Source organism: Massilia sp. UYP34 (genome assembly GCF_056279385.1).
In genome coordinates this window covers 1-88,290 of sequence record NZ_JBWBRF010000016.1, presented here as the reverse complement: position 1 = coordinate 88,290, position 88,290 = coordinate 1, and the positions used below count along the sequence as shown (strand labels likewise).

Below are 88,290 nucleotides of genomic sequence, written 5' to 3'. Positions count from 1 at the left end.
CGCTTTGAAAATCACGCTACTGAGCGATGCTGGAGCGCGGACTCACGTTTCGCCTGGCTCTGCTCACGCCGAGAGCGGGTTATTCGAGGTGGCCTGTATGTGTGGCACGGCATGTACGCGCCGAAGGGGACGCCAAAGGCGGTCGTCGACCGGCTCGGGACAGCGCTGCGCGAGGCGCTGAAGGATCCCAACGTCAAGGCCCGGTTTGCCGAGCTCGGCACGGAACCGGTCCCGGCCGAAAAGGCCACGCCGGAAGGCTTGCGCACGCATCTGAAGGCCGAGATCGACAAGTGGGGACCGATCTACAAGAAGGCAGGCGCCTACGCCGATTGACGACGTGCGAGGCAATGTGCGGGCCTGCCCTGCACGCACCACACCATTGTCAGGCGTTGGGTAATGGACAACATCGCGGATGCTGCGCGATGTTGTCCCTCCATAGCAGACAGTTATTGCCGGCGGTCGAGCTGGGCGCGCGGTCATCGCACCATCTCGCGCCCGTTTGCCCGCCATACGTCGTCGGCATACTGGTCGCCTTCAGGAAGGGTCTGGTGAACCAGGCCGGGGGTTCGGGTCGCTGCACGCACCCACCTCGATCCGTACGTCGCCGACAGGCACAAAAACATCGATCGCATCTGATTCACCGACGGCTGGATCTCCTTCGAGACCGACGGCTATGTGTCGGAGCCTGTCGGCGGTTCCAGGCGGCATTCAGACGCCAGCCGTACTAAACCAGACTAAGCGGACTAAGCGGACTCGGCTTCTGGCTCGGTCATATGCCGGAGGGCATGCGTATGTACACGGTCACGGCCGCTTTCTGGAAACCGAGGAATTCGCCGGGGTGCATGGTCGGGCGCCGGGGGACGTGGATGCCGTGACCCAGCGGTACTGGACCATCCTTGATCGCGCGCTGGACCGGGAAGGTGCCAATTGAATAGCGCAATGCCTGAAATACAGGCGGCTCGCGGGCGCGGCAAGTGGTTGAAATGCTGGAGTAAATTGGCCCGCCCTGAGGGAATCGAACCCCCGACCCACAGCTTAGAAGGCTGTTGCTCTATCCAACTGAGCTAAGGGCGGTCTTGGAAGAGGCGCTACTATAAACCGCGAGCATCGATGCTTGCAATATGACCACTCGGAAACCGGTGATCGTAGCGATACTGAAAGAACATGGGGCCGGTAACATTCAGCAGGTCCCATGAACAAACAGGCCGAGAAACAGAACGTCCCATAAACAAAACAGGCCGTCGATGACGGCCTGTTTTGATGAATCTTGTGGTCGGAGTACAAGGATTCGAACCTTGGACCCCCTGGTCCCAAACCAGGTGCGCTACCGGGCTGCGCTACACTCCGCCGTGAGAAACATTATACGCGATGGCGGCGCCAAGCGCCAGCCCCGGCCTGCACCTGGCTGCAATGGCGTGTCGATCAGGCAGCCAGCTTGTCCGCGATGCGGCGCGCCATGCTCTCGGCCATGGCCGCCTCTTTCGCTTCCACCATCACGCGAATCAATGGTTCAGTGCCGGATGCGCGGATCAACACGCGGCCGTTGTCGCCCAGCTCGCGCTCGACCGCTTCCTTCTCGGCCACCAGGGCCGGATCAAGGGTCCAGTCGAAGCCGGGCGCGACCTTCTTGTTGATCAGGGTCTGCGGGAACAGTTGCAGTTCGCTGCAGCATTCCGCCAGCGACTTGTTGCCGCGCACCAGGGCCGACAGCACTTGCAGCGCCGACACGATGCCGTCGCCGGTGCTGTGCTTGTCCAGCGCCAGCAGGTGGCCCGAGCCTTCGCCGCCGAACAGCCAGCCGCGCTCCTGCATCACCTCGAGCACGTAGCGGTCGCCGACCTTGGCGCGCGCGAAGCCGATGCCCATCTCCTTGAAGGCGACTTCGAGCGCCATATTCGTCATCAGGGTGCCGACGGCGCCCGCCACCGGGCCGGTGCTCATGCGGTCGCGCACCATCACGTACAGCAGTTCGTCGCCGTTGTAGACGCGGCCGTTGGCGTCGACCATGATCAGGCGGTCGGCGTCGCCGTCCAGCGCGATGCCGAGGTGGGCCTTGTTGGCCACCACGGCTTCGGACAGCGCCTTCGGCGCGGTGGCGCCAAAGCCGGCGTTGATATTGAAGCCGTCCGGCTGGGCGCCGATCGAGATCACTTCGGCGCCGAGTTCGTGGAACACGTGCGGCGCGATGTTGTAGGCGGCGCCGTGGGCGCTGTCGACCACGATCTTCAGGCCGCGCAGGTCGAGTTCGTTCGGGAACGTGCTTTTGCAGAATTCGATGTAGCGGCCCTGGGCGTCGCGCAAGCGCGTCGCACGACCGAGTTTATCGGAGGCGACGCAGCCCATCGGCTGATCGATCGCCTCTTCGATCTCGAGCTCGACGGCGTCGGGCAGCTTGGTGCCGTGCTCGGAGAAGAACTTGATGCCGTTGTCCTGGAACGGATTGTGCGAGGCCGAGATCACGACGCCGGCCTGCAGGCGCAGCGCGCGGGTCAGGTAGGCGATGGCCGGGGTCGGCATCGGGCCGGCCAGCATCGAATCGACGCCGGCGGCGGAAAGGCCGGCTTCCAGCGCCGCTTCGAGCATATAGCCCGAGATGCGGGTGTCCTTGCCGATCAGGACCACCGGACGGCCGCTGCTCGACTTGCGGCCCTTGGCCAGGACGGTGCCGGCGGCGTAGCCGAGACGCATCACGAATTCAGGAGTAATTGGCGCAACGCCCACCGTGCCGCGCACGCCATCGGTGCCGAAATATTTCCGTGCCATCTAGTTCTCTTTTCTCTTATTGAAACGTTTTTTACAGGACCGAAGGTGGATGCATCGCGGCATGCCACACCTTCAGGGCATCGACAGTCTCAGCCACATCATGCACACGCACGATTCTAGCGCCATGCGCTACCGCAGCCAATGCCGCGCCGATGCTGCCGGCCGTCCGCTGTTCGACCGGACGGCCGGTCACGGCGCCGATCATGGATTTGCGCGACATGCCGGCCAGCACTGGCAGATCGAGTTCGGCGCGCATGCGCGGCAGGCCACCCAGCAAGGCATAGTTATGCTCGACCGTCTTGCCGAAACCGAAGCCGGGATCGACGCAGATGCGTTCGCGTTCGATGCCGGCCGCGGTCAAGGCATCGACCCGTTCGCGCAGGAAGGCGATCACCTCCCCCACCACGTCGTCGTACTGCGGCGCCTGCTGCATGGTCTGTGGCGTAGCCTGCATGTGCATCACGCACAGGCCGCAATCACTGTCCTGCACCGCGGCGATGGCGCCCGGCGCGCGAAAGCCATTGATGTCGTTGATCATGTCGGCGCCGGCGATCAGCGCTTCGCGCATGACGTCGGGCTTGCAGGTGTCGACCGACAGCGCCACGTCGAGCGTACGCAGCGCATACAGGGCCGGCATCACGCGCCGCAGTTCTTCGTCGAGCGGCACGCTCGGCGAACCGGGCCGGGTCGATTCGCCGCCGATGTCGATCATCGCGGCGCCGTCCTTGATCATCGTCTCGGCATGGGTCAGCGCGAATTCGAGGCCCTGGTAGCGGCCGCCATCGGAAAAGGAATCGGGGGTGATGTTAAGGATGCCCATCACGACGGGATGGGTCGCTTCAGGCCCATCCAGCGCGAAGCTGAAATGGCCGCACTGCAGTTTCTTGGTCATAGGGACAACGTGATGGCGCCACGTGGGCAAACAAAAAAGGCACCCTGACGGGTGCCTTTGCGGGGAGAGACAGCGTCAGGCCGGTGCGGTGGCGTTCGGCGCCACACCGCCCGAGCCGCTGTCGCCTGGCGGCGTGCGCTTGGTCAGCACGGTCTTCGGCTGGCGCGGCTCGCGGCCGGCCATGATGTCGTTGATCTGCTCGGAATCGATGGTTTCCCAGTCGAGCAGCGCCTTGGTCATCATCTCGACCTTGTCGCGATTCTCTTCCAGCAGACGCCGTGCCAGCGCGTACTGCGTGTCGAGGATGTTGCGGATCTCGGCGTCGACCTTCTGCTGCGTCGCTTCCGAGATGGTCTTGGTGGCGCCGCCGAAGAAGCCTTCGTTCTCGCTGTCTTCGTAGACCATCACGCCCATGCTCTCGGACATGCCGAAGCGGGTCACCATCGAACGGGCCAGCTTGGTGGCGCGGGAGAAGTCGTTCGAGGCGCCGGTCGACATCTGGCCGACGAAGATCTCTTCGGCGATACGGCCGCCGAACAGGATCGAGATTTCTTCCAGCATCTTGTCCTTGTAGCCGGACAACGCATCATGCTCGGGCAGCTGCCAGGTCAGGCCGAGGGCAAAGCCGCGCGGCATGATCGTGACCTTGTGCACCGGGTCCGCTTTCGGCAACAGTTTGGCGATGACCGCGTGGCCCGACTCATGGTAGGCCGTGTTGCGGCGCTCTTCTTCGCGCATGACCATCGACTTGCGCTCCGGACCCATGTAGATCTTGTCCTTGGCGTCTTCGAAGTCGATCATCTCGACCAGGCGCTTGCTGCGGCGTGCGGCGAACAGCGCGGCTTCGTTGACCAGGTTGGCCAGGTCGGCGCCCGAGAAGCCCGGGGTGCCGCGCGCCAGGATGTCGGCCTTGACGTCGGTGCCGATCGGCACTTTACGCATGTGCACGTTGAGGATCTGCTCGCGGCCGCGGATGTCCGGCAGGCCCACCATCACCTGGCGGTCGAAACGGCCCGGACGCAGCAGCGCCTTGTCGAGCACGTCGGCGCGGTTGGTTGCGGCGATCACGATCACGCCCGACTGGGCTTCGAAACCGTCCATCTCGACCAGCAGCTGGTTCAGGGTCTGTTCGCGCTCGTCGTTGCCGCCGCCCATGCCGGCGCCGCGGTGACGGCCGACCGCGTCGATCTCGTCGATGAAGATGATGCAAGGCGAATGCTTCTTCGCGTTCTCGAACATGTCGCGTACGCGGCTTGCGCCCACGCCGACGAACATTTCGACGAAGTCGGAACCCGAGATCGAGAAGAACGGCACCTTGGCTTCGCCGGCGATGGCGCGCGCCAGCAGCGTCTTGCCGGTACCCGGAGGACCGACCATCAGCACGCCGCGTGGAATGCGGCCGCCCAGTTTCTGGAACTTGGTCGGGTCTTTCAGGAAGTCGACGATTTCCGACACTTCTTCTTTCGCCTCATCGCAACCGGCGACGTCGGCGAAGGTGACGGTGTTGTTGGTTTCATCGAGCATGCGCGCCTTCGACTTGCCGAAGGAGAAAGCGCCGCCCTTGCCGCCACCCTGCATCTGGCGCATGAAGAACACCCAGACGCCGATCAGGAGCAGCATCGGGAACCAGGAAATGAATACCTGCTGCAGGAACGACGGTTCCTCGGGCGGCCTCACGTCGAAGCGCACGCCGTTTTCACGCAGGTCGCCGATCAGGCCGCGGTCCAGGATGGTCGCGGTCGCGCGCACCTTGGAATCGTCGCTGCGCGTGGCGGTGATGTTCGAGCCTTCGATCGTCACATCCTTGATGCGACGCTGTTTGATCTCATCGAGCAGCTCGGAATAAGCGATGGTCTTGCTGCCGCCGGCGACGCTATGGGTGTCGAACTGCTTGAACAGCATGAACAACAGCAGCGCGACGACCACCCAGATGGCGGATTTGGAAAACATATTATTCACGAGCACTCCTCCGATGCAATTGCATCTATACCGATTTCAGTATTCCGATTTTACTCGCAATAAGCCGACACCGCCACGCGGCGCCAGCAATAGTGCCGAAATACTATCTTTTTACATCCCGCCGGCCCATTGCATACAAAACCGTTGCGCCGAGCGGAAGATCACGCGGCAGATGTATGGGCACACGCGGAGATTTCAAGAGGAAATTCTACCCTCTGATGGCTGACTCCCCGCCCTCATGCCGCCGGATTCTTCAGGCCACGGCCGAGCAGGAAGATCTCGGACGATTTATCGCGGCTGGCCTTCGGCTTGATCTGCTTCACGGTCTTGAATTCCATCCGGAATTTTTCTAGGACTTGAGTAAAACCCATGTCTTTAAAACATTTAACCACAAGCGCCCCACCCGGCTTCAAATGCAGCTGCGAAAATTCGATCGCGAGGTCGATCAAATGTTCCATGCGCGCTGCATCGGCATGACTAATACCCGACAAATTGGGCGCCATATCGGATAGCACAAGGTCGGCCTTGCGACCGGACAGGACTTCGTCGAGCTGCGTCAGCACTTCTTCCTCGCGGAAGTCACCCTGAATCATTTGCACATCCGCGATCGGCTCCATCGGCAGGATGTCGAGGCCAATGATGGTGCCGTTGATGCCGCCGCCGTCGGCGCCGGCCAGCTTGCGCCGCGTGTACTGGGCCCAGCTGCCCGGGGTGCAGCCGAGGTCGACGATCACCTGGCCGGGCTTGATCAGCTTTTCCTGCTCGTCGATTTCCTTGAGCTTGTAGGCGGCGCGTGCGCGGAAGCCATCTTTCTGGGCAAGTTTGACATACGGATCGTTAATGTGGTCATGCAACCAGTTTTTGTTTAATTTGTTCTTGGCCATTCGCGTAGAATACTGCTTTTATTGGTACATCAAAAAAGAATTATTATGATCAAACTTACACCGGCTGAGCGCAGCGCCCTGCGCGCAGAAGCACACGGGCTCAATCCAGTCGTCATGATCGGCGAAGCCGGCCTCACTGAATCCGTCGTCAAGGAAATCTCGGCCAGCCTCGACGCACACGGCCTGATCAAGGTGCGCGTGTTCGGCGACGACCGCGAAGCGCGCGTCGCCATGTACGAGCAGATCTGCGCCGATCTCGAGGCGGCGCCGGTCCAGCACATCGGCAAGCTGCTGGTCCTCTACCGTCCCAAGAAAGAGGCGGTCAAGGAACGCAGCGGCAAATCGGGCCCGGGCATGCGCGAAGTCACCATCGTCAAGGCCAGCGCCAGCGGCACCAAGAAGCCGAGCGTCACCAAGGTCATGCTGAAGGGGAACGAACGCGTCACCGCAGGCGGCAACATCAAGCGCGCCAAGCCGCGCCAGACCAGCTCCAAGAAAAATTCGCTCAACAAGTGAACAAAAAACCGGGGCAACCCGGTTTTTTTTCATCCGTCGCGCGCTGCCACCTACCGGATCCTCACGATCAGCCACGCCCCCAGCAAGCTCTGGACGATGTGGAACAACTGCGACACGCCATGCATCACGGCGAACTCGGTCCAGTACGGCGACGCCCGCACCCCGCCCGGCCCGGCCAGCTCGCGCAGCTGCGCCATGGCCGGCTGCAGGCCGACGAAGATCACCAGGGCGCACGCCAGCATCGCCAGCACCAGCAGGCTCAGGAAGCGGCGGCGCGGCGGCGCCAGGTCGGCCGACATCCGCAGCAAGACCAGCAGCACGACGGCGCAGGCGATCGACAACCAGGCCTGGCGCGTGAGCAGCACCGCGACCAGGTCGCCCGCCTGGCCGCTGTCCAGGACCGCGAACGCGGCCGGCGCCGCCACATAGCCGAGCGCCCACAGCGTGCCGGCCCACAGCGCGGCCACCAGCAGGCGCGCCGCCGGCAAACGCCCCCGCACGGTGCCGCCCGCCGCGCCTCCCATCAGACGTAGCGTACTTCGAGGATTTCGTACTCGCGCGGGCCCGACGGGGCCTGCACTTCGACCACGTCTGCGGCAAACTTGCCGATCAGCGCGCGCGCGATCGGCGAGGTCACCGAGACCTTGTTCAGTTTCAGGTCGGCTTCATCGATGCCGACGATCTGGTAGGTGACCTTCTGGCCCGATTCCAGGTCTTCGAGGTCGACGGTGGCGCCGAACACCACGCGGCCGTCGGCGTCGAGCGTGGACGGATCGATGACCTGGGCGGTGGAGAGCTTGCCCTCGAGCTCGGCGATGCGGCCTTCGACGAAGGACTGGCGCTCCTTGGCGGCGTCGTACTCGGCATTTTCGGACAGGTCGCCATGCGAACGCGCCTCGGCGATCGCGTCGATCACGATGCGGCGCTCCTTGGTCTTGAGCTGGTGCAGCTCTTCTTTCAGGAGTTCTGCGCCGAATTTGGTCAGTGGAGTGTTCATGGTTTTCTGCTGTTGGTGTTGTACGGGACACCCGTAGCGTCTCAAAGCGAAAACCACAGAGGCACGCGGCCAAGGCCGCGCGAGCTCTGTGGTTTGACTGTCTTACGGGTACTGCGTGTGCTTAGTGTAAGGTTTTATGTAGGCCTTGTAAATCGTACACGCGCAGTTCGTCGATGTGCGGCATGCCCTCGATCGCCGCTTCGGCGCCGGCGATCGTGGTGTAGGTCACCACGTGCGAGGCCAGTGCCGAGGTACGGATCGCGCGCGAGTCGGTGATCGCGCTGCGCTTTTCCTCGACCGTGTTCACGACCATGACGATCTCATGGTTCTTGATCATGTCGACCACGTGCGGACGGCCTTCCAGCACCTTGTTCACCGAACGCACCGGGATGCCGGCCGCCGAGATCACGGCGGCGGTGCCCTTGGTCGCCACCAGGTCGAAGCCCAGCTTGACCAGGTCGCGCGCCACGCCGACCGCGCGCGGCTTGTCCGAGGATTTCACCGACAGGAACACGGTGCCCGACTTCGGCAGCTTGATGCCGGCCGCGAGCTGCGATTTCACGAACGCTTCGCCGAAGGTGGTGCCCACGCCCATCACTTCGCCGGTCGATTTCATTTCCGGCCCCAGGATGGTGTCGACGCCCGGGAACTTCACGAACGGGAACACGACTTCCTTGACGCTGTAGAACGGCGGCACGACTTCGCGGGTGATGCCCTGCTGCGCGAGGGTCTGGCCGACCATGCAGCGCGCCGCGATCTTGGCCAGCTGCAGGCCGGTCGCCTTCGAGACGAACGGCACGGTACGCGAGGCGCGCGGGTTCACTTCCAGAACATACACGGTGTCCACGGTCTGGCCGTCCTGTTCCGACTGCTGGATCGCGAACTGGACGTTCATCAGGCCGACCACGTTCAGGGCCTTGGCCATCAGCGAGGTCTGGCGCTTGAGTTCATCGATGGTCGCTTGCGACAGCGAGTACGGCGGCAGCGAGCAGGCCGAGTCGCCCGAGTGCACGCCGGCCTGTTCGATGTGTTCCATCACGCCGCCGATGAAGGTGGCTTCGCCGTCCGAGATGCAGTCGACGTCGACTTCGATGGCGTCGTTCAGGAAGCGGTCGAGCAGCACCGGCGAATCGTGCGAGACCTTGACCGCTTCGCGCATGTAGCGCTCCAGGTCGCGCTGCTCGTGCACGATCTCCATCGCGCGGCCGCCCAGCACGTAGGAAGGACGCACCACCAGCGGGTAGCCGATCTCTTCGGCCAACGCCAGCGCGTCGGCTTCGGTGCGCGCGGTGCGGTTCGGCGGCTGGCGCAGATTCAATGTCTGAAGCAGCTGCTGGAAACGCTCGCGGTCTTCGGCGGCGTCGATCATGTCCGGCGAGGTGCCGATGATCGGCACGCCGTTCGCTTCCAGGTCCAGCGCGAGTTTCAGTGGGGTCTGGCCGCCGTACTGGACGATCACGCCCACCGGCTTTTCCAGCTCCACGATCTCGAGCACGTCTTCCAGGGTCAGCGACTCGAAGTACAGGCGGTCCGAGGTATCGTAGTCGGTCGATACGGTCTCGGGGTTGCAGTTGACCATGATGGTCTCGTAGCCGTCTTCGCGCATGGCGAGGGCCGCGTGCACGCAGCAGTAGTCGAACTCGATGCCCTGGCCGATGCGGTTCGGGCCACCGCCCAGCACCATGATCTTCTTCTTGTCGGTCGGGTTCGATTCGCACTCTTCGTCGTACGTCGAGTACATGTAGGCGGTGTTGGTCGCGAACTCGGCGGCGCAGGTGTCGACGCGCTTGTACACCGGGCGGATGCCCAGCGCGTGGCGGCGCTCGCGCACGGCGCTTGGCTCGACCTTGAGCAGGAAGGCCATGCGGCGGTCCGAGAAGCCCTTTTGCTTGAGCTTGTACAGCACGTTCTTGTCGAGCGACTCCAGGGTCTGGGTCTCGAGCCACAGCTCGATGTCCACGATCTCCTTGATCTGCACCAGGAACCATGGATCGATCTTGGTCAGGTTGTGCACTTCTTCCAGGGTGAAGCCCTGGGCGAAGGCGTCGCCCACGTACCAGATGCGTTCCGGACCCGGCTCGCCCAGTTCTTCCTCGATCTTTTCGCGGTCGCGGGTCTTTTCGTTCAGGCCGTCGACGCCGACTTCCAGGCCGCGCAGCGCTTTCTGGAACGATTCCTGGAAGGTGCGGCCCATCGCCATGACTTCACCGACCGACTTCATTTGCGTGGTCAGGTGCTTGTCGGCGGTCGGGAATTTTTCGAACGTGAAGCGCGGGATCTTGGTGACGACGTAGTCGATCGACGGCTCGAACGAGGCCGGGGTCGCGCCGCCGGTGATCTCGTTGCGGAGCTCATCCAGCGTGAAGCCGACCGCGAGCTTTGCAGCGACCTTGGCGATCGGGAAGCCGGTGGCTTTCGAGGCCAGCGCCGACGAACGCGACACGCGCGGGTTCATCTCGATGACGATCATGCGGCCGTCTTTCGGGTTGATCGAGAACTGCACGTTCGAGCCGCCGGTGTCGACGCCGATCTCGCGCAGCACGTCGATCGACGCATTGCGCATGATCTGGTATTCCTTGTCGGTCAGGGTCTGCGCCGGCGCCACGGTGATCGAGTCGCCGGTGTGCACGCCCATCGGATCCAGGTTCTCGATCGAGCAGATGATGATGCAGTTGTCGTTCTTGTCGCGAACGACTTCCATCTCGTACTCTTTCCAGCCCAACAGAGATTCTTCGATCAACAGCTCGTTGGTGGGCGATGCTTCCAGGCCGCGCTTGCAGATCTGCTCGAATTCTTCTTCGTTGTAGGCGATGCCGCCGCCGCTGCCGCCCATGGTGAACGAAGGACGGATGATGGTCGGGAAGCCCAGCTCGCGCTGCACGCTCCACGCCTCTTCCATCGAGTGGGCCACGCCCGAACGCGCCGAGCCCAGGCCGATCTTGGTCATCGCGTCCTTGAACTTCGAACGGTCTTCGGCCTTGTCGATGGCTTCCGGGGTCGCGCCGATCAGCTCGACCTTGTATTTGTCCAGCACGCCGTTGCGGTGCAGGTCGAGCGCGCAGTTCAGCGCGGTCTGGCCGCCCATGGTCGGCAGGATCGCGTCGGGACGCTCTTTCTCGATGATGCGCTCGACGACCTTCCAGGTGATCGGCTCGATGTAGGTCACGTCCGCCGTTTCCGGGTCGGTCATGATGGTCGCCGGGTTCGAGTTGACCAGGATGACCTTGTAGCCTTCTTCACGCAAGGCCTTGCAGGCCTGGGCGCCGGAGTAGTCGAATTCGACTGCCTGGCCGATGACGATCGGGCCGGCGCCGATGATCAGGATGCTTTTGATATCACTACGTTTTGGCATATTATTTTTTCTCCGCTGCTTGCATCAGGCCGATGAAGCGGTCAAACAGGTAGGCGACGTCGGTCGGGCCAGGCGAGGCTTCCGGGTGGCCCTGGAAGCAGAACGCCGGCTTGTCCGTGCGGGCGAAGCCCTGCAGCGAGCCGTCGAACAGCGAGACGTGGGTCACGCGGCAGTTGTCCGGCAAGGTTTCCGGGTCGACCGCGAAGCCGTGGTTCTGCGAGGTGATCAAGACCTTCTTGCTGTCCAGGTCCTGCACCGGGTGGTTGGCGCCATGGTGGCCGAACTTCATCTTCATGGTCTTGGCGCCGGAAGCCAGCGCCATGATCTGGTGGCCGAGGCAGATGCCGAAGGTCGGGATGCCCTTTTCGATCAGCTCGCGCGATGCCTGGATCGCGTAGTCGCAAGGCTCGGGGTCGCCCGGACCGTTGGCCAGGAAGATGCCGTCAGGGTTCAGGGCCAGCGCGTCGGCGGCGGTCGATTGCGCCGGCAGCACCGTGACCTTGCAGCCGCGTTCGGCCAGCATGCGCAGGATGTTGCGCTTGACGCCGTAGTCGAAGGCGACCACGTGGTACTTGGGATCGGTCTGCTTGCCGTAGCCTTCGCCGAGCTTCCATTCGGTCTCGGTGAACTCGTAGGGTTCGGTGACGGACACCACCTTGGCCAGGTCCATGCCGGCCAGGCCCGGGAACGAGCGCGCCAGTTCCAGCGCCTGGGCCGGCGACGGCTCGACGCCTTGCGCCGCGGTCAGGATCGCGCCGGCCTGGGCGCCTTTTTCGCGCAGGATGCGGGTGAGCTTGCGGGTATCGATGCCGGCGATGGCAACCACGTTTTCCTGCTTGAGGTAGTCGCCCAGCGATTGGGTCGAACGGAAGTTCGACGCCAGGAGCGGCAGGTCACGGATGATGAGGCCGGCGGCGTGCACCTTGCCCGCTTCGACGTCGGCGCTGTTCACGCCGTAGTTGCCGATGTGCGGATAGGTCAGGGTGACGATTTGACGCGAGTAGCTCGGGTCGGTCAGGATTTCCTGGTAGCCGGTGATCGCGGTGTTGAACACCACTTCGCCCGTCGTATGACCGACGGCACCGATGGAAATTCCTTTGAAGATGGTCCCGTCAGCAAGTGCCAGGATGGCTGGAACGGAGGGGCCAGAAAAAAATGGCGGCAAGGGCAACTCCCGAAAAAGTTGCCGTAGCTTCGCCACGTCAGACCGACATCCAACTGTCCTGGGCGTGGTGAAGCCGCCCGGTGTTGGAGGTCATGTTGAATGAGGGATGGTGGGTATGCGCTACGGCTAAGTTTGAATTAGATAAACTTCCGAATTATAGCGCGAACTCTGATGTTCGGCAATGCGGCGCCGCCACATAACCGCTAGCAAATTTGCTGAAGATGACATGCCACGCCATCTTCCCTGCCCTGCTGAAACATATGTTGCGAGTGCAATATCTCACCCGCAACTTGCGATTAGGCGGCCTTCAGGCGGCGTTCAGTGCGGCAATCCCTGCGCGGGCGATCTGCACGTCCTGGTCCGACTTGACGCCCGACACGCCAACCGCGCCGATCACGTGGCCGTCGACGATCACCGGCACGCCGCCTTCGAGCATGCCTTCCAGCTTCGGCGCGCTCAGGAAGGACATGCGGCCATTGTTGACCACGTCTTCGTAGATCTTCGATTCGCGCCGGCCGAGGGCGGCGGTATTGGCTTTCGCCGGCGCGATATACGACGACACGGGCGGCGCGCCGTCCAGGCGCTGCTGCCACAGCAGGTGGCCGCCGTCGTCGACGATCGCGATCGACACGGCCCAGCCGTTTTGCACGGCCTCGGCTTCGGCGGCGGCGCCGATCTTCTTGGCATCAAGCAGGGTCAGGTAGGGTTTGGTGTTCATGGTTTTCCTTGCGCAGTTTGCGATGATGTGGGTTGCGATACGTTGAGCTTCAACTTGGCCTTGATCTGCGGCATGGCCGCGGCGGCGGCCTGCTCGCCGGCCAGGATGGCGAGATTGCGTCCGCCGAAATCGCCCGATCCCATATTGCCGAGCGCCGGCGTGATCACGATGTCGGCGTCCTTCAATTCGAAATGGTTCAGGCGCTGACCCATGATGCTGAACGTCTGCATCAGGACGTCGAGCGAGCTGGCCGTGGCCGCACCCTCGGTCGCGCTCGAGATATTGACGGCGATAATGAAATCGGCGCCCATCTCGCGCACGAAACGCACCGGCACCGGCGCCACCAGGCCGCCGTCGACGTATTCCTTGTTGCCGATTTTAACTGGCTGGAATACGCTCGGCACGCTCGACGACGCGCGCACCGCCATGCCGGTATTGCCGCGGTTGAACAGGATCGGCTGGCCGGTCTTGAGGTCGGTGGCCACGGCGCCGAAGCGCAACTTGAGCTTTTCCATCGGCACATTGCCAACAGCCTTGTTCACATAATTCTGCAGCGCCTCGCCCTTGAGCAGGCCAGTGGATTTGCCGAGCCACGGCAGCGCCCAGTCCGAAATGGTGGCCTCGTCCATGGCAAGGGCCGTCTTTTGCAGGGCGAAGCCGTTCAGGCCCGATGCATACAGCGAGCCGACCACCGAACCGGCGCTGGTGCCGACCACGATCTCGGGATAGATGCCCTGGGCTTCGAGGGCCTTGATCACGCCGATGTGGGCGAAGCCGCGCGCGGCGCCGCCGCCAAGGGCCAGGCCGATGCGGATTTTCCTGGGCGGCAGTGGCGCAGCCGCCGGGGCGGCGGCGACCGGGGTGGCCGGCGTCTGCAGCGGCGTGCCGCCGCAAGCGCTCAAGAGCAGTGCGGCGCACGCCGCGAGAGAGGTACGACGAGAGAGCATGAAATGTGCCGAAGAGAACAAGGCAGAGATTGTACCTCGGCTGGTTCCCCTGGGGCACGAGATCCGCCCCCCCGCCGGCCGGCGCCCTCTTCCAGTCGTTCCCGAAGTTGTCGAACAACTCGGCGCCGGCCCTGGTCAGCCTGGGATCAAGCCGGCAGCGAGGTATTCGGGAGCATGGCGGAGAAGGTGCTGCCCTTGCCCGGCTGCGAGGTGATCGTCAGCTTGCCGCCGTGGCGCAGCAGGACGTGCTTGACGATCGCCAGGCCCAGGCCGGTGCCCTGGGTGTCGCGCGAACGGCTCTTGTCGACGCGGTAGAAACGCTCGGTCAGGCGCGGGATGTGTTCGGGGGCGATACCGATGCCGCAATCGGTCACGGCAAAGCTCAGCGCATCGGGGCCGCGCGTCCAGGCCAGGCGGATCGTGCCGCCGTTCGGCGAGTAGCGCACCGCGTTCGACGCCAGGTTGGCGAAGGCGCTGCGCAGCTCTTCCATGCTGCCCATGACGTCCGGGCCGTCGACCGCCACCTCGATCTGGTGCCGGCCGCCCGACAGCGCGCGCGCCTCGAGGGCGATCGAGTCGATCAGGCTGCGTATGTCCACCCGCTCGCGCCTCATGGGAAATTCGTCCGACTCCAGCCGCGACAGGGTCAGCATGTCCTGGATCAGGCGCTGCATGCGGCGCGCCTGCTCGGTCATCAGGTTCAGGTGCGCCATCCGCGTGGCGACGTCGATGCCCGGATCGGACAGCGCGATCTCGAGGAAGCCCACGATCACCGTCAGCGGCGTGCGCAGCTCGTGCGAGGCGTTGGCGATGAAGTCGCGCCGCATCGCCTCGATGCGCTCGGTGTCGGTGGCGTCGTGCGTCACCAGGATCTGGCGCCGGTTCTCGAACGGGATGATGCGGCATTCCAGCTTGCGGCCACGCAGCGACAGCGTCAGCGGCTGCTCGTAGCGCCCCAGCACGATGTAGTCGATGAAGTCGGGGTGGCGCACCAGGTTCGTCACGCGCAGCCCCTTGTCGCGTTCCATCGTCAGCCCCAGGTGGCGCTCGGCCGCCGGATTGCACCACTCCAGGAACAGCACGTCGTCCATGATGGCCACGCCTTCCGGCAGCAGGTGCATCGCCTGGCGAAAACGCGCCAGCCATTCGGTCAGTTCGGTCTGATGGCGCTCGTCGTCGCGCCGCAGGCGATACAGGCGCGCGAAGGCATTGGTCCAGGCGCCCCAGCCGTCCGGCAGGCGCGTGCTGTGCGGCTCTTCCAGCCACTGGCCGAGCTTGTACAGGTACGACAGCTGGATAAATACCGCCACCGCCATGCCGGCCAGCGCCAGCGCCAGCCCGGCCACGGGGCCAGACCACCACCACACCACGCCGGCCACGGCGAACAACAGCGCCGTGCGCAGCAGCGCCGGCACCCAGAACAGCAGCTTCGGATTCATCGCGTCCTTCGATACCGTGTTATTTTTCGGACAGCATATAGCCGACGCTGCGCACGGTGCGGATCAAGCCATCAGCGCTTTTCAATGCCTTCCTCAACCGCAGCACGTGCACGTCCACCGTGCGCTCCTCGATCACCGCATGGTCGCCCCACACCTTGTCGAGCAGCTGGGCGCGCGAGAACACGCGCTCCCGATGCGCCATCAGGTACTTCAAGAGCTTGTACTCCGCATTGCCGATGTCGATCTGCTGGTCCTCGACCGTCACGGTGCAGCTGTTCGGGTCGAGCGTCACCGCGCCGGCGCGCAGCGGCGCCTCGGCCAGGTGCGGACTCTTGCGGCGCAGCAGCGCACGCGCGCGCGCCAGCAGCTCGCGCGGCGAGAACGGCTTGGTGATGTAGTCGTCGGCGCCGGTGTTCAGGCCCGCCAGCTTGTCCTCTTCCATGCTCTTTGCCGTCAGCATGATCACCGGCAGGTCCTGGAAGTCGCGGTCGGCGCGCAGGCGCGACAGCAGGCGCAGCCCGCTCTGGTCGGGCAGCATCCAGTCCAGCAGCAGCAGGTCGGGCTTGCTTTGGCGGATGCTGTCCCAGGCGCTGGCGGTGGTGTCGGCGCTACGGATGTCCCAGCCCGCCTCGCGCAGGGAATAGGTCACCAGCTCGACGATCGCCGGCTCGTCTTCGACCACCAGGACGGAGGTGTTGTCCGCCATGCTCAAGCCGCCGGCTGGCCGTCGAGAATCACCTTGCTGTGGCGGATGTCACGGCCTTCGACCACGTAGATCACGTATTCGGCGATGTTCTTCGCATGGTCGCCGATGCGCTCGATCGCCTTCGCCACCCACAGCGTGTCCAGCGCCGACGAGATCGTGCGCGGGTCTTCCATCATGTAGGTGACCATGCTGCGCAGGATGGTGCGGAACTCGTGGTCGACCACCTCGTCGCCGGCGATGATCTGCAAGGCCTGCTTGCCGTCCAGGCGCGCGAACGCGTCCAGCGAATCGTGCAGCAGTTCCGAGGTCGCCTTGGCGATGGTGCGGATCATGTCGTAGTGGCCAAAGCCGGTGACGCCGCGCTCGTGCAGGCTTTTCGCGGTGCGCGCGACCTTGGTCGCCTCGTCGCCGATGCGCTCCAGGTCGGTGATGACCTTGATGGTCGCCATCACGGTGCGCAAGTCGTTGGCGGTCGGCTGACGCTTGACGATCAGGTGGCTGCAGGCGTCGTCGAGCGAGACTTCGAGCTGGTTGACGGCCTGGTCTTCGGCCATCACGCGCTCGGCGCGCGCGATGTCGCCGATGCGGAAGCACTCGAGCGCCTCCTCGAACTGGGTTTCCACCATGCCGCCCATCAGCAACACCTGGGAACGGATGCCCTCGAGTTCCTGATCGTACTGCTTGGATGAATGCTCGCCTGTCATAACTTCTCCGTCAAATATTCTGTGAAGCCGGCGGGGCCGGCAAAATGAACTACCGGGTGAAATCAGCCGAAGCGGCCGGTAATATAGTCTTGCGTTTCCTTGCGCGCCGGGTTCATGAAGATCTGGTCGGTCTCGCCGAATTCGACCAGCTCGCCAAGATACATGTAGGCCGTGTAGTCCGAGCAACGCGCCGCTTGCTGCATATTGTGGGTCACGATGGTGATCGTGTAATCCTGCTTCAGTTCGCTGATCAGTTCCTCGATCTTGGCGGTCGAGATCGGGTCCAGCGCCGAGGTCGGTTCATCGAGCAGCAACACGTCAGGCTTGACCGCCACGCCGCGCGCGATGCACAGGCGCTGCTGCTGGCCGCCCGACAGCGACAGGCCGCTCTTGTTCAGCTTATCCTTGGCTTCTTCCCACAGCGCCGCCTTTTTCAGCGCCCATTCGACGCGCTCGTCCATCTCGCCCTTCGACAGGTTTTCGTACAGGCGCACGCCGAAGGCGATATTGTCGTAGATCGACATCGGGAATGGGGTCGGCTTCTGGAACACCATGCCGACCTTGGCGCGCAGCATGTTGACGTCGACGCCCGGCTCCAGGATATTGCGGCCGCGGTACATGATCGAACCTTCGGCGCGCTGGCCCGGGTACAGGTCGTACATCCGGTTCAGCGTGCGCAGCAGGGTCGACTTGCCGCAGCCCGACGGGCCGATGAAGGCCGTTACCTGCTTGGCGTGGATGTCGAGCGAGACATTTTTCAGACTCTGCGTTTTGCCGTAAAAGAAGTTCAGGCCCTGGATTTCGATCGTCTTGGCCTTGGCAGCGGCCGGCGCTGGAGTCGTATTGAGCATGGCTTGGTTCATCGCTTTATCTTTTAACAATTGGATTAACGCGGAGTTTTTTGGGCGAACATGGTGCGCGAAATGATGTTGAGCAGCAGCACGGTCGCGGTCACCAGCAGTGCGCCGCCCCAGGCCAGCGAACGCCAGTCGTCGTACGGGCTCATCGCGAACTGGTAGATCACGACCGGCAGGTTGGCCAGCGGCGCGTTCATGTCGTGGCTGTAGAACTGGTTGTTCAGCGCGGTGAACAGCAGCGGCGCGGTCTCGCCCGAGACGCGGGCCACAGCCAGCAGCACGCCGGTCACGACGCCGGCCTTCACGGCGCGCAGGCGCACCGTCGTCGCCACCTTCCAGTGCGGTGCGCCGAGGGCATACGCCGCTTCCAGCAAGCTCGACGGCACCAGGCGCAGCATGTTGTCGGTGGTGCGCACCACGACCGGAATCGCAATCAGGGCAAGCGCGATCGAACCGGCGTAGCCGGAGAAATGCTTCACGTTGGCGACGTAGATCGCATACACGAACAGGCCGATCACGATCGACGGGGCCGACAGCATGATGTCGGTCACGAAGCGGGTCACCTGAGCGAACTTGTTGTTCTCGCCATATTCGGCCAGGTAGATGCCGGCCAGGATGCCGATCGGGGTGCTCACCAGGGTCGACAGGCCGACCATCATCAGCGAACCGACGATGGCGTTGCGCAGGCCGCCGCCCGGGGTGCCCGGCGCCGGCGTGTCGTTGGTGAACAGGGTCCCGGCCAGTGCGCCGACACCGTTGTACAGCAAGGTGCCCAGGATCCAGGCCAGGAAGGCCAGGCCGATGCCCATGGCCACGACCGACAGGGTGATGCCGACGCGGTGCGCCAGCAGGCGCTTGCGATAGACGGGGTTCTTGATTGCGTTGTTCATCTCGGTAGCCTTCTTTTACTTGGTGCCTTCGTTGCGGGACATGCCGACCAGCATCAGCTTTGCGGCCGACAGCACGACGAAGGTGATCGCAAACAGGATCAGCGCCAGGGCGAACAGCGACGACGAGTGCAGCTCGGTGGCCGCTTCGGCGAATTCATTGGCCAGGGTCGACGAGATCGAGTTGCCGGCCGAGAACAGCGAGGCCGACAGGTCGTGGGCGTTGCCGATCACGAAGGTCACCGCCATCGTCTCGCCCAGCGCGCGGCCCAGGCCCAGCATCACGCCGCCGACCACGCCGTTGCGGGTGTACGGCAGCACCACCTTGCGCATCACTTCCCACTTGGTGCAGCCCAGGCCGTACGCCGATTCCTTCAACACGGTCGGGACGATCTCGAACACGTCGCGCATCACCGAAGCGATGAAGGGGATGATCATGATCGCCAGGATCAGGCCGGCGGTCAGGATGCCGATGCCCATCACCGGGCCCTGGAAGATCGCGCCGATCACCGGCAGCTGGCCGATGGTTTCCTTGAGGGCGGGCTGCACGTATTCGGCGAACAGCGGCGCGAACACGAACAGGCCCCACATGCCGTAGATGATCGACGGCACGCCGGCCAGCAGTTCGACCGCGGTGCCCAGCGGGCGGCGCAGCCAGGCCGGGCAGATCTCGGTCAGGAACAGCGCGATGCCGAAGCTGATCGGGAACGCCACCGCCAGCGCGATGATCGAGGTGGCCAGGGTGCCGTAGATCGCGATCATGGCGCCGTACTGGTCGTTGACCGGATCCCACTCCACGCGGGTGATGAAGCCGAGACCGAATTCCTTGAAGGCCGGGGCCGCGCCGATCGCCAGCGAGATGATGATCCCGACCAGGACCGCCAGCACCGAGGCGGCGAACAGCAGCGTGACCTTGTGGAAGAAGAAGTCCTGAATGCGCTGGTTGCGCATGGTGTTGCGCATGGCGGCGGACTGGTAGAGGTCGGCGTCTGGCGCTGCTTTCTCGGGCAGATCGTTCACGGACATGGATGGTTGGACGCTCATGGTTTTGTTATCAATATCGTTTTGTCAATAGCGCTGGCATACAGAAAGACCGGCATGGCCGGCCTTTTCTTGTCAGGTGGTTGGTTTACCAGAGCGCCTTGCCGCTCGCGTCCTTCAGGTTGGCGCGCCAGGCGTCCTGCATCAGCTTGGTCACATCGGCCGGCATCGGCACGTAGTCCAGATCGGCGGCGGCAGGCGCGCCGTTCTTGAAGGCCCAGTCGAAGAACTTCAGCACTTGCCGGCCCTTGGCGGCGTCCTGGGTCTTGTGCACCAGGATGTACGAGGCGCCGGTGACCGGCCAGGCGCCCTTGCCGGCCTGGTTGGTCAGGATGACGGCGAAGCCCGGGGTGCCTTTCCAGTCGGCGCTGGCGGCGGCGGCCTTGAAGGCGTCGTCCGACGGCTGCAGCCAGGCGCCGTCGGCGCCCTGCAGCTGGGTGTGCGCCATCTTGTTCTTCTTGGCATAGGCCCACTCGACATAGCCGATGCTGCCCTTGATGCGCTGCACGTTGGCGGCCACGCCCTCGTTGCCCTTGCCGCCCACGCCGACCGCCCACTTGACGGTGGTGCCGACGCCGATGGTCGATTTCCAGGCCGGGCTGACCTTGCTCAGGTAGTCGGTCCACAGGAACGAGGTGCCCGAGCTGTCGGCGCGGCGCACGACGGTGATGTCGTTGGTTGGCAGCTTGACGCCCGGGTTCAGCGCGGCGATCTGCGGCGCGTTCCACTTGGTGATCTTGCCCATGTAGATGTCGGCGATGACCGCGCCGCTCAGCTTCAGCTGGCCCGGGGCGATGCCGTTCAGGTTCACGATCGGCACCACGCCGCCCATCACGGCCGGGAACTGGAACAGCCCCGCGGCATTGAGCTCATTGGCCGCCAGCGGCATGTCGGATGCGCCGAAGTCGACGGTCTTGGCCTTGATCTGCTTGATGCCGGCGCCCGAACCGACCGACTGGTAGTTCAGGCCGACCCCGCTAGCCGCCTTGTACAGCTCGGCCCACTTGGCATAGATCGGGTACGGGAAGGTCGCGCCGGCGCCGGTGATGTTGGCGTTCTGGGCGCTGGCGGAGAATGCCGTTGCAGCCAGGGCGATCGAGACGAAGAAGTGCTTCATGCGCATATCGGATCCTTTGGAAGTGACACCACGGGACGGTCCCGCTGACGATGTGGCGCAGTCTAACGGGCGAATATGACAGGTTCATGACATATTGGCGAATGTGACATCAACATGACACGCGCGCAAGGATGTCATCCACGGGAATGGCGCGGCGCGCGAATGGCCATCGGCGTCGACCGAATCATGCCATGTTCCGCACCGCGACGCTTGTAAATACACCATTGCCTGCTATCCTGAGAGGGTAGTCATGACATGGAGGGGATGCCGAGAGGCGTTTTGTTTCAAATGTTAGAGCTGATGGTGATGGGGATTCTGACCGGCCTGGCCGCCCTCGTGGCGTTCGAGATTTACCAGGAAGTCCGCGGCAGTTCCTCCAAGTTGCACGACCGCTATCACGAATAGCGCACGGCCCGCTCGGCGGGCCGATACAGCAGGCGGCGGGCCCGATGGCGCTCGCCGTTTGTCATATTTGGGGGGTGTACCAGGCGCCGGCAGCGCACCGTCGACTTCATCGCATGAAGCGCGCCAGGGCCGTCACCGCCGCCAGGTCGGGCTGCAGGAACTGAAAGCCTACCTTGAACTCGCCACTGCTGAAAATACAGTATGACACCTTGGCCCGCGTCTGGATGGTGACGATGCTGCCCTCGACCAGCAAGTCGAAGGCCACTTGCCCGCCCTGCCCGACCGCCAGCGGATCGGCCAGGCTGATGCTCACGCCGTTGGCGCCGACGTCGCTGGTCTTGCCGGCGATGGGGGGCTGGCCGTCGATGGCGAGCAGGGCCTTGGTACGGTACGCCTTGCGTGGAGATTTCCTTTGGTCTTGGAACACGTGTTTACCCGAATACAGTGAACAAGGCACGATTATAGAATCTACCGGAAAATCCGACAGGTAGTCGCGGACCGCGATCGACCGTCAGTCGATTTCGCGCAACTTGTTGAACGCCTCGTCGATGCGTTCGACCGCGATGATGGTCATGCCCTCGATCCTGGCCTTCGGCGTATTCGATTTCGGGATCACCGCCAGCGAGAAGCCCAGCTTGGCCGCTTCGCGCAAGCGTTCCTGGCCGCGTGGCGCGGGCCGGATTTCGCCGGCCAGGCCGACCTCGCCAAACACCACCAGCCCGCGCGGCAGCGGCTTGTTGCGCATCGACGAGTTGATCGCCAGGAGCACCGCCAGGTCGGCCGCCGGTTCGGTGATCTTGACGCCGCCGACCGCATTGATGAACACGTCCTGGTCGAAGGCCGCGATGCCGGCGTGGCGGTGCAGGACCGCCAGCAGCATCGCCAGGCGGTTCTGTTCCAGGCCGACCGACAGGCGGCGCGCGTTGGGCAGGTGGCTGGTGTCGACCAGCGCCTGGATCTCGACCAGCAAAGGCCGCGTTCCCTCCTGCGTCACCATGACGCAGGAGCCGGGCACCTGGCTGTCGTGCTGGGACAGGAACAGGGCGGAAGGATTCGAGACGCCCTTCAGGCCCTTTTCGGTCATCGCGAACACGCCCAGTTCGTTCACCGCGCCGAAGCGGTTCTTGATCGCCCGCACCAGGCGATAGCTCGATTGCGTATCGCCTTCGAAGTACAGCACGGTATCGACGATGTGTTCCAGCACGCGCGGGCCGGCCAGCGCGCCTTCCTTGGTGACGTGGCCGACCAGGATGATGGTCACGCCGGTCTGCTTGGCCACCCGCGTGAGCTGGGCCGCGCATTCGCGCACCTGGGCCACCGAGCCGGGAGCCGACGTCAGCGCATCGGAATACATGGTCTGGATCGAGTCGATCACCACCACCTCGGGCTTGAGGTCGGCGATGGTGCCGAGGATTTTCTCGAGCTGGATCTCGGCCTGCAGTTTCAGGTCTTTCGCATCCACCGCCAGGCGGCGCGCGCGCAGCGCGATCTGGGCGCCGGATTCCTCGCCGCTGACGTAGAGGGTGCTGCGGATGGTGGACAGGCTCGACAGCGCCTGCAGCAGCAGGGTCGACTTGCCGATGCCGGGGTCGCCGCCGATCAGGACCACGCCGCCGGCCACCAGGCCCCCGCCCAGCACGCGGTCGAATTCCTCGATGCCGGTGCCGAAGCGCGGCACGTCGATCGCCTCGATGTCGGCCAGGGACAGTACCGGCGCCGTCTGCGCCAGGCTGCGGTGCGGGGTCTGCGACATGCGGTTGACGCCCGGCGTGTCGACGACGGTCTCGACCATCGTGTTCCAGGCCTTGCAATCGGCGCACTGGCCGGTCCAGCGGCTGGCGATCGCGCCGCACTCGCTGCAGGTGTAATTGGTTTTTGCTTTTGCCATCATGTCGATATGGGGTTGGTCGGGCCGGTGTTCAACCGGCGCTCAACTGGCACTCAACCGTCGGTGCCGAGACGGCCTTCGGTGACGCGCACGCGCGGCGCCAGGGCGCACATCAGCTCGTAGCCGATGGTGCCCGCGGCCTGCGCCACTTCGTCGATCGGCAACCCGTCGCCCCACAGGGTGACCTTGCTGCCGATGCGGGCGTTGGGAACCGGCGTCAGGTCGACGGTCATCATGTCCATGGAGACCCGGCCGACGAGCGTCGTGCGCACGCCGTCGACGAGCACCGGCGTGCCGTGCGGCGCGCTGCGCGGGTAGCCGTCGGCATAGCCGCAGGCCACCACGCCGATCGTCATCGGGCCTTCGGCCTCGAAGCGGCTGCCGTAGCCGACCGTGTCGCCCGGCCCGATATGCTGGATGCCGATCACTTCCGAGCGCAGGGTCATGGTGGGGCGCAGGCCGAAATCCCGGGCGCTGCGCCCGCCCGGCGTGCCGCCGTAGAGCATGATGCCGGGGCGGACCCAGTCGTTCGACAACTGGTCGGCGAGTTCGGCCTGGTGCAGCACGCCGCCCGAATTGGACAGGCTGCGCTCGCCGGCCAGGTCGGCGGCCCCCAGCTGGAAACGCCGCACCTGCTCGGCGATCGTCAGGCGCGGATGCTCCAGCTCGTCGGCATTGGCGAAATGGGTCATGTGGGTGATCGAGCGCACGTCGCGGATCGCGCGCAGGCGCTGGTAGGCGGCGCCGTACTGGGCGGGCGGAAAACCCAGGCGGTTCATCCCCGTGTTCATCTTCAGGTAGACGTCGATCGGGCGGTACAGCTGCGTGTACTCGAGCAGCTTGACCTGCTCGATGCTGTGCACGGCGGTGGCGATATTGTGCTCGGCCAGCATGGGCACGTCGGCCGCTTCGAAGAATCCCTCTAATAAAAGAATCGGCTTGATCCAGCCGAGTTCGCGCAGGCGGATCGCGCTTTCCAGCTCGACCAGCGCCAGGCCGTCGGCAGTGGCGAAGCCGCGCATCGCGCGTTCAAGGCCGTGGCCGTAGGCATCGGCTTTCACGACGGCCCAGATCTTCGCCAGCGGCGCGCAGCTGCGCGCCTGGGCCAGGTTGTGCTGCATCGAATCGAGGTGGATGGTGGCGAAGAGCGGACGCGGCATGGCAAGCTTTTAAAGAAAAACGGAGGCGATCCGGTATAAGACGTCAGGTGTCTATTCTACCGGAGCGGGCCGCGCGCTGCCGCCGCGTCCGCGTTTCCGGTTTCGCCGGTCTATGCATTCATGGTATAAAGCAACCCGGACCAGATTTGTGAATTCTCGAATGAACCGTGGTTTCTATACCATCATGGCGGCGCAGTTCTTCTCGTCGCTGGCGGATAACGCGCTCCTGTTTGTCGCGATCAGCCTGCTCGTCGCAATGGACGCCCCGGCATCGCTGACTCCGTTGCTGAAGCTGTCATTCGTGCTGTTCTACGTCCTGCTCGCCGCTTTCGTGGGCGCCTTCGCCGATGCGCTGCCCAAGGGGCGCGTGATGTTCATCGCGAACATCATCAAGGTCGCCGGCTGCGCCCTGATGTTCTTCACCGTCCACCCCCTGATCGCGTATGCCGTGGTCGGCTTCGGCGCGGCCGTGTATTCGCCCGCCAAGTACGGCATCCTGACCGAACTGCTGCCGCCCGAGAAGCTCGTGCCTGCCAATGGCTGGATCGAGGGACTGACCGTGATGTCGATCATCTTCGGCACCGTGCTCGGCGGCACCCTGGTGAGCGAGCGCGGCGTGAACTTCCTGCTGTCGTTTGACGCCTTTACGGCCCTGGGCATCACGACCGGCGCCGAAGCGGCGATGGCGGTGGTGGTCGGCATCTACATGCTGGCTGCCCTGTTCAACCTGCGCATCCCGGACACCGGCGCGCGCTACGAGCACCAGGAACGCAACCCCATCAAGCTAATCACCGACTTCGCCAACTGCTCGGCCACCCTGTGGCGCGACAAGCTGGGCCAGATTTCGCTGGCGGTGACGACCCTGTTCTGGGGCGCCGGCGCCACTCTGCAATTCATCGTGCTGAAATGGGCCGAGCGCTCGCTCGGCCTGCCGCTGGACAAGGCCACGAACCTGATCGGCGTGGTCGCGATCGGCGTGGCGCTGGGCGCGGCGATGGCGGCGCGCATGATCCCGCTGCGCAAGTCCTTGAGCGTGATCCCGATGGGCATCATCATGGGCCTGGTCGTGACCAGCATGGTGTTCGTGCATTCGGTGTCGGTGGCCTATCCGCTGCTGGCCCTGATCGGCTTCCTGTCGGGCTTCTTTGTGGTGCCGATGAACGCGCTGCTGCAGCACCGCGGCCACGTCCTGATGAGCGCGGGGCACTCGATCGCGGTGCAGAACTTCAACGAGAACCTGTCGATCCTGGTGATGCTGGCCGCCTACGCGGTCATGATCACGCTGAACCTGGACCTGGACATCATCATCGTCATCTTCGGCCTGTCGGTCGCCGGCATCATGCTCCTGATCCAGCGCCGCCACACCCTCAACCAGCGCGAACACGATTCGCTCGGACTGATCGGCGAAGGCAAACACTGACCCTGACCCCTACCATAGGGTCAGTGTCGAATTGTTTGACAACGTTTCGCCCCAGCCATTGCTCAACGCGCGAACCAGCTAGCTGATTATCCCAAGCACTTGCTCGGACAGCGCACTCTGTCCCCAATTTCGCCTCCATGCGAAAAATTGCTCAATAAGTCGACTCTGACCCTCATTGTTTTGCAATGAAATTTAAGCCAAGGAAGCAGCGGCTGTTCAGCGCATTCCGCCGCGTCTCGGCATTCTTCGTATTCCTTGCCTTACCTTCACATAAACAGATCCCACCGGCAAAAAAATAATGAGGGTCAGAGTCGACTTATTGGGCAATTCCTCAAAGTTGTCAAACAATTCGACTCCGACCCTATTTATTTACTGTCGAGCTGGCCAGCGGAAAAAGGATGACTCGGGGGCGACTTATTGCGCGCTGCGGAAAGTTGTCAAACAATTCGACGCTGACCCTCATTGAGGGCTGGGCTATGTTGGCGTGCGCGCCTGAGCGGCGCGGGCGCGCCAGTCGTTGGGGACGATGAAGCCGCGGTCGGTTTCTTCGATGAGATCGTCCCGGCGGCGCACGGTCGCCACCAGCAGCGGCGTGCCGGACGTGGCGAAAGCTTGCGCCAGCGCGGCGCCGAGCTCGGTACGGGTCAGCAGCCGATGCGCGCTCGATTGCGCCAGGCACGGCGCCAGCCATTCCAGCTTCGGCAGGATCAGGAAATCCTCACCGGGGATGGCGTCCAGTTCGTCGAGCGCGCACCAGAAGCCGCGGCAGTGGCCGGCCGTGATGCCCTGCATTGCCGGCCAGTTGCCGGCGGGATAGAACAGCCAGCCCTTGACGAGGGCCAGCGCCTGGGTCACCGGGCGCGGCAGCAGCGCCTGCGCCGCCGGATGCTCGCCCAGCGCGAGCTGGCGCTCGAATACCTTGCGCATCTTGGCGCCCAGGCTGTCGGCCAGGTTGGGCCCCACCAGGGCATCGAATTCGTTCGCGGCGCCGCCATCGAGCAGATAGAACTTGGTGGCGAACTCGATATGGGTCAGTGCGTCCGCGCCGCGCTCGAGCAAAAAGTCGAACTCGCCCACCGTGTCGTTGCGGCTGGCGCGCACCTGCAGGCCGTGGCGCACCAGGCGGCCCTGTTCGGCGAAATAGAAGGCCATCAACTTCTCGGCATACAGCCCGAGGCGGGTGTACGTCTTGCCGCCCAGCGCCGCCTCGAGCCTGGACGGGTCCCGGTCGAGTTGCGCCAGCCAGTCGCCCACGTCCGGCGTGACCGGGCCGAGCGTGGCAATGCGGCCCGCCCACGCCGAAGCCGCGGCGTCCAGCAGGTCGGGAGAATCGAGCAGCCAGGCCAGCGCGCGCACCGGCGCCCGCCGCAGGTGACCCCAGCGGCGGTGGAAGGCCGCCTGATGGGCGCTAGTCGCGTGGTCCAAGGGAGCGTGCCCGGCACAGGTCGGCCCAGGCCAGCGCCTTATTGTCGCCGCGCAGCAGCAACTCGCCCGGATGCAGGGTCGCCACCAGCGGCACCTCGTTCAGCTGATGGACCTCGCCGCGCGCACCGGCCAGGGGCTCCTGCAGCGCGCGGCCCAGCAAGCCGTTGGTCGCGACCTGGCCCAGAGTCAGCACGGTCGAGGCCCGGGTGAGCGCCAGTTCGCGTTCGACGAAAGGACGGCAGGCGGCAATCTCGCCGGGGGTCGGCGCGCGCTCGCCCCCCTTCGCGTTCAGCGGCCGGCACTTGACCAGCGGCGTGACGTAGGCATCGCGCTCACGCGACAACCCGACCGCGTGCAGCATATTGTCGAGCAGCTTGCCGGGTTCGCCCGTCAGCGGCTGGCCGGCTTCTTCGTCGAGCGCGCTCGGGGTGCCGGCGGCGATCAGCCAGCGCGCCTGGCGCGGGCCGGCGCCAAACACCGGCTTGCGACCGTCGCCGCAGGCGCAATCCTTGCAAGCCGCGATCGCCTGGCGCAGCCCGGCCCAATCCATCGTGGCGACGTCGGGCGCCGCCGGCTCGGTTGCGACGCCGTCGTCCCAGGCCGCTTCGTCTTGCGCGGGCGGCGGATTGCGGTAAGGCGGCGCGGACAGCGGCGTGTGGACGCGCGCGGCCGGCGCGGATGCGGCTGCAGGTGCGGGCGCGGAGATTGGCGCCACTGCGGGCATTGCTGCAGGCGCCGGTGCGGGCGCGGCGGCGTCCGGCGCCGCCCCGACGACGGCCGCCTCGGCCGCCGGATCGGCCACGGCCGGCGCATCGCGCAGCCGCCACAGCGGGCCGATGCCCATCTCGGCCAGGAACAGCGCATCGCGCTGGCTCAGGTTCGTCATAAATCCAGTCTCATCACGATCGCGTCCTCGCGGCCCGCCGCGCCGGCCGGATAATAGCCCTTGCGGCGGCCGATCTGCACATAGCCATGGCGGCGATACACTTCCAGCGCCCGTTCGTTCGACGGCCGCACCTCGAGCAGGATCGACGCCATGCCGTGCCCGCGTGCGCGCGCCGCGATCTGGTAGAGCAGGCGCCGGCCCAGGCCCTGGCGCTGGCGCTTGCCGGCCACCGCGACGTCGAGCAGGTGCGCCTCGTCGAGCGCGTACATCAACAGGTAATACCCGGCCAGCTCGCCGTCTGCGTCGCGCACGGTCCAGCAATCGTAACCGCTTTCCACTGCGTCGACGAAGTTGCCGCGGCTCCAGGGAAAGGGAAAGACGCTGCATTCGAGCGCCCATACCTCGTCCACGTCGGCCGCCGTCATCGGGGCCAGGTGCAGGCCGGTATCCTGCAACTGCGTCATGTGCCGGCCCTGGCGGCCGCGCTGGCCTGCGCGCTGGCCTGATTGATCGCCTGGCGCTCGGCGCTGGTGTAGGCGACCTTGTTGCGCAGGTAGAGCGGCTGGGCCTGGGCCGCGGGCACGCCCTTCCCGGCCGCCAGCGCGCCGCGCGCCAGCAGCGCCAGCTCACGCGCATGCGGCACGATGCCGGGCAAGGCGGCTTGCGCGAACGGCTTGCCGGCGAAGGCGTCGGCATACTCCGCAAAGCCGTTGCCGCAAGCCCTCAGACCTTCCGCCGCGAGCGGCGCCACGTCCTGCGGCGCCGACAGCGCGGGCGCGAGCACCTCGAGCCACTTGCCACCGTCGAAGCGGTACTGGGCCCAGTACACCTCGCCCATGCGCGCGTCGAGCACGGCCAGCACCTCATCGGCGCCGGTGGCGGCGCGGCAGGCCTCGGCCATCGCTTCCAGGGTCACCAGCGGCAGCACCGGCAGCCTGGCGCCATAGGCCAGGCCCTGGGCCACGCCGCAGGCGGTGCGCACGCCGGTGAACGAACCGGGGCCGGCGCCAAAGGCAATGGCGTCGCAGTCGGCCAGGGCGATGCCGGCCTCTTTCAGCAGTTCCTGCACCATGGGCAGGACCGATTGCGAGTGGCTGCGCACGCCGGGAGTCGAACGCACGATCACGTTGTCCCCGGCCAGCAGCGCGCAGGACGCCAGCTCGGCCGAGGTTTCTATAGCAAGGATGTTAGGCATTGCGCTATTTTACCTTCTCGGCCCGAGGGCTTCCATGGCGCCATGGCGAATCGCCGCTGGATTGCGCCATTGCGGTGCAACATCGCGCCGCAACACCATCCGCAACTCGCTGTACAATGCCGCACATGCAGAGCCTGACCCTCGACTCCACCACCCGCGACGCCGTCGCCGCCGCCGTCCATGGCGACGGCTGGACCGTCGCCTGCCTGTGCGCCGCCTGGTGCGGCACCTGCGCGACCTACCGCGCCACCTTCGAAGAGCTGGCGCTGCGCCATCCCGACAAGCGCTTCGTCTGGATCGACATCGAAGACCAGGCCGACCTGGTGGGCGACCTCGACGTCGACAATTTCCCGACGCTGCTGCTGCAGCGCGGCGACACCGTCGCCTTCTTCGGCACGATTGTGCCGGACGGCGGCGTGGCCGACCGGCTGATCCAGGCCCAGGCCGAACTGGGCGACGACGAGCTGGCGCGCCTCGCGCAGTCGAGCGCAGAGCGCCGCGACTGGCAGGAGGAGTGCAATCTGCGCGTGCTGCTCGGCGCGCCGGACTGATCCGACGTGGATACGCGCCGCAGGTCGCCCTGTGCGCGCTGCTTCCCTCTCGGCGCCTGCGCGGCGTCAGGGTGTCGGCCTTCCTCGACTACCTGAGGGAAGCGTTCCCGAAGGGCATACCAGACGAACTGCCGGCCTGTATCGCGGGCGAGGGCCAGTGCCCGGCCCAAGGGTTCACCCCAATCTCAGCGGCAAGCTGCGCAGGCGCTGCCCGGTCAGCTTGAACACCGCCGCCGCCACCGCCGGCGCCACCGGCGGCACGGCCGGCTCGCCGACGCCTTCCGGATGCGCGCGGCTTGCCATCACGATGGTTTCTACCTGCGGCGCCTGGGCGATGCGCAGCAGCGGATAGTCGCCGAAGTTCGATTGCTGGACCGTGCCTTCTTCGATCGTGATCTCGCCGGCCAGTGCCGCCGACAGGCCGAACACCACGCCCGACTCGACCTGCTGGGCCACGATGTTCGGGTTGACCGCCAGGCCGCAATCGATCGCGCACACCACGCGGTGCACGCGGATCTCGCCATCCTCGACCGAAACCTCGGCCACCTGGGCCACCGTGCTGCCGAACGAGCGGTGCAGCGCCACGCCGTGGGCCCGCCCTGGCGGCGGCTGGCCGGCGGCGCCGACCGCCGCGTCCAGCACCGCCAGCGCGCGCGGATGACGCGCCAGGAGTGTGCGCCGCAGGGCCACCGGATCGTGCCCGCCGGCGTGCGCCACCTCGTCCAGGAACGACTCCTTGAAGAAGGCGTTGTGCGAATGCCCGACCGAGCGCCAGTAGCCGATCGGCACCTGGCTGTCGACCGTCACGTGGGCCACGCGCTGGTTCGGGATCGGATATTGATGGTCGTACGCTCCCTCGGCGGTGGTCTTGTCCGGCCCCAGGCCCGGCAGGCCCAGGCTGCGCTCGACGTACTGGTGGCCGATGGCGCCGCTGGCCGACTTGCTGTCCCAGGCCAGGATGGCGCCGTCCGCGCCCAGTTGCGCCGTGAAGCGCGCCAGCGCCGCCGGCCGGTAGACGTCGTGCATCATGTCCTGCTCGCGGGTCCAGATCAGCTGCACCGGCTGGCCACCAAGGGCCTTGGCGATGGCCACCGCCTGCGCCACCATGTCGACTTCGAGGCGGCGCCCGAAGCCGCCGCCCAGCAGCATCACCTCGATTTCCACGTCCTCGCGCGCCACCCCGGCCACGCGCGCGGCGCAGTCGAGCGCGATGCTCGGCACCTGGGTCGAGGCCCACAGCCGCACCTTGCCGCGCATGACCTGGGCGGTGCAGTTGACCGGTTCCAGCGCCGCATGGGCCAGGAACGGCGCGCGGTATTCGGCGCGCAGCGTTCTTGCCCCGTGCGGTGCGGCGCCCGCGACCGCTTGCGTGCCGGTCTCGTGGTAGACATGCCCCTGCTTGTCGTCGAGCGCGCGCGCCAGGCCGGCCATGACCGCGGCGCTCGAGACCGCCGCCCCCGCGCCCGGCTGCCAGGTGACCGGCAAGGCCTGGGCTGCCTGGCGCGCCTGCCACCAGGTCGACGCCACTACCGCTATACCGGCTGCGGCTGCGGCAGCAGCCCCGGCGCCGCTGCGCCCAACGAGCGCGGACGAGACGTCGACCACAGCCAGCACGCCCGGCATCCGGCGCACCGCGTCGGCGTCGAAGGCCGCGACCGTGGCGCCGATCGCCGGCGCCATCGCCAGCGCCGCATATACCATCCCGGCCGGCCGCGCATCGATGCCGAAACGCGCGCTGCCGTCGGCCTTGGCGCGGCTGTCCAGGCGCGGCTGCGGCTGGCCGATCAGGCGAAATGCCGACGGCGGCTTGAGGCGCACGTCCTTGGCGGTGAGTCCGGCGCCGGCCCGCGCCGCCAGCGCGGCCAGCGCGCCATAGCCGGCGCTGCGGCCGTCGAGGTGGATCACGAAGCCGTCCTCGGTGCGGCAGTCTTCCACCCGCGCCTGCCACGCATCGGCCGCAGCCCGCACCAGCATCGCCCGCGCCACCGCGCCCGCCTCGCGCATCGGCAGCCAGGCATCGCGCACGCTGCTCGAGCCGCCGGTGAACATGATGCCCAGCTCGCGGCCGACCTTCTCCATCAGCCACCGGGCGCCCTGGGCCGTGCGGCCGGCGTCGTCCGGGTGGAACGGCAGGTTTTCGCGCAGCACCGTGACGTTGGCATAGATCTTGTCGATCGGCGGGGCGACCACGCGCACCGCGTCCAGGCCGACGTCGAGTTCCTCGGCCACCAGCATCGGCAGCGCCGTGTGCACGCCCTGCCCCATCTCGCTGCGCGGCACCACCACCGAGACCGCGCCGTCGGGCGCGAGCGCGACCCAGCCATTGAGCGCGACCTCATCGCCGGCAAGCTCCAGCGGGCGCGAAGGATGCAGGCGCTGGCGCGGCGGCTGCATCCCCCAGCCGATCAGCAGCGCGCCGCCGGCGGCGAGGCCCGCCAGCAAAAAGTTACGGCGCGCCGGCGCACGGACCTTCTTGTTCACCTTCTCAGGCACCCGGCGTGCCTCCCCAGCGCGCCAGGATCTCGTCGTGCGCGAGCGGCTTGCCATACAAATAGCCCTGGGCCAGGTTGCAGCCATGGGCCAGCAGGAAGGCCCCCTGTTCCTCGCGCTCTACGCCTTCCGCGATCACCGACAGGTTCATGCTCTTGCCGAGCTGGATGATCGCGATCGCGATCGCCCCGTCGTCCGGATCCTGGGGGATGTCCTTGATGAAGCTGCGGTCGATCTTGAGGGTCTGCACCGGCAACTGCTTCAGGTAGGCCAGCGACGAGTAGCCGGTGCCGAAGTCGTCGATCGCCAGGCACACGCCGATCGCATGCAGGTCGTTCACGTACTGCAGCGCGTCGCCCGTGTTCATGATCGCCGATTCCGTCACCTCGAGCTGCAGGCGCTCTGGCGCCAGGCCGGCGTCCCCCAGCACCGCGGCCACGGCGGCGGCCATGCCGCCGCGCTCGAACTGGCGCACCGACAGGTTGACGGCGATCTTCGGCACCGACAGCCCCTGCGCTTCCCACGCCACCATCTGGCGGCAGGCTTCCTGCAGCACCCACTGGCCCAGCTGGCCGATGAAGCCGGTGTCCTCGGCCAGCGGAATGAAGCTGCTCGGGGCGACCTGCCCCAGTTCGGGGCTGTTCCAGCGCAGCAGGGCCTCGACCCCGACCAGGCGGCCGCTGTCGATCTCGACCTGCGGCTGGTAGGCCAGATAGATCTCGTGCTTCTCGACCGCGCGCCGCAGCAGCGCCTCCATGCGCAGGCGCACGGCGCCGTCGCCGCTCATCGCCGGCGCATAGAACCGGTAGCCGTTGCGGCCGCGCGCCTTGGCCTGGTACATCGCAACGTCGGCGTTGCGGATCAGGATGTGCATGTCGCACCCGTCCTGCGGGTACAGGCTGATGCCGATGCTGCCGGTGACGAACAGCTCGTGGCCCGAGACGTCGAACGGCTGCTCGAACATCGCCATCAGCTTGTCGGCCACGCGCGTGGCGCCATGCTCGCCGTCGACGTCTTCCAGCAGCACGATGAATTCGTCGCCGCCCAGGCGCGCCAGGGTGTCGCCTTCGCGCAGGCAGCGCGACAGCGCCTGCGCCGCCTGCTTGAGCAACTCGTCGCCCACGTGGTGGCCGAGCGTGTCGTTGACGTTCTTGAAGCGGTCGAGGTCGATGAACATCACCGCCAGCTGCTCGCCGCCGCGCTCGGCGCGCGCCATCGCGTGGCGCAGGCGGTCGTGGTACAGCAGGCGGTTGGGCAGCGCGGTCAGCGGGTCGTGGTGGGCCAGGTGGTCGAGCTGGATCTGCGATTCGCGCGCGCCCGTGATGTCGCTGAACACGCACACGTAGTGGGTGGTGGCGCCGTCGTCGTCGCGCACCGCCGACACCGTGAGCGCTTCCAGGTAGGCTTCGCCGCCCTTGCGCGTGTCCCAGATCTCGCCGCGCCAGAAGCCGGATGCGCCGAGCTCGCGCCATATTTCCTGGTACAGGGCGGGATCGTTGCGGGTGCCTGCTGCGCTTTCGGTCGCGCTCCCGCCGTGCGCCGACAGGCTCGACGTCCGCCCCAGCGCTTCCTGCTCGGCGTAGCCGGTGATGCGGGTGAAGGCGGGATTGGTGGCCACGATCCGGCCATGCACGTCGAGCACCATCACGCCGTCGGCGATGTGTTCCAGGACGTTGGCCGACAAGCGCAGCTTCTCCTCGGCCAGCTTGCGCTCGGTGATGTCGGCGAACACCCAGATGCTGCCCTCGTTGGCGCGGTTCGGCTTGAGCGCGCAGCCGCTCATCAGGCACCAGAACAGGCTGCCGTCGCGGTGGCGCAGCTGGCGCTCCTCGCCCAGGTCCATGCTTTTCTCGAGCAGCGGATACTGTTCGACGCTGGTGCGTTCGTAGTCTTCGCGGTTCGGATACAGGATCGCGGTCGACTGTCCCACCATCTCGCCTTCGCCGTAGCCGAACAGCGCTTCGCAGCGACGGTTGCTGGAGACGATGCGGCGCTGGCGCACGAACAGCACGCCGAACATGACGTTGTCCAGGATCGCGCCCTGCTCGGCCAGCAGCGCCTCGATGCGCATCTCGTCGTGGCGGCGCTCGCTGATGTCCGAGATGATGCCGTCCACCCGCACGCCTTCCGGCCCATGCAGCGCCGGATCGAGGGCGCCCTGCGGCTGGCCGTGTTCCTGCACCCAGCGCTCGATGCCGTGGGCGTCGATGATCCGGTATTCCATCTCGTAGGCGGCGCCCGACCGGGCCGCGTCGCGCACGGTGCGGTAGTAGGCGCGCCGGTCTTCCGGATGGACGATGGCGGCCCAGTCCTCGGTAGTGGCGCGCATGAAGCGCGCCGCCGGGTAGCCGGTGATCTTCTCGATCTCGTCGCTGACGAATTCGATCGGCCCACCCGCGCGCACCCGGTACACGGCGCCCGGGACCTGGGTCACGATGGTGCGGAACTGTTCCTCGCGGCGCGCGACGTCGGCGAACAGGTCGCGGATCGCCAGGCGCATGCGCTCCATCTGCTCGCCCAGCCGTCCCAGCTCGTCCTGGGCCGACAGCGCCAGCGGGGTCTCGAAGTCGCCACGCGCCAGGCGGTCCGAAAAGCACATCAGCTTGCGCAGCGGCGACAGCAGGCGCCGCCGCAGCAGCAGCGCGATCAGGAGCAGCGACACCGCCAGCTGCAGCGCCAGCACCAGCACCAGCGCATGATTGCCCTGCAGCGCGTCGTCCGGGCCGGCGCCCGCGCGCTGCTGCAGGCCGACCAGCAGGTAGCTGCCGACCACGGCAGGGGCCAGCAGGCCGGCGAACACCACCAGCAGCAACGCTCCGTACAGCGAACGGCCGTACAGCGAACGCAGGCGGGACGGGGGGCGGGCGGCAGGACTCGACATGGAGGCGGGACTGGACGGGCGAACCCGATGCATCAACGATGGTCAGATTATGCACAGTTGCTTGCCTGGAGTCACTAACATCATGGCCGGCGGCATGCCGGTCCCCAGCGCCACCGTCGGCGCCGCGCGACAAGACTTGCTATCATCGGCCTCGTTTTTGGACCAATTCTTTAGCTAAGGAGAAAGACGATATGAGCCATTCCCTGTACGCCGCCTCGGTGCCGGTATTCCGCCAGCTGCTGGGCAGTCTCGCCGCGGTGCTGGAAAAGGCCGAGGCCCATGCCCAGGAACGCCGCATCGAGCCGGACGCCCTGCTCCAGGCGCGGCTCTATCCCGACATGTTCCCGCTGGCCAGGCAAATCCAGATCGCCACCGACTTCGCCAAGGGCGCCGGCGCGCGCCTGGCGGGGATCGAACCGCCGCGCTACGAGGATGGCGAGCGCACCTTCGCCGAGCTGCAGCAACGCATCAGCAAGACGCTGGGCTTCATCGACAGCCTGAAGGAAGCGGACGTGGAAGCCGGCGCCACCCGCGCCATCACCCACGGCAGCGGCGAGCGGGCGCGCCATTTCGACGACGGCGCGCGCTACCTGACGCACTTCGCGCTGCCGCAGTTCTTCTTCCACGCGACGGCGGCGTACGCGATCCTGCGCCACAACGGCGTCCCGATCGGCAAGCGGGATTTCATCGGCGCCTATTGAGAGCGCGCGGCGCTTGACTATGTATTCCGGCGCGGATAACCCTGCGCCAGGATGCGCTGCCATACGACTTCCTTGGCGGCGGCATCCATCGACACCCAGTTGGCGACTTCGGCGACGGTGCGGCCGCAGCCGCGGCACACCTCGTCGAAGGTGGTCGAGCACACCGCGACGCACGGGGTGTCGGGGCGTTCGGACGGCGCCGGCGCGGCGGCGCCGTGTTCAGGCCGGGCCGACATCGAGCTTGTCCCAGCCTTCGTGGCCGAGCTTTTCCATGGTGGCGATATTCTTGTCGAAGATCGCGTCCGCTTCCGGGAAGGCCTCGACCGCGCGCGCGATGCTGTCTTCGCGCAGCAGGTGCAGGATCGGGTACGGGGCGCGGTTGGTGTAGTTCGAGATGTCGGCCGGGTCGGTGTCCGCGAACTGGTAATCCGGGTGGAAGGAAGCCACCTGCAGCTCGCCGTCGAGCTGCAGATCCTCGACCGCGACGTCGGCCACGTCCAGGAATTCGTTGTAGTCCTCGAAATCATTCAGCACGAAGGGGTGGATCAGCAAGGTCGTGTCGACCTGCTCCGGGCTGGTATCGGACAGGTGCTGCAACTCGTCCATCAAGGTCTCAAGCAATTGCTCGGGCGTGGTGGCAGTCGACACGACGTAGCGCACCTGCTCCTTGACATGGACCGACTTGGCGAAGGGACAGAGATTGAGGCCGATGACGGCCCGCTCCAGCCACTTGCGGGTGGCGGCGATGATGGCGTCATCGTCGGCATTCAGATTGGGGGTGCTCATGGTGCAACTTTCGAAAGCAAGGCGAACGGCAAAGCCTGGATTGTACGCACTCTTTGCGCCGACTCATAGTTCGACCCCGCCACGGCGCTAAGGTTTGCCAGACGCGACCGTTATTCATGATGAGTAGGGCAATGCGCGCAGCAGGTCGGGCAACGAGACATCCCTCTCATCAATATGCATGGTATGTACAGCATCTTCCGTTTTCTTGATGCCTACGGATGACATCTTCCGTTCGCCTTCCGAAGTGTAACGAGGCGACTTAATTCTTGACTGACTCGACAATTGATACGTACACTCCCTCCTTGTCCTGTTCTTTCGTTCCTGGACGCAACATTGGAAACGCCTCACCATGAAGCCCATGCACGATACGAAACGCTCGATCCTGACCCTGGCTGCGCTGGCCCTCCTGGCGGCAGCGCCGCTGAGCCAGGCGCTGGACGCGGCCCCGGCGCCAAGCGCCCGCGCCGCGTCGGGCATCGAACGGCCGGCACTGTCGCCGGCGCTGCCGGTGATGAAGCTGGACGCCGACGACTACCGCGAGACCGATGTCTGGGGCCGCATCCGCAGCGGCTATGCGATTCCCGACCTGAACAATGCCCTGGTGACGCGCCACGCCCAGGCCTATGCGGCGCACCCGGCCAACCTGTCGCGCATTTCCGGGCGCGCCTCGCCCTACCTGTATCACGTGGTGTCGGAACTGGAAAAGCGCGGCATGCCGACCGAACTGGCCCTGCTGCCGGTCATCGAATCGGCCTTCAATCCGCAGGCCATGTCGAGCGCCAACGCCGCCGGCCTGTGGCAATTTGTGCCGGGCACCGGCAAGGACTTCGACCTGCGCCAGAACATGTTCAAGGACGAGCGGCGCGGCGTGATTGCCTCGACCGACGCCGCCCTGACCTATCTGCAGCGCCTGTACACGATGTTTGGCGACTGGCCGCTGGCCCTGGCGGCATATAACTGGGGCGAAGGCAATGTTCAGCGTGCCATCAAGAAAAACCAGGAACTCGGCAAGCCGACCGACTTCGAGAGCCTGGCCGAGCTGATGCCGGCCGAGACCCGCAACTACGTCCCCAAGCTGCAGGCAGTCAAGAATGTGGTGGCAAATCCATCCCAGTACGGCGTGACCCTGCCGGCGATCGACAACCAGCCTTATTTCACGACGATCGACAAGACCAGCGACATCGACCTGGCCATCGCGGCCCAGCTGGCCGAGATGTCGCTGGACGAATTCAAAGCGCTCAATCCGCAGTTCAAGAAGCCGGTCATCATCGGCGGCGAGCGCACCAAGATCCTGCTGCCGACCGAGAATGCCGAGAAATTTCACATCAACCTGGCGCAGTGGGGCCAAGCCCTGTCTACCTGGACCACGCACAAGATCACCGGCGCCCGGGTGACGATCGCCCAGCTGGCCTCGAAGTTCGGCACCACGCCCGAAGTGATTCGCCAGGCCAACAACATCCCGCCGCAGTCGCGCCTGAAGGCCGGCTCGACGATCCTGGTGCCGAGGACCTCGGCCTCCGGCCACGCCGACATCGCCGAGAACATCATCGAGAACGCCGTCGTGGCCTTCGAAGCCGACCGCGGCAAGGTCAAGCGCAGTGCCTCGCGCTTCAAGGCCAAGGCCGACGCCGGCAAGAACGGCAAGCGCATCGCGCGCAATACCTCGTCCAAGCGCAAGCAGCGCTGAGCGCGCCGCCCGTGCCAGAATATTGCCATGCAGCATAAACTGCATGGTTTTGCGTTGTGTCGTGCAGAGAACCGGAAAAACCTGTATAGTACGGTTTGTGCGCTGCGACATGATCCGCTTTCAAGCCGACAGTCACTGCAGCGACAGCAGTACCAGCACAGCAGTACCAGCACTACAACCAGCAGCTACGCAAACCCCAGGCAGCTCGACCAGAGCGCCTTTCCAAAGCCTCCCGCCTTGCGTGTCGTTTCCAGACACCGTCCCGGCGCAAAGCTTTTGTGCCGAAATTTCTTTCATTACTGAGTCATTTCGTTTGTCGGTTCGCGTTGCATTTTTACGTTCGCGCCACATGTGCGAACGCATGATTTATTCTGAAAGTAAAGAACACATGAGTTTTGAAGCCCTAGGCCTGCACGCGTCCATCGTCCAGGCAGTCGCCGATACCGGCTACACCACCCCGACCCCGGTCCAGGCGCAAGCCATCCCTGCAGCCATCGCCCGCCGCGACCTGCTGGTCTCGTCGCAAACCGGTTCGGGCAAGACCGCGGCCTTCATGCTGCCGGCCCTGCACCACCTGGCGAACGCCGAGCCTCTGCCTGCCGGCAAGACCCCTGCGCAAGAAGCGCAGGCTGCCAAGGCCCGCGGCGAGCGCGTTCGTTTCAAGCCGGCGCAACCAAAGATGCTGGTCCTGACCCCGACCCGCGAACTGGCCCTGCAAGTGACCAGCAATACCGAAAAATACACGGCCCACATGCGCCGCGTGCGTTGCGTCTCGATCCTGGGCGGCATGCCGTATCCGAAGCAGATGCAACTGCTGGCGAAGAATCCTGAAATCCTGGTCGCCACCCCGGGCCGCCTGATCGACCACATGGAATCGGGCAAGATCGACTTCTCGCAGCTCGAGATCCTGGTGCTGGACGAAGCCGACCGCATGCTCGACATGGGCTTCATCGACGACATCGAGAAGATCGTCGCCGCTACCCCATCGACCCGCCAGACCATGCTGTTCTCGGCAACCCTGGACGGCATCGTGGGCAATATGGCGCGCCGCATCACCACCGATCCGATGACGATCCAGGTCGTCAGCGCCGGCAACCGTCACGAGAACATCGTGCAGCGCGTGCACTTTGTCGACGACCTGTCGCACAAGAACCGCCTGCTCGACCACCTGCTGCGCGACGAGACGATGGACCAGGCCGTGGTGTTCACCGCCACCAAGCGTGACGCCGACATGATCGCCGACCGCCTGAACATCGCCGGCTTCGCCGCCGCCGCACTGCATGGCGACATGCACCAGGGCGCCCGCAACCGCACGCTCGACGGCATGCGCCGCGGCAGTGTGCGCGTGCTGGTGGCCACCGACGTCGCCGCGCGCGGCATCGACGTGCCGACCATCACCCACGTGGTGAACTACGACCTGCCGAAGTTCCCCGAGGACTATGTGCACCGTATCGGCCGTACCGGCCGCGCCGGCCGCAACGGCACCGCGATCTCGCTGGTGAACCATGCCGAAAACATGAACATCCGCCGCATCGAGCGCTTCACGCGCCAGCCGATCCCGGTCAATGTGGTCGAAGGTTTCGAGCCGAAGCGCAGCGCGGCGCCACGCACGGCAGCGCGTCCGGGCTGGAAGCCGGGCGACGGCCGCAACGCCAAGCCGGCCCAGCGCGGCTTCGGCAAGCCGTCGGGCCCGCAAGGCGGCTACGCCGATCGCGCGCCACGCGAAGGCTTCGCGGCGCGTCCGCAGGGCGACCGCCCTGCCGGCGAGAGCCGTTACGCCGACCGTGGCCCGCGTGAAGCTTACGCACCGCGCCCACAAGGTGACCGTCCGGCCGTCGACCGTGCGCCACGCGACGGCGCCCGCTTCGCCGGCCCGCGCGAAGGCCAGGGCCAGCGCCGCGAAGGCGGCTACAAGGGCGCCCACCCGCGCTCGATGGACGGCGCCCGCCGTTCGTTCGGCGAATAAGCATGTCCCCGCGCAGGCGGGGATCCTGACTGAACGTCAGTGAAGAGCGGCTGCTTCGGCAGCCGTTTTTTTTGGCGCCGGCCCGGCGCCAAGCATCCGTGCCCGACTTGCGCGATAATTCGTCGATCAACGATAACCGGATGACCTCATGAGCACCACCGACCAACCCATCAAACTCACCTCGTTCTCGCACGGCGGCGGCTGCGGCTGCAAGATCGCGCCCGGCGTGCTGGCCGAGATCCTGAAATCCTCCGGCGGCTTCCCGCTGCCGAAGGAGCTGATGGTAGGCATCGAGACCTCGGACGACGCCGCGGTCTACCAGATCAACGACGAGCAGGCGCTGGTCGCCACCACCGATTTCTTCATGCCGATCGTCGACGACCCGTTCGACTTCGGCCGCATCGCCGCCACCAATGCCATCTCGGACGTGTACGCGATGGGCGGCACCCCGATCATGGCGCTGGCCCTGGTCGGCATGCCGATCAACAAGCTGCCGCTCGAGACCATCGGCCGGATCCTGGAAGGCGGCGCATCCATCTGCCGCGAAGCCGGCATCCCGATCGCTGGCGGCCATACGATCGATTCTGTCGAGCCGATCTATGGCCTGGTGGTGATGGGCCTGGTGCACCCGTCGAAGGTCAAGAAGAACAGCGCCGCCCGCGCCGGCGACGTGCTGGTGCTGGGTAAACCCCTGGGCGTGGGCGTGCAGTCGGCCGCGCTGAAAAAAGGCGTGCTGGGCGAGGAAGGCTATGCGGCGATGATCGCCAACACCACCAAGCTGAACAAGCCGGGCCGCCTGCTGGCCGACATGCCCGGCGTGCACGCCATGACCGACGTCACCGGCTTCGGCCTGCTGGGTCACCTGCTCGAACTGGCGCGCGGCGCGCAATTGCATGCGCAGCTCGACATGCCGGCGATCCCGCTGCTGCCCAGCGTGCTGCAACTGGCGCACGACGGCATCTTCACCGGCGCGTCAGGCCGCAACTGGGATGCCTATGGCAGGGATGTGCAGCTGGACGCCGCGCTCACCCCGGCCCATCGCGCCTTGCTGACCGATCCGCAAACCTCGGGCGGGCTGCTGGTGGCCTGCGATCCGGCCTCGGTCGACGAGGTGCTGGCCCTGTTCGCGCGCGAAGGGTTCCTCGACGCGGCGGTGGTCGGCCGCATCGAAGCCGGCGCCGCCGGCGTCACCGTGCGCGCCTGAACGTAGCGGCATCCGGGGGCGCTCAGCGGCGCTCAGCGCCCAACCCCAAGCGCCTCGCCATGCCCGGCCAGCTGGAACAGGCCGGGATCCGTCCCCGGCTGGCCCAGCACGGGCGACAGGCGCAGCTCGGCGCCGTCGAGCACCAGGCGTGCCGACGGCCATTGCAACAGGTTGTGGCGCGGCGCGACGCCGCCGGCCGGCATCGACACCAGCCAGCTCAGCGCGCCGAGCCCCCGGTCGACCAGGCTCAGGCACCAGGCATGACTGCCGTGCACGCCGATGCGGTAGCCCGCGGCGCCGCCCAGCGCGCTGCGCACGCCGGCGAGATAGCTCTTCAGGCCGCCGTCGATATCGGCAGGCGTCGCGTCCTCGCCCAGCGCGAAATAGATCGCACTGCCAGGCGGCTGCCCCGCCGCGCGGGCCAGGCGCAAGGCCTCGGCGCCATCGCGCAAGCCCTGCTGGCGCGACTGCTGGCGCCAGAGCGGGTCGCGCGCCACGCATCCATCCCATAGCGCGCCGATGCGCAGCCCGGCGCCGCACAACTGCTCTGCCTCGTGGGCGCCGAGATTGATCGATGGATCGCGGCTGTAGCGCCGCATGACGAAGTCGATGCCGCGCCGGCGCAGCGACGCGGCGTGGGCCGCGATGGCGAACGGCGAATCGCAGCCGCGCAGCAGTCCCATGGCGCGGCGCCCGTCAACCGTGGTGCGCGCCATGGGATTGCTGCGCCGGATTCGGCAAGATGCGCGCCGCCAGGGCCAGCGTGACGGCATGAATGGTGCTCATGGCTCCTCCCGATTCGTTTTTTGCGTCCGATTGGTTTCGCGCAAAACATACTGTGCCATTCCAGGCGTCACCTAGGATTGACTGAGCGCAACAGCATCGTCATGTCGCCCGTCGCCGCCGTCAGCGCGGCCTTCGCCCCGCGCGAACAGCTTGTCGCGCGCCAGCCTGCTGATCGCCACGGTGGCCGGATGGCTCATGCGGCGCTCGGTCGTGATCGCATACACCTGCTCGACGACCGACTCGACCTCGCCCAGCGCGACCAGTCCGTACTGGCTGCTGACCTGGGCCGCGATCACGCTCGGCGCGAAGAACACCCCGGCCCCCGAGCGGCCAAATGCCTGGATCATCGCGCTGTCGTCGAACTCCCCCACTACGCGCGGATGCACGTCGCAGCGCTCGAGCCAGCGCAGCAGGCGCTGGTGGATCGCGAAATCCTCGCCCGGCAACAGCAGCGGCGCGTTGTGCAGGCAAGCCGGGAACGGCCGGTCGAAGGTGGCCGCCAGCGCTTCGGTGCAAAAGGCCGTCATCGGGCTCTCGCCCAGCAAGTGGCTGTAGGCGCGCACGCTGAAGTGGGCCGGGATCGGACGGTCGGCGACGACCAGGTCGAGCCGGTGCACCGCCAGGTCGGCGATCAGGCTGTCGAGCCGCCCTTCGCGGCAGATCAGCTTGACGGGTTCCTCCAGCTTGAGCGCCGGCTCCACCAGGTCGAAGGCGATCAGCTTGGACACCGAATCGGCGCAGCCGACGCGGTAGGAGGTGGCGGCGAAGGCGTGGTCGCGCACCACCTCGAGCAGCTCGTCGCCGGTATTGAAAATGTCTTCGGCGTAGCTCACGATGCGGCGCCCGGTATCGGTCAGCTCGAGCTTGCGCCCAACCCGGCGAAACAGCTCGACGCCCAGGCTGTCGGCGAATTCGGACAGCTGGCCCGAGATCGAGTGCGGGGTCAGGTGCAACTGCTCGGCCGCCCTGGCGATACTGCCGGTTTTCGCCACCATCCAGAAGTAGCGTAGGTGCTTGTAATTGAGGGTCGACATGGAAAGCTCGCGTAAACATCGAGAAATTCGATGTTACATCAAATAAGATTCGATTTGTGCGAGGTATTAGGGCATCATATAGTGACGTTTTACCATAAATGGAGGATTTGTATGCCCCCTCGTTCCATTGTATTTGCAAGGAATATCCGATGAACGGCCTGGAAACCATCGCAAGCCCCATGATGTGGGCCGGCTTCGTCGGCTTCGTGCTGGTCATGCTGGCGCTCGACCTGTTCGTGTTCGGCGGCAACAAGGCGCACAAGGTCAGCGTCAAGGAAGCCGGCATCTGGTCGCTGGTCTGGGTCAGCCTGGCGCTGATCTTCAACGCCGCCCTGTACTTCTACCTGAAAGACACCGCCGGCCCCGAAATCGCGAGCCAGAAATCGCTCGAATTCTTCTCGGGCTACCTGATCGAGAAAGCGCTGTCGGTCGACAACGTGTTCGTGTTCCTGCTGATCTTCACCGCCTTCCAGGTGCCGCAGCAATACCAGCGCCGGGTCCTGATCTATGGCGTGCTGGGTGCGATCATCATGCGCGCCATCATGATCAGCGCAGGCGCATGGGTCGTGAGCGAATTCAGCTGGGTCCTGTACCTGTTCGGCGCATTCCTGCTGTTCACCGGTATCCGCATGCTGGTGGCGGTCGACGAAGAGCCGGACGTGGCCAACAACCCGATCCTGAAGCTGGCGCGCAAGCACCTGCGCGTGGCCGAGGGCGACCATGGCGAGAAGTTCTTCGTGCACAAGAACGGCCTGCGCTACGTGACGCCGCTGTTCCTGGTGCTGATCCTGATCGAAGTGACCGACCTGATCTTCGCGGTGGACTCGATCCCGGCGATCTTCGCGATCACGACCGACCCGTTCATCGTGTTCACGTCGAACATGTTCGCGATCCTGGGCTTGCGTGCGCTGTACTTCCTGCTGGTCGACGTGGCTGACCGCTTCCACCTGCTCAAGTATGGCCTGGCGATGGTGCTGACCTTCATCGGCGTCAAGATGCTGATCATGCCGTGGTATCACATCCCGGTGCAGGCTTCGCTGACCGTCGTCGCCGTGCTGATCGCTGGCAGCTGCATCGCCAGCCTGATGATCAAGCCGAAAGCCGAAGTGAAGTAAGAAGTAAGTAGTAAGAAGCAAGCAGTCAGCGTGGGGTGGACGGGACGCCGAATCGGCAAGCCGTCCACCCCACGTCGTTTCCGCCCCTGCTATCCGCGCGCCAGCGGCGGAATGCCGCACACCGGTTGCGACGGCGGCTCCCCGCCGCCGGCCTGCCCCACCCGCTCGTACTCGGCGATCACCTGGGCGCCCAGCAGCAGCAGCGTGGCGGCGATTTCCAGCGAAAACATCACCACGATCGCCGTCGTCATCGAGCCATACACCAGGTTCACCTGCGACAGCGTCGAGAAATACCAGACCAGCACGTGGCGCGCGATTTCCCACAGCAGCGCCGCCGTCGCGCCGCCGATGAAGGCGTGCCAGATCGACAGCCGGCCCACCGGCATCACCAGGTAGATCGAGGTCAGCACCAGGATCTCGCCCGCCAGTCCCAGCAGATACAGCAACACCCCCGACACCCCGCCCAGCGACCACTTGTAGTTGAACAGCCAGACGCTCTCGGTGCCCAACACCTGCAGCGCGCCGGAAACCAGGGTCACCACCATGATGCCGATGCCCAGCGCCAGGATGTAGCAATAGGGCAGCACCGCGGAGACGAGAAAATGGCGACGCCGCACCGCGACCCGGTGCACGAAGATCACGCTCATCGCGTTTTCCAGCACGGTGAACGCGAGCGAGCTGAAAAACAGCATGGTGAGCGCCAGCACCCAGGTCAGTATCTGGCGATCCTGCAGGAAGTTGGCGACCTCGGTCACGATCGGGCGCGACTGGCCCGGCACCAGCAGTTCGAGGTAGCGGCGCAAGGTGTCGAGCAATTCCACCGGGTCGATGAAATGCGACAGCGCCACCACCACCAGCATCAGGAAGGGCACGATCGACAGCAGCGCGTAATAGGCGACGGCGCCGGCCAGCAGCAGGCCCTGGTTGGCGCGAAAGCCCCTCAGCACCTGCAGGGCGAACTTGAGGGGATGCGACAGGATGTAGATATTGGCGCGCTGGTCCTTCAGGCGCGCGCGCCAGTCACGCCGGCGGCTCATCGCGCCAGCCGGATGCCGGTAAACTGCCAGCGCGCGCCGGTCGGGAAGAAGTTGCGGTAGCTGGCGCGCGCATGGCCCTCGGGCGTGGCGCACGACGAGCCGCGCAGCACGTACTGGTTGACCATGAACTTGCCGTTGTATTCGCCGATGGCGCCCGGCGCCGGCGCATAGCCGGGATAGGGTGCGTAGCTGCTGCTGGTCCACTGCCAGCAGGCGCCGAACAGTTGCTGCAGGCCGGCGCCACCGGCCGCCGCCGGATGAAGCGCCAAATGAGGCGCCGGCAGCGCGCCCAGGCCGGGCGCCTTGACGTTGGCCTGGAGCGCGGCGAATTCCCACTCCGCCTCGGTCGGCAGGCGTGCGCCGCACCAGCGCGCATAGGCGTCGGCTTCGTACAGCGAGACGTGGGTGACGGGACGCTCGGGGTCGAGCGGCGCCAGGCCGTGCAGCGTGAACTCGTGCCAGCCATCTTCGCGTTCGATCCAGTACAGCGGCCGGGTGATCTCGCCCGCACACACCCGGTCCCAGCCCTCGGCCAGCCACAGGCTCGGGTCGCGGTAGCCGCCGGCCTCGATGAAGGCGCGGTATTCACCATTGGTGACGAGGCGCGTGGCCAGCGCGAACGGCGCCAGGTAGGTGCGATGGCGCGGCAGTTCGTTGTCGAAGCAAAAGAGCGCGCCCGCGTGGCCGATCTCGGTCAAGCCGCCGTCGAACGCGAGCCAGTCCGGCTGCGCCGCCGGCCCGGATGGCGCCAGGGGATCGGCCGCATAGGCCGGATACAGCGGACTTTGCGCCAGCAGGTGCTTGACGTCGGTGAGCATCAGCTCCTGGTGCTGCTGCTCGTGCTGCAGGCCCAGTTCGACCAGGGCCGCCAGCGTGTCGTCGATGCCGCGTTCCAGCAACGCGTCCATGCGGCGGTCGACGTCGTGGCGGTAGGCCTTCACCTCGCCGAGCGACGGCCGCGTGAGCAGGCCCCGGTGCGGGCGCGGATGCTTGTCGCCGACGCCGTTGTAGTAGGAATTGAAAATGACCCGGAACGCCGGGTGGAACGGCGCGAAGCCCGGTTCGCGCGGCTCGAGGATGAACGTCTCGAAGAACCAGGTGGTGTGGGCCAGGTGCCACTTGATCGGGCTGGCGTCCGGCATCGACTGCGCGCAGCAATCTTCGTCGGACAGCCTGTCTGCCAGGTGCAGCGAACGGCCGCGCACCCTGGCGAAGGTGCGCGGCAGCCCCTCGTCGCGCAGCATATTCATAGGGAAATAGCCTGTGCGTGGATCACTGCGAACCAGCGCTGGGGATCGGTCCAGACCCGGGTCGCTTCGAAACCGGCACGCTCCAGCAGCCCGATGGCGTCGGCCTGCTGGTACTTGTAGCTGTTCTCGGTGTGGATGCAGTCGCCGGCCTCGAAGCGGCGCGCGCCGCCGCGCCAGCGCACCTCTTGCGCCGTGCGCGCCTCGAGGTGCATCTCGATGCGGCCGCGCGCGGCGTTGTAGAAGCCCTGGTGGCGCCACTGGCGGATGTCGAAGTCGGCGTCGACCAGCCGGTTCACGTGGCGCAGGATGTTCAGGTTGAAGGCGGCAGTCACGCCCAGCGCGTCGTCATAGGCGGCGTCGAGCGTGGATTTGTCCTTGGCCAGGTCGATGCCGATCAGGATGCCGCCATCGGGTCCGCACTGCGCGCGCAGGCGCGCCAGGAAAGCCTCTGCATCCTCGGGCGTGAAATTGCCGAGCGACGAGCCGGGATAGAAGAACAGGCGGCGCTCGGCGCGCACCACGTCGGGCAGCTCGAAGCGGTTGGAGAAATCCATGCCCAGCGCTTCCATCGCGATCTGCGGGAAGCGCTGGCGCAGGCGCGCCAGGGCGTCGTGCGTGAATTCGCTGGAGATGTCGACCGCCACGTACTGCGCCGGCTGCAGGAGCGGGAACAGCCTGGCCGCCTTGGCGCAATTGCCGGCGCCGAGGTCGATCAGGGTGGCCCCAAGGCCGGCCACGCGCGCGATCTCGGCGCCGTGGCGTTCGAAGATCGCGGCCTCGGTGCGGGTCGGATAGTATTCGGGCAATTCGCAGATGGCCTCGAACAGCTTGGAACCGAGCGCGTCGTACAGGAATTTGGGCGAAATGCAGGCTTCACCGGCGCGCAGGCCGGCATGCAGCTCTTGCGCGTCGTGGGCATTGGCCACGGGGGCCATCTGCGGGTCGAATGTGCAGGATGTCAGCATAAGGTTTATCATTCGTGCCGCCACGCCGCACCATGCGAGATGGCATATGAGGTTGTCGCTTTCGTTGCCGTTTTTGCCATCATAGCGGATTCCCCCATTTCGTCGTGCGCACGACAATTCAAGCGTGCAGGGCCTGCCCTGCGATCTTTCTAAGTTGAAATATGGACCAGCGACTTCATTGGGAAACCGTGTACCGCAGCAAGGCGCCGGATGCGGTGAGCTGGTACGCCCCGCACCTGAACACCTCGCTCGCCCTGATCGAGCGCAGCGCCGGCGCGCGCTCGGCGGCGATCATCGACGTCGGCGGCGGCCAGGCCACGCTGGTCGACGACCTGCTGGCGCGCGGCTGCACGGACGTGTCGGTGCTGGACATCTCGGCCGAGGCGATCAGCGTCGCCCGCGCGCGTCTTGGCGCGCAGGCGGACCGGGTCGCGTGGCTGGTCGCCGACATCACGCAGACGACCTTGCCGGAACGGCGCTACGACGTCTGGCACGACCGCGCCGTGTTCCATTTCCTGCTCGAGCCGGCGCAACGGGCGGCCTACGTGCGCCAGGTGGCGCGCGCCATGCGCCCGGGCGGCAGCGTGATCGTCGCCACCTTCGGCCCGGAAGGGCCCACCACATGCAGCGGCCTGGACATCGTGCGCTACGACGCCGACGGCTTGCATGACGAATTCGGCCCGGCGTTCCGCCTGGTCGAGAGCCGCACCGAACTGCACCGGACGCCCTTCGGCACGACACAGCAATTTGTATACTGCTTTTGCCGCGTGGAATAGTTACTTGCAGTGGTGAAGCACTTATAATCCGTATCCTGATTTAATCCACCATCATAAGAGCCAGTCATGACCATGTCCCTCCGCCGTCACGTCCTGAAAACCCTGTGCGCAGCCGTTGCCGGCACGATGCTGTTCGCCGGCGCCGCTTCCGCCCAGAGCAACGGCGTGCTGCGCGTCTCGGCCATCCCCGACGAAGCGCCGACCGAATTGCAGCGCAAGTTCAAGCCGCTGGGCGAATACCTGGCCAAGGCCACTGGCCTCAAGGTCGAGTTCACACCCGTGACCGACTACGCCGCCTCGGTCGAAGGCCTGATCAACCGCAAGATCGACATGGTCTGGTTCGGCGGCTTCACCTTCGTGCAGGCCAATGCGCGCAGCAAGGGCCAGGTTACCCCGCTGGTGCAGCGCGAGGAAGACGAGAAATTCCGCTCGGTCTTCATCACCACCGCGCCGGGCATCACCAAACTGGAAGACTTGAAGGGCAAGACCCTGGCCTTCGGTTCGGAATCCTCGACCTCGGGCCACCTGATGCCGCGCTCGTTCCTGCTTGCCGCCAAGATCGACCCGGACACCGACCTGAAGCGCGTCGCCTTCTCGGGCGCGCACGACGCGACCGTGGCGGCCGTGGCCGGCGGCAAGGTCGATGCCGGCGCGCTCAACATCTCGGTCTGGGAAAAGCTCGTCGAGAGCAAGAAGGTCGATCCGAAACAAGTGCGCGTGTTCTACACCACCCCGGGCTACTTCGACTACAACTGGACCGTGCGCAGCGACATGGACCCGGCGCTCAAGAAGAAGATCCAGGATGCCTTCCTGGCGCTGGACGGCTCGACCGCCGAAGGCAAGCAGATTCTCGACCTGCAGCGCGCCACCCGGTTCGTGCCGACCAAGACCGCCAACTACGGCGCGATCGAAGCCGCCGCACGCAACGCGGGCCTGCTGAAGTAATCCGGGAAAGCGCTTCGCCATGGCGACCTACCGCCTGCACGGCCTGACCGTGCGCCACCTGGCCGGCAGCCGCGCGCCGGCCCTGCACGCGCTCGACCTCACGGTGCGCGCCGGCGAGCAGGTCGCCCTGATCGGTCCTTCCGGGGCCGGCAAGACCACCTTGCTGGCCACCCTCGCCTGCGCCCACCGGCCGGCCGCGGGCACCCTGGAAGTCTTCGGCCAGGATCCCTGGCGGCTGAGCGGGGCCGAGCGCCACCACCTGCGCTCGCGCCTGTTCCTGGCGCCGCAGGCGCCGCCGTTGCCGCCGCGCCAGCGCGTGGTGACGGCGGTGCTGGCCGCGCGCCTGCCGCACTGGTCGCTGTGGCGCGCCCTGGCTTCGCTGGTGCGCCCGCAGGATCCCGACGCCGCCCACGCCGCGCTGGCGCGCTTTTCGCTGGGCGACAAGCTGTATGCGCGGGTCGACCGCCTGTCGGGCGGCGAACGCCAGCGCTGCGGCCTGGCGCGCCTGCTGTTGTCAAGCGCCGAAGCGCTGCTGGTCGACGAGCCGATCTCGGCGCTCGACCCGGCGCTGGCGCGCCACACCCTGGCCACGCTGCGCCAGGAAGCGCGCCAGCGAGGCGCGACCCTGGTGTGCAGCCTGCACCAGGTCGACCTGGCGCGCGAGCAGTTCGCGCGCCTGGTCGGCCTGCGCGACGGCCGCATCGTGTTCGATGCGCCGCGCGAGGACGTCAGCGACGCCATGATCGCCGAGCTGTACGCCAACGAGCAGGTCGAGCCGGCATCCGATACCCCGCACCCCACACCCGGCCAGATCGCCGTCGGCGCCTGCTTCTGATGAGCACCTGTTTCTGATGAGCGACATTGCAGTGCCTCATCGCGACCCCGCGTGGCGCGCGCGCGTCACGTGGGCCGCGATCTTCGCGGTTTTGCTGTACCCGCTGCTGGCCGGCGCCGAATTCAAGCCCTGGCTGCTGTTCGATGCGCAAAGCCTGCGCGCGGCCGGGATGTTCCTGTCCGATTTCCTGGTGCCGGCCGTTGATCCTGAATTCCTGGCCATGGTGCTGCGCGAGACCTGGCAGACGGTGGCCATCGCCACCGCCGGCCTCACGCTGGCCCTGCTGGTGGCCGTTCCCGCCACCGTCGTCATCACCGAGCGCCTGTCGATCTCGCGCCTGGGCACCGGCCGCGTGCATCCGCTCGCGGCGCTCGTGCGCCAGGGCCTGCGCTGGATCCTGATGATCCTGCGTTCGGTGCCCGAACTCGTGTGGGCCCTGCTGTTCGTGCGCATCGTCGGCCTGGGCCCGACCGCCGGCGTACTGGCGATCGCCCTGTCGTACAGCGGCATGCTGGCCAAGGTGTACGCCGAAATCCTCGAGTCGAGCGACGCCCATGCCACCGACGCGCTGCTCGCCAATGGCGCCGGCCGCCTGCCGGCGCTGCTGTACGGCGCCCTGCCCGATTCGAGCGCCGAACTGGTCTCGTACACCGTATACCGCTGGGAGTGCGCGATCCGCGGCTCGGCGGTGATGGGCTTCGTCGGCGCCGGCGGCCTGGGTCAGCGCCTGGACGAATCGACCAAGATGATGGCCGGCGGCGAGGTCGCCACCATGCTGATCGTGTTCGTGCTGCTGGTGGCGGCCGCCGACCTGGTGTCGAAGATGCTGCGCCGGAGGCTGGGATGACGCCATCCACGCAATCGCAGGCGCCGCCGGCGCCGCCGCGCGACCCCGGCGCATGGCTGATCCTGCTCGGCCTGCTGGCCCTGGTGGTGGCCAGCTTCGCCTCGCTGCCGCTGCAGTGGAGCGCCTTCTTCAGCGCCGAGGCGATCGATTCGAGCCGCGAATTCCTGGCCGGCTTCGCACCGCCCGAGACCAGTGCGCCCTTCCTCCTGAAGACCCTCGGCGCGCTGTGGGAGACGCTGGCCATGTCGGCCGTCGGCACCCTGCTCGCCGCCATCGTCGGCCTGCCGCTGGCGCTGGCCGGCGCCGGGCGCCTGGGGGGCGCGGCGCGGCTGGCGACGCGCCTGGTGCTCAATATGCTGCGCTCGATTCCGGAGCTGGTGTGGGCCGCGGTGCTGCTGGTGCTGGCCGGCCTGGGACCGATGGCCGGCACCCTGGCGCTGGCCGCGCACACGGCCGGGGTGCTGGGACGGCTGTTCGCCGACGCCCTGGAAAACGTCGAACCGCATGCCGAGCAGACCCTGCGCACCAACGGCGCGCGGCCGCTGGCGGCCTTCCTGTACGCTACGCTGCCCCAGGCGCTGCCGCAGATGCTGTCGTACACGCTGTACCGCTGGGAAAACAATATTCGCGCCGCGGCAGTGCTGGGCGTGGTCGGGGCCGGCGGCCTGGGCCAGATGCTGAAGTACCACCTGTCGCTGTTCCAGATGCCCAGCGCGGCCACCGTGGTGATCGCGATGCTGGTGCTGGTGGCGCTGGTGGATGCGGCCAGCTACCTGCTGCGGCGCGCCCTGACCCGATAAAGCCGCGGTTATTCAAGCCCCGTTATTCAAATCCACGATCCGCATGCTCGAACTCGACCAGCTCACCAAATCCTACGGCGGCCGTACGGTGCTCGCCCAGCTGTCGCATGTGTTCCAGGCCGGCGAGTTCGTGGCGATCATGGGCGAATCGGGCGTCGGCAAGTCCACCCTGCTCAACCTCATCGCGGGCCTCGACAGCCCTGACTCCGGCCAGGTGATCGTGGACGGCGCGCCGATGTCCAGCCTCGACGACGATGCCGCCACGCGCCTGCGGCGCACCCGCATGGGCTTCATCTTCCAGGCCTTCCACGTGCTGCCGCACCTGACCCTGCGCCAGAACGTGGCGCTGCCGCTGCTGCTCAACAAGGAGCGCGGCGCGCATGCGGCAGAGCGCGCTGCCGCGATGCTGGACGCCGTCGGCCTGCAGGGACGGGGCGACGATTTCCCTCGGCAGCTCTCGGGCGGCGAACTGCAGCGGGTGGCGATCGCGCGCGCCCTGGTGCACCGCCCGGCCCTGCTGCTGGCCGACGAGCCGACCGGCAATCTCGATCCGGAAACTGCCAATGGCATCCTCCGGCTCTTGCGCGACGAAACCCGTGCCCACGGCGCCGGCGCCATCATGGTCACCCACTCGCACGCCGCGGCCGCCATGGCCGACAAGGTGCTGCTGCTGACGCATTCGGGACTGAAGTTAGCATAAGTTCCTGCAAGAAACCTGCAATTGCGCCATTTTTAGTTAAATTTCATGAATCGTGCGCAACACAATCGTAGTATTATCACAACGACCCGCCACGAATAATCCAACACAATAGGTAGGGCTAATTTTCCAGAACAGTCGATCTGTCTTGAATCATGTTTTCATATTGGAGAATCGACATGAGCGTACGACAGAAAAAACAGGAAATGCTCGAGGCCATGCACCGGGCGCGGGCCCTCGAGCCCTCGAGTTTCGTGCCCAATAAATTGCTCGACACCCTGATCGAGCGCCTGCAACTGAAGAACGACGCGGAGCTGTGCCGCGTGCTCGAAGTGCAGCCGCCGATCATCAGCAAGATCCGCCACCGCAAGCTCAACGTCGGCGCCACCATCTTGCTGCGCATGCATGAAAAGTCGAACATCCCGATCCGCGAACTCAAGGAATTGACCAGCGCGTCGGCGATCCATTAGCGCCCGGCGCCACTTAGAACCTATCCCGGTAGGTTCCTAGCCTTGCGGCGGTCGCCCGGTCTTGAGCTGGGGCAGCGCCGCCAGTACGCCCTGCAGGGTGGCCACGTCGAGCTGGCCCAGCAGGGCCACGCCGATGCGCAGCAGTTCACTCTTCTTGACGTCGATGCCGGCCCGCAGGCAGGCCTGCTTGACGTCGAGCAGCACCGCGTATTCCTGCTCGGGCATGGTGAAGCTGTCGCGCACCAGCACCGGACGCGCATCCTGGACCGGCGCGCGCACCACGGCCCTTGGGGTTGGCTTCGGGGTTGGCTTCGGGGTTGGCTTCGGGGTTGGCTTCGTGGTTGGCTTCGTGGTCGGCTTCGCTGCCGACTTTGCCGCCGACTTCCTGGGCGGGGGATGCGCGAGCGCCCTGGCGGCCGACTTGACCGCCGTCCTGAGCCCGCCCTTCGTCGGTGTGGCGGCGGCGGGCATCTGCTTGGCCGCAGGCTTGACGGCGGGCTTGACCGCGGGCTTGGTCACAGACCCGGCCACGGTCCTGGCCGCCGGTCGAGGGTGGGCGCTGTTCGCCCTGGGGCGCTGCGCGCGCGCTGCTGGTTCGGGCGCGGCCGCCGGCTTGCGTGGCATGGGTGCTGCTCCATCGTTGAGTGGGAAAACAGTATAAACGATTTACTCGCTTCCCGCAGCGCGCCGTACATACCGCGCGCCTGTCGCCACCGGCGCCGATCGGTGTCACAATATTATTCCCATAGGGGCGGCCTTCTGTTTTTCAGAAGAATTCATTCCGTAAACTCCGCTTTTTTGGGAATGCATCCTGTATTATTCTTTCAAGCGGACAACTCTGCTGTAAACTCCGCGCGACGCAGAAATTTTTTGAGGAAAACGTGATTCGATCCGGGCCAGTATGCGCAACAAAGCTCATTTGATCCTGCCGGTGCTGTTCGCCATCGCCCTGGCCTTCTTGTTGCAACATTTTCTCGGCTCGATCGCCTGGGCCGGCCTGCTCGCGGTGATCACCTGGCCGTTGCACCAGCGTCTGCTGCGGCGCGGCTGGGCGCCGCTGGCCAGCGCCAGCTTCATGCTGCTGCTCCTGATCGTCAGCTTCGTCGGACCGTCGGTGCTGCTGTTCCACACCCTCACCTACGAGCTGGCCAGCCTGCAGCGCATGCTCGTCAGCTTCAACCAGACCGGGGTGCCGGTGCCGAGCTGGCTGGCCAACCTGCCGCTGGTGGCCGAACCGGCCGTCAAGTGGTGGCTCGAGCACCTCGCCGTGCCGGGCGGACTGAACGCTCTGGTGCGCACCACGGTGGGCGACTTCATGCCGCACCTGACCGATACCGCGCGCGTCTGGGGCTCCACGATCCTGGCCAACGCCCTGTATCTGTTCCTTACCATGCTCACGCTGTTCGTGCTGTACGTGCACGGCTCGAGCGTCATGCACTACATCGACCGCGCCGGCGCGCGCCTGCTGCCCGACCAGTACACCAAGCTGCGGCGCGTGCTGCCGCTGTCGGTGCGCGGCACCGCGCTGGGACTGGGGTCGATCGCGATCCTCGAAGGCATCGTGCTGGGCGTGGCCTACTGGGTGGCCGGCGCCCCGGCCCCGGTGCTGCTGGGCGTGATCACCGGCTACCTGGCCCTGATCCCGGGCGGCGCGCCGCTGTCGTTCACCGTGGTCTCGCTGCTGCTGTTCGGCCAGGGCCATTCGGCCGAGGCGCTGGGCCTGTTCACCTGGGGCGCGGTCGAGCTGTTCCTGGTCGATAAATTCATCCGCCCGAAACTGATCGGGCAGCGCGTCAACCTGCCGTTCCTGGCGGTGCTGTTCGGCCTGCTGGGCGGCGTCTCGACCATGGGCGTGATCGGCCTGTTCGTCGGCCCGCTGATGATGGCGATCCTGTTCGGCTGGCTGCGCGACGAGCCGCCGGGCACGGCGCTGCTGACGGTGCCGCCGCCCGGGCAGCCGGTCGCCGAGGCGTCAGGCGACGCCGAGCGAACGCGCTAGCGGGTCGATCAACGCGGCGGCGCCCGCCGCCGCCTGCTGCTGCAAGTCCTGCTGGTGCACATCCCGCTGGTGCAAATCCCATAGCGCGCCCACGCGCAGGCCGGCCCGCACCGGCGCCAGCTCGCCGATGTCGAGTTCTTCCATCAAGCCGATCAGAATCGCCAGCCCGCCCGGCAGGTGCGGTGCGCGTTCGGCCGCCGCATAGGCCCGGCGCACGCCGGCCAGGTGGCCGATCCCGACGAAGTGGGCGCGCAGCCGTTCGAGGCCGGCGCGGCCCAAGACGCCTTCCTCACCGTGCAGCTGCGCGATCTCGGCCAGCGCGCGCACCGTGCCGCAGGCGCCGACCGCCTGCTGCCAGCGCTGCGCGCCCAGCCTGGCCTCGGCGAAGCGGCTGCGGCTCGAACGCACCGCAGCGTCGAAGGCGGCGGCGTCCAGGCGCCCATCGGCGAAGAAGGTCAGGCTCTGGCGCACGGCGCCCACGGCGAACGATTCGATGCGCCGGATCGCGGCGCCCTGCCCCAGCACCAGCTCGGTCGAGCCGCTGCCGATGTCCACCACCAGCCGCGGCCCGCTGTCCTGCGCACCGAGCGTGGCCGCCACGCCCAGGTAGACCAGGCGACCGGCTTCGTCACCCGCGATGAGTTCGACCGGCCGGCCCAGCGCCTTGCCGGCCGCGGGCAGGAACAGCGCAGCGTTGCGCGCCATGCGCAGGGCCGAGGTCGCCACCACGCGCACCGCCTGCGGGCGCCAGGCGTCGAGCACGCCGCGAAACGCCTCCAGGCAGCCCAGCGCGCGGCGCATGGCGGCCGCGCACAGCATGCCGTCCTCGTCGAGCGTGGCGGCCAGCCGGACCGGCTCGGCCATGGTGGCGACCAGGCGCAGCACGCCGTCCTCGACACGCCCGACGTGCAGGCGGAAGCTGTTCGAGCCCAGCTCAACGGCGGCGTAGACGGGCGACTCGGTGGATCCGGCAGGTGAGGCTTGCATGGCATGTCCAGTTGAACTGAGCGCAGGATAATCCTCGCCCGTGACATGCGCATGACGGCGCGACGCCAACGCCCGCCGCTGCTGCTGCTGTTACTGTTACTGCTGCTGTCGCTGCGGCTCACATGGTGAGGCCGCTCACACCTCGGCCAGCGTCTCGCTGGCCAGCTCCACGCGGTTGCGCCCGCCCTGCCTGGCCCGCTGCAAGGCCTCGTCGGCGCGCTGGAACAGGGTCGTGGTGCTGTCCTCGGGGCGGATGGTGGTGACGCCGAAGCTGGCGGTGAGCTTGATCATCGCGCGCTCGCCCTTGAACGGGGTCGACTCGATCGCGGCGCGGATGCGCTCGGCCACCTGCGCGGCATCGAGCAGGTTGGTGCGCGGCAGCAGCAGCGCGAACTCGACGCCGACCACGCGCCCCAGCTGGTCGCTGTCGCGCAGCTGGCGCCGGCACAGCTCGACCATCTGGCGCAGCACGACGTCGCCGGCCGGATGGCCATAGCTGTCGTTGACGCGCTTGAAGCCGTCCGGATCGAACACCACCAGCGCGGTCGGCAGGCCCGGGCGGCGCGCCAGCGCCATCCACGGACCCAGGAGCTGGAACAGGCCGCGCCGGTTCGGCGCATCGGTCAGCGGATCGATCACTTCGGCGCGCTGCAGCGCGTCCTGCAGGCGTTCGCGGGTCAGGAGCAGCACGCCGAAGGCATTGCCGAGCATGAGCAGGTACAGGGCGCCGCTGGACAGCTGGCCCAGCAGCTCGCTCGTCAGCCAGCCCCAGCCGCCCGGCAGCAGCAGCACCGACAGGCCGCGCGCGGCCACCACGAGGGCCAGCGCCATGCTGGCCAGCGCCAGGAAGCGCTGCAGCAGGCTGGCCTCGCCCCAGCGCCAGGCCAGGGCCAGCGCGCCCGAGAAATAGAAGCCGCCCAGCAGCAGTGAAGCGGCCACGGCGCGCAAGCCCTCCTCGTCGATCAGGTAGCACAGGAAGAAGCCCAGGATCGCGACGCCGCCGACGATCATGGTCGGGGTGCGCCAGGCGCGCGGCCGCGCCGCCTCCCACGCGGCGCCGCCCTCGACCGCCACGCCGGCGAACAGCAAGGCATAGCCGCCCGGCACCGCGATCGGGGCCGGCACCACGCCGGCGTCGCCCAGGGCCAGCAGCAGCCAGGCGCTGCCCTGGATCTGCTTCGACAGGCCCCACAGCGTCAGCGCCGGCGAGCGGGTCGGTCCGTGGTTGAAGAAGGTCAGCAGCGCGCACAGGGCCAGGTTGCCCAATGCAAGTACCAGGACCATGGTCGACGCGTCCAGCATCATTGTGTCAGTACTCATGTTCGACGTTCAGGGTGCCGTCGCCGACCTTGCTGGCCCAGGCGCGGGTGAAATAGTCCCGCTCCGCATCCAGGGGCGGCTCGTGCCAGAACACGATCAGGGTGCCCTTGTGGTCGTGCAGCTGCGTGACTTTATCGACGAAACCGCCATCGCCCGCCGCATCCGCCAGCGCCGTCGCGTAGCCGTAAACGCGCTGCAGCCGCTCCAGGCGGTCCGGCTCGGCCACAGCATTGGTCGCGGTCATGGTGGGATGATCCAGGAACATGGGCTCTTTCGTCGAAGCGGCCAGCTTATCAGAAGAAGATGCTTTGCAACAAGCCAACTCTTCCGCATCGACGTTGCTCCCGGGCATCGTCCTCAGCCGGCGAAGCGGTTGAACACCTCGCGGATGGCCAGGCCGCCGCCGCCGATCAGGACGGCGAAATACAGGATCGTCACGACATTGCTGACGTGGCCCAGCAGGATGCACAGGCCGTCGCGCTGCAGCAGGCCGATGGCGAGGAACAGGATGGCTACTGCCGGGAAGGTATTACTGAATGGGATCAGACCGAACGGCATCATCAGCAGCACGGCGCCCAGGATCAGGGCCAGGTTGTTGATGACCGCCATGGTGCCGCCGGTCACCAGCCACTCGATGCGGTTGGGGCGGCTGACGCGCTCGAGCTTTTTCAGCCATGACAAGGCCTTGCGCAGCAGCGGGCGCAGCTTGCGGGTGCCGATGATGCGGTGCTCGATCTTCGCCGGGATCCACAGGTTGCGGCCGAACAGGCGGCTCACGCTGATGAGCAGGATGGCGGCGCCGAACACGGTGCTCACGCCCGGAATCGACACCGGGATCAGGAACACCAGCGTCAGCAGGGTGACCAGGATCAGCAGGCCATCGTTGCCGACACGCTGTATCAGTTCGCTGAGGGTGATGCCGGTGCGCGGCAGGGAACGGACCAGCGAGCGGAGCGTCTGGGAAATCGGTGCACTGTTCATGGCGTTTCTTGTCCTGGTGTCGTGAATGCGGGATCTGTCGGGCCCGGCGGCGGGGAATGCGCGGCCGTGACCATATCGACGGAGCGACAGCAGTATACGCGTTACGGCGACTCGGCACTGCGAATTGCCCGGCAATCGTCATCGCGCAGCGTCATTTCGTTAACTGCATTGCAACTTTTCGATCGCCTCGAAAGCAGACGGTGACAATGAAGGGCTCGCCAGGATTTCAGGTCGGGTATTCAGCGTTCGCGCAGCAGCTTGAATTGTCGCGCCTGGCGATGGTGGCCGGCGACCGACTGCCGGATGTAGCGGGTCAGCGCGTCGCCGGTGAGCGAGAACGGATACAGGCCGGCCCGGGCCCGTTTTTCGGCGAATTCCGGGCTGGCTTCGATATTGGCGAACGCCTGCACCCAGCGCCGGTAATCGGCCTCGGGCACGTCCGGACCCATCCACACGCCGCGGATCACGGGCCAGACCACGTCGTAGCCCTGTTCGCGCGCGGTCTTGACGCCCGACAGCGCCCCCGGCAGGCGCCGTTCGGACAGCACCGCCAGCACCCTCACACGGCCAGCGCCGGTATGGAGCAAGGCCTCCGAGGTGTCGCCCGACACCGCCTGCACGTGATTCTCCTGCATCGCGATGAACTGCTCGCCGCCGCCCTCGAGGGCGACGAAGCGCATTTTGCGCGGATCGATGCCGGCCATCTGCGCCAGCAGCGCCATCTTGATCCAGTCCTGGCTGCCGACCGTGCCGGACATGCCGATCAAGACCTTGCCCGGATCGCGCTTCAGGGCGGTCAACAGATCGTCCAGCGACCGCCAGGGCGAATCGGCGCGCACCGCGACCATGCCGTAGTCGGCCCCGAACGCCGCCACCCAGCGCACGTCGTCGACGTCGGCGGCGCCGAATTTGCCGAGCGCGAGGTTGAGCACCGAACCGCCGGAAAAGGCGACCAGGGTATTCGCTTCGGCGCGGCGCTGCGACACCACCGTATGCCAGGCCACGGCGCCCACGCCGCCCGGCAGGTAGCTCAGTTGCAGCTCGGGCGCGCCGCCCTGGCCGTGCAGGGCCTTGCGCGCCAGCTTGCAGGTCAGGTCCATCGCGCCGCCGGGCTTGGACGGGATCAGGCATTCGGCCTCGCGCGGCTGGGCGGCGCCGGGCGCAGCCAGCGCCAGGCCCAGGATGGCGAGGAAGGTGTGCACGAATCTCATGGGAGGCATGATAGCGCCATGCCGGCTGCAGTGGCGAACCGGCTCAGAAACGGTGCTGGATGCCGGCCGTGACGCCGGTCTGGGTCGAACCGAAACCGGGGTCGTCGCGCGACAGGCCGACCAGTTGGCCGTGGTCGGCCTTCGCATGCGCGGCCGACAGGTAGAGCGTGGTCCGCTTGGACAGCGCCAGCATGCCGCGCACGACGAACATCGTCGGGTCGGCATCCCCGACGTCCGGCACGTCCCCGGTATCGACGTGGTAGACGGCGCCGGTCAGGGTCACATCGTCGATCGTGCGCGAGATCCCGCCCCAATAGGTGTCGGCGCGCAGGTCGGCGCCGGCGCGGGCAGCGTCAAGCCGGTAGCCGCGCATGCCGGCGGTGTAGCGCCATTCGCCGGTCTGGTAATCCGCAGCCAGGTGGTAGGCGGCGGTGTCGTCGCGCGCGGGCACGCCGGCGACGGCGATGCCGTTGATCCGCTCATAGGCTGCCATCAAGCCCAGGCCGCCCTCGCCGAACCACGAGCCGCCGAGCGCCAGCTTGCGTCCCTCGGCCAGGCTGCCCGCGCGCTCGCCAAGGCCGATCGTGGCGCCATAGGTGAAGCCGCCGCTTTTTCCCGTGTACTTGACCAGGTTGTCGAACTGGGTCGTCATGCCGTACTTCGACGGTCCGGTGGCGCTGGCGCCGGTGGCCCAGGAATAATTGGGGGCGAAACCCAGCGGATCGAACTTGATCACCAGTTCATAGGTGGTGGTGAACGAGCGGCCGATGACCAGGCGCCCGAGCGAACCGTCCAGGCCCACCCAGGCCTGGCGCTTGAACACGGCGCCGTCGCTTTCGCCGGTATCCATCAGGATGCCGCCTTCGAGCTGCCAGACCGCCTTCAGGCCGCCCTTGAGGTCTTCACTGCCGCGAAAACCCCAGCGCGAGGTGTTCTTGCCGCCCGAGATCACGCGTAAGATGTTGCCACCACCTTTGCCGCCGTCTTCGCCGGCATGGTTAACGTACTCGACGCCGGCGTCGATCAGGCCATACACCTGCACATTGCTCTGGGCGAAAACCGAATGGTTCAGGGAAAGCGCTGCCAGGACGGCGAGCGCGAGGGCCGACTGCTTCATGGTGTCTCCGAATCTTATATGTTTGTGCTGCTTTATTCGACCGACTATATGCGCGACTACCTTTCAATTCGCTTTCAGTCGGCCGTCGACGCCCGCCCTTTCCGCCGCCCGGCCTTTGCGCTTACACTGGCGCGATGAGAATCCTGCTAGTTGAAGACCACGTCGAGCTGTCGCACTGGGTGTCGAAGGCGCTGCGCGACGCCCATCTCACCGTCGAATGCGCGCGCACCGGGGCCGACGCCGACGCCCTGCTGCACACCCAGGACTACGCGCTGGTGATCCTGGACCTGACCCTGCCGCGCATGGATGGCCTGGACGTGCTGCGCCGCCTGCGCGCCCGCGGCGGCGCGCGCGCCAGCACGCCGGTGCTGATCCTGACCGCGCGCGGCGGCCTGGAAGACAAGGTGCAGGGCCTGAACCTGGGCGCCGACGACTATTTGTCCAAGCCGTTCGAGCTGGCCGAACTCGAGGCGCGCGTCAAAGCCTTGCTGCGCCGGCGCGGCGGCAGCGAGGCGCTGGTGCACCGCTGCGGCCAGCTCGCCTTCGACACGGTCTCGCGCATGTTCTCGTATTGCGGCGAGCCGCTGGCGCTGACGCCGCGCGAGCACGCGGTGCTCGAAGCCTTGATCACCAGGCCGGGCCGCGCGCTGTCGAAGGAAAAGCTGTTCCAGGAAGTGTTCGCCCTGAGCGACGACGCCAATCTCGACGCGATCGAGCTGTACATCCACCGCATCCGCAAGAAGCTCGAACGCCCCGGCGGCGACGCCGCCATCGTCACCCTGCGCGGCATCGGCTACCTGATGCAAGAAAAACCCGCCTGAGGCCATGGACCAGCGCACCTCCCCGCTGCCGCGCGCCGCGCCCGGGCCGCTCGGCAGCCTGCGCCAGCAGCTGCTGCGCTGGCTGATCCTGCCGCTGGTGGCGCTGGTGGCGGCGAATGCCGTGTCGCTGTACCGCGACGCGCTGGACGCGGCCGACGTCGCCTACGACCGCTCGCTGCTGTCGTCCACGCGCGCGCTGGCCGAGCGCGTGACGGTGAGAAGCGGCAAGGTGGTGGCCGACGTCCCCTACGTGGCGCTGGACAGTTTCGAGACCGACACCCTGGGCCGCATCTACTACAAGGTCACCGGCCTGGATGGCGAGACCGTCAGCGGCTACGACGACCTGCCGCCGGTGCCGGCGGGCGTGCCGCGCAGCGACCTGTATCCGGCCCTGGTGCGCTTCTACCACGCCAGCTACAACGGCGAACCGGTGCGCATCGCGGCCCTGCTGCAGCCGGTCTACGACGATTCGATGCGCGGCATCGCCCTGATCCAGGTGGGCGAGACGCTCGACGCGAGGAACGCCCTGTCGCGCGACATCCTCCTCAACACCCTGCTGCGCCAGGCCGTGCTGGTGCTGGCGGTGGCGGCGCTGGTGTGGTTTGCGGTGCGCCTGGTGCTGCGGCCCCTGATGCGGCTCAAGAACGAGGTCGAGACGCGGGCGCTGTCCGACCTGTCGACCATCGACCAAGCCCTGGTGCACAAGGAAGTGCGGCCGCTGGTGGCGGCCATGAACGGCACCATGGCGCGCATGCAGGACCTGATCGCCAGCCAGCGCCGCTTCATCGCCGACGCCTCGCACCAGCTGCGCACCCCGCTCGCGGTGCTCAAGACCCAGGCCGCGCTGGCGCTGCGCGAGAACGATCCGGCGGCGATGCGCGCCATCGTCAGCGCGATCGCCGGCACCACCGACTCGGCCATCCACCTGGCCAACCGCCTGCTGCTGCTGGCGCGCATCGAGCATGGTGGCGGCGGCGAGCATGCGCGGCCGGTGGCGCTGGCGCTCGTCGCGCGCCAGGTGGGCCTGGAACTGGCCCTGCCGGCGGTGCAGAAGGGCATCGACCTGGCGCTCGAAGTCGCGGCCAACGCCGACACCACGGTCGTCGGCCAGGAACTGCTGCTGCACGAACTGGCGGCGAACCTGGTCGACAACGCGATCCGCTACACGCCGGCGGGCGGCAGCGTGCTGCTGTGGGTGGGCCGGCGCGACGACCGGGTCGTGCTGGCGGTGAGCGACAGCGGCCCCGGCATCAGCGAGGCCGAGATCGACAAGGTGGTGATGCCCTTCTACCGCGCCCAGGCCACGCTCGACGCCGATCCGGGCGGCACCGGGCTGGGGCTGGCGATCGTGCGCGACATCGCCACGCTGCACGGCGCCGCCCTCACGCTCGGGCGCGCGGATGCCGGCGGCTTGCGCGTCGAGGTGGTCTTCGATGCGCCGCGCGCTGAAAGCTGATTGAAAGCTTGCGCGGCCTATAGTTGGCGAAAACGGGGCACTACCCCATTCACGACAACGATCGGAGACATCATGAAGCAGCCGGCTTTCGCGCGCGCCGTCCTGGCCACGCCATCCCTTATCCCTTCGCGGAGCATGACATGCTGACCATCCTCGCCTATTCGATGGTCGTGGTCTTCATGTTCCTGATCATGACCAAGCGCCTGCCGGCGCTGGTCGCGCTGATCGTCGTGCCGATCGTCTTCGGCCTGATCGGCGGCTTCGGCGCCGGCCTCGGCCCGATGATGCTCGACGGGATCCGCGCCCTGGCCCCCACCGGCGTGATGCTGATGTTCGCCATCCTGTATTTCGGCATCATGATCGACGCCGGCCTGTTCGACCCGGTCGTGCGCATCATCCTGAAACTGGTGCAGGGCGACCCGATGAAGATCGTGGTCGGCACCGCCGCGCTGGCGATGTTCATCTCGCTCGACGGCGACGGCGCCACCACCTACATGATCACGGTGTCGGCCATGCTGCCGCTGTACATGCGCCTGGGGATGAGCCGCCTGACGATGGCCTGCGTCATCATGCTGGCGGGCGGCGTGATGAACATCCTGCCGTGGGGCGGCCCGACGGCGCGCGCCGCCACCGCGCTGGGCGTGGACGTGAGCGACATCTTCGTGCCGATGATCCTGCCGATGGCGGTCACCGCCATCTGGGTGATGTTCGTGGCCTGGGTGCTGGGCATGCGCGAGCGCAAGCGCCTGGGCAGCGTCAGCCTGCCGGGCCAGGCGACCGTCAGGAAGCCGGCCCCGGCGACTGTCCTGCCGGCCTTCCCGGAACTCGCGGTGGCCGGCGCCATGAACGGCACCACCGGGCAATGGAGCGCCGCCCCGGCCGCCCCGGCCGCTCCGGCCCCCATTGGGCGCGAGGGCAATGTGCACGCCTTCGCCGCCGGCCGCATCGACGCCGATGGCGGCGCCCCGCTCACGGGCGGATCGGGTGGATCGGGTGGATCGGGCGGGGGCGACGAGCCGCCGGCCGGCGTGTCCTCGCCCGACACCGCGCGCCCAAAACTGATCTGGGTGAACTTCCTCATGACCGCGGCGCTGCTGGTGCTGCTGGTGCTGGGCGCCCTGCCGCTGCCGGTGCTGTTCATGATCTTCTTCGCGATCGCCATCACCGTCAACTATCCGGGCCTGGAAGCGCAGAAGGCGCGCATCGAGGCGCATGCGGCCAACGTGCTGCCGGTGGTGTCGCTGATCTTCGCGGCCGGCATCTTCGTCGGCACCCTGCAGGGCACGAAAATGGTCGACGCCATCGCCCTGAGCGTGATCGCGGCGGTGCCGGAATGGATGGGGCCTTACATGGCGATCGTCACCGGTTTGCTGAGCATCCCGTTCACCTTCTTCATCTCGAACGACGCCTTCTATTTCGGCGTGGTGCCGGTGCTGGCCAAGGCGGCCGAGGTGTATGGCATCACGGCGGCGGAGATCGGCCGCGCCTCGGTCATCGGCCAGCCGGTCCACCTGCTCAGTCCCCTGGTCGCGTCCACCTACCTGCTGGTCGGCATGTGCAAGGTCGAATTCGGCGACCACCAGCGCTACACCCTGATCTGGTCGATCTCGGCCTCGCTGGTGATGCTGGTCGCGGCCGTGATCTTTGGCGTGGTGCCGCTGATGGGTCCGGGCGCCTGACGCCGGAATGCGGGCGGCGCCTGGCGGGCGCGCCGCTCGCATATACTTCTTCCATGCCTGTTCCCCTCGACCGCCCGGCCGCCCTCGACGACCACCCGCCCCTGGTGCGCACCGAGGGCGACCGCCGCACCCTCGAATTCACGCCCGGGGACGTCCAGAGCGAGATGCTGGTCTCGCGTCCCGACGCGCTGGTGCTGGAATACACGCGCGCCATGATGTGCTTCGCGCTGTTCGTGCCCGATCCGCGCCACATCGTGATGGTCGGGCTGGGCGGCGGTTCGCTGGCCAAGTTCTGCCACCGCCACTTTCCGCGCGCCCGCATCACCGTGCTCGAGATCCGGCAGGACGTGATCGCCCTGCGCGACCAGTTCCGCCTGCCGCCCGACGACGCCCGCCTGCACGTCCTGCACTGCGACGCGGCCGACTACCTGGCGCGCATGCCGGGCTGCTGCGACGTGCTGCTGGTCGACGGCTTCGACAGCCGGGGCCTGCCGGGCGCCCTGGCAAGCAGCGCGTTCTATGGCGCCTGCCGGCGCGCCCTGCATCCGGGCGGCGTGCTGGTGGCAAACGTGTTTACCTACGATCCCCAGTATGCGAGCGCGCTGCAGCGCCTGCGCGCCGCCTTCGACGGCCGCCTGGCCTGGTTTGCGCGCATCGCCGGCAACAACCGGATCCTGTTCGCGGTCCGTCCCGGCCGCCCGGGCGCGGCCCCCGGCCGCGGCGAGCGCCTGCTGGAGCGCATGGCCCGCAAGGAAGGGCGCGGCCTGGGCTGGAGCAACCGCCTGCTGGCGCGCCTGCTGGTGGCCTGGCTGGCGCGGCGTTGAGCATGTGGAAGAATTGTCTCGCACGACAGGATTCGTTTGCGAGCCTACCGCGTTTATGACACACTTGCGCGGATAAATGCCTACCGGAAATCAGTTTTCTTTCAACGCACCACTACTTCCCTACCATAGCCCAGGAACACGACCCCATGCCGCGCCGACCAATCCGTTCATTGACACTCGCGGCGGCCCTCACCCTGGGGGGCGGGCTGGCGGCTTCATTCGGGCTGTTCATCGGCGTCAGCCACCTCGAGTATGACAATATGGCGCTCGCCTTCGCCCAGCGCGCCGACGAGCGGGTGGCGGCGATACGCCAGGGGATGGACGGCGCGATCGAAGTGCTGGCGGTGACCAACCAGCTGTTCTCGAACGGCGAGCCGGTCAGCCGCGAACGCTTCGCCGACTTCACCTCGCGCCTGCTCGAGCGGCATCGCTTCATCCAGGCTTTCCACTATCATCGGGTGGTGCCGGCGCACGAGCGCGCGGCGGTCGAGGCCGAACTGCAGCGCGTGCGGCCGGGCGCCGTCCTGATGGAAAAGACGCCGGGCGGCCTGGCGCCGGCGGCGCCGCGCGAACGCTATCACGTGATCGAGTACGTCGAGCCGATGCCTGGGAACGAGGGCGCCTTCGGTCTGGACCTGGGCCCCGACGCATCGCTCATGACCGCGCTCGACCAGGCTCGTCGCAGTGGCCAGCCCACCGCGACGAGCCTGTTCATGCTGGTGCGGACCGGGACCGCCGCTTTCGACCTGGTCATGCCGGTATTCGGCAAGCGCGGCGAACTGCTCGGCAATACCGCGGTCGTCATCCGGGCCAGGCAACTGATGCACCAGTCGCTGCTGGGGGCTGGCCTCCTGGACCGGGCCGATATTTTCGTGTCGGTATATGCCGGCGAACAGGCCGAGCCGGCGACGCTGCTGCTGTCGACCGGCCCTGCCGCGCCGCAGGCGCGCCCGGCGCTCGCCAGCTGGCTCAGGCCAGGCCACGGCGAGCGCGCCACCGTGCTGCAGGCCGGCGGACGCCCATGGCGGGTCGAGGTCACCGCCGCGCCGCGTCCGTTCCTGGCCGACCACATGGCCTCGGTGGCGCTGCTGGTGGGCGGCATCCTGGTGACGCTGCTCGGCGCCGCCTTCGTCCAATCGGCGGGGATGCGCGCGCGCGCGGTCCAGCAACTGGTGCGCCAGCGCACCTCGGACCTGCGCCGCAGCAACCGCCGCCTGATCGAGGACATGGCCGCGCGCGAGCGCGCCGAAAAGGCGCTGCTGCAAAGCGAGCAGCGCTTCCGCCAGCTGGTCTCGATGTCGTCCGACTGGTACTGGGAGCAGGACCAGGATTTCCGCTTCACGATGGTCACCGGCGGCTTCACCGAGAAGTCGGGCGTGGCGGTCCAGGGCCTGCTCGGCAAGACGCGCTGGGAATGCGTGCCGGGGCTGCTCGACAGCGAGGGCGGGCGCGCGCACCTGGCCAGGATGCAGGCCCACGAGGCGTTCACCAATCTCGAATACCAGATCGTCAACGACCACGGCGAGACGCGCTGGTTCCTGGTCAATGGCCAGCCGATCTTCGACGACCGGGGCGAGCTGCAGGGCTACCGCGGCACCGGCAGCGACATCACCGAACGCAAGCTGACCGAGCAGCGCGTGCACCACGTGGCCCAGCACGACGTGCTGACCGGCCTGCCCAACCGCTCGCTGCTCCAGGACCGCCTGGGCCAGGCGATCGCCTACGCCAACCGCAGCGGGCGTCCGGTCTGGGTGATGCTGATCGACCTGGACCGCTTCAAGTTCGTCAACGACAGCATGGGCCACAAGGCCGGCGACGTGCTGCTGGTGACGGTGGCGGCGCGCCTGCGCTCGTCGCTGCGCGACGCCGACACCGTGGCGCGCCTGTCGGGCGACGAATTCGTGGCGATCCTGGGCGAGCACGCCGACGAGCCGCTCAATCCGGCCATCGTCGAGCGGGTCATGCATGCGGTGGCGCAGCCGGTCATGCTCGGCAACAAGGAGTTCTTCGTCACCTGCTCGATCGGCGTGGCGGTGTATCCAAGCCAGGGCACGTCGAGCGACCACCTGATCGAACATGCCGACATCGCCATGTACCGCGCCAAGAAGCTGGGCCGCAACAACTTCCAGTTCTACACCCCGGCCATGAACGAGGAATCGCTGGAGCGGGTGCGCATCGAAAGCGCGCTGCGCAACGCCCTCGAACGCGACGAATTCGTGCTGCACTACCAGCCGCAGGTCGACCTCAAGAGCGGCCAGATCGTGGGCATGGAAGCGCTGATCCGCTGGAACCATCCGGAGCTGGGCATGGTGCCGCCGAGCCGCTTCGTCGGCGTGGCCGAGGAGACCGGCCTGATCGTGCAAATCGGGGCCTGGGTGATGCGCACCGCCTGCGCCCAGAACAAGGCCTGGCAGGATGCCGGCCTGCCGCGCCTGCGGGTGGCAGTGAACCTGTCGGCGCGCCAGTTCGGCGCGCCCGACCTGCTGGACAGCCTGGAGTCGGCCCTGCGCGAGACGGGCCTGGACCCATCCTGCCTCGAGATCGAGCTGACCGAAAGCCTGTTCATGAGCGACGTCACGCCGGCGGTGGAACTGCTGCACCGGATGAAGGCGCTCGGGGTCAACCTCTCGATCGACGACTTCGGCACCGGATACTCGAGCTTCTCCTACCTGTCGCGCTTCCCGATCGACGTGCTCAAGATCGACCGCTCCTTCGTGGCCGACATCACGCATGACGCCAATGATGCCGCGATCGTGACCTCGATCATCGCCCTGGCCCACAACCTGAAGCTGGCGGTGATCGCCGAGGGCGTGGAAACGGCGGAACAGCTGGACTACCTGCGCAGCCGTGGTTGCGATGAGATGCAGGGCTATTACTTCAGCAAGCCGCTGGCGGCCCCTGAATTCGAGCAGCTGCTGCGCCAGCGCCGGGCGCTGCCGGCGCTACAGCGCGAGCAGGAAGCGTCGATGCCCGCCTGAGACCGCCGCTGGGACAGCGCTGCGACGCCCTATCCGGGAGGCATGAAAATTGTCTTCTCGAAAACATTTCCATAGTCATTTGGTTGTCAATCGACGTACAATCACCGTCCTTATCGTGCATTGACGGAGTACGAACCATGATGATCAACGAGACGCCCGAGGCAGCGAACGAGTCTGGCGCGCAGGCGGTGCGCAGGCAGCGCGTGGACGGCCGCACGCGCGACCTGGTGAACCAGGCGGTGGCGTCGGTCCCGACGCTTGGCCTGGCGCGCGCGGCGGAATTCCTGGCCACGATGAACGTGCCGGCCGAGGTGGCGGTGCGGGCGCTGGTCTATCCGAAGCCGCGGCGCGCCAGCTAGTGGCCAGCGCTGCAAGCCAGGATCAGTGGCGCGCTTCCTGCTGGTCGATGTCGGCCAGCGACTCGCGGCCGCGCTCGCTGAGCGCATGGCCACCCGTCTCGAGCGGCAGGACGTGCGATTTGCGGCCCAGGAAGCGCAGCACGTCGTCGTCGACCGCCGCCATCGGGTCGGCTGCCAGCGCGCGCAGGCCCAGCACGCAGCGGCGCAGGAACAGCACTTCCTCGCCCTTTTCGGTGAGCGCCAGCCGCTTGTCGCGGCTCAAGGACATCAACTTGATGCCGCACAGGCGCTTGGTGTTGCGCCCGACGCAGGCCGTCGCCAGGTTCTGCTTGCCACCAAGGCGCACCAGTTCCAGCGCATCGTATTCGTCCGTCGTCAGCTTGTCGTTTTTCATTACCGCATTCAGTTAAGCAAAGGGCGCATGGTACGCGCCTCGGCCCATGGCGGCAACCTTCAGCGCAGCGAACGCAGCGCGTACCATCCGATCCCGGCGCCGGCAAGCACGCCGAGCAGCAGCGCCAGCCGGGCGTGGCTGGAATCCAGCAGCGGGCGGCGGCCCAGGTAAATCTTGTTGTACAAAGTCGAACCCATCATCTCCTCCTGGCTTTTATTGTTACAAGCTCATTATAGAAACCGCATTGTTGCCGCAGTGTGACAGCGAGCACACCCGCGTCACCGACGACGAAAAAGCAACACCGCATGCGCCGTCCTGCCGCGCGCCGGCACTGTGGTCGGCCTGTTAGGATCGTACGACATTGACAACTTTAGCGGAGCACAGCATGAACGACCCAACGCCCAGTATCGATCCCAAGAACAAGGGCCGCACGATGTACGAGGAAGCGGACATCGGTAGCGGCGAACGTTCCCCGGGACAGCACGAGACCGATGAATTGATTCGCGAAATACCGCCATTGCCAGCGAACCGGCAGGCCGACGATGGCGCGCAGGACTGCGACAAGGAAGGCCGTGAAGGCGGCGCTGCGCCCGACGGCAACCGCCAGGGGGATTCGCGCTGACGCACCAACGGATTCCCGCGCATGCGCAGGGATCCGGTCTGCGCCCGGGACCGGCTAATGTGCCCGGGACCGGTTAATGTGCCCGGATCGGCGGTTCGGGCAGGCGCGGCTCCTCGACCGGGGCATTGACCGGGTCGGGAACGTCGTCCGGCACCGGCGGCGGCGATGGCGGCGCCGGCGGTTCGCCCGGATATTCCGGGTCGGGGGTGGAATGGAAGTGCTGGCCGACGCGCTCGCGCCGGGATGTGTGGGAATGGTGTTCGCTCATCTGGGCCTCTCAGGTTGGACGCGCGCGGCGGCGATGCCGGCCGGTGCGCGATGACATGGAAGGCAACGCGGTTGCCTAAGGTGCATTCGAGCGCAGACTAGCACGGATCAAGCAGCCCGGTTTTTCGATTGACCTGCCGCCAGTGCAGTTTCCTCACGCAATAACAACTCGGCTATAGTGGCGTTTTACCACTTCGGCCACCGATCCCATGCGCCTGTCCAGACTGCTTCCAGCCTTCCTGCTCGGCGCGCTCCTGAACGCCCACGCCGCCCCGACGAATCTCCCGCCGATGACGCTCGACGACTACCTGGCCCTGACCGGCCCCGCCCCCACCGCCAGGCTCGCCTATGGCCCGGCGCCCTCGCAATACGCCGAGCTGTTCGTGCCGCAGGGCAGCGGGCCGTTCCCGGTGGCGGTGCTGGTGCACGGCGGCTGCTGGACCAGCAAGTTCGGCGGCATCCGGCAATTGCGCAATATGGCCGGCGCCCTGGCCGCGCGCGGCATCGCCGTGTGGAACGTCGAATACCGGCGCGTGGACGAGGAAGGCGGCGGCTATCCCGGCATGTACCTGGACATGCATGCGGCGCTCGACCTGCTCGCGGCCAGTGCGCCGGCCCACGCGCTGGACCTGGAACGCGTCGTCGCGATCGGTCATTCGGCCGGCGGCCAGCTGGTGCAGTGGATCGCAGGCCGTGCGCGCATCCCGGCCGCCAGCCCCCTGTACCGCGCCGGGGGCCTGAAGGTCGACCGTGTCGTCAGCCTGGGCGGCCTGGCCGACCTGCGCCACGAGGCGGCACTGATCAAGTCCAGCTGCGGCCGCGACCTCGCGCAACTGGCCGGCACGCCCAGCCCCGGACGGCCGGACGTACTGGCCGACACCAATGCCGCCGACCTGATGCCCAACGGCAGCCGCACCTGGCTGGTGACGGGCGCGCTCGACACCATTTCTCCGCCGCGCGTGGCGCACGACTATGCGGCACGCGCCAAAGCGGCCGGCGACGCCGCCGAGGTGGTGATCCTGCCGCAAGCGAGCCACTACGACGAAGTCGCCACGACCTCGCCCGCCTGGCCGCAGGTGCTGCGGGTGATCGAACAGGCGCTCGCGATCGAGCGCTAATCCAGGGAGCCCCTATCTTGAAACCGATGCCGGCACTGCTGGCGCTGAGTTTGCTCACCGCTTCCGGCGCCGTCCTGGCGCAGACCTGGTCGCGCGCGGCCGACGCCTCGCTGGCGCGCCAGGAAATCTATCCCGCCGTATTGGGTGACAAGATCTACGTGGCCGGCGGCATCCTGAGCGCGGCCCCCGGCTATACCGATCTGTTCGAAGCCTATGACCCGGGAGCGGGCCGCTGGACCCGGCTGGCGCCGCTGCCCGAGGGCCGCCATCACATCGCCCTGGCCGCGGCCGGCGGCAAGATCTACGGCATCGGCGGCTTCTCGGGCGCGATTCCCGACTGGCGCGCCCACGCCTCGGTGTTCGTCTACGATCCGAAGGCCGACCGCTGGTCGACCGGCCCTGCGCTGCCGCAGCCCCGCGCGGAAGGCGTGGTCGCGACCGTCGGCGCCAGGATCTATTTCATCGGCGGGCGCGTCCCGACGCGCCCCGATGCGAAGCACATCAGCGAACACGCCGACACCCGCCGCGCCGAGGCGCTGGATCTGCAGTCGGGCCGTTGGTCGCGCATCGCGGACGCGCCCAGCGCGCGCAACAGCGCCGCCGGCGCGGTGATCGACAACAAGATCTACGTCGTGGGCGGGCGCCAGATGGTCGCAGGGGCCAACGGCAGGTCGCGTCCGGTCAACGTGGCGACCCTGGAAGTGTATGACCCGGCCCGCGATCGCTGGGAGACCCGCTCGCCGCTGCCGCTGGCCCAGGGCGGCCTGGCGGCGGCTGCCCATGATGGAAAACTGTATGTGTTCGGCGGCGAGCAGTTCGTCCCGCAAGCCAAAGTGTTCGGCGAATCCTGGGTCTACGACCCGGCAAGCGACCGCTGGTCGGCCCTGCCGGCCATGCCGACGCCGCGCCATGGGCACGGCGCGGCGGTGGTCGGCAACCGCATCTATCTGATGGGCGGCGGAGAAAAAGTCGGGGTCGCGGCCAGCGCGGCGCACGAAGCGCTCACGCTGCCGGCCGACTGATCCGCATGCGTCAGTAGAGCACCACCGAGCGGATCGATTCGCCGCTCTTCATCAGGTCGAAGCCTTCGTTGATGCGCTCGAGCGGCAGGCGGTGGGTGATCAGGTCGTCGATATTGAGCTTGCCTTCCATGTACCAGTCGACGATCTTCGGCACGTCGGTGCGCCCGCGCGCGCCGCCGAAGGCCGAGCCCTTCCATTCGCGGCCGGTCACCAGCTGGAACGGCCGGGTCGCGATTTCCTGGCCGGCGGCGGCCACGCCGATGATGAAGGACTGGCCCCAGCCTTTATGGGTGCATTCGAGCGCCTGGCGCATCAGCGTGGTGTTGCCGACGCATTCGAAGCTGTAGTCGGCGCCGCCGTCGGTCAGCTGCACGATGTGGTCCACCACGTTCGCGACCTCGTTCGGATTGATGAAATCGGTCATGCCGAACTTGCGCGCCATGGCTTCGCGGGCCGGATTGATGTCGACCCCGATGATCTTGTCGGCGCCGACCATCTTCGCGGCCTGGATCACGTTCAGGCCGATGCCGCCCAGGCCGAACACGACCACGTTGGCGCCCGCTTCGACCTTGGCCGAGAACAGCACCGCACCGACGCCGGTGGTGACGCCGCAGCCGATGTAGCAGACCTTGTCGAACGGCGCATCGCTGCGGATCTTCGCCAGCGCGATCTCGGGCACCACGATGTAGTTCGAGAAGGTCGACGTGCCCATGTAGTGGAACAGCGGCTTGCCGTCCAGCGAGAAGCGCGAGGTGGCGTCGGGCATCAGGCCGCGGCCCTGGGTCGAGCGGATCGCCTGGCACAGGTTGGTCTTGCGCGACAGGCAGAACTTGCACTGGCGGCACTCCGGCGTGTACAGCGGGATGACGTGGTCGTCCTTCTTCAGGGTGGTCACGCCCGGGCCGACCTCGACCACGATGCCGGCGCCCTCGTGGCCCAGGATGGCCGGGAACAGGCCTTCCGGATCGGCGCCCGACAGCGTGTAGTAATCGGTGTGGCAGATGCCGGTGGCCTTGAGCTCGACGAGCACCTCGCCTTCGCGCGGGCCTTCCAGGTCCACTTCTTCGATCGTCAGCGGCTGGCCCGCCTGCCATGCGACGGCTGCTTTGGTTTTCATGGTGATTCCTTCGCTTGCATTGATGTGATGTGGTGCTATCTGCCCGCAGTATGCGCGCCGCGGCCGGCGCCTTGCGCGCCGCGGCGCGAGAATGGCAGGATTTTGCCGCTCGAAGACTGGATTTTGCCGGTCGCGACAGCGACAATGGCGCATGACCAGCATACTCCCACCCGCGATCGACGCCAGCACGGCACGCACCCGGACCGTCGACATCGTGGTCTACCCCGGCTTCAAGGCCGTCGAAGCGATCGGGCCGATGTCGGTGTTCGAGTACGCCAACCTGCATCTCGCACGTTCAGGCCAGGGCCGCGCGCCCGGCTACGACGTGCGCATCGCGTCGACCCGCCTCGGCCCGGTGCGGTCGGACACCCTGATGTCGCTCGAGGCGACCAAGGTCTTGCACACGCTGGCCCTGCCCCACAGCGCGATCGTGGTCGGCGCCCGCCACATCGAGGCGGCGTTGGCGGACGGCGCCGCGATCGTCGACTGGGTGGCGGCGGCCTGCCCCCGCATCGAACGCCTGGCGTCGCTCTGTTCGGGCGCGTTCTTTCTCGCCGCCGCCGGGGTGCTCGACGGCAGGCGCGCCACCACCCACTGGAGCGTGGCCGCGCGCCTGCAGGCGGCCTACCCCGCCATCGCAGTCGAGGCCGACGCGATCTTCATCCGCGACGGCAAGCTGTGGACCTCGGCCGGCGTCACCGCCGGCATGGACCTGGCGCTGGCCCTGGTCGAGGAAGATTTCGGCCGCGACCTGGCGCTCGAGGTGGCCACCGAAATGGTGCTGTACCTGAAGCGTCCCGGCGGCCAGTCGCAGTTCAGCTCCTACCTCAAGAGCGAACGCACGGCGCGCCCGACCATCCGCGAATTGCAGAACTGGATCCTGGACAATCTGCACCAGCGCTTGACGACGGCGCAACTGGCCGCCAGGGCGATGATGAGCGAGCGCCACTTCGCCCGCGTGTTCCAGCAAGAAGTGGGCCTGAGCGCCCAGGAATTCATCGAGGCCAGCCGCTTCGAGCGCGCCACCCACCTGCTGGCCGACGTTGCGCTGCCCTTGAAGACGGTGGCCGCGCGCGCCTGCTTCAGCGACGAGGCGCACATGCGGCGGGTGTTCATGAAGAAGCTGGGCATCGCGCCGAAGATCTACCGCGAACGGTTCGCCACCACCGGCCTGGACAGCGCCGCATGAGCGCCGCATGCGCCGGCTGGTCCGACGAGCCGGTCGGTCCGCTGAGCCCGTCAATGCAATGAGCCGTTCAGTCCGGCCGGCGCCACCGCGCCAGCGGCAATTCCACTACGAGATCGCTGCGCGCGAGCGCCACACAAGGCAAAATAGCTCCTTCCCGTTTCTCGTCGAACGACAGGCCGGGCCACTCGACCATATAGGCCACCGTGCCTTCGCGCAGGCGGCAGATGCAGGTGCGGCAGGTGCCGTTGCGGCAAGAACTGGGCGCATCGAGCCCGGCCGCCTCCAGCGCCCGCAGCAGGGTCGTGTCTTCCTGCGCGGAAAAGCTGGCGCCGAGGGGAACGAGGGTGACGGTATGGCTGATGGACGACATGGTGCATTGATTGTAGCGCCGGGTGGAACAAAGCGGACGAGATTGAAGAGTTCGTTCACGCACAGACCCGGTCGATTCATGTCCTTACGCTACGGTTTCCAGAAGCATACTGCAGGAGACCGTATGAAGAAAGCCACCGCACTGACCCTGATCGCCGCCCTCGGAGGCGTTTTCCCTTATGCCTTCGCGCAACAGCCAGTCGGCCAGCCCGCTCCTGTCCAGCAGCCAGCCGCAGCGGGCACACCGATGCCGGCTGCGCCTGCTCCGGCGGCACCTGCGCCGGCCACCCCTGCGCCGGTTGCACCCGGCGCCTCCCAGGCCCCCGGCGTCGCCGGACAAGCCGAATTCGAACGCCTGCTGCGGGCCCAGGTCCTGCTCGAACGCCAGCACCTGTCGCCGGGCGAAATCGACGGCGCCTATGGCTCGAACATGCGCCAGGCGCTGAACACCTTCCAGGCCCAGCGCAGTCTCCCGGTCACCGGCAAGCTCGACGAAGCCACCTGGAACGCGCTGAACGTCGATCCCAGCCCGACCCTGGCCGAATATACGATCACCGCAGAAGACGTGGCCGGTCCGTTCCAGCCGATCCCGGACACGATGATGGGCAAGGCCAAGCTGCCCGCGCTCGGCTACGCCACCGCGCTCGAAGGCCTGGGCGAAAAATTCCATGCCAGCCCGGCCCTGCTGCAGCGCCTCAACCCAGGCAAGTCCCTGGCGCAGGCCGGCGAACGGATCATGGTGCCGCACGTGAGCGGCAAGCAGCCGCTGCCGCCTGCAGCCAGGGTCGTGGTGCGCGACTCGACCAAGACGCTGCAACTGTATGACGCCGGCGGCCAGTTGCTGGCCCAATATCCGGTCTCGACCGGCAGCAAGCGCGATCCTCTGCCGGTCGGCAACTGGAAGATCAATGGCGTGCACGCCAACCCGGTCTACCACTACAACCCGAAGCTGTTCTGGGATGCCAAGCCGGGCGACAGCAAGACCCAGATCAAGCCGGGGCCGAACAACCCGGTCGGCGTGATGTGGATCGACCTGTCCAAGCCGCACTACGGCATCCACGGCACCCCGGTGCCCGGCCACGTGGGCAAGACCGAGTCGCATGGCTGCATCCGCCTGACCAACTGGAGCGCCGCCGAAGTGGGCGCGGTGGTCGGCGAAGGCACCGACGTCGAACTCGTCAAGTAATCCCGACTGAGCTTCACACCAACAAAACAGCGGCGCGGGAGGCGCCCGACGGAGAACGCGATGAAATGGCTGATGACCCTGATCGTTGGCGCGCTGCTGGGCGCCGGTGTGCTGTTCGTGTTGCTGAGCGACGGATCAAACCCGCCGGCGCCGGCGCCGGAACTCGCCGCCGCGCCGCCGCTTGCAAACGCGGTCGGCGTGCCCGCGGCCCGGATCGAGGGCCAGCTGCCGCCCGCGCCGGTGGTCGAACCGAACCTGCTTGACGCCGACCTGCCGCTGCGTCCGCAACCCGACCAAGGCGCCGCGCCGATGGCCCCGGCCACCGTTCCCGGCAAGCTGCTGGTGCCGGTCCAGGGCATCGCCTCACACCAGCTGACCGACACGTTCTACCAGCCGCGCGGCGAACAGCGCCAGCACGAGGCGCTCGACATCATGGCGCCCACCGGCACGCCGGTGCGCGCCGCGGCCGACGGCAAGGTGGTCAAGCTGTTCCAGAGCAAACCGGGCGGGCTGACGGTCTACCAGTTCGATCCGGGCGAGCAGTACGCCTATTACTACGCCCACCTCGACCGCTATGCCGACAACATCAAGGAAGGCATGGAGGTCAAGCGCGGCGACATCGTCGGCTACGTCGGCGCGACCGGCAATGCCGATCCAGCCGCGCCGCACCTGCATTTCGCCGTGGTCGCGCTGACGCCCGAAAAAGAGTGGTGGAAAGGCACCCCGCTCAATCCGTTTCCACTAATGTCCGACCAGTAGCCGACGCATTCGACGGCGCGGGCGCCGGTTCGTCGACATCGAGTCCCACATTGATCGCGGCGTAGGCGCGTTGCACCGCGATCGCCTCGCGTCCGCCGGCGCCATACAGTTCGCCGGCCGCTTCGATCATCTTGGCGCGCGCATCCAGGTAATTGGTGCTGGACGTGAACTTGGTCGTATTGGCGCGGAACCAGATACGGTAGGCCTTGTCGATGCCGATGCCCGTCATCGCCAGCGGCTGCCTGACCAGGTAGCGGCTCCAGGCATCGTTGCCATTCTCCGCGCTCGACCCCTTGGCCAGGAAGTAGAACATGCGGTTGTTCGGGCCGCTGCTGTAATGGACGTCGAGCCGGCGCAGGCCCGCGCTCCAGGCGTCGTGGCTATTGCCATCGCGGCTGGGCTTGATCATCCAGCGCAGCGGCGTCCCGGTGCGGCTGATCTCCGTGCCCAGCATCCAGTCGTTGCCGGTCTCGGGGATGACATCGCCCTTGCCGCCAGCGCGCGCATAGGCTTCGACCACCTCGCCGGCGATGTCCGAACTCGATTCGTTCAGGCCCCCCGGCTCGCCCGCGTACACCAGGTTCGAGGTGGCGGCCGTGATGCCGTGCCCCATCTCGTGGCCGACCACGTCGATCGAGGCCAGGTTCGTGAAATACGTGCCGTCGCCGATGAACATGCAGCGGCAGGTATCGCTGTAATAGGCGTTGTCGTAGCCGCGGTTGACGTGCACCGCGATGTGGGTGGCCGTGTCCTGGCCGTCCAGCGCCAGCCAGCCCAGCACGCTCTTGTGCATGTCATAGGTGTTCTTCAAGCCCCACATGGCGTTGACGGCGGCGGTCTGGCCGTTCGGTCCCGTGGTGCTGCCGCCCTCGACGAACTGCTTGCCGTCGCCCCAGGTGTTGACGGTGTTGGTGTACACCCGGCCGCTCGAGGTGCCATGGTTGGCGTTGGTGATCGCCATCGCGCCGAACGAGCCGCCCTTGCCGCGCTCGGGGTCGAGCATCTGGTAGACGTTGTTGGCGAAGGTGGTGCTGAGCGGGACCTGGCCGTTGTACTGGCTGTGGCCGATGCCTTCCACCGTCTGCAGCATGTTCCAGCGGTCGATGATCTCGCCGTCGCGCGCGTTCACGACGACGTCGTAGTACAGCGGCTGCTCGCCGCTTTTCCGGTCCGCCTTCATGCGCAGGCGCACCAGCCAGGCCAGCTCGTAGCGGTCGACAGTCTCGACCAGGTCGGCCGCGTTCAGCTCGGACTCGAGCTTGCCCTCGGCGCCGGGCGCGCGCTCGTCACGCATCATCGGATAGATCAGCAGTTCGGCGGTCGGCGGCACCACGTTGACGACGCCCTCCGGCATGTCGCGCAGCGCGACGGCGATCGCGGCCTTGCGGTTGACGGTCGGCTTGACGTTGAAGCCGCTTGTAGCGCCCTGCATGCGGTTGGAAGGCCCGCGCCCCAGGTGCAGGCGGCGCGGCGAGGCGCTCTCGGACACGATCTGGCGCCGCGCGTCGAGCACCACCACGGATTCCGAACCAAAAATCCTGAGACCCTTGTACAGGTGGGCGACGCGCACCACGTGGGTGCCCTGCACGCCCGGGTGCTGGGCCACGACCTTGTAGCCGTGGTCGGCGTCGAGGCCGACCGCCGGCCGGCGCGCCGCCAGCTGGCTGACGACCTGGGCCTGGGCCTTGGCGTCCAGCTTGAGCGGCGGCGCCATCATCGGCGCGGCGGGCGCGGCGGGCGCGAACAGGATGGCAGCCGCCAGCAGGGCTGCCTTGAGAAGCGGTTGCGGGATCATCTCGTCTCCATCCGGTATGCCGGGCCGGGGGGCGCCGGTCATCGACCATGATGGACGAGCTCGTAAAGGTTGGTTTGCTCAAAAACAATGACCGCGTTGTCAATGTTGACAACACGGTCATGGCTTGCTGCCGACAGGCCGAGTTCAGCGTTAGCGGCGGTCGCGCCGTTTCATCAGGTAGCAGGCAGCGCCGACCACGGCCGCGCCGATCGCCACTTTCTTCGCCAGTCCGGCCGGATTGTGCTTGAGCTCGGACTTGATGCCCATCTCGGCCAGGATGTTCGGCACCTTGCCCTTGGCCAGGTCGTCGCCGATGCCTTCGACCACGTTGACGCGGTCGGCCAGCAACAACAGCAGCCAGTGGCGCACGTCATTCTCGGTGGACCTGAACGCCAGGCGCCGGATCGCACCGGACAGGCCGGACGGCGGCTGCACCGAGCCGAACAGCGGCGTGCGGCCGGGACGCTCGGTCGAGACCAGCACTTCGACGTGCTGCTCCTGCGGCGCCGGGTCGCCGTCGGGGACGTTGATGAAGCGGGGCGGGGTGCGTTCCATCGGCACGCCGGGACGGTTCTTGCGGTCGAGGTCGGCGCCCCAGCCCTGGATGTGCTGCAACTGGTCGCGGGTCGGGCGGCGCGGCGCGATGTGGCCGTGCACATGGCCGACGTGGCCTTCGCCGTCGTGCTCGCCGGGCGCGTGCTGGCCGTCGCGCTGGTCGTTGGCGGTAACGATATCGTGTCGTGTTTCCATGGTTTCTCCTGTGCTCGATCGTGTGTTCACTGCTGGACGCTGGCCTTGACGGCGCGAGTTTCGTTGGCGCGCGGCGGAATCAGGACGGTCTTGATGCAGTTATCCAGCTTGCTCGAGAAAATGTGATACGCATCCGACACTTCTTCCAGCGGGATGCGGTGGGTGATGATCTGCTTCGGATCGATGCGGCCGGCGCGGATGTGTTCGATCAGGCGCGGCAGGTGACGGCGCACGCTGGCCTGATTCATGCGCAGGGTCAAGCCCTTGTTCAGCGCATTGCCGATCGGAACCGCGTTGAAGGTCGGTCCATACACGCCGACGATCGAGACGTTGCCGCCCTTGCGCACCGAGTTGATGCACCAGTGCAGCACGGTCGCCGCACCGGCCTGCATCATCGTGTAGACGCCGGTGATGGTCTGCATGGTGTTGCCGGCCGCTTCGCAGCCGACCGCGTCGATGCAGACGTCGGCGCCCATCCAGTCGGTCATCTTCTTGATGTGCAGCGCCATGTCCTTTACTTCCTTGAAGTTCACGACCTCGCACTGGGCGTAGCGCTTGACGAATTCGAGGCGGTACTCGACGTGGTCGACCACGATCACCCGCCCCGCCCCCATCAGCCAGGCCGACTTGGCGGCGAAGATGCCGACCGGCCCGGCGCCGAACACGACCACGGTGTCGCCTTCCTGGATGTCGCCCATCTCGGCCGCCTGGTAGCCGGTGGGCAGCGCGTCGGTCATCAGGACGGCGTCGTCGTCGTGGATGTCGTCGGGGATGACCATCGGGCCGACGTCGGCCATCGGCACCCGCACGTACTCGGCCTGGCCGCCGTCGTAGCCGCCCGCCGTGTGCGAATAACCATAGATCGCGCCCACCGCCGTCGCTTGCGCATTCGTGTTGTGGCAATTGCCATACAACTCGTGTTGGCAAAAGAAGCAGGAGCCGCAGAACACATTGAACGGCACCAGCACCTTGTCGCCGACCTTCAGGCGCTGCACGCCGGACCCGACCTCTTCCACCACGCCGATGAACTCGTGGCCAAAGGTGTGGCCGACACGGGTGTCGGGCACCAGGCCATGGTACAGGTGGAGGTCGGAACCGCAGATGCAGGCCCGGGTGACGCGCACGATGGCGTCACCGGGATGCTCGATGACGGGATCGGGCTTGTGATCGGCGCGGACCCGATATGGCCCGCGGTAATTCATTGCCAGCATGAGTTCTCCTTCACGATTCGGTTGGTCACTGCTCGTAACAAAACGAGCTGATGTGACACAAACTTATGGTAAAACTTCACGCATTGCGATAGGCGCACGGCAACGAAAGGGGCTTTTCACGCCTTTTATTGAATAAAATCAGGTAATTATGTACTAATGGCAATTAATTGATGCCGTTTATATCTTATTGGCATCAAATGTATTGCACGCTGCGACCTGCCCGCTCTCCAGCCCTCGCTGGAACCAGCGCACCCGCTGGGCCGAGCTGCCGTGGGTGAACGAATCGGGCACCACGACGCCGCGCGCCTGCCGCTGCAGGGCGTCGTCGCCGATGGCGCTGGCCGCGTTCAGGGCCGTCTCGACGTCGCCCTGTTCCAGGATGTTCTTGCGCTGGTTGGTGCGGTTGGCCCACACGCCGGCGAAGCAGTCGGCCTGCAGTTCCAGGCGCACCGACAGGGCATTGCCCTCGGTCTCCCCAGCGCGCTGGCGGGCTGCCTGCACCTTGTTCGAGATGCCCAGCAGGTTCTGTACGTGGTGACCGACTTCGTGCGCGATCACATAGGCCTGGGCGAACTCGCCCTCGACGTTGAAGCGCTGGCGCATGGTGCGGAAAAAGCCCAGGTCGATATAGACCTTGCCGTCGGCCGGGCAGTAGAACGGGCCGCTCACGCTTTCGCCGACACCGCAGGCGGTGGCGGTACGGCCTTCGAACAGCACCAGCCGCGCCGGTGTGTACTGTGCGCCCTGTTCGCTGAACAGCTGGGCCCATGCGTCCTCGGTATAGGCCAGCGTGGTGCGCACGAAGCGCGTTTCGCGGTCGTCGGCGCGCTCGGCGCGCGGCTGCTCCACCTGCGCCCCCTGCGGTGGTGGCGCGCCACCCGACAGCAGGCCAAGGATGGTGGCGGGCGAGACGCCCAGGAAATAGGATGCGACCAGGGCGACGACGATCGTGCCGATGCCGATCGAGCGCCCGCCGAGGCCGAAGCCGCCGCCGCCACCTCCTCCGTCGCCACGCCGGTCTTCTACATTGTCGCTTTCACGGTCACCTTCCCAACGCATCGATGTTCCTTGTTTCTTGTTGTCCGCTCAGTTGCCACCCCGCTTGAGATTGCAGGTATCGGCGCGCTCACGCGCATCCTTGCCGCGCAGGTCGTCCAGCGCGCCCAATCCGGCGCGCAATTCGTCGTGCAATGCGCGCTCACGGCGCTCGCGTGCGATCTCGCGCGCCATGCGGCTGCGCGGCACGTCGTCCAGGTCCAGGCTCGTCATGATTTCTCTCTCTCTCGGTGTGTCCGGTCGATTTTTTTTAGCCGGCTTTTCCAACGTTTTCCGGTTGACCACATCATGCACCAAAACCCGTCCGCGCACGAACACATCCTGCGTGCGTGCGCGCACGGTGCGGCAGTGGCTTCCGTGCCACGCTGGCGCAATGAACTCATCCAACGCCAACGCCCTCCTCGCCCTCGGCACGGCCCTGCGCCAGGCCGGTTACCGCTTCATGACGGTCACGCCCGCAACCCACCGCCGCATCAACAACCGTCCCGGAAACGAGCGCGCGCACGACCTGCGCGGCGTGTTCGGCTGGAGCCGCCCCTTCGAGCGCGCGCTGCTGCCGGCCAGCGTGGTGGCGTTGATGCGCGACGCCGGAGTGCTGGAAGAAAGAGAAGATGGACTGCGCTCGCTGGTGCGGGCGTCGACCCTGGACGACATGCTGGTGTTCCACTCGGCCTGGCCGACGCGCGACGACGACGCCGTGTTCTTCGGCCCCGACACCTACCGCTTCGTGGGCGCCCTGCGGCGCGGCTTCGCCTTCGTCGGGGCCGGACCGGTGCGCGCGGTGGACATCGGCTGCGGCGGCGGCGCCGGCGCGCTCACGATCGCGCGCACGTTCCCGCACGCCGAGGTGATCGGCGCGGACATCAACCCGAAGGCGCTCGAGCTGGCGATGGTCAACGGCCGCCTGAACGGGGCGTCCAACCTGGCGCTGGCCCAGAGCGACCTGTTCGACGGCCTGCAGGGCGACTTCGACCTGGTGGTGTCGAACCCGCCCTTCGTGGTCGATCCGGATGCGCGCCGCTACCGCCATGGCGGCGGCGAGCGCGGCGCCGAACTGTCGCGCCGCATCGTCGAACAGGGCCTGGGACGCCTGCGCCGCGGCGGCAGCCTGATGCTCTACACCGGCGTGGCCCTGTGCGGCCAGCACGACCACTTCCTGGAAAGCCTGCGCCCGACCCTGGCCGCGCAATGCGACACCTGGACCTACGAGGAGCTCGATCCCGACATCTTCGGCGGCCAGCTGGGCGAACCGGGCTACGAGGACGTGGAACGGATCGCGGCGGTGTGGCTGCACGCGGTCAAGCGCTGAGCACCGCCGCGGCGCGGGATGCTGGGCCGGGGCGCGGGTCCGGCACAGGGCCGCCCCAAAGGTCGCGCGCGGCCGGGTTGAAAAAAGCCACCTTGCGGTGTAATGAAGTTAAGTTAAGGCGAAAGTCTTCTTGAGTTAGCGTAAAAACGTCGTCCCCACGAAGGTGGGGACCCAATCTTGCAAACGTATCGGCGACGTTTGCAGAACTTGGGTCCCCGCCTGCGCGGGGACGACGTAGTTGACGGCTAGCCTGTGAACGCCCCGGAATGAAAAAAGCCACCTTGCGGTGGCTGTTTTCATGCTGCTTGGCGGAGAGGGTGGGATTCGCCTACATCCTGCAGGCCGCGGCATCGCGAGTACGCGATGCCCTTCGAATCTCCCCCCTTGGGGACGCACGCAGGGCGCGAAAGCGCCCTGCTCCTCTGTGACGTCCCGGAATGAAAAAAGCCACCTTGCGGTGGCTGTTTTCATGCTGCTTGGCGGAGAGGGTGGGATTCGAACCCACGGTACGGTCACCCGTACGCCTGATTTCGAGTCAGGTACATTCGACCACTCTGCCACCTCTCCTGAATCGGTGCTGCGTGGTCGCGTAAGCGAGGCCGCATTATAGCGGACGCCTGGCGAAAGTTGCAAGGCATGCGGGCCAGGTAAATTTCCATGCCGGCGGACCGCTCAAGCGCGCACGGCAGGCCGGCCGCATGCCGCCTTCACCCGCACTTGCCGTGGGCGCCAGCGCTTTCGGCAACGCGCTCGCCGGGTGAACACGCCTGCCCCGGCACGTCGCAGGCTTCACCGGCGCAGCAATTCTCGGTCAGGAAACCCACCAGCGCGTTCATCGTCTCGAACTGGGCCGTGTAGACCACGAAGCGTCCCTCCTGGCGCGCTTCCACCAGGTTGGCGTGGCTGAGCTCTTTCAGGTGGAACGACAGGGCGGACGATGAGATCTGCAGGGCCTCGCCGATCTTGCTGGCATACAGGCCCGCCGGGCCGGTCTGGACCAGCAGGCGGAATATGGCCAGCCGGGATTCTTGCGCCAGCGCGGCCAGGGCTTTCAGTACGTGTTTGGTGTCCATATGCGGCGCCTGATAAACGGCCGATTGTAACCCCGCCTGCGCCCCGCTGTCGTGCGTGGCGCAAAAATTCAATCGCTGTTGAATCGTCAGGCCGAGGATGTTACTATCGCCATCATCTCAACGTCTCTTGAAGTATTGAGTAAACCGCCACCATGCGACCGCAGCAGTCCGAGCCCGTACGTGAAGCCGGCGCTGCACGCTTGAAAAGGCACGCCAGCGGGCCGGAACCGGCCGCACCGGCGGCGCCCGGCTCCGCGTTTTCACCTGTCGACGACCATCCATGAACGTATTATTCCTTTGCACCGGAAATTCCTGCCGCTCCATCCTGAGCGAAGGCGTCTTCAACCATCTCGCGCCGGAAGGCTGGCGCGCGCTCAGCGCCGGCAGCCAGCCGACCGGGCAGCTCCATCCGCGCGCCGTGGCCCTGCTGCAGCGCAAGGGCATCTCGACCGAAGGCTATTACAGCAAGTCGTGGGACGACCTGCCCGTGACGCCCGACATCGTGGTCACCGTCTGCAGCAACGCGGCCGGCGAGACCTGCCCGGCCTACCTCGGCAACGTGCTGCGCACGCACTGGGGCCTGGACGATCCGGGCCATGTGGTGGGCACGGACGCGCAAATCGAGGACGCGTTCGAACGCACCTACGCCATCATCGTCGAGCGGATCCAGGCCTTCCTGGCGCTGTCCTTGACGCAGCTCGCGCGCGACAAGGCGGCGTTCAAGGCCGAACTCGACCGCATCGGCGCGCTGGCGGCCTGACCGGCGCCTCGCGCGTCCGAACGCCGCGTCCCGGCCCCCTCTTCCAACAAGGACCATCGTGCTTGCCGCATCGCTCATCTTCCTCGCGACCCTCATTCTCGTCATCTGGCAGCCGCGCGGCCTGGGCATCGGCTGGAGCGCCGCCGGCGGCGCCCTGCTCGCGCTGCTGGCGGGCGTCATCAGCCTGTCCGACATTCCCATCGTCTGGGATATCGTCTGGAACGCCACGGCCACCTTCGTCGCCGTCATCATCATCAGCCTGCTGCTGGACAAGGCCGGATTCTTCGAATGGGCCGCGCTGCACGTCGCGCGCTGGGGCAAGGGCAGCGGCAAGCGCCTGTTCGTGCTGCTGGTCCTGCTGGGCGCCGCGGTCGCGGCGATTTTCGCGAACGACGGCGCCGCGCTGATCCTGACGCCGATCGTGATCGCCATGCTGACCGCCCTGCGCTTTTCACCCAAGGCGACGCTGGCGTATGTGATGGCGGCCGGCTTCATCGCCGACACCGCCAGCCTGCCGCTGGTCGTGTCGAACCTGGTGAACATCGTGTCGGCCGACTATTTCGACATCAGTTTTGCCCGCTATGCGGCGGTGATGGTGCCGGTCAACCTGGTCGCCGTGAGCGCCACACTGGCGGCGCTGCTGCTGATGTTTCGCAAGGACATCCCGGTCGACTACGATGTGACGCAGTTGCGGCAACCGGGCGCGGCCATCCATGACCGCGCAACCTTCGTCACCGGATGGTGGGTGCTGGGCCTGCTGTTGATTGGCTTCTTCTGGCTCGACGAAATCGGCGTGCCGATCAGCGCCGTGGCCGCGGCCGGCGCCGCGCTCCTGCTCGCGGTCGCGGCGCGCGGCCATCGGATCGCCACGCGCGCCGTGTTGCGCGATGCGCCGTGGCAGGTCGTCATTTTCTCGCTCGGCATGTACCTGGTCGTCTACGGTCTGCGCAACGCCGGCCTGACCGACTACCTGACCGTCTTGCTCGAGCGATGCGCCGCGGGCGGCGTGTGGGGCGCGGCGCTCGGCACCGGCTTCATCACCGCGATCCTGTCGTCGATCATGAACAATATGCCGACCGTGCTGATCGGCGCCCTGGCCATCGACGACACCGGCGCCCAGGGCGTCGTGCGCGAAGCCATGATCTTTGCCAACGTCATCGGCAGCGATCTCGGGCCCAAGATCACGCCGATCGGCAGTCTCGCCACGCTGCTGTGGCTGCACGTGCTGGCATCGAAGGGCATTCGGATTTCGTGGGGCTATTATTTCCGCGTGGGCCTGGTGCTGACGCTCCCGATCCTGTTCGTGACCCTGGCGGCGCTCGCGCTGCGCCTCGGCTGACCGGCTTTCCGACCTGCGCCGGGCGCAGGCTGAACCACTTTGGAGGAACCTCAGATGCATCGTATTGCCGACCTGCCCAACATCGACCCCGCGCGCCTGGAACCGCCTTCCTCCGCCCTGCTCGCCCGGGCCGCGGACCTTGACCATCCGCCGCGCATCCTGATGCTGTACGGCTCGGTGCGCGAGCGCTCGTTCAGCCGCCTGCTGACGGAAGAAGCGGCGCGCATCCTGCGCCAGTTCGGCGCCGAGGTGAAGATCTTCGATCCGTCCGACCTGCCCATGGTGGGCGGCGCGCCGGAAACCCATCCGAAGGTGGTCGAGTTGCGCGAACTGTGCATCTGGTCCGAAGGCCAGGTATGGTGCAGCCCCGAACGCCACGGCGCGGTCACGGCGGTGTTCAAGAACCAGATCGACTGGATTCCGCTCGAACAGGGTTCGGTGCGGCCGAGCCAGGGCAAGACGCTGGCCGTGATGCAGGTCTGCGGCGGCTCGCAGTCGTTCAACGTGGTCAATACCCTGCGCCTGCTGGGCCGCTGGATGCGCATGTTCACGATTCCGAACCAGTCGTCGGTGCCGATGGCCTACAAGGAATTCGACGACGACGACCGCATGCGCCCGTCTGCCTACTACGAGCGCGTGGTCGACGTCATGGAGGAACTGGTCAAGATCACGCTGTTGATGCGTGGCAGCAGCGCCTACCTGACGGACCGCTACAGCGAACGCAGCGAGCGCGCCAACCGCGCGATCGACCGCCAGATCGCGCGCATCTGAGCTGCCGCGCCATGCGCCGCCACCATGACGCCATGACCGACATCCGCCCCGCCTCCAGCCTGGATGCCGCGCGCATCTGCGCCATCTACAACCATTACGTCGCCACCACCACGATCTCGTTCGAGGAAGCGCCGGTCATGGCGCCCGACATGGCCGGGCGCATCGCCGACGTGACGACCGGCGGCTTGCCGTGGCTGGTGCTGGAAGTCGATGGCGTGGTGGCCGGCTATGCGTACGCCACCAAATGGCGCGCCCGGCCGGCCTACCGGCATGCGGTGGAAAGCAGCGTCTACCTCGATCCCTCGCTGGCGGGCCGCGGGCACGGCCGACGCCTCTACGCACACCTGCTCGACGAATTGCGCCAGCGCGGGCTGCACACGGCCATCGCCGGCATCGCGCAACCCAACGCGCGCAGCGTCGCCCTAAACGAACGCCTGGGCTTTCGCAAGGTCGCCCACTTCAGCGAAGTGGGCCTCAAGTTCGGCAGCCGGATCGACGTCGGCTACTGGCAGCTGCTGCTCGCCCCGCAACCGGATAGCGCGGCCGACTAGCCGGGCCCGCCGCCGGTGGCGCCGCTGGTGCCCCGACAACATGACCTCGCCGTCGCGCCGCGGCAGCAGCATGCGCTCCAAACCGGTGGCTACACGGCTATGCGATCTGGGCATCGCCAAATCGCACAGCCGTCCTGACGTTTCGGATGACAACCCATATTCCGAGGCGCAATTCAAAACCTTGGCGTTACCAGCCCGGCTTGCCGGCGCGCTTTGGCTCGCTGGCCGACGCACGGGCCCACTGCGCGACCTTCTTCACCTGGTACAACCAGCGGCACCACCATTCCGGCATCTGAATGAGGACACCGGAAGGCGTCCATACCGTCTCTGCAACATCGCTCCCTCTCCGCATCTCCGTCCTGTCGCTGGTGCTTCAGTCGATAGATTTCCCCTGCCATCGGCACGATGTGCGCCGGTCGAGCGGGACTTGCGATTTGTCACTGGCCAATCGCAGTTTGATAACTACAGTCAAGGAATTCATCGCAAGTTCAGACGCGCTCTAGTAGCCACGTCGAGCATCTCGAATTCAACAATGTCCAGCTCAACTGATGAGCAACCACGATGTCTGATTTACAAGCACTGCTGGAAGGCCACCAAAGTACCTGCCTGTTGCGCTTGTCGTTCCCAATGGACGACGGCCCGCAAGCCAAGCTGATGGTGCTGCCGCGCACCGGCGCTGAAGCGCCGCCCTCGATCCCGAAAAAATCCGTCATATAAAAACCACCATGACCGAGACCACGCAGGCCCCGTCCAA

Annotated in this window: 86 protein-coding genes, 3 tRNA genes and 1 pseudogene; 35 read left to right on the top strand and 55 right to left on the bottom strand. The window is 66.6% G+C overall.

Annotated features, from left to right (window positions below; translation table 11 throughout):
• Positions 1-333, top strand: a 333-nt coding sequence (locus ACZ9AQ_RS19775) for a tripartite tricarboxylate transporter substrate-binding protein (protein WP_429206429.1), incomplete at its 5' end; no start/stop codon positions are given.
• Between the two features lie 664 nt (positions 334-997).
• Here ACZ9AQ_RS19775 and ACZ9AQ_RS19770 read toward each other — a convergent pair.
• From ACZ9AQ_RS19770 to ACZ9AQ_RS19745, 6 genes are all read right to left on the bottom strand, one after another.
• A tRNA-Arg gene (locus tag ACZ9AQ_RS19770) sits at positions 998-1,074 on the bottom strand.
• A gap of 196 nt (positions 1,075-1,270) precedes the next feature.
• Positions 1,271-1,347, bottom strand: a tRNA-Pro gene (locus ACZ9AQ_RS19765).
• Positions 1,348-1,422: 75 nt separating this feature from the next.
• A complete protein-coding gene (gene glmM, locus ACZ9AQ_RS19760) occupies positions 1,423-2,763 on the bottom strand; it encodes a phosphoglucosamine mutase (protein WP_429206430.1) in 1,341 nt (446 codons plus the stop codon).
• A gap of 31 nt (positions 2,764-2,794) precedes the next feature.
• Entirely contained in the window at positions 2,795-3,655 is an 861-nt protein-coding gene (folP, locus tag ACZ9AQ_RS19755) for a dihydropteroate synthase (protein ID WP_429206431.1), read from the bottom strand.
• 75 nt (positions 3,656-3,730) lie between these two features.
• The gene (gene ftsH, locus ACZ9AQ_RS19750) at positions 3,731-5,614 is read right to left on the bottom strand and encodes an ATP-dependent zinc metalloprotease FtsH (protein ID WP_429206432.1); all 1,884 of its coding nucleotides are present in this window, start codon (positions 5,612-5,614) and stop codon (positions 3,731-3,733) included.
• A gap of 236 nt (positions 5,615-5,850) precedes the next feature.
• Positions 5,851-6,498, bottom strand: a complete 648-nt coding sequence (locus ACZ9AQ_RS19745) for an RlmE family RNA methyltransferase (protein WP_429206433.1) — start codon at positions 6,496-6,498, stop codon at positions 5,851-5,853.
• A 45-nt stretch (positions 6,499-6,543) separates the two neighbouring features.
• On the opposite strand from ACZ9AQ_RS19745, the gene yhbY reads away from it, so the two are divergent.
• On the top strand, positions 6,544-7,014 hold the full coding sequence (gene yhbY / locus ACZ9AQ_RS19740) for a ribosome assembly RNA-binding protein YhbY (protein ID WP_109344022.1): 471 nt from the start codon (positions 6,544-6,546) through the stop codon (positions 7,012-7,014).
• A 50-nt stretch (positions 7,015-7,064) separates the two neighbouring features.
• On the opposite strand, the gene ACZ9AQ_RS19735 is transcribed toward yhbY, so the two are convergent.
• From ACZ9AQ_RS19735 to alr, 16 genes are all read right to left on the bottom strand, one after another.
• Entirely contained in the window at positions 7,065-7,538 is a 474-nt protein-coding gene (locus tag ACZ9AQ_RS19735) for a DUF4149 domain-containing protein (protein WP_429206434.1), read from the bottom strand.
• Entirely contained in the window at positions 7,538-8,011 is a 474-nt protein-coding gene (greA, locus tag ACZ9AQ_RS19730; RefSeq protein ID WP_429206435.1) for a transcription elongation factor GreA, read from the bottom strand. Before greA ends, ACZ9AQ_RS19735 begins: the two co-directional genes overlap by 1 nt.
• A gap of 121 nt (positions 8,012-8,132) precedes the next feature.
• A complete protein-coding gene (gene carB, locus ACZ9AQ_RS19725; RefSeq protein ID WP_429206436.1) occupies positions 8,133-11,363 on the bottom strand; it encodes a carbamoyl-phosphate synthase large subunit in 3,231 nt (1,076 codons plus the stop codon).
• 1 nt (position 11,364) lies between these two features.
• On the bottom strand, positions 11,365-12,528 hold the full coding sequence (carA, locus tag ACZ9AQ_RS19720; protein WP_429206437.1) for a glutamine-hydrolyzing carbamoyl-phosphate synthase small subunit: 1,164 nt from the start codon (positions 12,526-12,528) through the stop codon (positions 11,365-11,367).
• Positions 12,529-12,835: 307 nt separating this feature from the next.
• Positions 12,836-13,246, bottom strand: a complete 411-nt coding sequence (locus ACZ9AQ_RS19715; protein ID WP_429206438.1) for a GlcG/HbpS family heme-binding protein — start codon at positions 13,244-13,246, stop codon at positions 12,836-12,838.
• Complete coding sequence (locus tag ACZ9AQ_RS19710) at positions 13,243-14,193, bottom strand: patatin-like phospholipase family protein (RefSeq protein WP_429206439.1); 951 nt, start codon at positions 14,191-14,193, stop codon at positions 13,243-13,245. Before ACZ9AQ_RS19710 ends, ACZ9AQ_RS19715 begins: the two co-directional genes overlap by 4 nt.
• 146 nt (positions 14,194-14,339) lie before the next feature.
• Complete coding sequence (phoR, locus tag ACZ9AQ_RS19705; protein ID WP_429206440.1) at positions 14,340-15,632, bottom strand: phosphate regulon sensor histidine kinase PhoR; 1,293 nt, start codon at positions 15,630-15,632, stop codon at positions 14,340-14,342.
• A 19-nt stretch (positions 15,633-15,651) separates the two neighbouring features.
• The gene (locus tag ACZ9AQ_RS19700) at positions 15,652-16,338 is read right to left on the bottom strand and encodes a response regulator (RefSeq protein ID WP_429206441.1); all 687 of its coding nucleotides are present in this window, start codon (positions 16,336-16,338) and stop codon (positions 15,652-15,654) included.
• Positions 16,339-16,340: 2 nt separating this feature from the next.
• A complete protein-coding gene (gene phoU / locus ACZ9AQ_RS19695) occupies positions 16,341-17,042 on the bottom strand; it encodes a phosphate signaling complex protein PhoU (RefSeq protein ID WP_429206442.1) in 702 nt (233 codons plus the stop codon).
• Between the two features lie 62 nt (positions 17,043-17,104).
• Complete coding sequence (gene pstB, locus ACZ9AQ_RS19690) at positions 17,105-17,905, bottom strand: phosphate ABC transporter ATP-binding protein PstB (RefSeq protein WP_208280752.1); 801 nt, start codon at positions 17,903-17,905, stop codon at positions 17,105-17,107.
• A 23-nt stretch (positions 17,906-17,928) separates the two neighbouring features.
• Positions 17,929-18,789 (bottom strand): phosphate ABC transporter permease PstA, encoded by an 861-nt coding sequence (gene pstA / locus ACZ9AQ_RS19685; RefSeq protein ID WP_429206443.1) that lies wholly within the window; start codon positions 18,787-18,789, stop codon positions 17,929-17,931.
• A 15-nt stretch (positions 18,790-18,804) separates the two neighbouring features.
• Positions 18,805-19,812, bottom strand: a complete 1,008-nt coding sequence (gene pstC / locus ACZ9AQ_RS19680) for a phosphate ABC transporter permease subunit PstC (protein WP_429206444.1) — start codon at positions 19,810-19,812, stop codon at positions 18,805-18,807.
• A gap of 103 nt (positions 19,813-19,915) precedes the next feature.
• On the bottom strand, positions 19,916-20,950 hold the full coding sequence (gene pstS, locus ACZ9AQ_RS19675; RefSeq protein ID WP_429206445.1) for a phosphate ABC transporter substrate-binding protein PstS: 1,035 nt from the start codon (positions 20,948-20,950) through the stop codon (positions 19,916-19,918).
• A gap of 505 nt (positions 20,951-21,455) precedes the next feature.
• Positions 21,456-21,776 (bottom strand): PilZ domain-containing protein, encoded by a 321-nt coding sequence (locus ACZ9AQ_RS19670; RefSeq protein WP_429206446.1) that lies wholly within the window; start codon positions 21,774-21,776, stop codon positions 21,456-21,458.
• Between the two features lie 84 nt (positions 21,777-21,860).
• The gene (gene radA / locus ACZ9AQ_RS19665; protein WP_429206447.1) at positions 21,861-23,237 is read right to left on the bottom strand and encodes a DNA repair protein RadA; all 1,377 of its coding nucleotides are present in this window, start codon (positions 23,235-23,237) and stop codon (positions 21,861-21,863) included.
• Positions 23,238-23,290: 53 nt separating this feature from the next.
• On the bottom strand, positions 23,291-24,397 hold the full coding sequence (gene alr / locus ACZ9AQ_RS19660; protein WP_429206448.1) for an alanine racemase: 1,107 nt from the start codon (positions 24,395-24,397) through the stop codon (positions 23,291-23,293).
• 160 nt (positions 24,398-24,557) lie between these two features.
• On the opposite strand from alr, the gene lplT reads away from it, so the two are divergent.
• Positions 24,558-25,817, top strand: a complete 1,260-nt coding sequence (gene lplT / locus ACZ9AQ_RS19655) for a lysophospholipid transporter LplT (RefSeq protein WP_429206449.1) — start codon at positions 24,558-24,560, stop codon at positions 25,815-25,817.
• Positions 25,818-26,291: 474 nt separating this feature from the next.
• On the opposite strand, the gene ACZ9AQ_RS19650 is transcribed toward lplT, so the two are convergent.
• Genes ACZ9AQ_RS19650 through tsaB form a run of 4 tightly spaced genes read right to left on the bottom strand, consistent with a single transcriptional unit; the run spans position 26,292 to position 29,323 of the window.
• Positions 26,292-27,242 (bottom strand): DUF1853 family protein, encoded by a 951-nt coding sequence (locus tag ACZ9AQ_RS19650; protein WP_429206450.1) that lies wholly within the window; start codon positions 27,240-27,242, stop codon positions 26,292-26,294.
• Positions 27,226-28,128, bottom strand: a complete 903-nt coding sequence (locus ACZ9AQ_RS19645; protein WP_429206451.1) for a uracil-DNA glycosylase — start codon at positions 28,126-28,128, stop codon at positions 27,226-27,228. The genes ACZ9AQ_RS19650 and ACZ9AQ_RS19645 overlap by 17 nt, the downstream gene beginning before the upstream one ends.
• Entirely contained in the window at positions 28,125-28,592 is a 468-nt protein-coding gene (gene rimI, locus ACZ9AQ_RS19640; RefSeq protein ID WP_429206452.1) for a ribosomal protein S18-alanine N-acetyltransferase, read from the bottom strand. Before rimI ends, ACZ9AQ_RS19645 begins: the two co-directional genes overlap by 4 nt.
• Positions 28,589-29,323 (bottom strand): tRNA (adenosine(37)-N6)-threonylcarbamoyltransferase complex dimerization subunit type 1 TsaB, encoded by a 735-nt coding sequence (tsaB, locus tag ACZ9AQ_RS19635; protein WP_429206453.1) that lies wholly within the window; start codon positions 29,321-29,323, stop codon positions 28,589-28,591. The genes rimI and tsaB overlap by 4 nt, the downstream gene beginning before the upstream one ends.
• A 125-nt stretch (positions 29,324-29,448) precedes the next feature.
• Here tsaB and ACZ9AQ_RS19630 point away from each other — a divergent pair, with 125 nt between their 5' ends.
• A complete protein-coding gene (locus ACZ9AQ_RS19630) occupies positions 29,449-29,874 on the top strand; it encodes a thioredoxin family protein (protein ID WP_429206454.1) in 426 nt (141 codons plus the stop codon).
• A 174-nt stretch (positions 29,875-30,048) separates the two neighbouring features.
• On the opposite strand, the gene ACZ9AQ_RS19625 is transcribed toward ACZ9AQ_RS19630, so the two are convergent.
• Positions 30,049-32,268: a xanthine dehydrogenase family protein molybdopterin-binding subunit gene (locus tag ACZ9AQ_RS19625; RefSeq protein WP_429206509.1), complete on the bottom strand. Its 2,220-nt coding sequence runs from the start codon at positions 32,266-32,268 to the stop codon at positions 30,049-30,051.
• Positions 32,269-32,359: 91 nt separating this feature from the next.
• Positions 32,360-35,245, bottom strand: a complete 2,886-nt coding sequence (locus tag ACZ9AQ_RS19620) for a bifunctional diguanylate cyclase/phosphodiesterase (RefSeq protein ID WP_429206455.1) — start codon at positions 35,243-35,245, stop codon at positions 32,360-32,362.
• 191 nt (positions 35,246-35,436) lie between these two features.
• Between ACZ9AQ_RS19620 and ACZ9AQ_RS19615 the strand changes: the two genes are divergently transcribed.
• Positions 35,437-35,946 carry a DUF1993 domain-containing protein gene (locus ACZ9AQ_RS19615; protein WP_429206456.1) on the top strand — a complete coding sequence of 170 codons (510 nt, stop codon included), beginning with the start codon at positions 35,437-35,439 and terminating at the stop codon, positions 35,944-35,946.
• 17 nt (positions 35,947-35,963) lie between these two features.
• Here the strand turns inward: ACZ9AQ_RS19615 and ACZ9AQ_RS19610 are convergent, their stop codons facing one another.
• Positions 35,964-36,182, bottom strand: a complete 219-nt coding sequence (locus tag ACZ9AQ_RS19610) for a DUF1289 domain-containing protein (RefSeq protein ID WP_429206457.1) — start codon at positions 36,180-36,182, stop codon at positions 35,964-35,966.
• Positions 36,166-36,732, bottom strand: coding sequence for a DUF1415 domain-containing protein (locus tag ACZ9AQ_RS19605; protein ID WP_429206458.1), 567 nt, complete (start codon positions 36,730-36,732; stop codon positions 36,166-36,168). The genes ACZ9AQ_RS19610 and ACZ9AQ_RS19605 overlap by 17 nt, the downstream gene beginning before the upstream one ends.
• Before the next feature lie 349 nt (positions 36,733-37,081).
• Between ACZ9AQ_RS19605 and ACZ9AQ_RS19600 the strand changes: the two genes are divergently transcribed.
• The 3 genes from ACZ9AQ_RS19600 (at position 37,082) to selD (ending at position 41,589) form a co-directional block, all read left to right on the top strand.
• The gene (locus ACZ9AQ_RS19600; protein WP_429206459.1) at positions 37,082-38,419 is read left to right on the top strand and encodes a transglycosylase SLT domain-containing protein; all 1,338 of its coding nucleotides are present in this window, start codon (positions 37,082-37,084) and stop codon (positions 38,417-38,419) included.
• Positions 38,420-38,807: 388 nt separating this feature from the next.
• Positions 38,808-40,385, top strand: coding sequence for a DEAD/DEAH box helicase (locus ACZ9AQ_RS19595; protein WP_429206460.1), 1,578 nt, complete (start codon positions 38,808-38,810; stop codon positions 40,383-40,385).
• Positions 40,386-40,533: 148 nt separating this feature from the next.
• On the top strand, positions 40,534-41,589 hold the full coding sequence (gene selD, locus ACZ9AQ_RS19590) for a selenide, water dikinase SelD (protein WP_429206461.1): 1,056 nt from the start codon (positions 40,534-40,536) through the stop codon (positions 41,587-41,589).
• A 32-nt stretch (positions 41,590-41,621) separates the two neighbouring features.
• Here selD and ACZ9AQ_RS19585 read toward each other — a convergent pair whose 3' ends face one another.
• Both ACZ9AQ_RS19585 and nhaR read right to left on the bottom strand, forming a co-directional pair.
• Positions 41,622-42,305 carry a glycoside hydrolase domain-containing protein gene (locus ACZ9AQ_RS19585; protein ID WP_429206462.1) on the bottom strand — a complete coding sequence of 228 codons (684 nt, stop codon included), beginning with the start codon at positions 42,303-42,305 and terminating at the stop codon, positions 41,622-41,624.
• Between the two features lie 141 nt (positions 42,306-42,446).
• Complete coding sequence (gene nhaR / locus ACZ9AQ_RS19580; RefSeq protein ID WP_429206463.1) at positions 42,447-43,409, bottom strand: transcriptional activator NhaR; 963 nt, start codon at positions 43,407-43,409, stop codon at positions 42,447-42,449.
• Between the two features lie 149 nt (positions 43,410-43,558).
• On the opposite strand from nhaR, the gene ACZ9AQ_RS19575 reads away from it, so the two are divergent.
• Positions 43,559-44,524 carry a TerC family protein gene (locus ACZ9AQ_RS19575; protein ID WP_429206464.1) on the top strand — a complete coding sequence of 322 codons (966 nt, stop codon included), beginning with the start codon at positions 43,559-43,561 and terminating at the stop codon, positions 44,522-44,524.
• Positions 44,525-44,613: 89 nt separating this feature from the next.
• Here ACZ9AQ_RS19575 and ACZ9AQ_RS19570 read toward each other — a convergent pair whose 3' ends face one another.
• Genes ACZ9AQ_RS19570 through egtD form a run of 3 tightly spaced genes read right to left on the bottom strand, consistent with a single transcriptional unit; the run spans position 44,614 to position 47,746 of the window.
• Positions 44,614-45,561 (bottom strand): YihY/virulence factor BrkB family protein, encoded by a 948-nt coding sequence (locus tag ACZ9AQ_RS19570; RefSeq protein ID WP_429206465.1) that lies wholly within the window; start codon positions 45,559-45,561, stop codon positions 44,614-44,616.
• Positions 45,558-46,811 carry an ergothioneine biosynthesis protein EgtB gene (egtB, locus tag ACZ9AQ_RS19565; protein ID WP_429206466.1) on the bottom strand — a complete coding sequence of 418 codons (1,254 nt, stop codon included), beginning with the start codon at positions 46,809-46,811 and terminating at the stop codon, positions 45,558-45,560. Before egtB ends, ACZ9AQ_RS19570 begins: the two co-directional genes overlap by 4 nt.
• On the bottom strand, positions 46,808-47,746 hold the full coding sequence (egtD, locus tag ACZ9AQ_RS19560) for an L-histidine N(alpha)-methyltransferase (RefSeq protein WP_429206510.1): 939 nt from the start codon (positions 47,744-47,746) through the stop codon (positions 46,808-46,810). The genes egtB and egtD overlap by 4 nt, the downstream gene beginning before the upstream one ends.
• A 191-nt stretch (positions 47,747-47,937) precedes the next feature.
• Here egtD and ACZ9AQ_RS19555 point away from each other — a divergent pair, with 191 nt between their 5' ends.
• From ACZ9AQ_RS19555 to ACZ9AQ_RS19525, 7 genes are all read left to right on the top strand, one after another.
• Complete coding sequence (locus ACZ9AQ_RS19555; RefSeq protein ID WP_429206467.1) at positions 47,938-48,552, top strand: class I SAM-dependent methyltransferase; 615 nt, start codon at positions 47,938-47,940, stop codon at positions 48,550-48,552.
• Between the two features lie 66 nt (positions 48,553-48,618).
• A complete protein-coding gene (locus ACZ9AQ_RS19550) occupies positions 48,619-49,497 on the top strand; it encodes a putative selenate ABC transporter substrate-binding protein (RefSeq protein WP_429206468.1) in 879 nt (292 codons plus the stop codon).
• Positions 49,498-49,516: 19 nt separating this feature from the next.
• Entirely contained in the window at positions 49,517-50,332 is an 816-nt protein-coding gene (locus tag ACZ9AQ_RS19545) for a phosphonate ABC transporter ATP-binding protein (protein WP_429206469.1), read from the top strand.
• A gap of 16 nt (positions 50,333-50,348) precedes the next feature.
• Positions 50,349-51,179 carry a PhnE/PtxC family ABC transporter permease gene (locus tag ACZ9AQ_RS19540; RefSeq protein ID WP_429206470.1) on the top strand — a complete coding sequence of 277 codons (831 nt, stop codon included), beginning with the start codon at positions 50,349-50,351 and terminating at the stop codon, positions 51,177-51,179.
• Positions 51,176-51,979 (top strand): phosphonate ABC transporter, permease protein PhnE, encoded by an 804-nt coding sequence (phnE, locus tag ACZ9AQ_RS19535; RefSeq protein ID WP_429206471.1) that lies wholly within the window; start codon positions 51,176-51,178, stop codon positions 51,977-51,979. The genes ACZ9AQ_RS19540 and phnE overlap by 4 nt, the downstream gene beginning before the upstream one ends.
• A 43-nt stretch (positions 51,980-52,022) precedes the next feature.
• Complete coding sequence (locus ACZ9AQ_RS19530; protein ID WP_429206472.1) at positions 52,023-52,679, top strand: ABC transporter ATP-binding protein; 657 nt, start codon at positions 52,023-52,025, stop codon at positions 52,677-52,679.
• A 176-nt stretch (positions 52,680-52,855) separates the two neighbouring features.
• Complete coding sequence (locus tag ACZ9AQ_RS19525; protein WP_005669661.1) at positions 52,856-53,146, top strand: hypothetical protein; 291 nt, start codon at positions 52,856-52,858, stop codon at positions 53,144-53,146.
• A 36-nt stretch (positions 53,147-53,182) separates the two neighbouring features.
• On the opposite strand, the gene ACZ9AQ_RS19520 is transcribed toward ACZ9AQ_RS19525, so the two are convergent.
• Complete coding sequence (locus ACZ9AQ_RS19520) at positions 53,183-53,770, bottom strand: hypothetical protein (RefSeq protein ID WP_429206473.1); 588 nt, start codon at positions 53,768-53,770, stop codon at positions 53,183-53,185.
• 277 nt (positions 53,771-54,047) lie between these two features.
• On the opposite strand from ACZ9AQ_RS19520, the gene ACZ9AQ_RS19515 reads away from it, so the two are divergent.
• Entirely contained in the window at positions 54,048-55,145 is a 1,098-nt protein-coding gene (locus tag ACZ9AQ_RS19515) for an AI-2E family transporter (RefSeq protein WP_429206474.1), read from the top strand.
• Here the strand turns inward: ACZ9AQ_RS19515 and ACZ9AQ_RS19510 are convergent.
• The 6 genes from ACZ9AQ_RS19510 to ACZ9AQ_RS19485 form a co-directional block, all read right to left on the bottom strand.
• Positions 55,119-56,132, bottom strand: a complete 1,014-nt coding sequence (locus ACZ9AQ_RS19510) for a Ppx/GppA phosphatase family protein (protein ID WP_429206475.1) — start codon at positions 56,130-56,132, stop codon at positions 55,119-55,121. The genes ACZ9AQ_RS19515 and ACZ9AQ_RS19510 overlap by 27 nt on opposite strands.
• Before the next feature lie 135 nt (positions 56,133-56,267).
• Positions 56,268-57,452, bottom strand: a complete 1,185-nt coding sequence (locus tag ACZ9AQ_RS19505) for a GGDEF domain-containing protein (protein WP_429206476.1) — start codon at positions 57,450-57,452, stop codon at positions 56,268-56,270.
• The gene (locus tag ACZ9AQ_RS19500; protein WP_429206477.1) at positions 57,442-57,717 is read right to left on the bottom strand and encodes a hypothetical protein; all 276 of its coding nucleotides are present in this window, start codon (positions 57,715-57,717) and stop codon (positions 57,442-57,444) included. The genes ACZ9AQ_RS19505 and ACZ9AQ_RS19500 overlap by 11 nt, the downstream gene beginning before the upstream one ends.
• A gap of 92 nt (positions 57,718-57,809) precedes the next feature.
• Positions 57,810-58,433: an exopolysaccharide biosynthesis protein gene (locus ACZ9AQ_RS19495; protein ID WP_429206478.1), complete on the bottom strand. Its 624-nt coding sequence runs from the start codon at positions 58,431-58,433 to the stop codon at positions 57,810-57,812.
• A gap of 239 nt (positions 58,434-58,672) precedes the next feature.
• Positions 58,673-59,653: a tripartite tricarboxylate transporter substrate binding protein gene (locus tag ACZ9AQ_RS19490; RefSeq protein WP_429206479.1), complete on the bottom strand. Its 981-nt coding sequence runs from the start codon at positions 59,651-59,653 to the stop codon at positions 58,673-58,675.
• A gap of 34 nt (positions 59,654-59,687) precedes the next feature.
• Positions 59,688-60,761 (bottom strand): porin, encoded by a 1,074-nt coding sequence (locus ACZ9AQ_RS19485; protein ID WP_429206480.1) that lies wholly within the window; start codon positions 60,759-60,761, stop codon positions 59,688-59,690.
• Between the two features lie 134 nt (positions 60,762-60,895).
• Between ACZ9AQ_RS19485 and ACZ9AQ_RS19480 the strand changes: the two genes are divergently transcribed.
• The 6 genes from ACZ9AQ_RS19480 to ACZ9AQ_RS19455 all read left to right on the top strand — a co-directional run bounded on the left by ACZ9AQ_RS19480 (position 60,896) and on the right by ACZ9AQ_RS19455 (position 68,878).
• Positions 60,896-61,582, top strand: a complete 687-nt coding sequence (locus ACZ9AQ_RS19480) for a response regulator (protein ID WP_429206481.1) — start codon at positions 60,896-60,898, stop codon at positions 61,580-61,582.
• A gap of 4 nt (positions 61,583-61,586) precedes the next feature.
• Complete coding sequence (locus ACZ9AQ_RS19475; RefSeq protein WP_429206482.1) at positions 61,587-63,038, top strand: sensor histidine kinase; 1,452 nt, start codon at positions 61,587-61,589, stop codon at positions 63,036-63,038.
• Positions 63,039-63,178: 140 nt separating this feature from the next.
• Positions 63,179-64,717, top strand: coding sequence for a CitMHS family transporter (locus ACZ9AQ_RS19470; RefSeq protein WP_429206483.1), 1,539 nt, complete (start codon positions 63,179-63,181; stop codon positions 64,715-64,717).
• A gap of 53 nt (positions 64,718-64,770) precedes the next feature.
• Positions 64,771-65,541: a fused MFS/spermidine synthase gene (locus ACZ9AQ_RS19465; RefSeq protein WP_429206484.1), complete on the top strand. Its 771-nt coding sequence runs from the start codon at positions 64,771-64,773 to the stop codon at positions 65,539-65,541.
• A gap of 146 nt (positions 65,542-65,687) precedes the next feature.
• Positions 65,688-68,519 carry a bifunctional diguanylate cyclase/phosphodiesterase gene (locus ACZ9AQ_RS19460; RefSeq protein WP_429206485.1) on the top strand — a complete coding sequence of 944 codons (2,832 nt, stop codon included), beginning with the start codon at positions 65,688-65,690 and terminating at the stop codon, positions 68,517-68,519.
• A 137-nt stretch (positions 68,520-68,656) separates the two neighbouring features.
• A complete protein-coding gene (locus tag ACZ9AQ_RS19455; protein WP_429206486.1) occupies positions 68,657-68,878 on the top strand; it encodes a hypothetical protein in 222 nt (73 codons plus the stop codon).
• A gap of 22 nt (positions 68,879-68,900) precedes the next feature.
• Here ACZ9AQ_RS19455 and ACZ9AQ_RS19450 read toward each other — a convergent pair whose 3' ends face one another.
• Positions 68,901-69,272, bottom strand: a complete 372-nt coding sequence (locus ACZ9AQ_RS19450; RefSeq protein ID WP_429206487.1) for a hypothetical protein — start codon at positions 69,270-69,272, stop codon at positions 68,901-68,903.
• Between the two features lie 59 nt (positions 69,273-69,331).
• Positions 69,332-69,469 carry a hypothetical protein gene (locus tag ACZ9AQ_RS19445; protein WP_429206488.1) on the bottom strand — a complete coding sequence of 46 codons (138 nt, stop codon included), beginning with the start codon at positions 69,467-69,469 and terminating at the stop codon, positions 69,332-69,334.
• A gap of 188 nt (positions 69,470-69,657) precedes the next feature.
• On the opposite strand from ACZ9AQ_RS19445, the gene ACZ9AQ_RS19440 reads away from it, so the two are divergent.
• The gene (locus ACZ9AQ_RS19440) at positions 69,658-69,894 is read left to right on the top strand and encodes a hypothetical protein (RefSeq protein WP_429206489.1); all 237 of its coding nucleotides are present in this window, start codon (positions 69,658-69,660) and stop codon (positions 69,892-69,894) included.
• Between the two features lie 73 nt (positions 69,895-69,967).
• On the opposite strand, the gene ACZ9AQ_RS19435 is transcribed toward ACZ9AQ_RS19440, so the two are convergent.
• Positions 69,968-70,162, bottom strand: coding sequence for a hypothetical protein (locus ACZ9AQ_RS19435; RefSeq protein ID WP_429206490.1), 195 nt, complete (start codon positions 70,160-70,162; stop codon positions 69,968-69,970).
• Positions 70,163-70,370: 208 nt separating this feature from the next.
• Between ACZ9AQ_RS19435 and ACZ9AQ_RS19430 the strand changes: the two genes are divergently transcribed.
• A complete protein-coding gene (locus ACZ9AQ_RS19430; RefSeq protein WP_429206491.1) occupies positions 70,371-71,279 on the top strand; it encodes an alpha/beta hydrolase in 909 nt (302 codons plus the stop codon).
• Between the two features lie 26 nt (positions 71,280-71,305).
• Complete coding sequence (locus ACZ9AQ_RS19425) at positions 71,306-72,301, top strand: Kelch repeat-containing protein (RefSeq protein ID WP_429206511.1); 996 nt, start codon at positions 71,306-71,308, stop codon at positions 72,299-72,301.
• A gap of 10 nt (positions 72,302-72,311) precedes the next feature.
• Here ACZ9AQ_RS19425 and ACZ9AQ_RS19420 read toward each other — a convergent pair whose 3' ends face one another.
• Positions 72,312-73,418, bottom strand: coding sequence for an S-(hydroxymethyl)glutathione dehydrogenase/class III alcohol dehydrogenase (locus tag ACZ9AQ_RS19420; protein ID WP_429206492.1), 1,107 nt, complete (start codon positions 73,416-73,418; stop codon positions 72,312-72,314).
• 151 nt (positions 73,419-73,569) lie between these two features.
• Here ACZ9AQ_RS19420 and ACZ9AQ_RS19415 point away from each other — a divergent pair, with 151 nt between their 5' ends.
• A complete protein-coding gene (locus ACZ9AQ_RS19415) occupies positions 73,570-74,607 on the top strand; it encodes a GlxA family transcriptional regulator (protein WP_429206493.1) in 1,038 nt (345 codons plus the stop codon).
• Between the two features lie 67 nt (positions 74,608-74,674).
• Here ACZ9AQ_RS19415 and ACZ9AQ_RS19410 read toward each other — a convergent pair whose 3' ends face one another.
• Positions 74,675-74,977, bottom strand: coding sequence for a 2Fe-2S iron-sulfur cluster-binding protein (locus ACZ9AQ_RS19410; protein ID WP_429206494.1), 303 nt, complete (start codon positions 74,975-74,977; stop codon positions 74,675-74,677).
• Between the two features lie 123 nt (positions 74,978-75,100).
• On the opposite strand from ACZ9AQ_RS19410, the gene ACZ9AQ_RS19405 reads away from it, so the two are divergent.
• Positions 75,101-76,162, top strand: coding sequence for a L,D-transpeptidase family protein (locus tag ACZ9AQ_RS19405; RefSeq protein WP_429206495.1), 1,062 nt, complete (start codon positions 75,101-75,103; stop codon positions 76,160-76,162).
• A gap of 60 nt (positions 76,163-76,222) precedes the next feature.
• A complete protein-coding gene (locus tag ACZ9AQ_RS19400; RefSeq protein ID WP_429206496.1) occupies positions 76,223-76,921 on the top strand; it encodes a M23 family metallopeptidase in 699 nt (232 codons plus the stop codon).
• Here the strand turns inward: ACZ9AQ_RS19400 and ACZ9AQ_RS19395 are convergent.
• The 5 genes from ACZ9AQ_RS19395 to ACZ9AQ_RS19375 form a co-directional block, all read right to left on the bottom strand.
• Complete coding sequence (locus ACZ9AQ_RS19395) at positions 76,890-78,716, bottom strand: M4 family metallopeptidase (RefSeq protein WP_429206497.1); 1,827 nt, start codon at positions 78,714-78,716, stop codon at positions 76,890-76,892. The genes ACZ9AQ_RS19400 and ACZ9AQ_RS19395 overlap by 32 nt on opposite strands.
• Positions 78,717-78,866: 150 nt before the next feature.
• Positions 78,867-79,466, bottom strand: coding sequence for a hypothetical protein (locus ACZ9AQ_RS19390; protein ID WP_429206498.1), 600 nt, complete (start codon positions 79,464-79,466; stop codon positions 78,867-78,869).
• A 26-nt stretch (positions 79,467-79,492) separates the two neighbouring features.
• Positions 79,493-80,677, bottom strand: a complete 1,185-nt coding sequence (locus ACZ9AQ_RS19385; protein ID WP_429206499.1) for a zinc-dependent alcohol dehydrogenase — start codon at positions 80,675-80,677, stop codon at positions 79,493-79,495.
• Positions 80,678-80,854: 177 nt separating this feature from the next.
• Positions 80,855-81,736, bottom strand: a complete 882-nt coding sequence (gene ypfJ, locus ACZ9AQ_RS19380) for a KPN_02809 family neutral zinc metallopeptidase (RefSeq protein ID WP_429206500.1) — start codon at positions 81,734-81,736, stop codon at positions 80,855-80,857.
• Between the two features lie 27 nt (positions 81,737-81,763).
• Positions 81,764-81,946: a hypothetical protein gene (locus tag ACZ9AQ_RS19375; protein ID WP_429206501.1), complete on the bottom strand. Its 183-nt coding sequence runs from the start codon at positions 81,944-81,946 to the stop codon at positions 81,764-81,766.
• A 160-nt stretch (positions 81,947-82,106) separates the two neighbouring features.
• On the opposite strand from ACZ9AQ_RS19375, the gene ACZ9AQ_RS19370 reads away from it, so the two are divergent.
• On the top strand, positions 82,107-83,042 hold the full coding sequence (locus tag ACZ9AQ_RS19370) for a methyltransferase (RefSeq protein ID WP_429206502.1): 936 nt from the start codon (positions 82,107-82,109) through the stop codon (positions 83,040-83,042).
• Between the two features lie 477 nt (positions 83,043-83,519).
• Here ACZ9AQ_RS19370 and ACZ9AQ_RS19365 read toward each other — a convergent pair.
• A tRNA-Ser gene (locus tag ACZ9AQ_RS19365) sits at positions 83,520-83,609 on the bottom strand.
• A gap of 140 nt (positions 83,610-83,749) precedes the next feature.
• Positions 83,750-84,115 carry an ArsR/SmtB family transcription factor gene (locus tag ACZ9AQ_RS19360; RefSeq protein ID WP_429206503.1) on the bottom strand — a complete coding sequence of 122 codons (366 nt, stop codon included), beginning with the start codon at positions 84,113-84,115 and terminating at the stop codon, positions 83,750-83,752.
• Positions 84,116-84,395: 280 nt separating this feature from the next.
• On the opposite strand from ACZ9AQ_RS19360, the gene ACZ9AQ_RS19355 reads away from it, so the two are divergent.
• The 5 genes and pseudogenes from ACZ9AQ_RS19355 to ACZ9AQ_RS19335 all read left to right on the top strand — a co-directional run.
• Entirely contained in the window at positions 84,396-84,875 is a 480-nt protein-coding gene (locus tag ACZ9AQ_RS19355) for an arsenate reductase ArsC (protein WP_429206504.1), read from the top strand.
• 58 nt (positions 84,876-84,933) lie between these two features.
• A complete protein-coding gene (locus ACZ9AQ_RS19350; protein ID WP_429206505.1) occupies positions 84,934-86,214 on the top strand; it encodes an arsenic transporter in 1,281 nt (426 codons plus the stop codon).
• Positions 86,215-86,268: 54 nt separating this feature from the next.
• Positions 86,269-86,985: an arsenical resistance protein ArsH gene (arsH, locus tag ACZ9AQ_RS19345; RefSeq protein ID WP_429206506.1), complete on the top strand. Its 717-nt coding sequence runs from the start codon at positions 86,269-86,271 to the stop codon at positions 86,983-86,985.
• Positions 86,986-86,996: 11 nt separating this feature from the next.
• Positions 86,997-87,536, top strand: a complete 540-nt coding sequence (locus tag ACZ9AQ_RS19340) for an arsinothricin resistance N-acetyltransferase ArsN1 family B (RefSeq protein ID WP_429206507.1) — start codon at positions 86,997-86,999, stop codon at positions 87,534-87,536.
• A gap of 52 nt (positions 87,537-87,588) precedes the next feature.
• A pseudogene (locus tag ACZ9AQ_RS19335) lies at positions 87,589-87,829 on the top strand (integrase core domain-containing protein); the annotation flags it as partial.
• Positions 87,830-88,024: 195 nt separating this feature from the next.
• Here ACZ9AQ_RS19335 and ACZ9AQ_RS19330 read toward each other — a convergent pair.
• The coding region (locus ACZ9AQ_RS19330; protein ID WP_429206508.1) for a hypothetical protein at positions 88,025-88,290 on the bottom strand (266 nt) is incomplete at its 5' end.

What these genes read in the sequence shown, in the direction of transcription:
- pstC (WP_429206444.1), bottom strand. Translation starts at nt 19,812, where the DNA reads ATGTCCGTGAACGATCTGCCCGAGAAAGCAGCGCCAGACGCCGACCTC.
- ACZ9AQ_RS19405 (WP_429206495.1), top strand. Translation starts at nt 75,101, where the DNA reads ATGAAGAAAGCCACCGCACTGACCCTGATCGCCGCCCTCGGAGGCGTT.
- ACZ9AQ_RS19585 (WP_429206462.1), bottom strand. Translation starts at nt 42,305, where the DNA reads ATGGCGCGCACCACGGTTGACGGGCGCCGCGCCATGGGACTGCTGCGC.
- ACZ9AQ_RS19595 (WP_429206460.1), top strand. Translation starts at nt 38,808, where the DNA reads ATGAGTTTTGAAGCCCTAGGCCTGCACGCGTCCATCGTCCAGGCAGTC.
- egtD (WP_429206510.1), bottom strand. Translation starts at nt 47,746, where the DNA reads ATGGCCCCCGTGGCCAATGCCCACGACGCGCAAGAGCTGCATGCCGGC.
- ACZ9AQ_RS19510 (WP_429206475.1), bottom strand. Translation starts at nt 56,132, where the DNA reads ATGCAAGCCTCACCTGCCGGATCCACCGAGTCGCCCGTCTACGCCGCC.
- greA (WP_429206435.1), bottom strand. Translation starts at nt 8,011, where the DNA reads ATGAACACTCCACTGACCAAATTCGGCGCAGAACTCCTGAAAGAAGAG.
- ACZ9AQ_RS19450 (WP_429206487.1), bottom strand. Translation starts at nt 69,272, where the DNA reads ATGAAAAACGACAAGCTGACGACGGACGAATACGATGCGCTGGAACTG.
- ACZ9AQ_RS19385 (WP_429206499.1), bottom strand. Translation starts at nt 80,677, where the DNA reads ATGCTGGCAATGAATTACCGCGGGCCATATCGGGTCCGCGCCGATCAC.
- ACZ9AQ_RS19630 (WP_429206454.1), top strand. Translation starts at nt 29,449, where the DNA reads ATGCAGAGCCTGACCCTCGACTCCACCACCCGCGACGCCGTCGCCGCC.
- ACZ9AQ_RS19475 (WP_429206482.1), top strand. Translation starts at nt 61,587, where the DNA reads ATGGACCAGCGCACCTCCCCGCTGCCGCGCGCCGCGCCCGGGCCGCTC.
- ACZ9AQ_RS19415 (WP_429206493.1), top strand. Translation starts at nt 73,570, where the DNA reads ATGACCAGCATACTCCCACCCGCGATCGACGCCAGCACGGCACGCACC.
- ACZ9AQ_RS19420 (WP_429206492.1), bottom strand. Translation starts at nt 73,418, where the DNA reads ATGAAAACCAAAGCAGCCGTCGCATGGCAGGCGGGCCAGCCGCTGACG.
- ACZ9AQ_RS19355 (WP_429206504.1), top strand. Translation starts at nt 84,396, where the DNA reads ATGAACGTATTATTCCTTTGCACCGGAAATTCCTGCCGCTCCATCCTG.
- pstB (WP_208280752.1), bottom strand. Translation starts at nt 17,905, where the DNA reads ATGAACCAAGCCATGCTCAATACGACTCCAGCGCCGGCCGCTGCCAAG.
- ACZ9AQ_RS19460 (WP_429206485.1), top strand. Translation starts at nt 65,688, where the DNA reads ATGCCGCGCCGACCAATCCGTTCATTGACACTCGCGGCGGCCCTCACC.
- ACZ9AQ_RS19435 (WP_429206490.1), bottom strand. Translation starts at nt 70,162, where the DNA reads ATGAGCGAACACCATTCCCACACATCCCGGCGCGAGCGCGTCGGCCAG.
- lplT (WP_429206449.1), top strand. Translation starts at nt 24,558, where the DNA reads ATGAACCGTGGTTTCTATACCATCATGGCGGCGCAGTTCTTCTCGTCG.
- ACZ9AQ_RS19525 (WP_005669661.1), top strand. Translation starts at nt 52,856, where the DNA reads ATGAGCGTACGACAGAAAAAACAGGAAATGCTCGAGGCCATGCACCGG.
- pstS (WP_429206445.1), bottom strand. Translation starts at nt 20,950, where the DNA reads ATGCGCATGAAGCACTTCTTCGTCTCGATCGCCCTGGCTGCAACGGCA.
- ACZ9AQ_RS19645 (WP_429206451.1), bottom strand. Translation starts at nt 28,128, where the DNA reads ATGACGAACCTGAGCCAGCGCGATGCGCTGTTCCTGGCCGAGATGGGC.
- ACZ9AQ_RS19485 (WP_429206480.1), bottom strand. Translation starts at nt 60,761, where the DNA reads ATGAAGCAGTCGGCCCTCGCGCTCGCCGTCCTGGCAGCGCTTTCCCTG.
- radA (WP_429206447.1), bottom strand. Translation starts at nt 23,237, where the DNA reads ATGGCAAAAGCAAAAACCAATTACACCTGCAGCGAGTGCGGCGCGATC.
- ACZ9AQ_RS19440 (WP_429206489.1), top strand. Translation starts at nt 69,658, where the DNA reads ATGAACGACCCAACGCCCAGTATCGATCCCAAGAACAAGGGCCGCACG.
- egtB (WP_429206466.1), bottom strand. Translation starts at nt 46,811, where the DNA reads ATGAATATGCTGCGCGACGAGGGGCTGCCGCGCACCTTCGCCAGGGTG.
- ACZ9AQ_RS19745 (WP_429206433.1), bottom strand. Translation starts at nt 6,498, where the DNA reads ATGGCCAAGAACAAATTAAACAAAAACTGGTTGCATGACCACATTAAC.
- rimI (WP_429206452.1), bottom strand. Translation starts at nt 28,592, where the DNA reads ATGACGCAGTTGCAGGATACCGGCCTGCACCTGGCCCCGATGACGGCG.
- yhbY (WP_109344022.1), top strand. Translation starts at nt 6,544, where the DNA reads ATGATCAAACTTACACCGGCTGAGCGCAGCGCCCTGCGCGCAGAAGCA.
- arsH (WP_429206506.1), top strand. Translation starts at nt 86,269, where the DNA reads ATGCATCGTATTGCCGACCTGCCCAACATCGACCCCGCGCGCCTGGAA.
- phoU (WP_429206442.1), bottom strand. Translation starts at nt 17,042, where the DNA reads ATGACAGGCGAGCATTCATCCAAGCAGTACGATCAGGAACTCGAGGGC.
- ACZ9AQ_RS19400 (WP_429206496.1), top strand. Translation starts at nt 76,223, where the DNA reads ATGAAATGGCTGATGACCCTGATCGTTGGCGCGCTGCTGGGCGCCGGT.
- nhaR (WP_429206463.1), bottom strand. Translation starts at nt 43,409, where the DNA reads ATGTCGACCCTCAATTACAAGCACCTACGCTACTTCTGGATGGTGGCG.
- ACZ9AQ_RS19495 (WP_429206478.1), bottom strand. Translation starts at nt 58,433, where the DNA reads ATGAACAGTGCACCGATTTCCCAGACGCTCCGCTCGCTGGTCCGTTCC.
- ACZ9AQ_RS19375 (WP_429206501.1), bottom strand. Translation starts at nt 81,946, where the DNA reads ATGACGAGCCTGGACCTGGACGACGTGCCGCGCAGCCGCATGGCGCGC.
- tsaB (WP_429206453.1), bottom strand. Translation starts at nt 29,323, where the DNA reads ATGCCTAACATCCTTGCTATAGAAACCTCGGCCGAGCTGGCGTCCTGC.
- selD (WP_429206461.1), top strand. Translation starts at nt 40,534, where the DNA reads ATGAGCACCACCGACCAACCCATCAAACTCACCTCGTTCTCGCACGGC.
- phoR (WP_429206440.1), bottom strand. Translation starts at nt 15,632, where the DNA reads ATGAATCCGAAGCTGCTGTTCTGGGTGCCGGCGCTGCTGCGCACGGCG.
- ACZ9AQ_RS19360 (WP_429206503.1), bottom strand. Translation starts at nt 84,115, where the DNA reads ATGGACACCAAACACGTACTGAAAGCCCTGGCCGCGCTGGCGCAAGAA.
- folP (WP_429206431.1), bottom strand. Translation starts at nt 3,655, where the DNA reads ATGACCAAGAAACTGCAGTGCGGCCATTTCAGCTTCGCGCTGGATGGG.
- ACZ9AQ_RS19610 (WP_429206457.1), bottom strand. Translation starts at nt 36,182, where the DNA reads ATGTCGGCCCGGCCTGAACACGGCGCCGCCGCGCCGGCGCCGTCCGAA.
- ypfJ (WP_429206500.1), bottom strand. Translation starts at nt 81,736, where the DNA reads ATGCGTTGGGAAGGTGACCGTGAAAGCGACAATGTAGAAGACCGGCGT.
- ACZ9AQ_RS19605 (WP_429206458.1), bottom strand. Translation starts at nt 36,732, where the DNA reads ATGAGCACCCCCAATCTGAATGCCGACGATGACGCCATCATCGCCGCC.
- alr (WP_429206448.1), bottom strand. Translation starts at nt 24,397, where the DNA reads ATGCCGCGTCCGCTCTTCGCCACCATCCACCTCGATTCGATGCAGCAC.
- ACZ9AQ_RS19625 (WP_429206509.1), bottom strand. Translation starts at nt 32,268, where the DNA reads ATGCAGCCGCCGCGCCAGCGCCTGCATCCTTCGCGCCCGCTGGAGCTT.
- ACZ9AQ_RS19620 (WP_429206455.1), bottom strand. Translation starts at nt 35,245, where the DNA reads ATGTCGAGTCCTGCCGCCCGCCCCCCGTCCCGCCTGCGTTCGCTGTAC.
- ACZ9AQ_RS19340 (WP_429206507.1), top strand. Translation starts at nt 86,997, where the DNA reads ATGCGCCGCCACCATGACGCCATGACCGACATCCGCCCCGCCTCCAGC.
- ACZ9AQ_RS19425 (WP_429206511.1), top strand. Translation starts at nt 71,306, where the DNA reads ATGCCGGCACTGCTGGCGCTGAGTTTGCTCACCGCTTCCGGCGCCGTC.
- ACZ9AQ_RS19540 (WP_429206470.1), top strand. Translation starts at nt 50,349, where the DNA reads ATGAGCGACATTGCAGTGCCTCATCGCGACCCCGCGTGGCGCGCGCGC.
- ACZ9AQ_RS19600 (WP_429206459.1), top strand. Translation starts at nt 37,082, where the DNA reads ATGAAGCCCATGCACGATACGAAACGCTCGATCCTGACCCTGGCTGCG.
- ACZ9AQ_RS19455 (WP_429206486.1), top strand. Translation starts at nt 68,657, where the DNA reads ATGATGATCAACGAGACGCCCGAGGCAGCGAACGAGTCTGGCGCGCAG.
- ACZ9AQ_RS19550 (WP_429206468.1), top strand. Translation starts at nt 48,619, where the DNA reads ATGACCATGTCCCTCCGCCGTCACGTCCTGAAAACCCTGTGCGCAGCC.
- ACZ9AQ_RS19575 (WP_429206464.1), top strand. Translation starts at nt 43,559, where the DNA reads ATGAACGGCCTGGAAACCATCGCAAGCCCCATGATGTGGGCCGGCTTC.
- ACZ9AQ_RS19555 (WP_429206467.1), top strand. Translation starts at nt 47,938, where the DNA reads ATGGACCAGCGACTTCATTGGGAAACCGTGTACCGCAGCAAGGCGCCG.
- ACZ9AQ_RS19430 (WP_429206491.1), top strand. Translation starts at nt 70,371, where the DNA reads ATGCGCCTGTCCAGACTGCTTCCAGCCTTCCTGCTCGGCGCGCTCCTG.
- ACZ9AQ_RS19520 (WP_429206473.1), bottom strand. Translation starts at nt 53,770, where the DNA reads ATGCCACGCAAGCCGGCGGCCGCGCCCGAACCAGCAGCGCGCGCGCAG.
- ACZ9AQ_RS19530 (WP_429206472.1), top strand. Translation starts at nt 52,023, where the DNA reads ATGCTCGAACTCGACCAGCTCACCAAATCCTACGGCGGCCGTACGGTG.
- ACZ9AQ_RS19410 (WP_429206494.1), bottom strand. Translation starts at nt 74,977, where the DNA reads ATGTCGTCCATCAGCCATACCGTCACCCTCGTTCCCCTCGGCGCCAGC.
- ACZ9AQ_RS19545 (WP_429206469.1), top strand. Translation starts at nt 49,517, where the DNA reads ATGGCGACCTACCGCCTGCACGGCCTGACCGTGCGCCACCTGGCCGGC.
- ACZ9AQ_RS19735 (WP_429206434.1), bottom strand. Translation starts at nt 7,538, where the DNA reads ATGGGAGGCGCGGCGGGCGGCACCGTGCGGGGGCGTTTGCCGGCGGCG.
- ACZ9AQ_RS19395 (WP_429206497.1), bottom strand. Translation starts at nt 78,716, where the DNA reads ATGATCCCGCAACCGCTTCTCAAGGCAGCCCTGCTGGCGGCTGCCATC.
- ACZ9AQ_RS19370 (WP_429206502.1), top strand. Translation starts at nt 82,107, where the DNA reads ATGAACTCATCCAACGCCAACGCCCTCCTCGCCCTCGGCACGGCCCTG.
- ACZ9AQ_RS19390 (WP_429206498.1), bottom strand. Translation starts at nt 79,466, where the DNA reads ATGGAAACACGACACGATATCGTTACCGCCAACGACCAGCGCGACGGC.
- ACZ9AQ_RS19465 (WP_429206484.1), top strand. Translation starts at nt 64,771, where the DNA reads ATGCCTGTTCCCCTCGACCGCCCGGCCGCCCTCGACGACCACCCGCCC.
- ACZ9AQ_RS19570 (WP_429206465.1), bottom strand. Translation starts at nt 45,561, where the DNA reads ATGAGCCGCCGGCGTGACTGGCGCGCGCGCCTGAAGGACCAGCGCGCC.
- ACZ9AQ_RS19700 (WP_429206441.1), bottom strand. Translation starts at nt 16,338, where the DNA reads ATGGCGGACAACACCTCCGTCCTGGTGGTCGAAGACGAGCCGGCGATC.
- ACZ9AQ_RS19480 (WP_429206481.1), top strand. Translation starts at nt 60,896, where the DNA reads ATGAGAATCCTGCTAGTTGAAGACCACGTCGAGCTGTCGCACTGGGTG.
- ACZ9AQ_RS19490 (WP_429206479.1), bottom strand. Translation starts at nt 59,653, where the DNA reads ATGCCTCCCATGAGATTCGTGCACACCTTCCTCGCCATCCTGGGCCTG.
- ACZ9AQ_RS19715 (WP_429206438.1), bottom strand. Translation starts at nt 13,246, where the DNA reads ATGAACACCAAACCCTACCTGACCCTGCTTGATGCCAAGAAGATCGGC.
- ACZ9AQ_RS19470 (WP_429206483.1), top strand. Translation starts at nt 63,179, where the DNA reads ATGCTGACCATCCTCGCCTATTCGATGGTCGTGGTCTTCATGTTCCTG.
- pstA (WP_429206443.1), bottom strand. Translation starts at nt 18,789, where the DNA reads ATGAACAACGCAATCAAGAACCCCGTCTATCGCAAGCGCCTGCTGGCG.
- ACZ9AQ_RS19615 (WP_429206456.1), top strand. Translation starts at nt 35,437, where the DNA reads ATGAGCCATTCCCTGTACGCCGCCTCGGTGCCGGTATTCCGCCAGCTG.
- glmM (WP_429206430.1), bottom strand. Translation starts at nt 2,763, where the DNA reads ATGGCACGGAAATATTTCGGCACCGATGGCGTGCGCGGCACGGTGGGC.
- ACZ9AQ_RS19710 (WP_429206439.1), bottom strand. Translation starts at nt 14,193, where the DNA reads ATGCTCTCTCGTCGTACCTCTCTCGCGGCGTGCGCCGCACTGCTCTTG.
- carB (WP_429206436.1), bottom strand. Translation starts at nt 11,363, where the DNA reads ATGCCAAAACGTAGTGATATCAAAAGCATCCTGATCATCGGCGCCGGC.
- ACZ9AQ_RS19505 (WP_429206476.1), bottom strand. Translation starts at nt 57,452, where the DNA reads ATGAGTACTGACACAATGATGCTGGACGCGTCGACCATGGTCCTGGTA.
- ACZ9AQ_RS19500 (WP_429206477.1), bottom strand. Translation starts at nt 57,717, where the DNA reads ATGTTCCTGGATCATCCCACCATGACCGCGACCAATGCTGTGGCCGAG.
- ACZ9AQ_RS19445 (WP_429206488.1), bottom strand. Translation starts at nt 69,469, where the DNA reads ATGGGTTCGACTTTGTACAACAAGATTTACCTGGGCCGCCGCCCGCTG.
- ACZ9AQ_RS19515 (WP_429206474.1), top strand. Translation starts at nt 54,048, where the DNA reads ATGCGCAACAAAGCTCATTTGATCCTGCCGGTGCTGTTCGCCATCGCC.
- phnE (WP_429206471.1), top strand. Translation starts at nt 51,176, where the DNA reads ATGACGCCATCCACGCAATCGCAGGCGCCGCCGGCGCCGCCGCGCGAC.